77 protein-coding genes (2 of these 77 cut by a window edge) are annotated in these 115,343 nt (G+C 41.3%); 45 read left to right on the plus strand and 32 right to left on the minus strand.

The genetic code is table 11. The features are described 5' to 3' along the window. Positions 1–1,727 carry the 5' portion of a tRNA uridine-5-carboxymethylaminomethyl(34) synthesis enzyme MnmG gene (gene mnmG, locus DW173_RS04030; protein ID WP_049701526.1) on the minus strand. It extends 160 nt beyond the left edge of the window, so only the first 1,727 of its 1,887 coding nucleotides appear in the window; the start codon lies at positions 1,725–1,727; its stop codon lies off the left edge, out of view. 1,360 nt (positions 1,728–3,087) lie between these two features. Between mnmG and DW173_RS04045 the strand changes: the two genes are divergently transcribed. The 10 genes from DW173_RS04045 to DW173_RS04090 all read left to right on the plus strand — a co-directional run bounded on the left by DW173_RS04045 (position 3,088) and on the right by DW173_RS04090 (position 20,450). Beyond that, complete coding sequence (locus DW173_RS04045; RefSeq protein ID WP_004307824.1) at positions 3,088–3,657, plus strand: RNA polymerase sigma-70 factor; 570 nt, start codon at positions 3,088–3,090, stop codon at positions 3,655–3,657. A gap of 246 nt (positions 3,658–3,903) precedes the next feature. Further along, positions 3,904–5,103 carry a FecR domain-containing protein gene (locus DW173_RS04050; protein WP_008997638.1) on the plus strand — a complete coding sequence of 400 codons (1,200 nt, stop codon included), beginning with the start codon at positions 3,904–3,906 and terminating at the stop codon, positions 5,101–5,103. A gap of 39 nt (positions 5,104–5,142) precedes the next feature. Then, a complete protein-coding gene (locus DW173_RS04055; RefSeq protein ID WP_049701528.1) occupies positions 5,143–8,484 on the plus strand; it encodes a SusC/RagA family TonB-linked outer membrane protein in 3,342 nt (1,113 codons plus the stop codon). A 10-nt stretch (positions 8,485–8,494) separates the two neighbouring features. Then, the gene (locus DW173_RS04060; RefSeq protein ID WP_015531968.1) at positions 8,495–10,009 is read left to right on the plus strand and encodes a RagB/SusD family nutrient uptake outer membrane protein; all 1,515 of its coding nucleotides are present in this window, start codon (positions 8,495–8,497) and stop codon (positions 10,007–10,009) included. Between the two features lie 43 nt (positions 10,010–10,052). Further along, positions 10,053–10,811, plus strand: a complete 759-nt coding sequence (locus tag DW173_RS04065; RefSeq protein ID WP_049702247.1) for a DUF4843 domain-containing protein — start codon at positions 10,053–10,055, stop codon at positions 10,809–10,811. A 17-nt stretch (positions 10,812–10,828) separates the two neighbouring features. Beyond that, positions 10,829–12,541: a PKD-like family lipoprotein gene (locus DW173_RS04070; protein WP_049701529.1), complete on the plus strand. Its 1,713-nt coding sequence runs from the start codon at positions 10,829–10,831 to the stop codon at positions 12,539–12,541. A 45-nt stretch (positions 12,542–12,586) separates the two neighbouring features. Next, positions 12,587–14,947, plus strand: a complete 2,361-nt coding sequence (locus tag DW173_RS04075) for a S9 family peptidase (protein ID WP_049701530.1) — start codon at positions 12,587–12,589, stop codon at positions 14,945–14,947. An 18-nt stretch (positions 14,948–14,965) separates the two neighbouring features. Continuing rightward, the gene (locus DW173_RS04080; protein ID WP_049701531.1) at positions 14,966–17,320 is read left to right on the plus strand and encodes a S9 family peptidase; all 2,355 of its coding nucleotides are present in this window, start codon (positions 14,966–14,968) and stop codon (positions 17,318–17,320) included. Further along, a complete protein-coding gene (locus tag DW173_RS04085; RefSeq protein ID WP_049701532.1) occupies positions 17,304–20,027 on the plus strand; it encodes a prolyl oligopeptidase family serine peptidase in 2,724 nt (907 codons plus the stop codon). The genes DW173_RS04080 and DW173_RS04085 overlap by 17 nt, the downstream gene beginning before the upstream one ends. Before the next feature lie 6 nt (positions 20,028–20,033). After that, entirely contained in the window at positions 20,034–20,450 is a 417-nt protein-coding gene (locus DW173_RS04090) for a lipocalin family protein (RefSeq protein ID WP_049701533.1), read from the plus strand. A gap of 178 nt (positions 20,451–20,628) precedes the next feature. Here the strand turns inward: DW173_RS04090 and ybeY are convergent, their stop codons facing one another. Both ybeY and DW173_RS04100 read right to left on the minus strand, forming a co-directional pair. Beyond that, positions 20,629–21,048 carry an rRNA maturation RNase YbeY gene (gene ybeY / locus DW173_RS04095; protein WP_008641633.1) on the minus strand — a complete coding sequence of 140 codons (420 nt, stop codon included), beginning with the start codon at positions 21,046–21,048 and terminating at the stop codon, positions 20,629–20,631. Between the two features lie 16 nt (positions 21,049–21,064). Next, a complete protein-coding gene (locus tag DW173_RS04100; protein ID WP_055278528.1) occupies positions 21,065–22,297 on the minus strand; it encodes a nucleoside recognition domain-containing protein in 1,233 nt (410 codons plus the stop codon). Between the two features lie 127 nt (positions 22,298–22,424). Between DW173_RS04100 and ruvB the strand changes: the two genes are divergently transcribed. The 5 genes from ruvB (at position 22,425) to DW173_RS04125 (ending at position 29,341) form a co-directional block, all read left to right on the plus strand. Next, positions 22,425–23,456, plus strand: a complete 1,032-nt coding sequence (ruvB, locus tag DW173_RS04105) for a Holliday junction branch migration DNA helicase RuvB (protein WP_004313748.1) — start codon at positions 22,425–22,427, stop codon at positions 23,454–23,456. A 62-nt stretch (positions 23,457–23,518) separates the two neighbouring features. Then, positions 23,519–24,295, plus strand: a complete 777-nt coding sequence (locus tag DW173_RS04110; protein WP_081354145.1) for a dienelactone hydrolase family protein — start codon at positions 23,519–23,521, stop codon at positions 24,293–24,295. 30 nt (positions 24,296–24,325) lie between these two features. Then, positions 24,326–25,822 (plus strand): polysaccharide biosynthesis C-terminal domain-containing protein, encoded by a 1,497-nt coding sequence (locus tag DW173_RS04115; protein WP_120143806.1) that lies wholly within the window; start codon positions 24,326–24,328, stop codon positions 25,820–25,822. A gap of 2 nt (positions 25,823–25,824) precedes the next feature. Beyond that, entirely contained in the window at positions 25,825–27,180 is a 1,356-nt protein-coding gene (locus tag DW173_RS04120) for a TIGR00341 family protein (RefSeq protein WP_004313751.1), read from the plus strand. Positions 27,181–27,199: 19 nt separating this feature from the next. After that, positions 27,200–29,341 carry a S46 family peptidase gene (locus DW173_RS04125; RefSeq protein WP_118218544.1) on the plus strand — a complete coding sequence of 714 codons (2,142 nt, stop codon included), beginning with the start codon at positions 27,200–27,202 and terminating at the stop codon, positions 29,339–29,341. A 98-nt stretch (positions 29,342–29,439) separates the two neighbouring features. On the opposite strand, the gene DW173_RS04130 is transcribed toward DW173_RS04125, so the two are convergent. The 10 genes from DW173_RS04130 to DW173_RS04175 all read right to left on the minus strand — a co-directional run bounded on the left by DW173_RS04130 (position 29,440) and on the right by DW173_RS04175 (position 46,701). Beyond that, positions 29,440–31,365: a DEAD/DEAH box helicase gene (locus DW173_RS04130; RefSeq protein WP_049701537.1), complete on the minus strand. Its 1,926-nt coding sequence runs from the start codon at positions 31,363–31,365 to the stop codon at positions 29,440–29,442. Between the two features lie 114 nt (positions 31,366–31,479). Continuing rightward, a complete protein-coding gene (locus DW173_RS04135; protein WP_120143924.1) occupies positions 31,480–32,547 on the minus strand; it encodes a tyrosine-protein phosphatase in 1,068 nt (355 codons plus the stop codon). A gap of 162 nt (positions 32,548–32,709) precedes the next feature. After that, a complete protein-coding gene (locus tag DW173_RS04140) occupies positions 32,710–34,179 on the minus strand; it encodes a glycoside hydrolase family 125 protein (protein ID WP_055235639.1) in 1,470 nt (489 codons plus the stop codon). A 38-nt stretch (positions 34,180–34,217) separates the two neighbouring features. Beyond that, the gene (locus DW173_RS04145) at positions 34,218–35,378 is read right to left on the minus strand and encodes a glycoside hydrolase family 76 protein (protein WP_120143808.1); all 1,161 of its coding nucleotides are present in this window, start codon (positions 35,376–35,378) and stop codon (positions 34,218–34,220) included. A 22-nt stretch (positions 35,379–35,400) separates the two neighbouring features. Next, the gene (locus DW173_RS04150; protein ID WP_120143810.1) at positions 35,401–36,906 is read right to left on the minus strand and encodes a sulfatase family protein; all 1,506 of its coding nucleotides are present in this window, start codon (positions 36,904–36,906) and stop codon (positions 35,401–35,403) included. Between the two features lie 8 nt (positions 36,907–36,914). Further along, positions 36,915–38,303: a sulfatase-like hydrolase/transferase gene (locus DW173_RS04155; protein ID WP_120143811.1), complete on the minus strand. Its 1,389-nt coding sequence runs from the start codon at positions 38,301–38,303 to the stop codon at positions 36,915–36,917. Positions 38,304–38,347: 44 nt separating this feature from the next. Next, on the minus strand, positions 38,348–39,856 hold the full coding sequence (locus DW173_RS04160) for a sulfatase-like hydrolase/transferase (RefSeq protein ID WP_120143813.1): 1,509 nt from the start codon (positions 39,854–39,856) through the stop codon (positions 38,348–38,350). A gap of 114 nt (positions 39,857–39,970) precedes the next feature. Continuing rightward, positions 39,971–41,638, minus strand: a complete 1,668-nt coding sequence (locus DW173_RS04165) for a hypothetical protein (RefSeq protein ID WP_225473416.1) — start codon at positions 41,636–41,638, stop codon at positions 39,971–39,973. 32 nt (positions 41,639–41,670) lie between these two features. After that, the gene (locus tag DW173_RS04170) at positions 41,671–43,524 is read right to left on the minus strand and encodes a RagB/SusD family nutrient uptake outer membrane protein (RefSeq protein WP_008023835.1); all 1,854 of its coding nucleotides are present in this window, start codon (positions 43,522–43,524) and stop codon (positions 41,671–41,673) included. Between the two features lie 21 nt (positions 43,525–43,545). Beyond that, positions 43,546–46,701 carry a SusC/RagA family TonB-linked outer membrane protein gene (locus tag DW173_RS04175; RefSeq protein ID WP_008023837.1) on the minus strand — a complete coding sequence of 1,052 codons (3,156 nt, stop codon included), beginning with the start codon at positions 46,699–46,701 and terminating at the stop codon, positions 43,546–43,548. Between the two features lie 409 nt (positions 46,702–47,110). Between DW173_RS04175 and DW173_RS04180 the strand changes: the two genes are divergently transcribed. Genes DW173_RS04180 through DW173_RS04190 form a run of 3 tightly spaced genes read left to right on the plus strand, consistent with a single transcriptional unit; the run spans position 47,111 to position 51,431 of the window. After that, on the plus strand, positions 47,111–48,490 hold the full coding sequence (locus tag DW173_RS04180) for a sulfatase-like hydrolase/transferase (protein WP_120143815.1): 1,380 nt from the start codon (positions 47,111–47,113) through the stop codon (positions 48,488–48,490). Positions 48,491–48,512: 22 nt separating this feature from the next. Further along, the gene (locus DW173_RS04185; RefSeq protein ID WP_120143816.1) at positions 48,513–49,874 is read left to right on the plus strand and encodes a sulfatase; all 1,362 of its coding nucleotides are present in this window, start codon (positions 48,513–48,515) and stop codon (positions 49,872–49,874) included. Positions 49,875–49,901: 27 nt separating this feature from the next. Next, on the plus strand, positions 49,902–51,431 hold the full coding sequence (locus DW173_RS04190; protein ID WP_120143818.1) for a sulfatase-like hydrolase/transferase: 1,530 nt from the start codon (positions 49,902–49,904) through the stop codon (positions 51,429–51,431). A gap of 102 nt (positions 51,432–51,533) precedes the next feature. Here the strand turns inward: DW173_RS04190 and DW173_RS04195 are convergent, their stop codons facing one another. From DW173_RS04195 to DW173_RS04210, 4 genes are all read right to left on the minus strand, one after another. Further along, on the minus strand, positions 51,534–53,135 hold the full coding sequence (locus tag DW173_RS04195) for a DUF6377 domain-containing protein (protein ID WP_008023843.1): 1,602 nt from the start codon (positions 53,133–53,135) through the stop codon (positions 51,534–51,536). Between the two features lie 199 nt (positions 53,136–53,334). Continuing rightward, positions 53,335–54,255, minus strand: a complete 921-nt coding sequence (locus DW173_RS04200) for a carbohydrate kinase family protein (RefSeq protein ID WP_120143820.1) — start codon at positions 54,253–54,255, stop codon at positions 53,335–53,337. After that, on the minus strand, positions 54,243–54,848 hold the full coding sequence (locus DW173_RS04205) for an SIS domain-containing protein (RefSeq protein WP_004298060.1): 606 nt from the start codon (positions 54,846–54,848) through the stop codon (positions 54,243–54,245). The genes DW173_RS04200 and DW173_RS04205 overlap by 13 nt, the downstream gene beginning before the upstream one ends. Positions 54,849–54,852: 4 nt before the next feature. After that, positions 54,853–55,386: a TIGR00730 family Rossman fold protein gene (locus DW173_RS04210; RefSeq protein ID WP_087320965.1), complete on the minus strand. Its 534-nt coding sequence runs from the start codon at positions 55,384–55,386 to the stop codon at positions 54,853–54,855. Between the two features lie 105 nt (positions 55,387–55,491). Between DW173_RS04210 and DW173_RS04215 the strand changes: the two genes are divergently transcribed. Both DW173_RS04215 and DW173_RS04220 read left to right on the plus strand, forming a co-directional pair. Then, positions 55,492–56,712 (plus strand): M16 family metallopeptidase, encoded by a 1,221-nt coding sequence (locus DW173_RS04215; protein ID WP_120143822.1) that lies wholly within the window; start codon positions 55,492–55,494, stop codon positions 56,710–56,712. A gap of 58 nt (positions 56,713–56,770) precedes the next feature. Further along, positions 56,771–57,868, plus strand: a complete 1,098-nt coding sequence (locus DW173_RS04220; protein ID WP_120143823.1) for an SGNH/GDSL hydrolase family protein — start codon at positions 56,771–56,773, stop codon at positions 57,866–57,868. A 129-nt stretch (positions 57,869–57,997) separates the two neighbouring features. Here the strand turns inward: DW173_RS04220 and DW173_RS04225 are convergent, their stop codons facing one another. The 7 genes from DW173_RS04225 to DW173_RS04255 form a co-directional block, all read right to left on the minus strand. Beyond that, a complete protein-coding gene (locus DW173_RS04225) occupies positions 57,998–58,912 on the minus strand; it encodes a glycerophosphodiester phosphodiesterase family protein (RefSeq protein WP_120143825.1) in 915 nt (304 codons plus the stop codon). A 45-nt stretch (positions 58,913–58,957) separates the two neighbouring features. Beyond that, on the minus strand, positions 58,958–59,923 hold the full coding sequence (locus tag DW173_RS04230; protein ID WP_120143827.1) for a glycerophosphodiester phosphodiesterase family protein: 966 nt from the start codon (positions 59,921–59,923) through the stop codon (positions 58,958–58,960). A gap of 65 nt (positions 59,924–59,988) precedes the next feature. After that, positions 59,989–61,647, minus strand: a complete 1,659-nt coding sequence (locus DW173_RS04235) for a PQQ-binding-like beta-propeller repeat protein (RefSeq protein ID WP_270292840.1) — start codon at positions 61,645–61,647, stop codon at positions 59,989–59,991. A gap of 26 nt (positions 61,648–61,673) precedes the next feature. Further along, on the minus strand, positions 61,674–63,065 hold the full coding sequence (locus tag DW173_RS04240; protein ID WP_118195155.1) for a RagB/SusD family nutrient uptake outer membrane protein: 1,392 nt from the start codon (positions 63,063–63,065) through the stop codon (positions 61,674–61,676). Positions 63,066–63,078: 13 nt separating this feature from the next. Further along, a complete protein-coding gene (locus DW173_RS04245) occupies positions 63,079–66,486 on the minus strand; it encodes a TonB-dependent receptor (RefSeq protein ID WP_120143828.1) in 3,408 nt (1,135 codons plus the stop codon). A gap of 128 nt (positions 66,487–66,614) precedes the next feature. Then, positions 66,615–67,562, minus strand: coding sequence for a FecR family protein (locus DW173_RS04250; RefSeq protein WP_118195092.1), 948 nt, complete (start codon positions 67,560–67,562; stop codon positions 66,615–66,617). Positions 67,563–67,676: 114 nt separating this feature from the next. After that, positions 67,677–68,243, minus strand: a complete 567-nt coding sequence (locus tag DW173_RS04255; RefSeq protein ID WP_118195094.1) for an RNA polymerase sigma factor — start codon at positions 68,241–68,243, stop codon at positions 67,677–67,679. A 394-nt stretch (positions 68,244–68,637) separates the two neighbouring features. On the opposite strand from DW173_RS04255, the gene DW173_RS04260 reads away from it, so the two are divergent. Beyond that, positions 68,638–69,261 carry an HU family DNA-binding protein gene (locus DW173_RS04260; RefSeq protein WP_120143830.1) on the plus strand — a complete coding sequence of 208 codons (624 nt, stop codon included), beginning with the start codon at positions 68,638–68,640 and terminating at the stop codon, positions 69,259–69,261. 170 nt (positions 69,262–69,431) lie between these two features. Further along, on the plus strand, positions 69,432–70,316 hold the full coding sequence (locus DW173_RS04265) for an NAD(P)-dependent oxidoreductase (RefSeq protein ID WP_120143831.1): 885 nt from the start codon (positions 69,432–69,434) through the stop codon (positions 70,314–70,316). Here the strand turns inward: DW173_RS04265 and DW173_RS04270 are convergent. Next, positions 70,299–71,087 carry an aspartate dehydrogenase domain-containing protein gene (locus DW173_RS04270; RefSeq protein ID WP_120143833.1) on the minus strand — a complete coding sequence of 263 codons (789 nt, stop codon included), beginning with the start codon at positions 71,085–71,087 and terminating at the stop codon, positions 70,299–70,301. The two genes, DW173_RS04265 and DW173_RS04270, sit on opposite strands and share 18 nt — an antisense overlap. A 278-nt stretch (positions 71,088–71,365) precedes the next feature. Between DW173_RS04270 and DW173_RS04275 the strand changes: the two genes are divergently transcribed. The 15 genes from DW173_RS04275 to DW173_RS04345 all read left to right on the plus strand — a co-directional run bounded on the left by DW173_RS04275 (position 71,366) and on the right by DW173_RS04345 (position 99,796). Beyond that, positions 71,366–73,015: a DUF6377 domain-containing protein gene (locus DW173_RS04275; RefSeq protein WP_120143835.1), complete on the plus strand. Its 1,650-nt coding sequence runs from the start codon at positions 71,366–71,368 to the stop codon at positions 73,013–73,015. 220 nt (positions 73,016–73,235) lie between these two features. Next, entirely contained in the window at positions 73,236–74,408 is a 1,173-nt protein-coding gene (locus tag DW173_RS04280) for a glycerophosphodiester phosphodiesterase family protein (protein WP_118195100.1), read from the plus strand. 31 nt (positions 74,409–74,439) lie between these two features. Next, on the plus strand, positions 74,440–77,436 hold the full coding sequence (locus DW173_RS04285) for a SusC/RagA family TonB-linked outer membrane protein (protein ID WP_118195102.1): 2,997 nt from the start codon (positions 74,440–74,442) through the stop codon (positions 77,434–77,436). 13 nt (positions 77,437–77,449) lie between these two features. Beyond that, entirely contained in the window at positions 77,450–79,225 is a 1,776-nt protein-coding gene (locus DW173_RS04290) for a RagB/SusD family nutrient uptake outer membrane protein (protein ID WP_118195104.1), read from the plus strand. 55 nt (positions 79,226–79,280) lie between these two features. Beyond that, positions 79,281–80,732 (plus strand): right-handed parallel beta-helix repeat-containing protein, encoded by a 1,452-nt coding sequence (locus DW173_RS04295; RefSeq protein ID WP_118195106.1) that lies wholly within the window; start codon positions 79,281–79,283, stop codon positions 80,730–80,732. A gap of 19 nt (positions 80,733–80,751) precedes the next feature. Further along, the gene (locus DW173_RS04300; RefSeq protein WP_118195108.1) at positions 80,752–81,645 is read left to right on the plus strand and encodes a fimbrillin family protein; all 894 of its coding nucleotides are present in this window, start codon (positions 80,752–80,754) and stop codon (positions 81,643–81,645) included. Positions 81,646–81,663: 18 nt separating this feature from the next. Next, entirely contained in the window at positions 81,664–83,814 is a 2,151-nt protein-coding gene (locus DW173_RS04305; protein ID WP_120143837.1) for a fimbrillin family protein, read from the plus strand. 57 nt (positions 83,815–83,871) lie between these two features. Then, positions 83,872–84,774, plus strand: coding sequence for a glycerophosphodiester phosphodiesterase family protein (locus DW173_RS04310; RefSeq protein ID WP_199722814.1), 903 nt, complete (start codon positions 83,872–83,874; stop codon positions 84,772–84,774). A 17-nt stretch (positions 84,775–84,791) separates the two neighbouring features. After that, on the plus strand, positions 84,792–87,299 hold the full coding sequence (locus DW173_RS04315; RefSeq protein ID WP_120143840.1) for a family 20 glycosylhydrolase: 2,508 nt from the start codon (positions 84,792–84,794) through the stop codon (positions 87,297–87,299). Between the two features lie 123 nt (positions 87,300–87,422). Continuing rightward, entirely contained in the window at positions 87,423–89,066 is a 1,644-nt protein-coding gene (locus DW173_RS04320; RefSeq protein ID WP_004313825.1) for a DUF6377 domain-containing protein, read from the plus strand. Positions 89,067–89,276: 210 nt separating this feature from the next. Further along, complete coding sequence (locus DW173_RS04325; protein WP_120143842.1) at positions 89,277–92,282, plus strand: SusC/RagA family TonB-linked outer membrane protein; 3,006 nt, start codon at positions 89,277–89,279, stop codon at positions 92,280–92,282. Further along, positions 92,282–93,817 carry a RagB/SusD family nutrient uptake outer membrane protein gene (locus DW173_RS04330; RefSeq protein ID WP_199722815.1) on the plus strand — a complete coding sequence of 512 codons (1,536 nt, stop codon included), beginning with the start codon at positions 92,282–92,284 and terminating at the stop codon, positions 93,815–93,817. Before DW173_RS04325 ends, DW173_RS04330 begins: the two co-directional genes overlap by 1 nt. A gap of 30 nt (positions 93,818–93,847) precedes the next feature. After that, positions 93,848–95,338 carry a glycoside hydrolase family 30 protein gene (locus tag DW173_RS04335; RefSeq protein WP_120143843.1) on the plus strand — a complete coding sequence of 497 codons (1,491 nt, stop codon included), beginning with the start codon at positions 93,848–93,850 and terminating at the stop codon, positions 95,336–95,338. Positions 95,339–95,360: 22 nt separating this feature from the next. Beyond that, complete coding sequence (locus DW173_RS04340; protein WP_120143845.1) at positions 95,361–97,358, plus strand: DUF5125 domain-containing protein; 1,998 nt, start codon at positions 95,361–95,363, stop codon at positions 97,356–97,358. A gap of 191 nt (positions 97,359–97,549) precedes the next feature. Further along, the gene (locus DW173_RS04345) at positions 97,550–99,796 is read left to right on the plus strand and encodes a glycoside hydrolase family 3 C-terminal domain-containing protein (protein WP_199722816.1); all 2,247 of its coding nucleotides are present in this window, start codon (positions 97,550–97,552) and stop codon (positions 99,794–99,796) included. A 237-nt stretch (positions 99,797–100,033) separates the two neighbouring features. On the opposite strand, the gene DW173_RS04350 is transcribed toward DW173_RS04345, so the two are convergent. Continuing rightward, positions 100,034–100,237, minus strand: coding sequence for a hypothetical protein (locus tag DW173_RS04350; RefSeq protein ID WP_008023879.1), 204 nt, complete (start codon positions 100,235–100,237; stop codon positions 100,034–100,036). 558 nt (positions 100,238–100,795) lie between these two features. Here DW173_RS04350 and DW173_RS04355 point away from each other — a divergent pair. Both DW173_RS04355 and DW173_RS04365 read left to right on the plus strand, forming a co-directional pair. Next, entirely contained in the window at positions 100,796–101,605 is an 810-nt protein-coding gene (locus DW173_RS04355) for a Fic family protein (protein ID WP_032812016.1), read from the plus strand. Positions 101,606–102,396: 791 nt separating this feature from the next. Further along, on the plus strand, positions 102,397–102,885 hold the full coding sequence (locus tag DW173_RS04365; RefSeq protein WP_008023881.1) for a hypothetical protein: 489 nt from the start codon (positions 102,397–102,399) through the stop codon (positions 102,883–102,885). A 165-nt stretch (positions 102,886–103,050) separates the two neighbouring features. Here DW173_RS04365 and DW173_RS04370 read toward each other — a convergent pair whose 3' ends face one another. From DW173_RS04370 to dapB, 6 genes are all read right to left on the minus strand, one after another. Then, on the minus strand, positions 103,051–103,452 hold the full coding sequence (locus tag DW173_RS04370) for a putative toxin-antitoxin system toxin component, PIN family (protein WP_008023883.1): 402 nt from the start codon (positions 103,450–103,452) through the stop codon (positions 103,051–103,053). Beyond that, positions 103,449–103,655, minus strand: a complete 207-nt coding sequence (locus DW173_RS04375; RefSeq protein WP_120143849.1) for a hypothetical protein — start codon at positions 103,653–103,655, stop codon at positions 103,449–103,451. Before DW173_RS04375 ends, DW173_RS04370 begins: the two co-directional genes overlap by 4 nt. 138 nt (positions 103,656–103,793) lie before the next feature. Next, positions 103,794–104,432: a WbqC family protein gene (locus DW173_RS04380; RefSeq protein ID WP_120143850.1), complete on the minus strand. Its 639-nt coding sequence runs from the start codon at positions 104,430–104,432 to the stop codon at positions 103,794–103,796. An 80-nt stretch (positions 104,433–104,512) separates the two neighbouring features. Continuing rightward, positions 104,513–105,454 (minus strand): signal peptidase I, encoded by a 942-nt coding sequence (lepB, locus tag DW173_RS04385; protein WP_008023886.1) that lies wholly within the window; start codon positions 105,452–105,454, stop codon positions 104,513–104,515. 42 nt (positions 105,455–105,496) lie between these two features. Then, complete coding sequence (gene lepB / locus DW173_RS04390) at positions 105,497–106,981, minus strand: signal peptidase I (RefSeq protein ID WP_008023887.1); 1,485 nt, start codon at positions 106,979–106,981, stop codon at positions 105,497–105,499. A 35-nt stretch (positions 106,982–107,016) separates the two neighbouring features. Then, positions 107,017–107,781: a 4-hydroxy-tetrahydrodipicolinate reductase gene (gene dapB / locus DW173_RS04395; RefSeq protein ID WP_008023888.1), complete on the minus strand. Its 765-nt coding sequence runs from the start codon at positions 107,779–107,781 to the stop codon at positions 107,017–107,019. An 83-nt stretch (positions 107,782–107,864) separates the two neighbouring features. Here dapB and DW173_RS04400 point away from each other — a divergent pair, with 83 nt between their 5' ends. The 6 genes from DW173_RS04400 to DW173_RS04425 form a co-directional block, all read left to right on the plus strand. Continuing rightward, positions 107,865–109,148 carry a DUF2851 family protein gene (locus tag DW173_RS04400; RefSeq protein WP_008023889.1) on the plus strand — a complete coding sequence of 428 codons (1,284 nt, stop codon included), beginning with the start codon at positions 107,865–107,867 and terminating at the stop codon, positions 109,146–109,148. A gap of 465 nt (positions 109,149–109,613) precedes the next feature. Then, positions 109,614–111,419 carry a transglutaminase domain-containing protein gene (locus DW173_RS04405; protein ID WP_008023890.1) on the plus strand — a complete coding sequence of 602 codons (1,806 nt, stop codon included), beginning with the start codon at positions 109,614–109,616 and terminating at the stop codon, positions 111,417–111,419. Between the two features lie 34 nt (positions 111,420–111,453). After that, positions 111,454–112,506: a hypothetical protein gene (locus tag DW173_RS04410; protein ID WP_008023892.1), complete on the plus strand. Its 1,053-nt coding sequence runs from the start codon at positions 111,454–111,456 to the stop codon at positions 112,504–112,506. Positions 112,507–112,523: 17 nt separating this feature from the next. Then, complete coding sequence (locus DW173_RS04415) at positions 112,524–113,588, plus strand: hypothetical protein (RefSeq protein WP_008023894.1); 1,065 nt, start codon at positions 112,524–112,526, stop codon at positions 113,586–113,588. A 102-nt stretch (positions 113,589–113,690) separates the two neighbouring features. Beyond that, the gene (locus DW173_RS04420) at positions 113,691–115,034 is read left to right on the plus strand and encodes an energy transducer TonB (RefSeq protein WP_120143852.1); all 1,344 of its coding nucleotides are present in this window, start codon (positions 113,691–113,693) and stop codon (positions 115,032–115,034) included. 12 nt (positions 115,035–115,046) lie between these two features. Next, positions 115,047–115,343: the beginning of an O-antigen ligase family protein gene (locus tag DW173_RS04425; RefSeq protein WP_008023896.1), read on the plus strand. Its footprint extends 1,284 nt past the window's final position; only the first 297 of its 1,581 coding nucleotides appear in the window; it begins with the start codon at positions 115,047–115,049; its stop codon lies off the right edge, out of view.

The following is a 115,343-nucleotide window of genomic DNA, read 5'->3' on the forward strand; positions in this document are numbered from 1 at the left end:
TTTATGCTCTCCAAGCGTGCCAGCTTTTCAGCAATCATTCGTTCTCTGTCAATGTATCCTTGATACTTGATTAAAATTTCAGCCGCTTCGAGAATCTCTTCTTTTCGATCTTGATCCGAACTTGTCGCTTTCTCCAGTTCCCGTTGAAACGCCGGAACATGTTCTATTATATTCTCAATTGTCACCTGCGGACGGTTTAGAATTTCTATCAACTTGCATCCCTGACGTAGGGGAGTAGTTCCTATCTTTTCGAGAGCATCATTAATTAATGCCGGTTTCATCGAATAGTTGCGTGCGAAAGAGACGATTTGTTCCACAGCTTCTTTCTTGCTTCTTACCAATTGATAGCGATCTTCCTTTGCCAATCCAAGTTTAAATGCTTTTTCTGTCAGGCGCATATCTGCATCGTCCATGCGAAGCAAAATGCGATATTCTGCACGGGAGGTAAACATACGGTAGGGCTCATCCACACCTTTGGTAACCAAATCGTCGATTAATACGCCAATATATGCTTCGTCGCGAGCTAGAGTAAATGCTTCTCCGCCGTGGCAGTTGATATGCGCATTGATGCCGGCTATCAATCCTTGTCCTCCTGCTTCCTCATATCCGGTAGTGCCGTTTACTTGTCCGGCAAAGAATAGGTTTTTGATAATCTTCGATTCCAACGTATGTTTTAATTGGGTCGGATCGAAGTAATCATATTCGATAGCATATCCCGGACGATAGATAACCAGATCTTTGAAAGCCGGGATTTGTTTCAGTGCCGCAATTTGTATTTCCATCGGAAGTGAAGAAGAGAATCCGTTAAGATATAACTCTTGTGTTGTTTCTCCTTCCGGTTCCAGGAATAACTGGTGCTGGTTTTTATCGGGGAAAGTAACAATCTTGGTTTCGATGCTCGGGCAATAGCGGGGTCCGATACTTTGTATCTGTCCGTTGAATAGGGGAGAATCGGGCAAACCTTCGCGCAAAATCCGATGTACTTCTTCATTAGTGTAGCATGTCCAGCATTGAAGTTGCTTTAAGTGGTGCGTGCTGGTATTCATGAAAGAGAACTTGTGGAAGTCACATTCGCCGGCTTGTGTTTCCATTTGGTCAAAATGAACGCTGCGTGCATCGATTCGTACTGGAGTACCGGTTTTCATTCTTCCATAGGTGATGCCGTGACGGGCGATGGATTCGGTCAATTGATAAGAAGCCGGTTCGGCCATTCTTCCTCCCGGTAATTGATGGCGACCTACGTGCATCAGTCCGTTGAGGAAAGTTCCTGCGGTGAGCACAACGCATTTCGCTTTGAAAGTGACACCCCACGCAGTGACCAATCCGGTAACCTCACCGTTTTCAACGAGCAGTTCGCATACCGTATCTTGCCAGATATGAAGGTTGGGTGTATTTTCCAGTTTCTCCCGCCAGGACCAGATGAACTTAGCCCGGTCGCATTGGGCGCGGGGACTCCACATGGCAGGGCCTTTCGAACGGTTTAGAATTCGGAACTGAATGGCTGTTTCATCTGTCACCAATCCCATTTGTCCACCCAGTGCATCTATTTCACGTACAATTTGTCCTTTGGCGATTCCTCCTACAGCCGGGTTGCAACTCATCTGCCCAATCTTGTTCATGTCCATAGTGATGAGACAAGTCTTGGAACCTAAATTAGCAGCGGCTGCCGCTGCTTCACAACCAGCATGTCCGGCACCAATTACAATTACGTCGTACTTAAAATCCATTCCTATCTTATTTATTATCAAACGCTGCAAAGTTACGGAAAAGTTGCGAGACTTGTATCTTCAAGCTGTTTTTGCTTCTGAAAATCCGGGGAGGAATCCGGCTTGACTGAAAAAATCGCCGTAATTTTGGGTTAGAAATAGGCAGATTGTTCGAAAATAGGTGGCTTTTTGGCTTTTGTGATTGTATGTTTTTGAATAGAATGGTAATAGATTGTGTTTTAAATTCCCTGTTTTGCTTTCTTTTTGTTAGTTGTGTGCTCGCTCAATTATGAATGCAACTAGAGAGTAAAAAGGAGAAATTTGTTGAAAAGACGGATTGTTGTGGGAATAAACGTGAGGTTTACACTCAAAATCTACCCTACGTCTTGACATAAGTCAAAAAAATAAGTCTGAATGTAATTTTTTGCATGATGGCTTTTGCTGTTTTCGTAAACAGCTATACCTTTGCAGTGTAGTTGTGAAACTACTTATATTTTAGGTATTAGAAAAAGGTAATAATTAAAAGGTATTAGTTTATAAAATTAAGGTATTAGATTTTAAGATTAGTTTTTAGGAAAAAGATTGTTTTGATTAGGTATTAGGAGAAAGATGTTTTCAGGTAAAGAGTAAATGAAAGATGAAGAAAAAGAAGAATCCCATTTATGGGGATTCTTTAAAGGTGGAGCGGAATGATTCGCTCTTTTTTTGTACCCTTTTATTTCCAACTATTATTTTCTTTTGCTTTTCATTTGAACTGTATGGTAAGCTCGTTCGAGTTTCTTTTGGGGCAATTTGTTATTTGCCTGGATCCAATTAGTTTCAACCCTATTTGAAACAGTTTGTTTCAAGGTTTGAAACGATTCGTTTCTCGGTGTGAAACAAAGTGTTTCCCGTAATGAAACAGAGTGTTTCAAAGCATGAAACAGATTGTCGTCTTGTGGGATACGAATCGCCGTTCTATAGCTTACGATTGTTTTGTCAGCATTTCTCTTGTCTGACTCATATTTGAAATCAAAAAAATAAAGTCTGGTAGCTATCATAGGACAAGATTCCCGGTAAAATTGAAGGGAAAAACCAAGAAATCAGAGCGATAAATGGTGGTGATAGATGATAGATAAGGTGATAGGTTACCGGCAATCTATCACCATGCTTGAAAGTACTATGAATAAACTGTTTCAAGAAGTCTGGTGATAGATGAAAGATGAAAGTGAAAAAATCTCTATGTATGAGAAAGAACTTTTTTATTTTCTATTTTGTAAGCCGGCAAAGTCTGCGTTTTTGAAAAAAAACAATATATTTGCAATCGTAAATGTCGCAAAAGTAAGTAGTTACGGCGATTTTTATGAATTCTGTTTCCTTTTTTCGCAGGTAATGTGACAGTATGAACGATAAAATTGACACTATAGTAGCGGGAGTAAACCGGAAGGATGAAAAGATGTGGGGCGATTTCTACGATCGTTTTTATACTGCCTTATGTGTTTATGTATCAAAGATATTGCCGGTCCCCGATGCGGTAGAAGATTTGGTACAAGACGTTTTTATTTCTGTATGGGAAGGGAAGCGTACCTTTTCTGATATTAAAGAGCTTACCAATTATCTTTATCGTGCCTGCTATAATAATACCTTATTATATATACGCAATAATCAAATTCATGATACCATATTGAATTCTTTAGCCGAAGAAGAAAGCGTGGAGGACGAAGATATGATTTATGCATTGACGGTGAAAGAAGAAATTATCCGGCAACTCTATTGCTATATCGAAGAACTTCCGTCCGAGCAACGCCGGATTATCTTAATGAGAATCGAAGGACATACATGGGAAGAGATAGCGGAACGTTTAGAAATAAGTATCAATACTGTTAAAACTCAAAAGACACGCAGCTATAAATTCCTTCGTGAGAGGCTGGGCGACTCTGTTCATTCTATTATTCTTTGTTTATTTCTCTAAAAAGATAAAAAGTCAATTTGATACATCTTTATCTTTTTATTGATTACTTAAGATTTGTTTTCTTTGTTAAAAACGAACTGATTCCTTCTGTATTGTGACATAATGTTATATTTTTGCCTCTAAATTCCTCTCCTTTATATTCTTATCTCAAAAAAATATCATCTTTTTGTCACCCTTTTCTGTGAGTTATGTATATCTATAATAAAGCAAATTAAACAGTTGTTTGATTTAAAAAGGAAAAATAAGATGAAGAAGTTCGAAAATGTATATCAAGATGCCGCTTTAATGAAGAAAGCTCTTTTAGGAGAAGCTAATGAATCGGAACAGCAAGAGCTTGAAAAGCGATTGGCGGAATGCCCGGACTTACAAAAAGTGTATGAACAATTGCAGAATGGTGAGACATTAAGAGTTGCATTTGAAGAATATAAAAATTATTCATCAAAGAAAGCCTATGAATCTTTCCTTCAGAAAATCGGACAAACGGAACCGGAGGTAATAAAGAAGTCTCGTGCTTTCCGGATTTGGTGGTCTGTTGCAGCAGCTGTTGTTTTAGTAATCGGTTTATCTTTCTATATGTCGAATTATGGTTCGATTGAAGAGGAAAGCAGACCATTGATTCAGCCGGGAGTTCAACAGGCACAATTGACTTTACCCGATGGCAGCATTATTGATGTACATAAGAAAGAAGTTAACGTAATAGTAGACGGCGTTCAGGTAAAATATAAGGAAGGAGTGCTGTCATATAAACCGACCGCCACAACACAATACACAGAGAAAAGCGTCGTAGAGAAGCCGGTAATATCAAATGAACTAGTCATACCACGTGGAGGGGAAAATACTGTGGTCCTCGCTGACGGGACAACAGTTCATTTGAATGCTGGTTCTAAGTTGACTTATCCGGTACGCTTTGTGGGTAAACGCAGGATTGTAGCTCTGGAAGGTGAGGCTTATTTTGAGGTTGTGCAGGATGAATCTCATCCGTTTGTGGTACAAACTCATCTTGGCGAAGTGATGGTGCTTGGTACGGCGTTTAATGTGAATGCTTATACCGATGCTTCCGTTTGTTACACTACATTGGTACATGGAAAAGTTCAATTTTCTGCACCGAATGTCGGAACGGTAACTCTTCAGCCGGGTGAACAAGCAGTAGTTTCTGCCAATGGCACAGAGAAACGTACAGTCGATCTGGATGAGTATATCGGTTGGGTAAATGGTGTGTACAACTTTAAAAACCGTTCTTTAGGGGAGATTATGGAGACATTCGAACGCTGGTATGATATACAGATTTATTATGAAACACCGGATCTACGCGACATAACTTACAGTGGCAGTTTGAAACGTTACGGAACGATCAATTCTTTCTTGGATGCTTTGGAACTGACAGGCGATCTGACTTATAAAATCAGTGGCCGGAAAGTGCTGATATACGATGGAATGAAAGAGTAAGAATAAATAGAATATTAGGTAAAGTTTAATCATTAATTTATGAGAGAAAAACGATGGCTACTATGTTTTTTAGTGGCAGTGTGTTGCACATTTAGCACATGGGCTCTACCGTCACAGGATAAGACGGTAACTTTAAACCTGCACAATGTCTCTATTGAGACTGTTTTGGATGCAGTGAAGAAACAAACAGGAGTGAATATGTTGTATAATTCACAAATGTTTAAAGGAGTTCCTCCCGTATCAATTAATGCAAAAAATGAGAAATGGGAAGTCGCTCTAAAGTTGATTTTAAATCCCCAGGGATTTGATTATGTGGTGAAAGACGGTATTGTTGTTGTTCGTAAATTGCAGGCCGAGAAGCGTGATAATCGTATCCGTGGTACGGTTATTGATTCGAATAAGGAACCGATTCCAGGAGCCAGCATCATCGTAAAAGGTACTCGTACGGGTACTTCTACTAATATTGAAGGTGAGTTTACTTTGGATGTTAAGGATGATAAGGTGACTTTGGAAATCTCTTTTATTGGTATGAAGAAACAGACTCTTCAGGTAGATGCTACACGTAAGAAGATGCTTGAGATTACTATGTTGGATGATGTGAAGACATTAGAGGATGTAGTTGTAACCGGATATAGCAATGTTCGTAAATCAAGCTTTACTGGTAGTTCTACCCAAATAACAGGTGATGAGTTGCGTAAGGTATCGCAAACCAATGTTCTGGATGCCATGCAGTCATTCGACCCTTCTTTTCGTTTGATGAGCAATACGCAGTTTGGTTCCGATCCGAACGCATTGCCTGAAATGTATATTCGTGGACGTTCAGGGGTAGGTACCAGAGATTTGGATAAGAATCAATTGTCTAAATCGAATCTGGAAAATAATCCCAATCTGCCTACATTCATTATGGATGGATTTGAAGTTAGCATCGAAAAGGTATACGACTTAGATCCCAGCCGCATAGAGAGCATGACCATCCTAAAAGATGCTGCAGCTACCGCTATTTACGGTTCGCGTGCCGCTAACGGTGTGGTAGTTATCACTACCGTCACTCCGAAACCAGGTGAAGTGCGTGTCTCTTACAACTTTACAGGTACGGTGGAAATGCCCGACTTGAGCGACTATAATCTGGCAAATGCTTCAGAAAAACTGGAGATGGAACGCCTTGCCGGACTTTTCGATAATAGTAACATGGAAAATCAAATTCTTGATTATAATAAGAGATTTGCACAAATTCAACGTGGTGTGGATACTGATTGGATGGTACTGCCTCTACGAAATGCATTCGACCATAAACACAGCCTCTTTATAGAGGGAGGTACGCAAAACTTGCGTTGGGGTGTAGATGCTTCTTACAATGCAGCGAATGGTGTGATGAAGGGGTCAGGACGTGATCGCTATAGTGTTGGTTTCTCTCTGGATTATCGTATGAAGTCTTTGCAAGTGAAGAACACTGTATCGTTCACTCATTCTAAATCGAAAGAGTCGCCTTATGGTTCGTTTAGTGACTATACCATTTTGCAACCCTATGATACACCTTATAATGATGACGGGACATTGCGAAAAAGGTTGAGCTTCTCGAAGAATAGCAATTTACGCGAGGCTAACAACCCACTATACGAAGCGACTCTTGGCAATTATACTTGGAGTGCTTATGATGAAGTATCCAATAATTTGAGTTTGAATTGGTATCTGACCGATTACTGGACTGTTAGAGGTCAATTTAGTGTGAACCGTAAATATTCTAGTGGAGAACGGTTTATCGACCCGCTGTCTTCAAAAACCACGGCTGCTCCTAATGAAGGTGGACATAACTTGGGTGACCTCTATGTGGATGATGGAAATAGTTTGAATTGGAATGCAAATGCAGCTTTATATTATACACGTTCTTTCAATAAACATAATTTAAATCTGTCTGTGGCATGGGAGGCATCTTCTGGTTCATCAGATGCGACAAACGTTCATTACCGCGGATTCCCGAGTGGACAATTCCATTCATCGAATTATGCAGCCGAAATATATGAAAAGCCGTCACGTACCGAAGGTACTTCACGCATGGTCAGTGCATGGGCTACCGGAAACTATACATGGAATGATATTTATTTGGCTGATTTCTCTGTTCGTTTTGATGGGTCATCTGATTTTGGCTCCAAGCAACGCTGGGCACCGTTCTTCTCCGGAGGTTTGGGGGTGAACATTCATAATTATGAGTTTCTAAAAGGAAATGAGATAGTTAACAAATTGAAGGTACGTGCATCGTATGGCCGGACTGGTAAAGCTAGTTTTCCAGCTTATGCTGCTACGACTATGTACGAAGCGCTTTTTGATGAATGGTATGCAACAGGTTTTGGCGCAGTGTTGAAAGCTTTGGGAAATAACAACTTGACTTGGGAAAAGACTGATAAGTTTAATGTAGGTATTGAAATGCAATTTTTGAATCGGCGTTTGACAGTGGATGCAGATTATTATCATGATAAAACAATTGATTTGGTGAACGATGTCAGCCTGTCTCAAACTTCCGGCTTCTCTAGTTATAAAGACAATATGGGTGAAGTACTGAATCAGGGATTTGAGTTGCAGGTACGTGGCGAAGTATTCCGTAATCGTGACTGGTTGGTGGCGTTATGGGGAAATATGGCACACAACAAGAATAAGATTCTAAAAATTTCTGATTCTCAACGTGCCTACAATCAGCGAGTAAAAGAATTCTATGAGAATATAGTGAATGAAGAGTATGGCCGCTATAATTCTAAATATGGAGTACCAATTTCTCAATATGAGGAAGGACAGTCACTTACTTCCATTTGGGCTGTGAAATCTTTGGGTATTGATCCTACTACAGGTAAGGAAATATTCTTAAACCGTGATGGTAGTGTGTCCGACACATGGAATGCCACTCAAGAAGTGGCTGTTGGTAATACTGAACCTAAATTCAATGGCTCTATCGGATTTAATGCTGCTTATAAACAATGGAGCTTATTTGCTGCTTTCCAATACGAATGGGGCGGGCAGGAGTATAATCAGACTTTGGTAGATCGGGTGGAGAATGCCAGAATACAATATCAAAACGTAGACTTGCGTGTGTTGACCGACAGATGGAAACAGCCGGGAGATATTGCGCAGTTTAAAGATATTAAAAATGCCGATAGTGCCACTATGCCGACTTCACGCTTCGTTCAGGATAAGGCTTATCTGCGTTTGAGTGCATTAACTTTAAGCTATGATTTCAATCGGGAATGGATAAAGAAGTATTTGGGAATGAATATGCTCCGATTGGAAGCAAGTACACGCGATTTTATTAACTGGAATTCTATCCGTCAGGAGCGAGGTTTAAGTTACCCGAAGTCATGGACGGTTGATTTCTCTATTAAAGCACAATTCTAAGTATACCATTATGATACGAAAAATATATACTACGTTTGTTTCTTTTGCGTTTGTAGTCTTGACACTCTCTTCGTGTTCAGATTGGCTTGACCTTTATCCTTCTGATGAGATAAAGGAGGAATATTTGTTCTCTTCTGGTGATGGTTTCCGTACGGCAACGAACGGTATTTACCGGAAGATGGCTACTTTCAATTTGTATGGAAGTAACCTTACTTGGGGCATTATGGATGCCTGGGCGCAGTCTTATTATATAGATCAAGCTCCAAGTATAGGTGGTGGAACAGCTATGAGAAATATGGCAGCGCTTCAGTTTAAAAATACAGAATTAGTCCCTGTCACAGATGCCATGTGGAATGCTGCTTGGAATGTGGTTGCCAATTGTAATGAATTGGCTCAACAGGCCGCCAAAGCTGACCCTAATCTCTTTAGTGGACTTGATGGTGAGCGGCAGATGATTTTGGGTGAGGCTATCGGATTGCGCGCATTTATACAATTTGATTTGCTTCGTATTTATGCTCCATCTCCTTCATCTGTTGGTTTCGGGAAAGATGATCGTACTTTCATTCCTTATGTTAATGTTTATCCTAGCTATGTCAACAACCATCAAACTGTTAGTTATTGTTTGGAACAGATTATTGCTGATTTGAAGGAAGCACAGCGCATTCTGAAGGAAGTGGATGCAACATCTAGTATGGGGGCGAACGCTAGATTCAATATCGAAACGGTTTCAGAGAGCCTGTTTGCAAAAAGCAGAGGCTATCGCCTGAATTATTATGCGGTAACGGCGGAGTTGGCTCGTGTTTTCTTGTATGCGGGAAAGAATGCAGAGGCTTATGCAGAAGCCAAGAAAATCATTGATGAAGAAAATAAAACCGGCTATTTCGAGGCTTCAACTAATTCGTCTGGCTTTAGGAATGGAAATATGAAGATGTATAATGATATTATTTTCGGGCTCTATTCTTCAAAGGAGTTGGTGGAATGGGATCAGGAAATAAATCATGGTTCCGATGGTGCCAGTGAGGAGAATTATTTGTGTCTTGATGGTGATGTTGCGAAAGAACTGTATGGGGATGAAATAAATAGCGACTGGCGGTTTAAGTATCAATTGGAAGAGAAGTATTATGGGTTTTATTATCGCACATTGAAGTATAACAAACAGACAGAGAGTACAAATGAAGGGAAAACAAATAACCGTATGCTCCCTATGATACGTATGTCTGAGGTGTATTACATTGCTGCTGAAGCGATTTTTGATACCAAACCCAAAGAAGCACGAGGCTATTTGGAATTGGTGAAAAAAGGAAGAGGGATATCAAAGAAGTTTGATAATGTGACAAATAAATCGGAGTTTATAGATTTGTTGGTAAATGATGCCCGTCGTGAATTTCTAGGTGAAGGGCAGATATTCTATATGTATAAACGGTTGAATAGATTGATCCCCGCCAGCTCTTATTATAGTAGTGATATTTTGCCGACTGATGAGAATGTGGTATTGCCGAAACCTGATTCGGAATCAAATATTTAAATATAAGGAATATTTTCATAATAACTATTTAAGAGAAATGAAAATGAAGATAAAATATGCTATATGGGGAGCGTTGATTTGTATTGCAGATCTGATGCTCGTTTCGTGTGAAGAGAAGGGATTGCTGGTCAACAGTAACGATACAGCCTATTTGAGATTTGCTAATGATATGACAAAAGACACGACTACAGTATCTTTTAAAATGTATAATGAGGGTGAGGATGCCGAAATACCGATAGAAGTCTCTGTCTACGGGCAAATACAGGAAGATGATTTACATTTTAATGTAAGTGTAGATGCAGAATATACAACCTTGCCTGCCGACTTATATGTGCTGCCTACAGACTGTAGGATTAGAAAGGGATTGCTCACGGATACCATTTATGTGATACTGAAGAATGCCCCAATGCTGGAGAAAGAAACGAAAATATTGGCATTGCAGGTAGTGGAGGCAAATGGGGTGAAGCAAGGTGACCATTCATATTCTCGTGCTTTTATTACTGTTACCGATCGTTTGTTTAAACCTCACTGGTGGTCGGTGATTGATGCAGGGTCAGAATCTAATCCGGGGAACTCGGTCGATTGGTTTTATCTAGGTGAATATTCGGAAAGGAAGTATCAGATGTTTTTGGACGAGTTGAAAAAAGATGATATGGTGTTCGATGGAAAGAACAAGCAAGTATTACGTAAATATTCATTAAGACTGAAGAATACCTTGAAGCAGATGAACGAAGGAAAGAAAAAGGAAGATTGGGAGAAAGATGAGCATGGAAATGTGATTACTGTGGAAGTGGCAGGATAACTATAAAATTGCAAAGTATGAAAAAATTAGGAATATATGCAGTGATGGCTGTTTTTGTCGGAGTTATGTCCGGTTGTTTGGATGATGACAATAATTATAACTACAAGCAGATTAATGACTTACAAGGTGGTAATTTCAATATTGAGAATATCAATTCTGGATATAACTTGATAGAGGGAGACGAATTGGTATTGGCGCCTACATTTAAGTTTACGATAGACAGCATTACGCCCGACGTCAGCTACGAATGGTACATAGACAAACAGTTGCAGACAGGTGAAAGTGGTGCCACTTATACATTTAAAGCCGACAAAAGCGGTACGTATCAAGTGACATTTGCAGTGACCGACAATAAGTCGGGGGTCCAGTTCGGAAAATCTACGATTATTAAGGTGATGTCTATGTTTCAACGTGGATGGACTATTCTGTCGGATGAAGGCGGACGTTCTGTGCTTCATTTCATTGTACCTACAACACAACATTATCAGGTAACGTATAATGGGGAAACCTTTACTCGTGATTCATTGGTTTATCATATAGTGAAGCGTGATGTCGTTTCCAATTTGGGATCAAATCCGAAAGGATTGATGAATAACATTGGTTATATAGATTATAATCTTCAGTACGGTATTAGCGTATACGATGAATTGGTAGTGAAACAAGATCGCTGGGTGGAGCTTAATGGCAATACGCTGGAACGTGAAGTGTACACAGATGAAGAGTTCCGTGGGGATATTCCTGCTCATTTTTCTCCGATAGAAGCTGCCATGACTTATACGGCTAAGGCATTGTTGGATAAGAATGGACTAATTTATTGGGAAAAAAAGGCAGATGCGGCTGATTTTCATGCAGGTACCTATATGTCTATAGGATTAAATAATGAAACCCGATTCAGTCGCTTGTTCCAAGCCTATAAGTTTAATTACTATTATACGAATGTGATGCTTGCGTTGACAAAAGAAGATAATTCATTAGTGGGCATTTTGGATGTGGGTGATGTAGCTGGAAGTGAGAGTTCAGCTATCGGCGAAATGACTAGTTCTGAAAGTGGGAATATGTATAATATTGCCGATCCGAGTGGTGAAGATCACTTCTCAAATATAAAAAAGACAGTGGTAGATGCATTGCCAGCTCCATATGATGGAGGGAATGATTTTACAATGGCTTATCCTTTTTGGACGGTTTTGCTGAAAGATGAAGCTACATCAGTATATGAATTGCGTTATTTCGGGTTAGAGGCAGATAGCAGATCCGTTAGTTGTATGGATGGTTGGTATTATGAGGCTCCTTTAGGAGTTATCAATGATTATCGTGGTATGGCTAATTTTGGAAATAAACGTTATGTGGTTATTGCCAGCGGAAACCAGCTTTATTATTATCAATACGGATGGGATTCTTATGGAGATGTGGAATATAGAGGGAGTTTGATGCCATTAGGTGAGCCGTTGCCTGCTGCTGTCAAGACCTTGTCAGGTATGGATGTGACCACCAATTTACGTAAATACAAGTATCCTTACAGTGGGCAATTAGGGGTTGCTTTGGAAGACGGAAGTTTTTATATATATAGTGTTGTAGAAACAAGACTAAAAGACGGTACGTGTACGGCGGTTTCTCTTAAACAGCAATTCCCGAATGAAACCACTTCAGAAGAAAATAAGAACTTTGGAGAAATTGTAGATGTCCTTTATAAATGGGGAAGTGGTGATGATTATATGTCATTTTCTTTCTAGAAGAATAGCTTTAAAAGTGATTCATATAGTAATAAAATAGCCATTATGGTATTAAAACGAGTTTTTATTGTCGGCAGCTTGTCTTTTATTTTTGCATTGCAAGGATGGGGACAAGCCTCTGGCAAGCATGATACAATACTAGCCAATTACGAGTTGGTACAGGAGTTTCAGGAATTTACCTTAGGAGGTAAATTATCTAATAATAGTCTATCGATTTATCCGCGGGAAATCAATGATACAGATAATTTCTGGTTTGATTTTCAAACGACAGCTGGTAAAGATTACTATTATGTGATGCCTGCTGCAGGAAAACGTGAACCTCTTTTTGACAAAAGTAAGATGGCTATGCAGTTAAGTGAATTCACCAAAGGCGTGGTGGATAAAAATAAACTGGACATTTCATCTATTACTTTTTCAAAAGATCAACGTTCATTTGAGTTCGATTATAAGGGTAAGCAGTATAGTTATAATCGTTTGACGGGTAAACTGACAATAGTTGAGAAGAAAGAAGAGAAGAAAGAATCATCAGACCCAAGCTATACTTGGATGAACTTTTCTCCTGACAAGAAATATATTTTGTATGCAAAGAATCATAATTTGTATGTGAAAGGAAATAAGTCACTGGGAGTAGATACAACTGAAGTGCAACTGACTACGGATGGTATGAAAGACTTTTCATATGCTCGTGAAGATGATTACGAACCTGCAGAAGACGGAGAAGTACCGACGCTAGCACGCTGGTGTCCGGATAATCGCCATGTATATGCAGTGCGTGATGATAACCGTTTATTACGAGATTTTTGGGTAATTAATTCAATAGAAGATTCACCGTCATTGGTCAAATATAAATATGAGTTCCCTGGTGATAAATATGTTACTCAAAATGATTTGACGATTATTGATATTGTAGAAAAAACGGCAAAGAAAGCGAAGGTAGAAAAATGGAAAGACCAGTATGTAATGCCTCTTCATGTTACCTCAGATAGCAAATATTTGTTTTTTGAACGCACTAAACGTACTTGGGATGAAGTAGATGTATGCTCGGTTAATCTCTCAACTTTGGAAGTAAAGGAGATCATTCATGAAGAAGATAAACCGTATCGTGATCCTCATGCTCGTAATGTGGCAATCTTGAACGATGGTAAGGATATTTTGTTCCGTTCAGAGCGTACTGGCTGGGGACATTATTATCATTATGATGGCGATGGAAACCTCAAGAATGTGATGACTTCTGGTGAATGGGTAACAGGCTACATTAATTCTATTGATACACTGAAACGCAAAGTTTATCTGTATGGATATGGAAAAGATAAGAAAGTAAATCCTTTCTATTATATGCTTTTCGAAGTTGATATTGACAAAGAAGGAGTTACTCCATTAAGTACAGAAGATGGGCAGCATAATGTGAATTTCTTGAAATCTCATAATTACTATATCGATACATATTCAAGAGTTGACATGGAGCCTAAAATCATGCTGAAAGATAGAAAAGGCAAAGTGATAATGGAGTTGGCAAAACCTGACTTGGACTTAGTCTATGCATCGGGTTGGAAAAAGCCGGAACGTTTTGTTGTAAAGGCAGCAGATAATATTACCGACTTATATGGAGTGATGTGGAAGCCGTCTGATTTTAATCCTGAAAAGAAATATCCAATTATTTCAGTCGTTTATCCTGGTCCTTATTTCGGCTTTGTACCTACTAACTTTACATTGGATGACAGCTATTGTACCCGTATGGCACAGCTAGGTTTTATTGTCATTACTGTAGGACATAGAGGGGATACTCCGATGCGTGGTAAAGCTTATCATCGCTACGGTTATGGCAATATGCGCGATTATCCCCTTGCAGATGATAAATATGCAATCGAACAGTTGGCTCAACGCCACTCGTTTATCAATGGCAAGAAAGTAGGTATATACGGGCACTCAGGTGGCGGATTTATGGCTGCAGCTGCTATATTCACTTATCCGGACTTTTATACGGCTGCCGTTTCCTGTTCCGGGAATCATGATAATAGTATCTATAATCGTGGTTGGGGCGAATGCTATAATGGCGTGAAAGAAGTTGAAAAGGTTGTGAAAGACAGCTTGGGCAACGAAACGAAAGAATATGAGTACAAATTCAGTGTGAAGTCTAATGCAGAGATTGCCAAGAATCTGAAAGGGCATCTGATGCTTGTGACGGGGGATATGGATAAGAATGTTAATCCTGCACACACTTATCGTGTAGCTCAAGCATTGATTGAAGCTGGCAAAGATTTCGATATGTTGGTAATACCCGGTGCAGGGCATGGATATGGCTCTGCAGATAAATATTTTGAGAAAAAGATGTATCGCTTCTTTGCTAAACACTTGCTAGGTGATAACCGGGCAGATTATTGGGGGGATATAAACTGTACCAAATAAGACAATAGACAAAATTTTATGAAAAACTCTCTTTTTAGATATCTGTGCTTGGCGGCTGTTGCATTAATATGCAGCATGGCCAGCGCACAGCAAAAAGCAAATTATCAGTTGGCGGAGAAGTTTCGTTTACTGACACAGAATCCTATCATGAAGTATTCTACGGAAGTCAACCCTACGTTCATCAATGATACGGACTGCTTCTACTATTCTTTCACTACCCGTGAGGGAGAGAAATACTATTATGTGAATCCGAAGAAAAAGGAAAAACGTCTGTTGTTTGATACCCCCGAACTCTTGAGTAAGATTGCAGTATATACCAAAAAAGCTTACTCTGCTGCAGATCCTCATCTGTCTTTCACTTTCATGAAAGATAATGAGACAATTCGTCTCGACTTCGACCGTGGGCTATATACCTATAACATTCGTACGAAAGTGTTGAAGAAACTCGATGAAAAGCCTATTTATAAAGACGGTGATCCATACTGGAAGAAATATTCTCCGGATAGCTTGTATATGTTGTATGCCAGTAAAGACAACCTGTATTTTGTCGGAAATCCGAAAAAGGGACAGGATACAATACCTGTACAGTTGACAACAGACGGGGGACCGGACTATACATTCAATCGTGAGGATGAAGGAAAGATGGAGGGACGTTTCGGGGCTGAATCAGCTCATTGGCTTCCGGGTACTCATCGTTTTTATGCTGTTCGTGAGGACAATCGGAAAGTGCGCGATCTGTGGTTAATCAATTCATTGTCAAAGTTTCCTGAATTAACGACTTATAAAGCCGAGTTGGCAGGAGATAAAGACGTGACACAATATGAACTTTTACTTGGCGACGTAGATAAAAGGGAAGTGAAGAAAGTAGATATCAATCGTTGGCCTGATCAGTATATCGATGTACTGTATACAACAAATGATGGTAAACGTCTCTATTTTCAACGTTATAACCGCTCTTGGAATCAATCAGATATTTGTGAGGTGGATGTCGAAACTGGACAGGTACGCGTCGTAATTCATGAAGAGAATAAGCCGTACCTTGATTATCAGATGCGTAGCGTGTCTTTCCTGAAAGATGGAAAAGAAATATTATTTCGTTCGGAACGGAACGGGTGGGGACACTACTATCTGTATGATACTGCTACCGGAAACCTGAAAAATCAGGTGACAGACGGAACTTGGGTGGCTGGTCCGATTGCAAAGATTGATACTGTCGGTCGAAAATTTTATTTTTATGGTTATGGTCGTGAGAAAAGCATCGACCCTTATTATTATATCCTTTATGAAGCTAAACTGGATCAACTGAATGCTATTCGTTTGTTGACACCCGAAAACGCATCACATGAAGCTAGAATTTCTCCCTCTAACCATTATATTGTAGATTCCTACTCCACGGTTTCACAAGAACCTGTCAATGTCGTTCGCAACTCACGTGGAAAGGTGGTTATGAAACTGGAAAAACCGGACTTGCAACCTGTTTATGAGATGGGATGGAAAGCTCCGGAGCGTTTTAAGGTGAAAGCGGGTGATGGTGTGACTGATCTTTATGGCGTGATGTGGAAACCTGCAGATTTTGACTCGACGAAGGTTTATCCCATTATTTCGAACGTCTATCCAGGACCTTTTTTTGAGTATGTGCCGACACGCTTTACTGTGAATGATGTATATAATACCCGTCTGGCGCAACTGGGATTCATTGTTATTACTGTAGGTCATAGAGGTGGTACTCCGATGCGTGGAAAAGCATATCATACATATGGATATAACAATATGCGTGACTATCCATTGGCAGATGATAAGTATGCTATTGAGCAACTGGCTGCCCGTTATCCTTTCATTGATGGTACAAAAGTCGGTATTTATGGTCATTCCGGAGGAGGATTCATGTCGGCTGCAGCTATATGTACTTATCCCGACTTCTATTCAGCTGCTGTCTCTTCGGCGGGTAACCATGATAACAGAATCTATAATAAGGGCTTTGTGGAAATTCACTTTGGCGTAGATGAAAAGGTGAAAACAGGGAAAGATAGCTTGGGAGTGGAGCATACGACTTATGATTATAGTGTTCGTGTACGCCCTAATCAGGAACTAGCCAAGAATTACAAGCATGGCTTGTTGTTATTTACTGGTGCGGTCGATAATACCGTAAATCCGGCGAATACATTACGTCTGGTACATGCATTGATTAAAGCAGACAAAGACTTTGATATGTTTGTACTACCGAAATGCACTCATGGATTCTTTGGTGAATCAGAAGTATTCTTTGAACATAAAATGTGGCGTCATTTCGCACGTTTACTATTGAACGATCATTCGGCGGATGCAGATATTGATCTGAATAAATATATGATAGAAGATGAAAGGAGAAGATAAGATGAACAGGACAATAATAAGAATCGGAATAGCAGTAGGACTTTTGATCGGATTTGGTCAGAATATTAAGGCACAAACACCGAAGAAGCCGATTGATATTGACGCGTGTATGTCATGGATGCGTGTAGAGTCGCCTGATATTTCTCCGACAGGGCGATGGGTGACTTATCGTATAGTTCCTATGGAATATAATCCCGAGTACAAAGACGGAAAGATCTTGCACCTGTTTGACTCACGCACCCGTAAGGAGATTCTGTTGGAGGATGTAGAAAATATTGAGTTTTATAATTCAGATCAAGCTGCATATTATCAAGTGTCCGATTCTACTGGGAATGCGAAAACAATCCTGTTAGAACTGCCTTCAGGCACAAAGACCGAGTGGACTTATAAGGAAGCTTTCCGACCAGCAAAAGGAATTCCTTACTCAATTTCTGTAACAAATGTGCCGAAGGATACCATCAATCATGTTCCATCTTTCGACCGCTTGATAGTTCGTCATCTAAAAAACGGCACTTCCTTTCAAATTGACAGTATTGGTTATTATACCTTGTACAACGAAGGACGATCTATCATCTTTGTACGTAAACAAGCGAAAGGTAACGCATTGTGTTATGGTCCATTAACCGGACCCTATCAGACTATTTATCAGAGTTCCGTAAAGAAAGAACCAGTTTCTTTCAACTTGAATGCAAAACAGATGATAGGAGGGTTCAGTATTAAAGATTCACTATGGTACAACTTTTCCTTAAAGAAGAACACCTGTGATTTGGTCTTTGACCGAAAAGAGATAGTTCTTCCTGCAAGGATGGAACTTGCTCGGGCTAGTCTGTCAAGTAGTCAGAAGTTTCTGACAATGGAACTTAGACCTTATCAGGAGAAAGTAAATAAAGATAAGAAAGAAGAGGAAATAAAGCCGGATAAGAGTTTTGAGCTGGAGTTGTGGACTTGGGATGAACATGAAGTTCCTACTTTGCAGACACGTAGTCGTTATTTCCGTCCTCAATATTCGAAATATATCTATGACATTGCTTCCCAAAAATTGACGGAAGTAGCTCCTGGGCATGCTGATTTGTTGGAGCCGGATCGTGCGGAAGAAATTCATTATGTGCTTTATACGGACGAAACTCCTTATCGTGCGCAGAAAGAATGGCTTAATGAAATGCCGTTTGACATCTATTCTGTAAATGTACATACGGGAGAAAAGCAATTGGTAGGACGTAGCTACCGGACAAGACCGAGGTGGTCGATGAATGGCAAATGGGCTGTGATGTATGATCCTATTGCACAGGTATGGAATAAGTTTGACGGAAAAACGGGTGAGGTTACCGATATTTCAACAGCTATTGGTTATCCGATATTTGAGGAAGCTTATGACAAACCAAATCCTGCACCTGCTTATGGTATTGCTGGTTGGACTGCTGATGGTAATAATGTGTTGATTTATGACGCTTATGACTGGTGGAAGATCGATTTGACCGGAGAACGTCAGCCAGAATGTATCACTAAGGGGTATGGTCGCAAAAATCAGAGATCTATCCGTAAAATGACCAGCAATATTGACAAAGAAGTATTCAATCCGGATGAGACGGTTATAGTCAGCGTATGGGATGAAAATACAATGGATGAAGGTATTTATTCACTTGACATGAAAGGCCGCTTGAAGAAGCTCGCAGAAGGCCCTTATATCTATTCAATTCATCGTTTTTCTGACAATCAGAAGTATTGTATTTGGAATCGTCAGAATATATCAGAATTCCGTGATCTGTGGTGGAGTAAATCGGATTTCTCTGATCCGATTCGTATAACGAATGCTAATCCTCAACAAAGCGAATATAAATGGGGTACTGCAAAGTTAGTGGAATGGACTAATTATGAGAATAAGCCTAACAAGGGAATACTTTACTTGCCGGAAGATTATGACGCTAAGAAAGAATATCCTGTTCTGGTACAGTTCTATGAAACACATTCCGGAGGGCTGAACACTTATCATGCTCCAATGTTGAGTAGTGCAATGGCGGATGTGATGTACTTTGTTAGTAATGGGTATATTGTATTTATGCCGGATGTGCATTTTACCATAGGAACACCGGGACAGAGTAGTTATGATGCAGTAGTAAGCGGTACGAAATACTTGATAGAGCAGGGGATAGCGCATCCGGGAAAGATAGGTCTTCAGGGACATAGTTGGTCAGGTTTCCAAACTAGTTATCTGGTGACGAAGACGGATATATTCGCTTGTGCTAATATCGGGGCTCCTATTACTGATATGGTAACCGGTTATTTGGGTATTCGTGGTGGAAGCGGTTTGCCGCGTTATTTCATGTATGAAGAATGGCAAAGCCGTATGGGGAAGAGTTTGTGGGAAGCCAAAGATAAGTATTTGGCAAGTTCTGCTATCGTGGAAGCGGATAAAATACATACTCCATTATTAATTTGGCATAATGATAAGGATGAGGCTGTTGCCTACGAACAAGGTCGTGCACTTTATTTAGCTATGCGTCGTTTACAACGTCCGGCATGGCATCTTAATTACAAAGGTGAAGGGCATTTTCTTGGTAATCAGGCTGCACAGAAAGACTGGACTATCCGGATGAAACAGTTCTTTGATTATTATCTGAAAGGAACAAAAGAACCGCGTTGGATGAAAGAGGGTATTCATTTGCGAGAACGTGGAATTGATCAGAAATATGATTTACTAGAAAAATAAATTAAAATGAAGAAACTATTAATGACAGTTATGGTTCTGTCTTGCTTTGCATTCAGTAGCTATGGACAGAAAGTGGAGAAACAAATTATTGGTAAATGGTGTAATCCTTACACCTATGAATCTACAGGGGAACTCAAAGGGTTTGAGTTTAAAAAAGGTGGTAAATGTTCTGCTATCAATGTACCGTCTTTAGATTTAAAGACTTGGAAAATTGATAATGGTTATTTAATCGTTGAAGGATTTAGCAAAGGAGAAGATGGGAAGACGGAAGTGTATAAAACACGTGAACGTATTGGCTATATAACATCAGATTCGCTAGAATTAGTTGCACAGGAAGCAAGCCCACGATTGGCCTTTCTGTATCTGAATATGAAATCAATCAAGAAATTGGTTACTCCAGAAGTGACCCCTGATAAGAAGTAATAAATCTCTCTCTTAAATAATTTAGTGTTTAAATTAGCATTACGTTGCTAATGAAAACGCCTCGTCGTAGTGATTACGATGAGGCGTCTTTGTTTTACAGTATTTATACAGTATGTTACAGTATAGTATGTTTGAATAAATCGCTTGTTTATTGAAATCGTTTGCTGTTGAGGCTTGTTTACACTTTTCGTATAGATAATGCTTTGTTTTCAGCACCTTCCATAATCTCCCGCTCCCCGGGACCTTTATCGTTGATGCCGCACAAGTGAAGAATTCCATGGATAATCACACGATGTAGTTCGTTTTCGTATGAAGTTCCAAACTGTTCAGCATTGGTGCGTATCGTATCTAGGCTGATGAATAAGTCACCTGATAGACGATCGCCTTCACAATAATCGAAAGTAATAATATCCGTGTAGTAATCATGTTGCAGATACTGACGGTTTACTTCCAGAATTTTTTCGTCCGAGCAGAAGATATAAGCGATTTCACCGAGTCTTTTCCCGTAAGAAGCAGCTACGGCCTTTATCCATTCCGTAGTCTCACGTTTCTTGATGTCAGGCATTTTTACGCCTTCTGTTTGATAAGTTACAGCCATAATTGAATGTTATGATTTAAAAGAAAAATAAATAACTGATTAAGATAGCGGCTATGATACCCGAGAAGTCTGCTATCAGACCGCAAGTCACCGCATTACGAGTCTTGGTGATCCCCACACTGCCGAAATAAACGGCCAGAATGTAGAATGTGGTGTCCGAAGCTCCGCGAACTACACAACTCATACGTCCTACAAACGAATCAGGTCCCAGTTCTTTCATCGTATCGATCATCAATCCGTTTGCACCGCTACCGCTAAGCGATTTCATCAATGCGGTAGGCAGCGCTCCTACAAAGCTCGTGTCCACTCCGCATAAGCCTACTATATAGCCGATGCCTCCCACCAGAAAATCCATTGCTCCCGAAGTGCGGAACACTGCAATTCCTACAAGGAAAGCAACCAGATAAGGAATGATGCGTACAGCCGTCGTAAACCCTTCTTTAGCTCCCTCCACAAACGAATCGTATACATTGATTTTCTTTCTGACTCCCGTCAAAATAAACAGAATGATGACACTGAACAGCAGAATATTCGCTATCAATGTAGAATAAGTACCCATATCTTCCCGCGAGACACTTAGAAACAGATAAATCAAGCCGGAAAAGAAAAGGCAGATAACGCCCATTAAAATGAGAATAGGCTTATTGATTAAGTTTATCTTTTGAGCGATGCTGACTGCTATGACTCCTACTAAAGTGGAAATGAAAGTACTTAGCAGAATAGGGATAAATACATCTGTAGGCTGTGCAGCCCCCATTTGTGCACGATATACCATGATACTGATCGGAATGATGATAAGGCCGGATGTATTAATCACCAAAAACATAATCATCGGATTGGAAGCAGTGTCCTTTTTCGGATTCAGTTCCTGCAGCTCTTTCATTGCTTTCAGTCCCAATGGGGTGGCCGCATTGTCGAGGCCAAGCATATTGGCAGACATATTCATGAAGATGGACCCTAACACCGGATGTCCTTTAGGAATATCCGGAAACAGTCGGCAAAGCACCGGACTAAGAAAGCGGGCCAGTGCGTTAATCAATCCACTGTTTTCTCCGATTTTCATGATACCCAGCCAAAGAGCCAGTACGCCTGTAAGTCCCAGGGATATCTCGAAAGCTGTCTTTGAAGAATCGAATGTAGCGTTCATGATAGCCGTAAATATCTCCGTATCTCCCAGAAAAATCACTTTTACAAGGGCGATGATAAAGGCGACGACAAAGAATCCTATCCAAATGTAATTTAGAACCATAGTTGATAGCGTGTATATAGATAGTGCAAAAGTAGTTATTACGTTTCAAATAAACTAAATCTTCGTCTTTCTTATACTGAAAATGAATGTAAATCTCTATCTTTGTCTCCTACTTTTCAAGAAATAAATGGAACAGGAAGATTTTAACATACGCGAACATCAGCTTACTTCAAAAGAACGGGATTTCGAGAATGCACTCCGTCCGTTAAGCTTTGAAGACTTTAGCGGACAGGACAAGGTGGTGGAAAACCTTCGCATTTTTGTGAAGGCGGCACGTCTGCGTGGCGAAGCACTCGACCATGTGCTGTTGCATGGTCCTCCCGGATTAGGAAAAACAACTCTTTCAAATATTATCGCCAACGAATTGGGAGTCGGCTTTAAAGTAACTTCCGGTCCGGTGCTAGATAAACCGGGTGACCTGGCTGGTGTATTGACCAGCCTCGAACCGAACGACGTGCTTTTTATTGATGAAATTCATCGTCTGTCGCCCGTAGTGGAAGAATATCTTTATTCGGCCATGGAAGATTACCGCATCGATATTATGATTGATAAGGGACCTTCGGCACGCAGTATCCAGATCGATTTGAATCCTTTCACGTTGGTTGGTGCAACCACGCGTAGCGGTCTGCTGACGGCTCCGCTTCGTGCACGTTTCGGTATTAACCTTCATTTGGAGTATTATGACGATGATATTTTGAGCAATATCATTCGTCGTTCTGCGTCCATACTGGATGTACCTTGCTCGGTACGTGCAGCATCGGAGATTGCTTCCCGCAGCCGTGGGACGCCCCGTATTGCTAATGCTTTGCTTCGCCGGGTACGTGACTTTGCACAGGTGAAAGGCACCGGCTCTATCGATACAGAGATTGCCCAGTTTGCGCTGGAGGCATTGAATATTGACAAGTACGGACTGGATGAGATAGACAATAAGATACTTTGTACCATTATAGACAAGTTTAAAGGCGGGCCTGTCGGTATAACGACCATTGCTACGGCTTTGGGAGAAGATGCGGGAACCATCGAGGAAGTTTACGAACCTTTCCTGATAAAAGAAGGATTCATGAAACGTACTCCCCGCGGACGTGAGGTGACCGAACTTGCCTATAAGCATTTGGGAAGAAGTCTTTATAACAGTCAGAAAACACTGTTTAATGACTAACATAAAGCGTCATGTGATAAGTGGTATTAACGGTATAAAAGAACTTTATAAAGCATAGTTGGATGATGAAGCAATGGACTACTTTATTTGTTTTTCTCTTTTTGAGCCTTTCTCTATCGGCTCAACAGGGATATGGAAGAGATATTTTTGTTTCTTCTAAAGGAGATTCCTTACCTTACCGGATGATTCACCCCGAATCGGTGAAACCGGGTGAGAAGTACCCCATCGTGCTGTTTTTGCATGGAGCCGGCGAACGGGGAAATGATAATGAGAAGCAATTGACTCATGGCGGACAGATGTTTCTTAATCCGGTCAATCAAGAAAAGTATCCTGCTTTTGTGCTGATTCCGCAGTGTCCGACAGACGGTTACTGGGCTTATACGGAACGTCCGAAGTCTTTTATACCTGCTGAAATGCCGGTAGGACAGGAGATCAGTCCTATATTGCAGACACTCAAACAGTTGCTTGATTCCTATCTGGTGATGCCCGAAGTGGACACGCAACGGGTTTATATTATCGGCCTTTCAATGGGAGCGATGGGAACGTATGATTTAGTAATACGCTACCCGGAGATATTTGCTGCTGCAATTCCTATCTGCGGTATAGTCAATCCAAACCGGTTGTCGGCTGCCAAAGATGTGAAGTTTCGTATCTTTCATGGAGATGCGGATGATGTAGTTCCGGTGAAAGGTTCTCGCGAAGCATATAAAGCACTGAAAGCTGCCGGTGCAGATGTGGAATATATTGAATTTCCCGGTTGTAATCATGGAAGCTGGAATCCGGCTTTCAATTATCCCGGATTTATGGATTGGTTGTTCAAACAAAAGAAGAAACGTTGAACCAATCTGAATGATAATCACTAATAAAACATGGCTGGACTAAAATCATTAGCTAAAGATACTGCAATTTATGGATTAAGTAGTATTGTCGGACGATTCCTTAACTACATGCTGGTACCCTTGTATACAGCTGTATTACCGGCTTCCACCGGAGGTTACGGAGTCGTATCGAACGTGTATGCGTTTACAGCTCTGATGCTCGTACTTCTTACGTTCGGTATGGAAACGGGATTCTTCCGTTTCGCCAATAAATCGGGGGAAGACCCGATGAAAGTATATGCCAACTCTCTGTTGTCAGTAGGAGGCGTATCTTTGATTTTCGTTCTCCTTTGCCTGTTGTTCCTGCAACCGATTTCCAATTTGCTGGATTATGGCGATCATCCGGAATTTATAGCGATGATGGCTGTTGTGGTAGCTTTAGATTCTTTTCAATGCATTCCTTTTGCCTATTTGCGATACAAGAAACGCCCTGTCAAATTTGCAGCTATCAAACTGCTCTCTATCATTGGCGGCATCGGTTTGAATCTGTTTTTCCTGTTGGTGTGTCCGTGGCTGAATGTACATTGTCCGGCAACCATTTCTTGGTTTTATGATCCGGATTATCTGGTGGGATATATTTTCATCAGCAACCTGATAATTTCGGTTGTCCAGATGTTCTTCTTTATCCCGGAACTGACAGGATTTGCTTATAAGTTGGACCGGGTGTTACTGAAGCGAATGGTAGTATACTCTTTTCCGGTATTGATCTTAGGTTTGGTAGGTATTCTGAATCAGACTGTTGACAAGATGATCTATCCGTTTCTCTTTGAAGATCGACAGGAAGGGTTGGTACAACTGGGTATTTATGCGGCAACCAGCAAAATAGCGATGGTGATGGCCATGTTTACACAGGCTTTCCGTTACGCTTACGAACCGTTTGTATTTGGTAAAGACCGCGAAGGAGATAACCGAAAAATGTATGCGGCTGCGATGAAATATTTTCTTATCTTCTCGTTGTTGGCTTTCCTTGCTGTAATGTTCTACCTCGATTTGCTGCGTTATCTTGTGGCAAAAGGTTACTGGGAAGGCCTTGGAGTGGTGGCTATTGTGATGCTTGCAGAAATCTGTAAAGGGATTTATTTCAATCTTTCCTTTTGGTATAAATTGACGGATAAGACCTATTGGGGAGCTTACTTCTCGGTGATCGGCTGTGTTATTATTGTTGTATTGAACATATTATTTGTGCCGGTTTACGGCTATCTTGCTTCGGCATGGGCTTCTGTTGCAGGCTATGCGGTAATTTTGCTGTTATCCTACTGGATAGGACAGAAAGAATACCCGATTCGTTATGATTTGAAAAGCCTCGGGCTTTATGTTCTGCTGGCAGCGGCACTCTACGTTATTGGAGAACAGGTGCCTATCCCTAATCTGGTGCTCCGTCTCGCTTTCCGTACCGTACTTTTATTGCTATTTATAGCTTATATTATCAAGAAGGATTTACCATTGAGTCAGATTCCTGTTATTAATCGCTTTATAAAGAAGAAATAACTATGAAGACAGATGAACGTAATAAGTTTGCTATCAAGTCCTTTCTAGGAGAATATCTGGACTTGAAAAAAGACAAGGATAACGAACTGGCCACCGTGGATTCTATCCGTAAGGGTGTAGAGTTCAAAGGTGCCAATTTGTGGATCCTGATTTTTGCCATCTTTATGGCATCACTCGGATTGAATGTAAATTCTACTGCTGTAATTATCGGTGCCATGTTGATTTCTCCGTTGATGGGACCTATTATGGGAGTGGGACTCTCTGTCGGACTGAACGACTTCGAATTAATGAAACGCTCTTTAAAGAGCTTTCTCATAACGACCGCTTTCAGTGTGACGACGGCCACTATCTTCTTCCTTCTTGCCCCTATTGCCGGTTCACAGTCGGAGTTGCTGGCACGTACATCGCCCACTATTTATGATGTATTCATCGCGCTTTTTGGTGGTTTGGCAGGTGTGGTAGCCCTCTCTACCAAGGAAAAGGGAAATGTGATTCCGGGCGTTGCCATTGCTACTGCATTGATGCCACCGCTTTGTACGGCAGGTTACGGACTGGCCTCCGGTAATCTTATTTATTTCCTGGGTGCTTTTTATCTTTACTTCATCAACTCTGTTTTTATCAGTCTGGCCACTTTCCTCGGAGTTCGTGTGATGCATTTCCAGCGGAAGGAATTTGTAGATAAAACCCGTGAGAAGACCGTACGTAAATACATCGTTCTGATTGTGGTGCTTACCATGTGCCCTGCGGTTTATCTGACATTTGGAATTATAAAAAGCACTTTCTATGAGGCGGCAGCCAATCGTTTTATTAGCGATCAGTTAAGCTTTGAAAATACACAGGTACTCGATAAAAAGATCAGTTATGAACATAAAGAAGTGCGGGTTGTTTTGATTGGTCCTGAAGTGCCTGATGCTTCGATTTCTATTGCCCGTAGCAAGATGAAAGAATATAAGTTGGAAGATACGAAGCTGGTTGTATTGCAGGGGATGAATAATGAAGCGGTAGATGTGACTTCTATCCGTGCCATGGTCATGGAAGACTTCTACAAAAACAGCGAGCAGCGACTTCAGCAACAGGCAGTGAAGATTTCCCAACTGGAGACAACGTTGGAACAATACAGAACATATGACGCAATGAGTCGTACATTAGTGCCCGAACTGAAAGTGCTTTACCCTTCCATCACTACGCTCTCCATCGCTCATTCGCTCGAAGTGCGGGTTGACTCGATGAAGACCGATACGGTAACATTGGCTGTTTTGAAATTCGACAGACATCCGTCTGCTGCCGAGAAACAGAAAATCAGCGAATGGCTGAAAGCCCGTGTAGGAGCGAAGAAGTTGAGGCTGATTACCGAATAATGAATCTAAAAATAGTAATATGAAATTCAGACTAACCGTCTTGATAGTCTTTTCCCTCTGTCTGTCAAATGTATTTGCCGATGAGGGAATGTGGCTGCTGGGAAACCTACGCAAAAACAAACAGACAGACCGGGTAATGAAAGAACTTGGTTTGCAAATGCCTGTGAATAAAATATATAATCCGAAGAAACCCTCTCTTTCAGATGCTGTTGTCAGCTTTGGAGGTTTCTGTTCGGGAGTGGTGGTTTCCGAAGACGGTCTGGTGTTTACTAATCATCATTGTGGTTTCAGCAGTATCCAGCAACACTCTTCTGTGGAACATGATTATCTGAAAGATGGCTTTTTTGCACGTAGCCTTGACGAAGAGCTGCCGAATCCGGAGTTGTATGTCCGTTTTCTGCTTCGTACGGAAGACGTAACCAAACGGGTATTATCTGCCGCCCGTCATGCTAAAACGGAAACAGAACGCCGTGTAGCTGTTGATTCGATCATGAATGTAATCGGTCTGGAAGTTTCCGAAAAAGATTCTACGCTGACCGGTATTGTCGATGCTTATTATGCAGGTAATGAATTCTGGCTTTCCGTTTATCGTGATTATAACGATGTTCGTTTAGTCTTTGCGCCTCCTTCCTCTGTCGGGAAGTTCGGATGGGATACGGACAATTGGATGTGGCCGCGGCATACGGGCGATTTCAGTGTATTTCGTATCTATGCCAATACGAAGAATGGCCCGGCTGATTATTCTCCTGACAACGTCCCTTATCACCCTGAATATGTAGTGCCCATCTCTTTGGATGGATACAAAGAAGGTTCTTTCTGCATGACGCTTGGCTATCCGGGAAGTACGGAACGTTATCTTTCTTCGTATGGTATCGAAGAGATGATGAATGGAATCAACCAGGCAATGATTGATGTGCGGGGAGTAAAACAAACGGTTTGGAAACGGGAGATGGATCGTCGTCCGGATATTCGTATCAAGTATGCTTCAAAATACGATGAAAGTTCCAATTATTGGAAGAATAGCATCGGAACAAACAAGGCCATCAAGCATCTGAAGGTGTTGGAAAAGAAGCGGGCGGCTGAAGTAGCCCTTCGCGACTGGATTCAGTCTCATCCGGAAGAAAGAGAGAAACTGATTCGTTTATTCTCTTCTCTGGAGTTGAGTTATAGTAATCGTCGGGAAACAAATCGTGCGTTGGCTTATTTCGGTGAATCGTTTATCAATGGTCCCGAATTGGTGCAGCTTGCTCTTGAAATTCTCAATTTCGACTTTGAGGCTGAGGAGAAGCTGGTGATTACCCGCATGAAGAAGTTATTGGAGAAGTATGATAATCTTGATCTTTCCATTGATAAGGAGGTTTTTGCTGCCATGCTCAAAGAGTATCAGTTGAAAGTGGATAAGAAGTATCTGCCTGCTATGTATGAAAAGATAGATACACTCTATAACGGGAATATTCAGGCTTATGTAGACTCTTTGTATGCAACGTCCAATATAACGTCTCCTAAGGGCCTAAAACGTTTCCTGGAGCGGGATACTACGTATAATCTGATAGAGGACCCGGCTGTTTCCTTGAGTCTGGACCTGATCGTGAAGTATTATGAGATGAATCAGAGTATTTCCGAAGCTTCCGAGCAGATAGAGCAAGGGGAACGTTTGTTCAACGCTGCCATGCGCCGTATGTATGCTGATCGGAATTTCTATCCGGATGCCAATTCCACCATGCGGCTTAGTTTCGGAACGGTTGGGGGGTATACTCCTTTTGATGGGGCCACTTACGATTATTATACCACCGTGAAAGGCATCTTTGAGAAGGTGAAGGAACATGCAGGTGATATTGACTTTGCCGTCCAGCCCGAGTTGTTGAGTTTGCTTTCTTCCGGTGATTTCGGAAGATATGCCAATGCACAGGGAGACATGAATGTTTGCTTTATTTCTAATAATGATATTACAGGCGGTAATTCCGGCAGTGCCATGTTCAATGCCAAAGGAGAATTGCTTGGGCTGGCTTTCGATGGCAACTGGGAAGCAATGAGCAGTGACATCGTATTTGAACCTGACTTGCAGCGTTGCATCGGAGTAGATGTGCGGTATATGCTCTTTATTATGGAGAAATACGGTAAGGCGGGCAATCTTGTTCAGGAGTTGAAGATAGCCCGATGAAGTAAATGTTTCGATAAAAGATATATATTTACTAAATAGAAAGGCAACTAATCTGTGGTAGTTAGTTGCCTTTCTATTTTATTTAAATGAATTCCTTTTTACTTTTTGGGTTTTCTACGTGCCCATCCTTCCTCGCTGAAATCAGGCTCTTTGTCTTTGAAAAATTCTTGCCAGTCATCTTTCTTTTTGGGACCACGGGCATCAGAATATCCTCGTTCTGCGCGACTGGGTTTATCTTTTTTAGCCGATTTAGCACCTTTTGCCGAGGCATCTTTTGGTTTTCTGTCTTTATTTTCATAACGTGGTGTACGCTCGTCACTTTTGCCGCCGAATCGTTTACCTCCCTTGCGCTCATTAGAACTGCTTTCGCGTCCTTTTCCGCTTTCTTCACCGGCTATTTCAATAACGACCTTACGTCCGTTCCATTTAGCTTTGTTCAGCGCTTTAATTACATTGGTCGCTTCCTTTTCAGGTACTTCAAAGAAAGAATAGTTCTGCATCAGGTCAATGCGTCCCAATTCAATGCGCCCTCTTGTATTGCTGTTCAACAGTCCGATAAGATCACTTGGAAAGAAGCTGTCCGTTTTACCCAGATTGATAAATAAGCGGTTGAAGCCTGGAGCAGCTTTTCGGCTTCTTTTCTCGAAACCTCCTTCTTTACGATCACCACGTCCGGCGCGTTCTGCACGCATATCGGTTGGTTGTTCTATTTCAGGACGGTTGCGGTAATATTCTGCAAAACGGTTGAATTCGTGAGAAACCATTCGTTTAATCAAGTCCTCTTTGCTTAGCCATTCCAGTTTGCGATAGATTTCCGGCATAAAGTCGGCAATCTCTTCTTCGTTCACTTTTACTTTTTCGAGATCATCAATTACCTTAATCAACTGTTTCTGACAGATACCTGCTGCTGTCGGCATTTCTCCGACAATGAATTTCTTACTGATAATCCGTTCGATTTCTCTCATCTTTCCTTTTTCGCGGAGGTTGATGATGGCAATGGAAGTTCCGGTTTTTCCGGCACGCCCTGTACGTCCGCTACGATGTGTATAGCTTTCTGTGTCGTCAGGTAATCCGTAATTGATGACATGTGTCAGATCGTCTACGTCAAGTCCACGGGCAGCCACGTCAGTTGCAACGAGCAGTTGCAGATTACGGATGCGGAATTTCTGCATAACGGCATCCCGTTGTGCTTGGGAAAGTTCGCCATGCAAAGAATCGGCATTGTAACCTTCCTGCATCAATTTGTCTGCAATTTCTTGAGTCTCTTTACGGGTACGGCAGAAAATGATACCGTATATTTGTGGGTAGTAATCGACGATACGTTTTAAAGCTTCATATTTATCTTTAGCCTGTACAGTATAAACAACGTGTTTAACGTTGTTGGTACTCTCGTTCTTACGGCCAATAGTTATTTCTTTCGCGTTACGTAAGTAGTTCTTGGAGATACGTGCGATTTCCGGGCTCATTGTTGCAGAAAACAGTAGAGTGTTACGTTCCTGCGGCACATCAGCCAGGATGGCATTGATACTCTCTGTGAATCCCATATTAAGCATTTCGTCCGCTTCATCCATTACAACGTTGTGGATGGTAGATAAAGATACGGTTTTGCGTTCCATCAAGTCCAGCAGACGTCCCGGTGTGGCAACGATGATATGTACACCTCGCTTCAGGCTGCGTATTTGGCTATCAATGGAAGAACCACCATATACAGGCAGCACTTTCAGTCCGTCAATGTATTTGGAATAGTCGTTCAGATCTCCTGCTATCTGGAGACAAAGCTCACGGGTAGGGCAGAGGATAAGCGATTGTGGAATTCTGTTTTTTACGTCAATCTGTTGGAGCAAGGGCAAACCGAATGCGGCTGTTTTACCTGTTCCTGTCTGTGCAAGAGCTACTACATCATTATTTTCTCCTAAAAGGTACGGAATCACTTCCTCTTGTACCGGCATGGGATTCTCGTATCCCATTTCTTCAATTGCTCTACGTATCTCCGGAGAAACGCCAAGCTCTTCAAATGTCTTCATTAAATCTCTGTATATCTTTTATTTCGGCTGCAAAGATAGTTAATTTAGTTGATAATAAATGGTTGATAACGGATAATTATTGTAGACGTCATCGTATTTATCATTTATCAACAATCAATTATCTGTTAATAAAATGCTGCGCAACTGTTTTAAATCTTCCGTAGAAAGTCCGATTCCTTTTTGCAGATAGGCTTGTACGCTTCCATATTCTGATTCAATTTGCCCCTTTGCGGCATTCAGAAAATCTTCTTTGGCGGAATAGATGGCAGTGATTGCTTCTTGAGAGTTGATCGGCAATTTGTAGGCGTATTTAGAGGCTTTGGGGATATTGAAATAATCGTTACTCAAACGATAATCTTCCATTATCACATCTTCATTGACGCCTAGAGCGGCGAGTAAGAGTGCGGAAACAATTCCTGTACGTCCTTTTCCGGATGTACAATGAATGACAACCGGATAATTGCTACGGTCGAGAAGAATGGTGAACAGCTCTTTGAATTCCTTTTGGTAGTTTGTAACTAATTCCCGGTTCATTCGTTCTACGAGGCGGTAGATGGTATCAGTTTTTATTTTTTCTTCCCGAATACCTTGCAGAATTTTTTCCATGTTCCCTGTGAGGATGGGGATATGTACGATTTTAAACTTGTCATCATGTAGTTGCGGATAGTTGTGGCGTTCACTTTCAGAACGTAAGTCTATGATTGTTCGTATTCCCATATTCTTAAGCTCTTGGCGGGAACAAGGAGGGATACTGTCTATTTGTGCGGAACGGTATATCATTCCCCAACGAAGAGCCTTTCCGGTGTTGGCAGATTCGTATCCTCCTAAGTCGCGGAAGTTCTGTATACCGGGGATATTGATGTTGCGGGTAGCTACTTTGATTCGGTATTTGTTGTTAAACACCATCAAGTAGTAATAACGTTGGGACGGATCGTTGGTTACGATTGTCATTTTACCACTGGAGATGCTAGCCATTGCAATGGGAGAATCTTCCGGAATTATTTCCGGAGAAGTAGAGGTGTATACTTTTACCTGTCCTTTTAATATCGGTGTTGTTTCCCATTTGATAATACAGTTTCCTATATTATTTTCCTCACACACCACAGATATAGCAGGTGATGTGCCGGAGCACGACGGGAGCACTAATAAAACAGTAAGCCAGCTTAACAGGTTTTTATACATAGTTTCTTTGTCTTGAATCGTATACTGCAAAGATAAGAATTACCCGAAGATGTGATAATTCCTTTGCGATAATTAGCCAAAGTTAATAGTAATTTACGTGTTAAAAAAGGGCACATCTTCCGGTGGAAGAGCGCCCTGAATGAGAAGTTGCTTGAATCAGCTTTATTGAATACTGTTTAATAAATCCGTTTTTCCTTCATTGATTAACTTTAGAATAAGTTCGCCAAATAAGGTATTTTGCCATGCAAACCAAGCACGGGTGAAGTTATTGGGGTCATCTTTGTGGAAAGATTCATGCATAAAGCCTGTCCCTGCATCCGTATTGAGCAGCATTTTTACACAATCTTTGATCTCCTGATCGTCCTGGCTGGTAAATGCTTTCATCATGATGCTCATCGGCCATACCATATCATAACCGATGTGAGGCCCGCCAATACCTTCTCCTGCCTTTCCTTTGAAGAAATAAGGGTTATCCTTGCTCCATACAAAACGGCGTGTATTTTGATAGATAGGATCGTTGATTTCTACATCACCAAGATAAGGCATTGCCAGCAGACTTGGTACATTAGCATCATCCATTAAGAAATGATTTCCGAAGCCATCTACTTCAAAGGCATAAATTGTACCATATTTAGGGTGATTATAAGTCGCATATTTTTTTAGTGCAGCTTCTACTTCTTTTGCCAGATCTGTGCATTGTTTTGCCAGTTCTGCATTTTGATTTACAGCATTCAGAATTTCAGCAGCTTTCTTTAGCGAAGAAACAGCGAAGAAGTTAGACGGCACGAGAAATTGCAGGGTTGTAGCATCGTCAGATGGGCGGAAGGCTGAAACAATAAGTCCGACAGGATTTACCGGAGCACCTAGGCCATTATTGTTCAATGTATCGAGTGCACGTTCTGTTTTGCGTTGAAATTTATAAGGTCCCACACCTTCTTTGCGTTGTTGCTCCTTAAAAGTAGTCAGGATATTGGTGATGGCTTGTATCCATTCACTATCAAAAATACTGGCGTCACCGGTTTCCTTCCAATATTGGTAGGCCAGACGTAGTGGATAACATAGAGAATCTATTTCCCATTTTCTTTCATGTAATTCAGGTTTCATGTCGGTCAGGTCGGACATCCATTCCCCTCCGACAGCTCCGTCATTAAAAGCATTAGCGTATGGATCAATATTGATACATTTAAATTGTCTGCGGATCACTCCTTCAAGCATTTTCTTTAATTCCGGGTCTTTATTGGCCAGCTGTACATAAGGCCAAACCTGTGCTCCCGAGTCACGTAGCCACATGGCATGAATATCGCCTGTATAAACAAAAGTATCAGGCTTGCCGTCTGTTGTGCGATAATGAACCGTTGTTTCAAGTGTATTGGGAAAACAATTCTCGAACATCCATGCTAGCTTTTGGTTAGTAAGCAACTTTTTTACCCTGATAATTTCTGCTTCCACGGCTTTTGATGTAAAGAGACGCTTGTTTACAGGTGGACGGTTACTTTTATAAGCGGCCACTTCAGCTGCCTGATTGACTACATTGGTATGATCTTTAGCAAGAATAAGTTCAGTAGCATTCGCATGACTTCCCATTAATAGGGTGGTTGTAATAATGCATATTCCGATGTTTCTTTTCTTCATCTTTACAGTGTTTTTGAGAGGATTATTAAAAGTGGTTATTATAAATTGATTCCGGCTAATCTGCCGTACATTTCTACAAAAGCTGCTTGTGTCAAAAGCCATTTCTTCTCATTTTTATCTGCTCCGCTCCAATCTGTTTGGAAGAGTCCCCGTTCATCCCTGGCATATTGCCATGCATAATCAAGACTTTTTTGGAAGTCGGCTAGATAGGTCTTATTGTGATCTGTGTGATAAAGCTCTATAAATCCTCTTAGCATGACTGCTGTGAACCAGATGTTTCCTTTTTTCAGTAATTGAAATGTTTGTCCGTTTGGCGAGGTGAAATGAGTGAAAAAGTGCTTGTGACATGCTTCGGCTATATTTTGAGCATCTTCCAGATAGTTTTTCTGTTTTGTTATTTGGTAGAGTAGGGCGGCTGCTTGCATCATTTGGCCGCTATTATAGGCAAATTTGGCACGCCCGATTTTCTTATTGAGTGCAATGTTGTCAAAGTATAACTGATCTGTTGGATCTTCTAAATTCTTTTTAGTCCATTCGTATAACTCTTTCCCTTGTTTCAAATAGGTGCTGTCTTGAGTTGCCTGAAATAGCTTGAGAGCAAAAACGGCTCCTGGTGCATTTGAACAAGTGTTTTTGGACTCTTTTTTCTGCTCACACCAGTAGATTCCTCCTCCGAGCACTTCGTCTTTACCGCTAAGAATAAACTTCCATATCAGTTCGGCTTTTTCCAGATAGGCTTGTTTTTTAGTCATACGATAAGAATCGGTAAAATCAATGCCTAACCAAACGTTGTCATCATAAAAACGATCAGAGAGAGGTTGATTACTGATATAGGATGAGTAAGCGAATGGTTCTCTTCGTGTATCGAAATACTCTTCCAATCCGGGTAGTACTTTATTTTCCAGAAGTTTCTTGTATTTTTTGTTTCCAGTGCTCTCCAACAGTGCGTTTACTGCAGAGAATGTACCCGAGTACGGCCAAAGATAAGAATATTCATTATGTCTTTTTGCTTGTTCTTCTGACGCTAGATAAGTTGCTTTGTTGTTCTGGTCAGAAGGATAATTTTCGCGCAGCAAACAAGTATTAGGTGCTGCATAGTTTTTGTAAAGGGCGTCCAAAGTTTGTTGGGCTCTTTCTGCGTTAGGACTGGTTGTTGATAGGGTCAATGCACAGATAATGTTCACTAGTAAGTAATGCATGTTTTTGTTGTTTTATAAATGATTATTGCATAAAAATATTTATTTGTTTCCAAGCGTTCTCAGTGTCGTTTGCTACTGCTGCTCCTGGCGTAGAACGTCCTTCTCTCACGTACTTTCTAATGAGCCGTGTCATCTCTTTTACTTCTTGCTCGTAGCATTTATCGTGAATAATATTTTCTTTTTCCGATGGATCTTTTTTAAGATTAAATAGTTGCATTGGAGGTAATTGTGCTAGATCTGCGGGTTTATTAGGGTATCCCCATCCACCTGAGCCTCCATTGAATACTAGTTTAAGTTGTGGTGTACGTAGAGACAGATATCCTTTTCCTGATTCATAAACAAGGTCTTTGCGGTTAGAAGTTCCTTGCTTACTTAATATAGGCCATATACTGTAACTATCTACAGCTTCTTCATCTTTTAGTTTGTGATTGACCATTTGTGCAAAAGTTGCATAGAAGTCGGTAAGAGAGACAAGAGAATTATTTGTTTCGTTGGAGAATTTTCCTTTCCAAGATACTATTAGGGGAATTCTATGTCCTCCTTCATAAATATCTGTTTTATAACCTCTGTAAATATAACTTGGAAAATGTCCTTGTTTTTCCATCTCTTTTACACCAACATAAGGTGCACAACCATTATCAGATGTAAAGATCACAATGGTATTATCTAGTTGGCCATTTTTTTGTAGTGCTTTTATAATTTGTTGTATCATATCGTCTATCATCACGACAAAATCGCCATAATCTCCTATTGTGGTTTTTCCCTTATATTTATTGGCAGGTAATACCGGTGTATGAGGAGCTGTGATGGGCAAATACAAGAAAAAGGGTTTCTTGCTGTTTTTTTGTTTGCTGATATAGCTTATGCTGTGACGAATGATATTAGGAAGGCAATCTTGTGGATCAAAGTCAGCTCCTGCTACTCCCCCATGCATCAGTTTAAGTCCTTTTTGAGGTTCGATTATATGATTAGGAAGGGCAGTCACTTTGTTATTTTCTACATAGACATAAGGTGCTATGTCAAGAGAAGAAGGTATGCCGTAAAAATAGTCGAACCCTCTTTCTGTAGGACCATTTTTGATAGGAAGTGAAAAATCTACATCTTTTTTATTCTGGGCATTTTGAGGATATCCCCAGTCCCAGCCTAGATGCCATTTGCCAATACAAGCAGTGTTATAGCCATTTTCAGATAACATTTGGGCTATTGTTCGACGATCAGGAGTAATCATGGCAGGAGAGTATCCATCAAGTACTCCTTCTTTTAATTTAGTACGCCATGGATATCTTCCAGTGAGAATGGAATATCGTGAAGGTGTTGACAAAGCGGAGGACGAATGGGCATCCGTAAAAGTAATCCCATCTTGAGTCAGATTATCAATGTTGGGAGTGGAAATCTTAGATTCTGGGTTGAATGCTGAGATATCTCCATAACCTAAATCATCCGCTAATATAAATATTATATTGGGAGATTGGGCGTTTATGGCTGTTGTTGTAAATAGTGCCGATGAGAGTGTTATTAGTTTATTCATATAATTTTTTAGTATGAGTGTAATATCTGGTCTAATCCCATGTCTTTAGGAGTTTCTAATAAAGGAAATTCTGGTAATATGCACATAGGCACTGCAGGATCTCCCACTTTCCAAGCAGGTATAGTTAAGAAGAGCTTTTCTAGCTTTTTTCTTGACTTTTCCGCTTCTGCACTTCCTCTACCCTTTTTGATCGGATTTGTTTCCTCGGGATCGTTTATCGTGTCATAAAAATTGCCATCAGAATAGAGTTTATATCGTACATCTCTGAAAAATTGTTTTGCATTTTTACTTCCTGATGTGCCGAATCTCGAATCGTAATGGCAGAACACCCATTCGCGAGCCTTACCTTTCTTCCCCTTTATTTGAGGTAAAAAGCTTTGTCCGTCTATATCCCATTCTTTAGGCACTTTAGTATTCATGGCTTCGGCAAAAGTAGGCATAAAATCGGTAAAATCTATCATATCTGTACATTCATGTTCTCTATAGACACTCTTTCCCCAGTAAACTATCATGGGTACACGTACTCCGGTGTCGCTTGTCAGTCCCTTTCCACCCCTCACTACCGATCCATCTTTCATGGTTGTTCTAATTTTACGATTTGTTCCGTTATCTCCTATAAAAATGATAATGGTATTGCTCAATAAGTTCAAATTTTCCAACTTGTTGAATATCATGCCCACGTTTTTGTCTACATGTTCTACCATCTTTGGAAAATTGGCGTTATTGCGTACCTCGCGCATGGAGGGGTCTTCCCATACGTCACTTTGTGGAGTGGGGTAAAATGGGTCGTGCACCAGTACCATAGGATAATACACGAAGAAAGGTTTAGCTTTGTTTTCTTCAATAAAGTCGGTCACATATTGAGCGAATATATCCGGTCCATATTCATCGTTTGAATAAAGTTTTATACCTCCATCTTGTTCTATTAATGGAGCAGCATATCTTTCTTTTATCATCCTGTCATAGCTTAACTGCCAAAGGCAATAGCGATCAAAACCAAAATGATGAGGTAAGTTTTTGTTTCTGCCTAATTGCCATTTGCCGGCTATCATAGTAGTATATCCGGCATCTTTTGCCAAATGGGCAAAGGTTTTTTCCGTTTGATTCAAGTGTCCAAAGCGTGAGTAATTCTTATTGTTGTATTTACCTGTCATTAGTTGTACACGTGATGGTGTGCTTAGGGGTTGGGAGAAACAATTGTCGAATCTCACTCCTATTTCCGAAAGTCTGTCAAGGTTTGGGGTATGATAGGTACTACCGTAACATCCTAAACATTCGCGCCCCATATCATCGGCTAAGATTAACACGATATTAGGCTGACTGTTGGTTGTTTGAGCCATCAGTGCCGAAGGAACTATTGTGAGACACTCCCATAAGAGACAATTAATTGCTTTCATTTGTCGATATTTTGAGATATTAATATTTTAACTTTAGAATTCTGCTATTGCATGAAAATTTCGATTTGCTCCCAGCTATTGCCTGTATCATTCGCGCTCTTCTTTCCGGGTGTGGAACGTCCTTCTTCTACATACTTCCTGATTAGTTGTGTCATTTCTTCTACATTTTTCTTATAACGTTTGTCACCGATGAGATTCATTGTTTCCGACGGATCTTTCTCCAGATCGAAAAGTTGCATACTAGGCAACTGGGCAAGTTCGGCAGGCTTGTTCGGATAACCCCATCCGCCTGAACCACCGTGGAATACTAGCTTCAATTTGGGAGTGCGCAGAGAAAGGTATCCTTTGCCCGATGCATAAATAAGGTTCTTACGCGCAGACGTCCCTTTTTTGTTTAGTATTGGCCATATACTATAACTATCCTCTGCTTCTTTATCCTTTAGCCGATAGTTCATCATTTGGGCAAAGGTAGCATAAAAGTCGGCAAGTGAGACCAGTGATCCATTGCTTTCGTTTGCGTATTTTCCCTTCCAGGATACGATGAGCGGTATACGGTGCCCACCTTCGTAAATATCATTTTTATAACCTCTGTAGATGTAACTTGGGTGATGTCCTTTCTCTTCCATTTCTTTTACACCTATATAAGGAGCGCATCCGTTATCCGATGTAAAGATGATGATGGTATTTTCCAGTTGGTTATTTTTCTTTAATGTTTCCACAATTTGTTGCACCATGTCATCTATCATGACTACGAAATCGCCATAATCTCCTATAATTGTTTGACCTTTATATTTCTCTGCCGGTAATACGGGCGTATGTGGTGCGGTGATGGGGAGATAGAGGAAGAACGGTTTCTGACTGTTGCGTTGTTTGTCGATATAATCCACGCTGTGGCGTATGATATTAGGCAGGCAGTCTTGCGGCTCAAAATCGGCGCCTGCCACTCCGTTGCGTATCAGTTTGATTCCTTTCTGTGGACCGATGGTACGGTTGGGAAGAGCGGTCACTTTGTTGTTTTCTATATAAACGTGTGGAGCTGTGCCCAGCGATGCTGGTATGCCGTAGAAATAGTCAAATCCTCTCTCTGTAGGTCCGTTTTTGATGGGTTGTGAGAAGTCTACATCTTTCTGCTTTCTCTGACTATTTTGTATGTATGCCCAGTTCCAACCAAGATGCCATTTCCCGATGCAGGCAGTGCTGTAGCCGTTTTCAGAAAACATTTGGGCAATTGTCCGGCGGTCGGGAGTAATCATGGCTGGAGAGAACCCATTCAGCACTCCACTTTTCATGGTTGTCCGCCAAGGATACCTTCCGGTGATAATGGAGTAGCGCGAGGGAGTGGAGAGTGCGGAAGATGAATGGGCATCCGTAAAGGAAATTCCGGAGTGTGTCAAGTTATCGATGTTCGGAGTATGGATTTTGGATTCCGGATTGAATGCCGAAATGTCCCCATAGCCTAAATCATCTGCTAATATAAATATCACATTGGGCGATTGCGCCTTTATGGCAGTTGCCGCAAGGAGTGCGGATGAGATTGTTATTAGTTTGTTCATCACTTTTGATTAAATCTTTTTGTGAATTCTATATCTTTATCAATTAGTCTATGTGAGTCCAATGAATCTTCAGAGTAATATAACGTGAAAAATCATTGAACTCACATTTGTTGTTTATTCTTGTACTATAACATTTATAGGACAGGTGAATCCATTCTCAAATTTGGGGGTTGCCGTGCCTGAGTTAGGCAGTGAATCGAATATGAAAGTGAATGTTCCCGCTTTATTTAATAAGGTACTTGCATCCGCATTAAAATCGACATACGATATGAAGTACTTTTCATTTAATTTTGGATCTTCAAAGAAATGAACGGTCTCATTACTTTTCTTGTTGGCTGTTCCAGCTCCAATTTTGGATTTGTTACCGGCTACTTTTACAACATCTGGTGTGTAGAATCCTCTAAACCAATCGTTCTTACCGTCATCATGCGCTTTGAAGTTATAGCCTATTGGTGCTGTAGCTCCTTCTGACTTGTATGTTGCAAACCAAATGCGCAAAGCAATATTACTTCCAAGTGCCTCTCCTTTGGTTAGGATTTTTGTTTGCTGGTTACTTTTGTATACCAATTCTCCTCGTACTGCTTTTACGGGATTACTTTCTGTAGGTTCCCAATCTTCATTGAAGGCCGGTATGTTAGTATCAGTAGTAAGGTTTGGATTGACAACAAATCCGGATACCGGATTTTCAGTAATTGTAAATTCAAAAGGCACCCATCCTGTTTCTCCTGTGACAGGATGTTTGGGAAAATACTGCACGATGTCATTACCGGCATCTGTATTTGTATATTTGATATATATCTTATAGTTACCAGGCTTTTCGATATAAGACTTGGGCGTTGAAGCACTGATAGTCCAAGATGCAGATGACATGGGGCGTGTGCGGTTTCCCCCATAGAGTATATCAGATGTGTTTTCGTCCCACATGCCTACAGAAATTGGTTTTGAGTTTGTCCCATGAAAGAATATGTCATTTTCTCCCCAAACGTGGCTTAGAGCGCCGTCTTTTAATGTAAAAGCTTCGGGGTATTGTTCGATGTTTTCTTGGGTGGGAATAAACAAAGTAAGTGCTTTTACGCCATTTTCTTCGGTAAAACTGGGGCGAATGGCATTATTGGCAATCATAATGGAATTGTAACGTAGGTTAGCAACACAGTTGTATGTAAGTCCTGCAGTTTTGATTTCTGTGGAGGGGCTGGACATTCGCGCATACCAAAATATTTGTTCGTTTTGTGCTCCGGTCACTGGAGCAGATTGATTTACCCAGTTAATTTCTCCACCGAGAAGAACAAAAGGTTTCTCACTGGTAGGAATGAGTTCACGTGCAGGACGTTGAGTGCCCTCAGCCCAAATTGGAATTGTTTTAGTGACAGTAGTGCCAATTTTTTCTCCATCTTCAAAAATATCAAATGAGATAGGTACCGACCCGTCTTGCGTTGGGGTTCCGCTTATTGGGAAATAAGCATATTGTTTATCTCCCTGAAAGGAGAGTTGTACCTCTCCGTCTTCTATTTTCAATCCTGTTTCGGATGACCGATCAACAAACTTGACGAGTAGTTTCCGACCAAACCCGTTGACGAACGGAATACCCAAGCGGTCACCCGGTTCGTTTTCATCACCAGCAAAAGCGGGGGTACCTTTGGCTAGGAATCCGTCTACATAAATGGTTGATTCTTGTACGTTTAACCCCTTTTCTTGTACAATATATTCTATTCCGGGGTGTTCGCAAGAACAGAACAGACTTGAAATAAACAATATGGATAGTAATGCGGTAATCTTATTCATAATCATGTTTCCTTTCGTTTATATAACATTTGTTATCTTGCACCATAATTTTGTGTCAGCTTAGGATTGGAACGTATCTCTTGTGACGGAATAGGAAATAAGGTACAGTATTGGTCAATCTCAAATTTTTCGCTCTTCATATAGTAGTTGTTCACATTAGGAGAGCTGTTGGAAGTATAAGCATTATAGAAATTGGTGAAGTGTTGGTTCATTACTTCTACTGCTTTCCCTGAGCGTACGAGATCGAACCAGCGATGTCCTTCGAACGCCAATTCCAATGTTCGTTCGTCATAGATTGCTTGGTAAACCTTTTCTGGAGTATCTAGAACCCATTCTTTATTAGAGTCTCCAGATGCAAGGTACGGAACAATACCGGCCCTTTCCCGTACAAGGTTGATTGTATTATTCAAAACGCTTTGTGACAGAACTCCGTCACTTATATGTGCTTCCGCTTCTGCCAATAACAGCAGTACGTCCGCAAAACGGAGGATATACCAATTGTCATCAGAATCATTTACTTTATATTCTGATGAACCCATGTATTTGCCGCACATCCACTGGTCGTCTGCGCTAAAGCCTTTGACAGAAGTCCGGAAAGAGGTACCAGTATAAGGGTCGTAAGGATATGCGACGTTTTGTGTATAATCTTTATTTTCATTAACCGGAAGATAAGAAATACCATCTGTGTCTAATTTGATATTACCGTCGCTGATGCGTGTATCGGTGTAGATAACATCATCGAATTTGCGTACTTCATATTGATAATCGGGATACATGGAATCCCATTTCTTTGCCATGTCCATAAAATATCCGGTCGGTGCGCATGCGCCATTTCCTTGATTTGAAATGGGAGATGGGATATATCCGTTTGAGTTGGCTTTATTGCGGGGTGCATAGGATGCGGGTGAGAAAAGAGTGTAGAACGGGCTGCCCAATCCTTCTGCCTGACCTGTTTTATATTCCACTTCCCATATAGACTCACTTGAATGTTTGTTTGTGGGCTTGAATAATTCACTGAAATTCGGGTACAATTCGTATCCTCCATTGTTTATCACATCTTCTAGATAATACTTGGCGGCTTCGTATTGCGTAGTGGTCGTTTCCGGATAAAATACGGTAATGTTTGGATTGGCAGATATATCTTTCCATGCTTCTACGTTGGGATAAGCAGCTTCTGTGATGTCGTTCGGCATGGATAGAAGTACTTTTCCCAGTAAAGCCTCTGCCGCATATTTGTTGACTCTTCCTGTTGGAGTTTTCTCTCCGTTATTTGTTGAGCGATAAAGATTGTTAGATTCGATGGCGGTGGTCAAATCGGTGAGAATTCGTATATACACCTCTTCTGTGGATGCACGCAGATGACCTCTGGAATCTGTGTATTCTTGCGGGATATCCATAATGATGGGTACTCCGCCGTAAGCGCGAACTAAGTTGAAATAGAAAAGGGCACGTAGTACTTCGGCCTCTGCAATGTATTTCTGAACGGCTTCATCATTTCCGAAAAGTTCTTTTCCTTTCTCAATGACCGTGTTGGCTCTTATGATTCCTTTGTAGTGATGAGCCCAGTAGTTTTGGTTTCCGCTGTTGTTGGCAGATATGGTAAATTTTTCAATTTCATGTCGGAAAGTATTGGCATAATAATTGGTCTGATTCGGGAATGCGACATCCGAACGCACATCACCGAAGAGATAGATGCTGGCCGAATACAGTCCGTTGTCTCTCAATGAAGAGTAAGTTGAATACAATGCCGAACGTATATCATCGGGTGACTTGTAGAAATTTTTACCCGTTAAAGTGGTTTCCGGCTCAATGTCTAGAAAACCAGTACAAGCGGACATACAGGTAGTAACCAATGCCATTGTAAATATATTCTTCAAATTTTTCATATTCTTTTTCATGCTTTAGATTTATAATGTAACTTTCAGTCCCATGGTGAAATTTCTGGATAAAGGATATCCGGTACGGTCGATGCCCGGTGCGGTGGCCGAACGGAATGTGTTGGCTTCGGGGTTCATACCGGTATATTTGGTGAAAGTATGCAAGTTGTCGATATTGAAACTTAGTACTAATCCGTTTAAAAAGGTTTTCCGAAGCATCTTTTTGTCGAATGTGTACGAAAGTTGGATATTACGGATGGACAGATAAGAACCATCTTCGAGATATCGGTTGGTAAATTTACTCATTTCCGTAGTTGGACGTACATCATTGGAGGTGTAAGTACGGTCCGCTAAACCATTACCCGGCGATTCGGGCGAACGCCATCTGTCTACTACTTTGATGGAAAGGTTGTTATTGTTGTTTCCGCGGAGTGTTTCACGTAATGTATAGTTGTAAATCTGATTTCCGTATTGTCCGTTCAACTGAAAACTAAATGAGAAGTTTTTGTATGAGAATGTGTTGACCATACCGGCATTGAAACGTGGATAAGGATTTCCTATAATAGTACGGTCATTATCATCATAAAGTCCGTCACCGTTGAGATCATACCATTTACAGTCTCCTGGACGAACGTTCGGGTCGAAAGCTAGTCCTGAATAGGGGTCGTTCCGCAGTGCTTGAATCTCCTCCATTGACTGATAGATACCGCCGAATACATTTCCGTAGAACATACCTATCGGATAGCCTACTTTCGTGATGTTTGATTCTGCTACTCCATCAGTGATGGCTTCAGAATCGAGTCCTAGTGCCAATACCTTGTTTCGGTTGGCGGAGATGTTGAACGTAGTTGTCCATTTGAATTTGCCGGTCAAGTTACGTGATACGATATTGAACTCGATACCCTTGTTTTCAACGGAACCGACGTTTTGTAGCATGCGTGAAACTCCTAAAGTGCTTGGAACGATTGTATTGAGAAGCATATCGGAGGTGATAGACTTGTACAAATCAAGTTGCATGAATATTCGGTTGTGGAAAAGACCTATATCTATACCTAAGTTTGTCTGTTTGGACACTTCCCATTTCAAATCTGGATTAGCAATGTTCGATGGAGCCCAGCCATTTACAACAGAACCATCTACTATATACGATTGCTGTGACATTTTGGTCTCATAGTTGTAGTCTCCGATAGCATTGTTGCCGGACAAGCCGAAGCTACCTCGCAATTTGAGTTCACTAAGTACTTTCCTGAGTGGTTTCATGAACTTTTCTTCTGTCATAGCCCATCCTGCAGAAATGGAGGGGAAATAACCATATTTGTTGTTCTTTCCGAAGCGGCTTGAGCCATCTGCACGGAATACTCCTTGAACCATATATTTTCTTTTGTAGTCGTAGGTCAGTCGGGCTATGTAGGATAGCATACGGTCTTCGGTTTTATTATAATATCCTCCGTTGACTACACCTCCGTTGATGGAAGGTAGAGATTCTGTCGCAAAATGATAGGCGGATGTGTAGAGCTTGTTGAGTTGGTTGCTTTGTATAGTCATACCTCCTACGGCACTGATGTTATGGTCTCCGAACTCTTTCTGATAGGTCAGTATGTTTTCGTTAATCCACATGAGCTTGCGGGTCATTGTGGTGGAAGCCTCAGAGTCAGTACGGTTTTTGCCAATGGAAGCCGGATACCATATTGAGTTTTCGGATGACATGATATCGATAGCCAATGATGGTTTGAACGTTAATCCCTTGGCCAACTTTAATTCGAAGTTAAGACCGCCAACAATGCGATTCTGACTCGTTTCGTTTTTGTACTCATGAGCGATTCTGACTGGGTTGTCTTGGTTGTCAGCTAATGGCGAATCGGTAAGAGTGGGGAATGCACCGGTTTCGGGATCTCTTGAATCGGTTGCCTTAGTCGGTGCCAGGTTGTACTCTAATGTGGAAAAATATTCTCCATTCGGGAGTTTGACCGGGAAAAAGGGATACATGGAAATTGCGGTTCGGATTACACTGTTCGAGCCTTCTCCGCCTTCTCTGGTCCTTCTCTGATTGATAAACGTAGGAGCAAAGTTCACAGTTACTTTGGCCCATTTATTTAATTCGATGTCGAAGTTGGAACGGAAAGCGAATCTTTTCATTCCAGTACATATCAGAATACCTTCCTGGTCGAAGTATTCGCCGGAAATTCGGTAACGCATATTTTTACTTCCTCCTGCAATAGACAAGTTGTATTTCTGTTGAATGGCATTTTGGAAGATGGCATCTTGCCAGTCTGTATTGAGATTCTCGTCGAAAGGAAAATAGTCCTGATTTTGATTTGTTGTGTAACGGAATCTTTCATTCAGATTCTTATCTTTATAATATTCCAGCAATTGGGCTGTGTTCATCAATTCAAACTTATGTTGTATTTGTGCTATGGTGGTTGCGGCATTAATGGTTATTGTTGGTTTTGCACTTTCACCGCGCTTTGTGGTAATAAGTATTACACCATTGGCACCGCGCGAGCCATATACAGCGGTTGAAGCGGCATCTTTCAGAATCTGAATGTTGGATACATCATCAGGATTGACTGCTGACAGGCCGCCTTCCATCGGTATTCCGTCGACAATGTATAAAGGTTCCGAGCCAGCAGTAACGGTACCGATACCACGAACTTCTACATTAATATCACCACCGGGAGTTGCATCGGAAGTTTGTATACGAACTCCTGGCACTAAACCCGAGATGGTCTGTTCGATGGAAGAACCTACATATCCAGATAATTCTTCGGATTTGATGGAGGTCATGGCAGACGTTATTGTTCTTTTGGTCTGCGTTCCATAGCCAATGACTACAGTTTCATCCAACATATAGCCGTCTTCAATCATGACTACCTTAATAAGTTTCTTTGGATCTTTGATTGTGATCTCTTGTTTTTGAAATCCGATGAACGAAAATTCAAGAATTGGATTTTTACCTTTCGTTTGAATTTTGAAAGTGCCATCAATAGTAGTGGTGGTCCCATAATTGGAATTTTGGCAAAGGACATTCACGCCGGGTATAGGCTGTCCTTGCTCGTCAACAACAGTTCCTGTTGCAAATGTTCGGGCATTCTGGGCGTATGTATTTCCATCTGTATATGAAGAAACTGCAAATATGGAGAATACAATAATTAGGAAAAGAATGCGGATAGAAATAATATTTCTCATATAGTAATAAATTTAGTTATGCCACAAAAATACAATCAATATACTAATTTTTTATAGGATGTAAAGCCGCCAAAGAGAATTTGTAAAACAGTATAACATGTAATATGTTGAATAGTAGCTGTTTATGTGCCGTGAGTGATGGGGAAAATGTAATAGGTGTGTGAACTGTTTATAGTTGAGGAAGGTGTTGAATATGGAGATATCGGATTTTATATTCATTTTTACCATAACTACATAAATTGTCTTTATTTCAAATGTATTTATTTGATTTGTAGAGTTTTATCTGTTGGTAGACTTACTTTTATCTTAAAATGGAACCAGATGTGACTCAATGGTATTAGCATTTCGTATATTTGCATAAATATAAAAGTATTTGTTTTCCCTTTCAACAACTAAAATCGCATAAAATATGAAGAATCACTCAAGACATTTTGTAGCCGCTACTTGTGCTTTAGCAGCATTTTCTCCTGTTGAAATGATGGCTCAGAAACAACCTAACTTTGTTATTATCGTTGCAGATGATATGGGATATGGTGATGTGGGTATATATGGTAATGAGTATATAAGGACCCCTAATATTGATCAAATGGCGCGAAAGGGGATGATGTTCACAGACTTCCACTCGAACGGTTCAGTTAGTAGTCCGACGCGTTGCGGGTTATTAACCGGACGTTATCAACAGAGAGCTGGTTTGGAGAGAGTTCTTTTAGTACCCCGGAATGATAAAGATAAGGAGGTGGGACTTCCGTCGGAAGAAATAACCTTTGCAAAAGTCTTGGGAGACAATGGATACCGGACAGCTTTGATTGGCAAATGGCATTTAGGATATTTACAGAAACATCATCCGATGAATTTCGGCTTTCAGAAGTTTGTAGGTTTTAAGTCCGGAAATGTCGACTATCAGAGCCACCGCAACCGTTATGGTGATATGGATTGGTGGGATGGACTGGAAGTGAAAGATATGCCGGGATACACAACAACCCTGTTAACAACGCTCTCCGAAGATTATATAAAGGAAAATAAAGATAAGCCGTTTTGTCTGTATATAGCACATGCGGCTCCTCATTCTCCCATGCAGGGCCCTCATGAGAAAGCGATTCGTACAGAGGCCACTCCGGAAGGGGATAAAAACTCTGATAGATCGAATAAAGAAATCTATAAAGATATGGTAGAGGAACTAGATTGGAGTGTAGGGCGTATTCTGGAGACGCTGAAGAAATATAAATTGGATGAGAATACTTTCGTTGTCTTTTTCTCCGACAATGGTCCGGTAATAAATAATGGAGGTTCTGCCGGAGGATATAAAGGTGCTAAAGGAAGTCCATGGGAAGGTGGTCATCGTGTTCCTGGCATTTGTTATATGCCCGGTACTATTAAAGAGGGCACAACATGCGAACAAACAGTGATGAGTTTCGACCTTTTTCCAACTATGTTGGATATGGCTGACATTCATTATAACGATTCAAAGAAGAAACTGGATGGAACATCTCTGGTGCCTTTGTTCAAAGGAGAAAATCTTGCTCCAAGGCTTTTATTTTGGGGTAATGGTAATAAGACTATATCAGTGAGAGATGGTAAATGGAAACTGGTTCGTTACAATCAAAAGGGGGACATTACGCTGCATTTGTTTGATTTGAACAATGACCCATATGAGAAAAACAATTTGAGCAAGCAGGAACCTGAATTGGTTGAAAGACTGGACAAAGAGATTACCCGCTGGGCTGAGTCCGTCTATTCAGAAGTTCCTGATCAGTTTGCTCGAAAAGTACAGCGCACGAATAAAAAATAACACATTAACATACATAGTAACTATGAAGATAGAAAAAACAGCCTTGTTGGCATTGGGAGCTGCTATGACTTCCGGTGCGGCTTTGGCCTCGAATACGGTTGATAAAGCGACTCCTAATGTCTTGCTGATTCTTGTAGATGATCTTGGATTGGGCGATTTGTCCTGCCAATATGCCAAAGATTTGAGTACTCCCAATATTGATCGCATCTTTGAAACAGGAGTACGTCTGGATAATTTTTATGCCAATTCATCGGTTTCTTCTCCTTCGCGTGCCGCACTGTTGACCGGGCGTTTCCCGGCTATGGTAGGAGTGCCCGGAGTCATACGTCCCTCCGTTGACCAAAATTGGGGCTATTTTGATCCGTCTGCCGTCACTATGCCCGAGGTGCTCAAGAATGGTGGTTATAGAACCGCGCTGATTGGTAAATGGCATTTGGGTTGGGAAAGTCCGAATCTTCCTAATGAAAGAGGATTTGATCATTTTCATGGCTTTCTTGCGGATATGATGGATGACTATTACACGCATCGGCGACAGGGAGGAAATTATATGTACCTGAATGACAAGGAAATCGATCCTAAAGGCCATGCTACCGAATTGTTTACTTCATGGAGTGTGGATTATATCAAGAAAGAAGCAAAAGAGAAGAATCCCTTTTTTCTTTATCTTGCCTACAATGCTCCCCATTCTCCTTTGCAACCTCCGGTAGAATGGGTGAACAAGGTGCAAGAGAGAGACAAGTCTCTGCCGGTTAAGCGTGCAAGGCTGATAGCCCTGATTGAACATTTGGATTATAATATAGGTAAGGTGATACAATCTCTTGAGGAAAGTGGTCAATTGAATAATACCTTGGTGATATTTGCTTCTGATAATGGAGGAGACCGGGGAAGTATGGCGAATAATGGTCCTACCCGGGGTGCCAAAGGCGATATGTTTGAGGGTGGTATTCATGTCGCTTGCGCATTGAATATGCCGGGAGTTTTCGAAGGTGGCCGACGTGACAATCACTTCGTGGTGATGATGGACCTTATGCCCACTATATGTGACTTTGTAAATGTACCGGTCAAGCATGAGATAGACGGTATTTCCGTACTGGATGCCATTAAGGGAAAGACCCAGAACACAGAAGACCGCTTTGTCTTCTGGCTCCGAAATGAAGGTGGCGCGCAGTTTTGTGGCAAGTCACAGAGTGCTGTGAGGTATAATGAGTATAAACTTTTACAGAATCTTCCCTTTGAAAAGGCGCAGATGTTCAATTTGGAAGAGGACTCTTTGGAAACTACTCCGCTACCTTTGCAAGGGGATATGTTTCGGAAATTGAACAATGCAATGACTAAACATTACCGTGCTTGGGGGGCAGTCCCTTGCCAGGCACCGTCTAAATAGAAACTTAAATCATAAAATAAAACTAGTATGATGAATTTAAAAATGAAAAATAAGACTCTGTTCCTATGCCTTCCAGCCATATTAAATGTCCCTTTTGGAGGCTCTTCTGTATTCGGGGCAAATCCAGAAAAAGTCAATAAAGAAAATAGCCCGAAACGTCCTAATGTGCTTGTATTACTAACGGATGACCAGACATTCAGCACTATCCATGCCTGGGGTAATAACGAGATTCAGACTCCGAATATGGATAGGCTTGTCAATCAGGGTATGTCATTCACCCAAACTCACGTAATGGGTGGGCTCAATGGCGCCATCTCGCAGCCCAGTCGTGCGATGCTCCTTACCGGGCGCGGTCTGATGGACGTACATCGCAATGGACAAATCATTCCCAAGAATGAGAAAACATTTCCCGAACTGTTCCGCGAGAACGGCTATACAACCTTCGGAACCGGCAAATGGCATAGTGACAAAGCTGCATTCAACCGTTCGTTCTCTACGGGTGCAAATATTTTTTTCGGGGGAATGCATCCCTATGGAAATGAAAAGGAAGAAAAGGGACACCGATGCCCTTATCTGCATGAGTATGACCCGACAGGGAAATACAAAAATGGTCAATGGGTAAATGCATCACTCAATACTTTCTCATCTGAGTTGTATGCCGATGCCGCCATCAAGTTCATTGAAACAAATGCATCGAATGATAACCCGTTTCTGATGTATGTCGCATTTACTTCGCCACATGATCCGCGTAACGTATTACCCGATTACGGACGCAAATACGGCAGCAAGGAAATTACGATGCCAAAGAATTTTGTCACACAGCATCCGTTTGATAATGGCGACCTTAATGAACGTGATGAAAAACTGTTGCCTACTCCGCGTGTACCGGAACAGGTGCTTGCTGAAAGGGCCCGCTATTATAGTATGGTGAACGAGGTAGATGTTCAGATAGGACGTATCCTTGATATGCTTGAAAAAAGTGGCAAAGCCGATAACACCATCATCGTATTTGCTGCGGACAACGGCCTTTGTGTCGGAGAACACGGACTGTTGGGGAAACAGAACTTATATGAAGCAGCGGTGAGAGTGCCTTTAGTGATATGCGGACCTAATATCCCGCAAAATGTCATGAGCGATGCCTACTGTTATCTTTATGACCTTTACCCCACTCTCTGCGATCTTTCGAATATAAAGGCGCCGGCTACTGTTAAGGGTATTTCATTAGCGCAAACCATACAGAACCCGAAAGTGAAAAAGCGCAAGGACATATTGCTGACATATATTAACCTCCAACGAGCCATCAAGAAAGATGGTTTCAAACTTATACTTTACAATGTAGACGGTCAGCGTCATCCGCAGCTTTTTGACCTTAAGGCGGATCCAATGGAAATGAATAATCTTTATGACAATCCGAAGTATAGTAAAAAACGTGAAGAGCTTACTAAATTACTTTATGCTCGAATGGCGTCTGTTGGCGATTTCTGTGATCCTACTAAACCGGATTGGGGCTATCCGACGAAATTGAAATGGGAACAAGTTGTTAAAGTCAATCCTTGATGTAGAAGAATGTGTGTTCGGGGGCTTGTATAGCTCGATATGAGAAAAATAATCATTCCCACTGCAATAAGAAAAAAACAGCTTATTGCAGTGGGTGTTTTTTTATTGTCCGATACGTCCCACTCTTTCCTCGAAATCGTTACGATCACCAATGGCTTTGCTTCTCATTTTTGAGCGGTAGTTGTAAATGGTCGATAGTGAGTATTGCAGGAAATGGGCTATTTTCACACTATCTGTGATTCCTAACCGAATCAGTGCAAAGATTCTCAGTTCGGGAGTCAGTAGTTTACCAGTACCAGGTATTATGGCATTTTCGGGTGATAAGAGCGCGTTAAAGTCCGCTACGAAGTTGGGAAATAAGTTGAGAATAGCTTTGTCGAAATTATTGTAGAACTCGGCCAAGTCTTCTTCCGTGTTCAACGAAGATTTGAGGAAAGAAACCACTTTATTGATATCTTCACTCTTTGCTATTTTAAGGGCTCTTTTTTTGAAACTGTCTATCTGGGTGATATAGTTGGTGTATTGCTCCATATATAATCCCACATATTCTTCCTTAATTTTACTGCTATCAGCCAGTGCAGAGTTTATGTTTTGTATTTCATCCAAATGATATGACAGGCTTTTATTGGCTTGTTCCACTTTTTTCTTTTGCTTTTTTAGTTGGGTGAAAAGTATAAATAATAGGATACAGACAAGGCACAGCGAACTGAGTAGGCTACTAATAATAACAAATTTGCGTTTTTCTTTCTCTTGAAAAGCCTTGTCGATGAAGAGGTACATATCCGAGGCTTCAATTGTATTGATTCTGGCATTACATAAGATGGCATCTTCCATTGCATTTTTCATGTATGTGTATGCCCGATCTATGTCTCCACTCTCAAAAATAAGTTTTGCCAATATTCGCAAAGAACGGTTCTCTCTAGTTCCGCTTATTGCATCGGATATGGCAGATATGGCAAAGTACTTGATTGCATTCTTAGAGTCACCTTTGCCTTGATAGGCAGAGGCTAATGAATAAGCTAATATGCCGGCATTCCGTGAATATTGGGGATAGCTTAAATAAGCGCTATCCAGCATATAGATGGCATCATTATATTTCTTTTTGTGTAGCAGGATAGGAGCAATTGTGAAAGCCCGTATATTGGAAGGGACTTCTGCGCATTGAAGTAAAGAGTCACGATAAGTTTGTTCTATCAAATCATTCTTGCGTGATTCTATTTCACTGGAAGCAAAATTCTTTTGGTGATTGTAGATAGTGGCTTGCCCGAGGAAGTATTCCACTTTAAGTTTGGGAGACAATAATTCATGTTGTATGGGATTGACAATGGACAATGCTTCTTTGAAAAATCCCATGGAAGATAAAATACGTGCATAGTCTAACTTGGCTTCAATAATAAGCTCTCCATCTCCACTTTCTTGAGCTAATTCATTCATATGAATAGCATAGGTTAAAGCGGAATCTTTTTGAAAGGAAGAATAGGCGAAACATAATAATTCGGCTATTTGTACTTTTTTGTGTATTTTATGGTGTAACTTCAGTTCTATTTTGAGACTATCTATTTGCTCTTGCTTTTGTTCTGCATAATCTAATTTATACTTTAGGGCTTTATCTAATGTTTTTAGTAATGACTTGATTTCATCGTTAGCTGTAGCCGGATTGATAAAAATAAAGCAGAGTAACACAGGTAAAATAAACTTTCTCATGATTATATTAGATTTTATCGCTAAAGCAGAATTTGGGATAAAGGTAAATATAATATTTGATAAATGCCAGCTTGTGATTTAATTCTCATGTCTGAGATTTATAATTCCATACCAAACCGTAAAAGAATACCAGTTTGATATGGAATTTATGATATGGAATCTTTTTCAGAAATGTCTATATAAAATTAGAGAATAATTGTTATTTGTATTTTTTAGCAAACTCCACGGATACCGAATTACTAAAACTTCTGCAAACCTCGGCTGCGAAGTCTTTTCCGCATTGGATTATTTTATCCCATATTTCTTCATTCAAGTTATTTAGATCGCGGTATCGAACATCATATTTAAGTAATCCATAAATGAGTCCTGCATTAAAATTGTCGCCGGCTCCAATGGTGCTGACTGCCTGTAACGGTGCTACCGGATAATCTTTGTTGACCAGATTGGTGCGCAACGCTACCTTTTCTCCACCTGCAGTACAGATGAAGCGTGGGCAATAGAACTTGATTTTATCCTTGTATATCTTGTCTATATCCTGCATATTATACATATAGAGGAAATCCTCTAATGAACCGCGTACGATATCTGCATATTCAAGATTCTCAATAATGGTTGGAGCCAGTTTCATGGCTTCGTTTTTATGAGAAGAGCGGAAATTCGGGTCGTAATAGATGATGGCTTTCTTTTCCCGTGCCTGATCGAGTAATTCGAGAACCTTTTCCCGTAATACCGGATTCAGTGCATAATACGAACCCACCATCACAATGTCATCTTCCTCTAATTTAGGGAATAGGACGTCCAAGCGTTGTTTGGGATAATCCTTGTAAAATATATATTCTGCATCGCTTTGCTCGTTGAGAAAAGCCAGAGATACCGGTGATTTTCCGTCCGGGAATACGTTGACATGATCCGTTGGGATATTATTCTCACGCATAAACTGCAGGATAATATTGCCTACACGGTCATTCCCGGTTTCACTGATGAAGCCGACGTTTATTCCCATTCGTCCCAATGAGACGATGCCGTTGAATACAGAGCCTCCCGGTACGGCTGCGGAAGGCTGGTCACCTCGAAAGATGATATCGAGGATTGTCTCTCCGATACCGATTACTTTTCGCATAGTGATCTTGATTTTTCTCCCAGATAACCACCATGATGGCGTTTTGAATATTCGGCGATCGTAAATCCGGTTTCTTTCATGGTTTGTACCACCAATATATCTCCGATCACTGTCATGGCAGTGGTAGAGGTAGTAGGAGTCATGCCTAACACACAGACTTCAGCCGGCTTACCGGTACTAAGACAAACATCCGACTCTTTTGCCAACGGACTGTCCGGATTACCAGTAATAACAATAAACTTCAAATCCGGATCCAGATTATGAGCCAGACGGGTTAATTCCACAATCTCCCGTGTCTTGCCCGAGTTGGAGATCAACAGGAGTAAATCATTCTTTTGTAAAATACCCAAATCCCCGTGTTGCGCTTCGCTGGGGTGCAGAAAGACAGATGGAATACCGGTGGAACAAAAAGTTGTAGCAATGTTCATGGCAATCTGTCCGGCTTTTCCCATACCGGAAGTTACCAGTTTTCCCTTTTTCTGATGTATTTGTTCTACAATCAGTTTCACTGCTTTTTCATAAGCGTCTGTTACAGGGATGTTGAGCACAGCTTGTGCTTCCTGTTGCAAAAGTTGTTTGATGGAGTCTATCATATAATCAGTTTATTTTTTCTTTTAATTCGTTCAATGTGTTTGCTACTTCGTAGTAGGTTGAGAATGGTTGCCGTGCAAAACCTTTGTCCTCCAGTGTGTGGAGTGCTTTCAATAGTTCGTCATAGAAACCATATTCGTTGTAGAAGATGACCTTTTTCCGGTGATAACCGATAGAAGCAGCGGCTATTACATGGAAAATCTCATCGAGTGTACCAACGCCTCCGGGTAGTGCGACTAACACCTCCGATTTCTCCGTTATGATATCTTTGCGGTCACTCAAATTGCGGGTATGAATTTCTTCGTCTAACAGAGTGCTTACTTTGCCGTTCTCCTCCAGTTTGGCGGGAACAACTCCGATGACCTTGCCGCCGTTTTCTTTTACGGCGCGGGCTACACATTCCATCAGTCCGAGGCTGGCCCCTCCATATATCAAGGTTTTGCCTTTCTGTCCCATCCATTCTCCTATTTGGCGGGCACTTTCGAAGTACATTTTGTCAATGTTTTCGGAGGCGGAACAGAATATTCCTATCTTTTCCATATACGTTGTTGCTGTTATAGTCCACAAATATCTGCAATTTTCTATAAACAGCAATAAGTTTTATTGTATTTTTGTGGCATTAATTCAATAAGGAAGTATAAAACAATGCAAGGTAACGAATATACATTGCCAAATGGCTTACGTATTATCCATGAACCGACCCTCTCAAAAGTAGCTTATTGTGGTTTTGCGATCGATGCTGGAACGCGCGATGAGGCAGAGAATGAGCAGGGAATGGCCCATTTTGTAGAACACCTGATTTTTAAGGGAACGGAGAAGCGTAAAGCCTGGCATATCCTCAACCGGATGGAGAATGTGGGGGGCGACCTGAATGCTTACACTAATAAAGAAGAAACGGTGGTCTATGCCGCTTTCCTGAAAGAACATCTGGAACGGGCGCTTGAACTGTTGGGGGATATTGTATTTCATTCAACTTTTCCGCAGCATGAAATAGAAAAAGAAACGGAGGTCATTATCGATGAAATCCAGTCGTATGAAGATACTCCGTCGGAACTGATCTTCGATGATTTTGAAGATATGATCTTCCGCAATCATCCATTGGGAAGAAACATTCTTGGTAAACCGGAACTGCTGCGGAGTTTTCGCACAGAGGATGTTCTATCGTTTACCCGCCGGTTTTACCAACCGGGGAATATGGTGTTTTTTGTTCAGGGACAATATGATTTCAAGAAAATCATCCGCTTGGTAGAAAAATACCTTTCGGATATTCCTGATGTAAGAGTAGAGAATCGTCGCACACCTCCGCCTCTTTATATGCCGGAACATTTAACGGTTCCCAGAGACACACACCAGGCACATGTAATGATTGGTAGCCGTGGCTATAATGCGTATGACGACAAACGCACAGCTCTCTATTTATTGAACAATGTCCTCGGAGGTCCCGGGATGAATAGCAAACTCAATGTGTCCCTTCGTGAGCGTAGAGGACTGGTTTATAATGTCGAATCCAATCTGACCTCCTACACGGATACAGGGGCTTTTTGTATTTATTTCGGGACGGATGTGGATGATATGGACACCTGTTTGAAACTGACCTATAAGGAACTGAAGCGGATGCGTGATGTGAAAATGACTTCCTCCCAGTTGGCAGCAGCGAAAAAGCAGTTGATCGGACAAATTGGAGTGGCATCTGATAACTTTGAGAATAATGCACTGGGAATGGCGAAAACATACCTTCATTATCATAAATATGAATCATCCGAGCTTGTTTTTAAGCGTATTGAAGAGTTAACAGCAGAGCAACTACTGGAGGTTGCCAATGAAATGTTTGCAGAAGAGTATTTATCAACGCTGATTTATAAGTAGCTTTTTGATACTGCTACGATACACTGACAATTAATAAACTGTTAATATTAAACTGACCATGAAAAACTTAACACGAAATGTCTGGATTTGCCTGGGTCTGATAATGTTTCCCCTTACAACATTCGGACAGCAGAAGAACAATTTTACCTATGTGCCGGCTCAAGAGCTTTTATTGGTAGGAAAAGCGACTATCGAAGGTGAATATTTCCATCGGGTAGACACAGCAAAGTATTGTACGATGCCTCCTGCAGTAAAGAAGCTATTCACCAACTCTGCGGGTTTGGCTATTTCCTTCACAACGAACAGTCCGGTGATAAAAGCTAAATGGACTGTTCCTGACAATTACCAATTGCCAAACTTGACCAGACTAGCCCAGAAAGGCTTGGATTTGTATATCAAACGGGATGGGAAATGGCAATTTGCCGGAGTAGGGATGCCGGGTGGCGTGACTACGGAAAGAGTGATTGTCGATAATATGGGAACCGAAGAGAAAGAATGTTTGTTATATCTGCCCTTATACGATGAGTTGAAGAGTCTGGAGATAGGCGTTTCTTCTGATGCTCACATACATAAAGGAGAAAATCCGTTCAAAGAGAAAATAGTAGTCTACGGATCCAGTATTTTGCAGGGAGCGTCTGCCAGCCGTCCGGGCATGGCCTATCCGGCCCGCTTATCCCGTAGCAGTGGATATAATTTCATTAATTTGGGATTGAGTGGTAATGGAAAAATGGAGAAAGAAGTTGCCGGGATGTTAGCGGATATTGATGCAGACGCTTTTATCTTGGATTGTATTCCTAATCCTTCTCCCAAAGAGATTACCGAACGGGCTGTTGACTTTGTAATGACCTTGCGGGAAAAACATCCGGATACACCTATTATTATCATACAGACATTGATACGCGAAACGGGAAACTTTAATCAGAAAGCCCGTGAGAATGTAAAGCAACAGAATGAGGCTATCGCCGAGCAAGTAGAAGTACTGCGTAAAAAAGGCGTAAAGAACCTGTATTTCATTAAAGAAGACCGTTTCTTGGGAGCAGATCACGAGGGAACCATCGACGGAACTCACCCGAACGATTTGGGGTTCGACCGGATGCTGAAGAAGTATAAACCTGCTATCAGCAAGATCCTGAAAATTAAGTTTAGAGACGAATAACGGAAAGAAATAAGAAGAAATAAAGGTCAATTCATGGGGGTGAATTGACCTTTTTTCTTTTGCAAATGTGTTAAGTTGTTCCTGAAAACAAGAAGCCCGCTACTTCTTTAATAAGATGTTTCGAATGACTTATAAAGAAGATTGTTCCAGATCTCTCAATCCTTTTTCCTCCAAATAATGAATAAGTTCTTGTGGGCGGTTTGTTTGTATCATTGTTGCTTTATGTTCCAGTATCCATCCCCAGTGTGTGTCTTTACCTTCAATTAAAGCATTCTCGTCGTCATGTCCTCCACACAAAGAATCCCACAAAGTGTTTATCCACACGCGGCTGCCAGATTCTATGATGGAATTGATTATGTTTAGGTCGAGAGATTTTTCGTCTTTAAAACAAAGCTCGTAAGCCACTGGAACAAAGTCTTTGATAAATTCCTGTACCGATGCAACTGATTTGTCATTCCATAAATCAATAATAGGCATATATAACATTCCTTGGCTTGAACCATAGCTTTCCTTGACTTTCTCAACGGGGTATTTCCCTTTGATAATGACTTGCTTTTCCATGTCGCATTTTTTGATAATGGGGAGGATTTCTTTGATGTATTTTTCACCCTTGTCAATATTGACAAGAATTCGGTTTTTACAAACTTTGAGAACCTCTTCCAAAGTTGGGATCTGACGTCTGGTCTTAATACCGTTACCACTTCGCAAAACTAGCTTTTTGAGTTCTTCCGTAGTATAGTCTTTTATCGCCCCTACGCCGGTCGAAGTGCGTTCTAACGTTTCATCATGCATACAGATGAAGTTTCTGTCTTTAGTTGGCTGAATATCTATTTCAACCATATCTACTCCCATTTCGATAGCGTTTTCTATACACTGTATGGAATTCTCCGGAGCATTTCTCCAGTCACCACGATGGGCAATCACAAAAATATACTTAGAGTTCTTATCGTGTAGATTATTGAGCAATTTGTCAGATCTTGTTTGAGAAGCTACGTTCAAAGAAACAAGTAATATAACTAATATTAATCGTATTTTTCTGATCATTCTTTTTCAATTTTATATAATCCTTGGCTATTGAAAGTTGAATAATTAACGTACTCCTTTTTCTTTTAAATATGGGATAATAATATCTGAATAATCAGTCTGTATCACTTCTATTTTATTTTGGATGAATACATCCACTTTAGAGTAATCATTATTATTTAATAATTGACTGTCATCATTTTCCAGGTGATTGGCATATCCTATTAGTTTAGCTGTTTTAATGGCTCCCACTAGTGTTGTTAGGTTATTTACGTTAATATTGAACTGTACCATTGGTATGGATTTTGCATAATATTTCTGATAGTTATTCACATCTGTCGTATTACTAACCCATGGGAAAGGGATTGCATCTTTATTGTATTCTAGAATATTATCTATATAAGTACTTCCCACAAAGTAGCACACCTCGTTTGTCATGCCTTTATCTGCTACCATTTTGACAAGCCTTCTTAAGAGTGCAGGCTCTTTTACATCCACACAGATGTAAATTTTTCCTTTTGCAGCTTTTAGAATTTGTTCAAATGTAGGGACTTTAAATTGGGTGGCACGTCCTTGATTATCTTTTAGGTAATAGCCGAATAATGTACTTGATAACATGGTAGACAGATTACCCGAACCAGTGGTTGTATTTCCAATGCCAGCATCATGCATATTGACAATAACTCCATCTGAAGTGGCTCGTGCATCAACTTCTATCATGTCTACTCCTGCTTCAATGGCATATTTAACAGCTTCGACAGAATTGCCCGGAATCCCATTCTGGATACCTTTCAAAGTATTGCTACGATGTGCGCAAGTCCACATCTTCAAACTGGTGTTTTCAGACAATTGTTTTAAGTCTGCTTTTAGGTCTCTGCCACTGGGCTCACTCGAACCATCTTCCGGTTCGTCAGAGTCGTCCGGATTAATAGGCTGTTCTTTCTTTATTTCATCGTCGGATGAGCTACAACCGGAACAAATCATTAGCCCGGCTAATAAAATAGCGAGGGATAGGAATAATATTTTTCTCATAATGAATCGTTTGTTTAGGGAGCTTTTTCAGATAAGCTCCCTATTATTAATAAAATGATATGTAGTTATTTGATAGTAGATGTATGCTGTGGGTCTTTCCCTTTCATAGGCCATGCACTTGTAGCAGGACCGCTAACTAATCCGGAAGTTAAAGCAACCATTAGGCTTTGTTTTTCATTCTCTACATTAGTGATGGCAATGTAAATAGTACCATCGTTTCCAATAATCGGAGAACTCCAGAATTTGCCTTGTGTAGGTAACCATTCGGAAGCATAAGGGCTGTGACTGTTTGTGATAGCTCCAGCCACATCAAGTGCGGCAACAATGTCACGGCCATTTGAATCAAGAATATAGAAATTACCCTTTTCTGTGCCGAATAGAATATGTCCGTCTGCATCAATGGCAGGAGTTCCGCTTACACTTTCTGGGGATTCATACTGCCATTTAATTTCACCATTGTTTGGAGATAAAGCTATGATTCCTCCAGGAAGGTCGCCTGTTGCTTTCAATGATGCATAAACAGTTCCGTCAGTACCAATGACTAAACCACCTTGATCTTGTTTGCCTGCATTATCAATCAGTTTTTCCCATACAATAGCTCCAGTGCTACCTTCTATACAGAATATTTTCTGGGATGTTCCTCCGGTAAGTCGCATTCCATACACTCTTCCATTATAATCTACTGCTATGGATGCAAAACAGGCTTGCGACTCTGCAAATGATTTCCATTTCCATGGAACAGCTGTGTTGTCATCTCTTTCCATTTTACTTTTTTCAACTCCATGTACTCCCCAGCCACTAAGAATAACCATCATTCCTTGATTGGTAACAACGGGACCTACATAAGTCCCTCCTGCAGGGCCTGATGCGCCATTGGCCATATATGCCACACGTTTACCTGTCGATTTATCAAAAGTAACTAGAGAACCAATGGTTCCATGGTTGCCGCAATAGACGTATTTACTATCAGAGACAGCTGTCCCATACGCTAGACTGGGTTTTGAATCGGCTCCATTGTTCCAAAAGCCATCTGTTGCATTGTTGAATGCGAACCATTTCATGTTGCCATTAACGTCAATTGCAAAAAGTTTTCCGTTTCCACTAAACCCGGTGCCGATGTAAATCGTTCCATCCTCGTCAACAGAAGCAGTCATGGATGAATTTCCTGCTGCCACAGTTCCAAAACTGGGGTTTGCCATATTGAATTCCCATTGTTGTGAACCATTGGATGAGTCATAACATCGTAAGACATGGTCATTGCTATTGATATAAACCGACTTACCATCTCTTGACAATGCTGCTGTACTTCCTGCCAGCTTGGCAAGATGTGTGGAAGATGTCCATTTCAGTGACAAATCTCCAATTTGCACGATCTTATTCAATATTTCTATTGTTTTCCGGTAAATATTTGTGTTGCCGTTTCCATCTGTTATTTTCAGCGTTACGATATAGACTCCTTTGTCTTCATATATGTGCTTGGGGTTTTCTTCGGTTGATTTTTCCCCGTCTCCGAAATTCCATTTATAAGAGTAATTACCGTCGCCACCGTAAGAAGTACTGGTGAACTGTACGGCATCCTCAACAAATGCTCTTGATGCCATACTGAATGCTGCGGAAGGAATATCCTTTCCCACTTTATCTTCACTATTGCATGCTACAAATGATAATAGGCTGATTATAAGCATAAACGGAAGTGCCTGTTTCATATTTCTGGTAGTTATCATAAATATCATAATCGTTTAAGGTTGTGTTATTCGTTTTCTTTAGCTCCGGCATATCCGGGATTTTGAGGATACGCATCCGTACCTGCCATATCAATTTCCGCTTGCGGTATTGGATAGTACATCAGGTGAGTGCGTCCGTTGAGAGTTTCGAGCAGTTCGAGGCGGTTGGTGCGTTTGATGTCTTGCCATCGCATTCCTTCGGCGAAGAACTCACGGCGACGTTCGTCAAGAATTAAAGTTTGATAATCTTTGTCTGAAAGGGATTGGATAATCATCTCGGTTGGCACGGTTGTATATCTCTTTTTCATGAACTCAACCAATGTGGCTGCTCCGTTTGTTTTACCCAAGGCTTCAGCCTTTATCAGATACATTTCCGAGAGACGTGTTATAATAACCGGAGTAGATTTATAATCGGAAGTAGGGGCCAACTGGTAAGTACCATTTGGATATTTAATGACTCTATTTTTATCTTGTGCGGAGAATGTAGCATTCTTACGTATGTCTCCTTTGCGGGACAAACTGCTATCGTCGGAAAATAGATGATTGTAACACCAGTCACTTGGTGCGTAATTCCATGAAGCATCAGTATCATTTACATAGGTTGTAAAGGTGAGAGGGCTGGAAGCTCTTGAATTGTTGACAAAAGCAAAAACAATTTCAGAACTCGTACTTTCTGCACTCCAGTTTTTAGAGAAATCCAAAGAACTGCCTGTTAATGAAAAAACAGAGTTCTTCAGTACTTCGTTGGCATAATTAGCTGCATCCGGCATTTTATTCTGGAAAAGAGCAACTCGTGCTGCAAGTGCGTTGGCAGCTTCATAAGATGCATACCAGTGAGAATCATTTTTTGGCAGTAACTGGATAGAACTCTTCAGATTTTCTTCTATGAAACTCCATACGTCTGCTTCCGGAGAAATAGGTACAATATCATTCGAACGTTTGCGTAAGATGGGAACATTACCGTAGTGCGAAGCGAGACGGTAGTAAATGAATGCCCGGAAATAGTAGGCGGTACCACCCATCTTTTTCATAAATGCAGATTCTTTATTACTTGCTGCTTCGTAAGATTCAACTAAGAAGTTAACTTGATTTAATGTAGTAAACGAACTTCTCCAGAAAGAGAAAATGTTGATGGTCTGGTTGGTAAAGGAGGGAGCCATATCGCAAGGATCTGTAATAGCACCGCCACCGGGGCCTCCCTTGAAATTCTCACCTTGTAGGTCGTCTGCCCACCAATAAGTGAATACATAACTTTCCATGGTAGCATACAATCCATTTAGAAGTTTCTCTAAATCGCTGTCTGTCAAGGCTGATTGTGGAATGGCATTGCGAGGAGCTATATCATCCAGCCAACTGGAACAGCCTGTGCTAAAGACGGTTATCAGTATCGTTATAATTGCTAATTTTATATTTTTCATATCGTTATCAGTTTTAGAAGTTAATGCTTGCACCTATGATAAAACTCTTTAATGTTGCTTGTTCGCCGAAGTCTGCTCCATAGCTGTCACCAGTAGGACTACTGTCGTAAGAGAACTCCGGGTCATATCCGGAATACTTGGTGAATGTAAAGAAGTTGTCGAGTGACACAAAAACACGGGCTCCTGTTACATGAATTTTGGACAACAAGTTTTTGGGAATGTTGTAGCCTAAAGTGATAGTCTTGATTTTGAAATAAGATGCATCTTCCAAATAACGGGTGGAGACGAGATTATTACCAAAACCGCCAGAGAATGTGCCTGCCAGTGTAGGACGCGGAACTGTATTACTCGTTCCTTCACCTCTCCAATAATGATTGGCTGCATATTTGGAAATGTTATAGAATTGCTGGGAATCTACCCATGCCCCGTTTTTATATCCTTTGATATTGGCAGAAGCTATTCCAAGGTGTTCAGTACCTTCTGTTCCTCCACACCCTTTCCATGCAGATAATATTTTACCTCCGATAGCATATTGACAAAAGATAGACAAATCGAAATTTTTCCAGCTCATGTTAGAGGTAATACCACCATATACATCCGGAGTTACTTTACCTACATACATTCGGTCGGCATCGGATATGTCTCCGTCTCCGTCATAATCGAAATATTTGCAATCACCTGCACGTACTCCCTTGTCGTAAAGTTTGATGGGAATTTCAGAATCAGTTTGATAGATACCATCCTGTCGAAGCATGTAGAAGGCACTAACTGGTTGGCCAACAATTAAAGCGTGCATCACTTTTCCAGTATTGGCCCCCCCATTATTGATTTTCATATCAAGAACACCGTCCAGTGATAACAATTTATTTTTTGTATAGGTGAGATTGGTATTCATATCCCATTTAAATGATCCTTTCAGGATTTGACCGCTGAGCATCACTTCTAAACCTTTGTTCTCTAATGAACCGACGTTGGATGTGCGGCTGGTATATCCTGTTGTGGAAAGAGTACTGGTATTATACAGAAGTCCTGTTGTTTTTTGATAATATCCATCCAATGCAAAAGTAATGCGTCCATCGAAAAGTTCGGCATTGATTCCGACATTTATTTGATTAGCTTTTTCCCAAATAAGGTTAGCGGCATCTGCACCGATTTTAAATCCGGCTGCACCGTTGTATGAGCTTCCTCCCGATGTAACCAGTGACATGGCCGCCCAGTTGCTAATGCCATCCATACTACCCGTATTACCCCAACTGACACGCAGTTTCAAGTCATTCAGCGGAGTCCCTTTTGGAAAGAAAGGTTCATTGATAATGCGCCATGCAAAAGAGGCGGAAGGGAATGTGCCATAACGTTGGTCTTTAGAGAAACGTGAGGAGCCGTCACGGCGAACCGTGGCATTTAGTACGTAACGATTGTCCCAGTTCAAGGCGATGCGGCCAAAGTAAGATTCGATTCCGTATGCATTATACCCGATACTTCCTGCATAAATATTGCTGCCGGAATTTATCAGCCCGAAGTTGGATGAAGGAAATGCCCCATTACTATAATTGTCACTGTAGGCCCCGAATGTTTCATATTTGTACTCTTCATATGAATGACCGATCATAGCCGAATACATCAGTTTGTCCCAACTGTTTTCGTAAGAGAGTACATTGTCTATGATATACCGGTAGCTGACATTCTTTTGTTCTCTGATTGCTCCCCAGCCTGCTCTTTCAGCATAATCATTCTGTTCTGTGATTGTTTTTTTCTCTTCATCGAGAATACCATATACACTAAATGAAGGAGTATATTTCAAACCTTTGACAGGGGTGATGTCAAAACTTAAAGCTGCTACTCCTTGTTTTTTATGTACTGTCCATTTTTCTTCATTAAGTATCATTGCCGGATTGTGGCGGCATAGTTCTGTCGACATTGTAGTATAAGTTCCATCCTCACGGTAGGCCCCTACCCAAGGCTGTTCCTCGCGAGCGGTACGAATAACCTTTAGGCTGAGGTCTGAATCTTCTACCAAGTCGAACTTGCTATAAGAACCTGTCAGGTTTAAGTTTATCTTGAACCAACTGTTCAATTTGTGAGTGAATTTAGCGCGCAGATTGGTTTGTTGAAAACCACTAGTGCGAATGATACCTTCCTGGTCGTTAAATCCTAAAGAAGTAAAGAATGAGGTTTTGTCATTACCTCCCGATAAATTAACTGATGCGGTGGTTGTCTGTGCCATACTGCGTTGAATCTCTTTCATCCAGTCAGTTTCTGTGATCTGATCTGGGATAAAGAATTGTTTAGTATCTTTCTGCTGTACATTCCAGTTATCCACAGCTGTTTGCATGGTGCGTGTGTACTCGCTGACATTTGCCATCGGAATATCATGGGCAATCCATCCCAAGCTGTGACGTACACTTGCATTAACTTGAGTTTTACTGTTGGTGTTTCCTGACTTAGTGGTGATGATGACTACTCCATTGTTGGCACGTGAACCGTAGATCGCTGCCGCAGAAGCATCTTTCAACACATCCATTCGCTCAACATCATTTGGGTTCAGCATTGGCATTGATTCACTGGGAACACCATCGACAACGTAAAGAGGGGTACTGTTGCCTGAGATAGAGGCAATACCTCGTACTCGTACGCTAGGCTGTTCACCCGGAGTACCGCTGGCTGATGCAACGTTTACACCCGGAGTACGTCCTTGCATCATTTTAGCAACGTTGTAATCGTTACCTTGATCTACATTATCAATCTTGAGACTACTGATAGAGGTGGTAACCAATTTCTCTGACTGCGCACCATAGCCTACTACTACAACTTCGTTCAAGGCGACACTGCTTTCCTGTAAGTAAATTCTCAAATCATTTTTGGCATTTGCTTTTATTTCCTGTGGCTTGTAGCCAATGTATGATATCGTGAGAGCTTGAGAAGGGTTTGCAATAATGGTAAAGGTTCCGTTAATGTCAGTAATTACACCCGTTGTTCCTTGGGTAATGTTCGCGCCAATAACGGGAGCCCCTGTTTCGTCATAGACGATACCTTTTATTGTTTTTTTCTCTTCATTCGTTGGCTGTGCCTTTTGTTTTACTAATACGATTGTGTTATTGTTCACTGAATAAGTAATGTTCAGCGGAGTAAAAACTTGCGAAAGAATTTCCTTGATAGGTTTATTCGTACAATTTACCGTAACTTTACTTTGAACGTTGAGTACATTATTTCGATATACGAATGTATATTTGGTCTGTTTCTCTATTTGTTTCATAAAAGTTTTTACTGTGCCGTTTTGAATATTAACTGATATATTCCCCTCTTGTGCAAGGAGTACTATCGGAAATAATAGCAGTACGACAAGTAAAATGGTAAAGTTCCTAAAAAAAGAAGACTCTGCTTCCTTTGTTCTAAAAGAAAAAGTTAACTTTGTGTAATTCATAGTTGATACTATTTTTCATGTTTAATGGATTAATTTTATCGACTTACATGCAACCAAAGGATTGGGCGATTCTTTGGTTGTTTTTTCATAATTATCGGGTATCTTCCATAGGCTCCTTTCTTTTTATGTTAATAAATGGTTATTTTATCTTTATGTATTTCATACCTGAATTTGTATTGCAGGCTCAATGAATGAATAACGTTCTGTATGCTTTCGTGGCGGAAAGAACCGGATAGTAAATCTTGTCCAATTTGCGGGCATCGTAATTCGATTTTCACTCCATACCATCTTTCTATTTCTTCAATGACATCTATCAAAGGTTCGGAGTCGAATATCAGATAGTCGTCGCACCATCCGGTTATCACATGTGCGTCGGCTTTCGTTATTTTGAGTGTTTTATCTATGCTGGAGTAGGTTGCCTTTTTCCCCGGAGTAAGCACATACTCTTGTGGAAGTGAACCGCCGGAGATTTTAATTCGTCCGGTGAGTAGAGATGTTTCGATGACATTCTTCTTATAGGTGTTTACGTTGAAAGAAGTTCCCACTACTTCGATTTGCAGGTCGTTGGCTATCACTCTGAAAGGGCAGTCCGGATTCTTTACCACGTCGAAAAAGGCTTCTCCCGAAAGTTGTACTAATCGTTCCTTGGCGTTATTGACATTATATGTAATAGTGGTGGCACCATTCAATTGTACTTTAGTCCCGTCCGGCAAGATGATTTCCGATTTGCTGCCGGGTTTCACATTAGCGGTTATCATCTGCTTTGTGTCGGAAGTTTCAAATAAGGAATAAATGCCGAAAACAGAAGTGATTAACAGAGCGAAGACGGCAGCATATTTGGTAAACTGTTGCCAACGTCGTTTCCATATAATCAGACGCAGCTCTTTCTGTATCTGATTTTTCACCATTGGAGGCATTTTTATTTCTGTTGTGGTATCTTTATCCATATCTATCATGGTGTTCCAAAGTTCTTCGTCCGGCATATTGGATAGTTCTTTTTTGAACTCTCCAAAGTCAGGCGAAGGAATTCCTTGCTCTATATACTGCCGATATAAATTTTTAAAGTGTGTAGTCATATTATGGGTGTTTCTATTGGTTATACGTGAATGAAATAGGAGAGTACTATGATTTTTCTATGTTTTATAACATAAAGATTAAAAAGGTGCGAGAATGTCTTGTAAGGAGGCTTTCTATAAGAAGAAAATAAAGAGAATATTATATTTCATTATTTCGCTGCGAAGGATTTTCAGAGCGGAAGTCAGATAGTTCTTTACTGTTTGCTCGGAAAGCTCCAGTTGCTTGGCAATCTGTTTGACTGGAATATGTTTTTCTCTGCTTAGTTCATAAATCTCTCGTTCCCGTTGTGACAGAATATCTTTTGATTTCTTCAGTTGTTGCAGGAATTCATCATACAATAATAGGTCTTCCGGAGATACATCGCTCTCTTGGTTCTCGCAATACTCCATAAAGTCTTCGAATTGTAGTTCGTTGACTTGTTTGCGGAAATAATCGATTACCTGATGTTTGGCAATAGTGAAAATAAAGGCTTGCAGGTTGCCAAAGCTATTCAGTTGGCTACGGTTGTCCCATAGGCGTAAAAAGGTATCCTGAACAATATCTTGTGCCAGGGAACGATTTTTTAGTTGTTTAAGAACAAAGCTGTAAAGTCGGTCGGCGTAGGCTTCATAAATCTGGGTAAAAGCCTGGTAAGAGCCGTTGCGTAGTTCTTTTATGCACTGTATTTCGTCTATTTTCATCCTTTCTGTAATAGAAGTAGGTCAGGCAAATGTACTGAAATAATTTAGAAATAAACAAATCTATGTGAATAAATAAAGAGAAACCGATGTCCGGTAGTTGGCAGATGAATTTTATTTTGCAATCATATTACAATCATATATTGAGCTTTATTGTAGCGTCTCTTGCTTTCCGCTAATTAATTTTGTATCTTTACTGTTTTTTACCCTTGCAAAGACAAGTGGTCATCTTATGCAGTGATAAATATCACTTTATAAGGTGATATTTGTTTTTCTATAAGGTGACTATTGTCCCGTTACAACTGGACAACTACCCGAGTGCATAAACTATGATAAATCTCTGCACTGAAAATCTTTATTCTCTGCACTGAAAAGTCTTAAATATAACAATAAGATTATGGCCTTTTACAATTTAAAGAAGAAGCCTGCCTTGACTACTAAGGAAGGAGAAACGGAAACAATGTATGCCGACATTGTCTACAGTGGAACGATTCCGGCAGAACGATTGATCCGTGGCGTTGCTAAGAGAACCGGATTTAAGGAAGGAGTGATAGAAGGTATCCTTATGGAACTGAAAGAGGATGTATTGCAATATCTGGGTGAAGGATACCGTGTCGAATTAGGAGAGTTCGGTTTCTTTTCAGCCAAAGTGAAAGCTTCCCGATTGGTGGCAAATAAGAATGATATTCGTTCTGAATCCGTAGCTTTCAACGGGGTGAATTTCCGTGCCTCTAAGAGTATGCGTGTAGGTATTCGCGGAGATTTGGAGCGCAGAAAGTGTGTCGATTTCAACACTTCGCGTAAGTGGGACAGGGAGAACCTGAAGAAACTCGTCCTGCAATATATCGGAGAGCATGGCTTCATCACAAGAACCACTTATACAGAACTTACCGGGCGTTTGAAGAATACTGCATTGGACGATCTAAAATCTTTTGCAGCCGAAGGCATTATCAAGCGGGAGGGACGGGGTAATCAGATGCATTTTATAGCACCGCTACGAAAGGAACCGGATGGCGAGTAGTGAACTCTGATTGGATATGTTTAATTTGCGCTCGTGTGTCTAAAACATACTGTTATCGTCCATCATTAAATGATATTATGGCTAGAAATTTGTATCTTAGCGCCCATGTTGGGTTGCTAATCCGGTAACCGTGTATGTTTGTTTTTATAATACTTCTAAAATAAAAAACGATGTTTCAGAAACTTGTAGCTATAGAACCGGTCAGCCTGGTTCCGTCGGCCGAAAAAGCGTTGTATTCATTTGCCGGTCAGGTGGTGATGTATCCTGATATACCCGCGAGTGATGATGAAATCATTGCCCGTATCGGAGATGCCGATGCGGTGCTTTTGAGTTACACCTCCCGTATCAACCGGTATGTACTTGAATGTTGTCCGAATGTGAAATACATTGGAATGTGTTGCTCGCTCTATTCCCCCGAAAGTGCCAATGTCGATATTCGTTATGCCAATGAACGGGGGATCACGGTAACGGGTATCCGGGATTATGGTGATGAGGGAGTGGTAGAATATGTCGTCAGTGAGTTGGTGCGCTGTTTGCATGGCTTCGGGCAGGAATCATGGGAGGAGTTGCCTCGTGAGATTACCGGATTGAAAGTCGGAATAGTCGGACTGGGTAAGTCAGGCGGCATGATAGCGGATGCTTTGAAGTTCTTTGGTGCTGATATTTCATATTATGCCCGCAGTGAGAAAGAAGCGGCAACTGCCAAAGGATATTGCTTTTTGCCATTGGAGAAACTTCTTGCAGAGAGTGAAGTCATTTGTTGTTGCCTTAATAAAAATACGGTTCTGCTGCATGCAGAGGAATTCAGGCAGATGGGTAACCGGAAGATATTATTCAATACCGGTTTGTCACCGGCATGGGATGAGGCTGCTTTCACTGAATGGCTGGAAGGTGATAACCTTTGCTTTTGTGATACGATAGGCGCATTGGGGAGTGAGCAACTGCTCAATCACCCGCATGTACGTTGTATGCAGGTATCTACTGGCCGCACGCGTCAGGCGTTTGATCGCCTGAGCGCAAAAGTATTGGCCAATCTGTCAGAATACAATGGGTGAAGCGATATTAATCAGGGTGCTCACTACTGACCACCCTGCAATATCCGATGTAGCACTATAAATGTCTACTACGGCATGCACCTGGTCATTTTTGATTTCTACCCTTTGCGTATCTCCCACAAATCCGGGGGTAGATTGTATGGATACCTGCATGTTCTCCGGACCGACAGAAGCTCGTGAGGCGGCAACTGTAACATTCACTTTGGTTGGAAAGAGGCGAATAGCTTCCGCAGCACTTCCGGAGAAAACGGTACGTTGCTCCGTTTGCAAAGAATCATCATAAGCGGGAGTCCCTTTGAGTCCGTTAGGACCTTTTTCATTGAAGAAGCGGGCCGTCGTATTTCCCATCAGAGAGGCAGTTCTTAAAACATCGAATCCACCGGTAGCTCCGGATGCGATATAGATTCGTGTACCATTTGCCTTGGCTGTTTCTGCCACTTCCTGATAGAATGTCTCGTCTGCCAAGGCACCGATAGACAAGGTAATGACAGAGGTTCCGTTTCTCAATGCTGGCAAAGCCAATTCCCGCATAGCGGCAGGAGAGGCCGATTCCACCAAATAATCTGGTTTTAATGCTAATAACTCTTCCAATGTGGCGCAAGCAATGCAAGGCTTGCCATGTTGCTGCATTTTATGAACGATGTGCGCTGCTTTTGAAGCCGTACGCGAATAGACACCTACCAAGTCATAATCTGGTAATAAGCCTTTGACAACTGCATCCGCAACGATTCCTGCAAGTCGTCCACATCCTACAATGACTAACTTTTTCATGCAACAAAGATAATACTTTTATTGGTAAGAGCTTGGATTGGTAATATGGTATTTATTTTCATCAGGTCTGTATCTGGGAATGGATTTGTCTGATAGAGTAAGACTCATTTTTATTAATAATAATGTAACATATACTCTGTCTGGCTTCTGTTTTTTCTTTATAATAGTCTGTTTGTTCCTTTAATTTATGAGCCATTTATAGTTAGGTTACGAAGATTTTCTCTACATTTGTCCGGTTAATCTCTATCATCTCATACTCACTAAAGTCTATCCGCCCAATGAAAAAGAACTGTCTACTCTGCTTTTTGCTCTTCTTTTCCTGTTATTCGGCTTTTGCTGGTGAAAGCCTGGATTCATTGTTGAATGTGCTTGATAAAACGATTAAGGAAGCCGATACTTATGTACAGATCAAAGAGAATAAACTCCATGAACTGAAAAAAGAAGCACGAAAGACACCTCCCGTTTCTGTCGAACGCTATCATCTGAATAACGATATTTATCTTGAATATAAAGCATACAGTTCCGATTCCGCACTCCACTATCTGAATGAAAATATGCTGCTGGCCCGCCAGTTGAATGACAAAGAGCGGGAACTTAAAATTCAATTGGAGCTATCCTATCTGTTATCCTCCATCGGAATGTATATGGAAGCAGCGGATATACTTAACTCAATTGATCGTCAGACATTGCCATCGTCTCTTTTGGGATATTACTATACTTGTTACGAGCATGTATATTTCGAAGCAGGAGCGGCACAACCCCGATATAAGATGTTTGCTTCCCGTTATGCGAAATTGAGCCATGCATACCGTGATTCGATGCAGGTCACTTTAGATCCGTCCTCGGCTACATACCTGTGGTTGCGTGAGACGCAATTAAGAGAAGCCGGAAAATACGATGAGGCTCTTGAATTCAGTGACCGCCGGCTCGCGGAATCTTCTTTCGGCACACCTCAATATGCACTGGTAGCCTATCAGCGTTTCCGTCTTTTTGAGAGCATGGGCAAGAAAGACGAGCATTTGTATTATCTGGTGCTTTCAGCCATTTCAGATGTGCGTTCCGCCATTAAGGAGCAATCTTCTTTGATGGTACTGGCACAAGAACTGAATAGAAAAGGAGATTTGAAACGTGCCTATGACTATATCAATTTCTCATGGGAAATATCACAATTCTATAAAACGCGGTTGCGAAGCTGGATGAATATCACCCCGCTTTCTATGATAAACGGGAATTATCAGGATATTATCAAGCAGCAGAACCGGGAATTACTGATCTATATTACGTGCGTAGCCTTGTTGGCATTACTGTTGGTGATTGCATTAATCTATATCTATCGGCAGATGAAAGCCCTTTCCATCGCCAAAAAAGGATTGCAGGAAGTAAACGAACGGCTCTTCTCGTTAAATGAAGAACTTGAAGAAGTGAACCGTCATCTTCGCTCCACCAATCTCGAGCTTTCCGAGTCCAATCTCATTAAAGAAGCCTATATTGCCCGTTTCTTCAAACTGTGCTCTGTATATGTAGACCGTTTGCAAGCGTACAGAAAGCTGGTAAACAAGAAACTGCAATGCGGACAAGTGGCAGAATTGCTCAAGATGACACATTTTAGCAATGACATTGTAACCGTTGAAGTGCAAGAATTATATGCGAACTTTGATTCCGCTTTTCTGCATCTCTTTCCTAATTTCGTGGAATCTCTCAATGCCTTATTATTGCCGGAAGAACAAATCGTTTTGAAACCGGATGAACTACTGAATACCGAACTGCGTATTTTTGCTTTGATACGTTTGGGAATAAAAGACAGTTCGCAGATTGCGGAACTTCTGCATTACTCGGTGAATACAATCTATAATTACCGTTCGAGAGTAAAAACAAAAGCACGTGTTTCACGAGATGATTTTGAAGATTTGGTGGCAAAAATCCGTTAATAAAATCTGTGCCCAATCTACCTTTTAATGTGAGCTTATTTAGAAATAAGATATTAATAATCAAGTGGTTATTTCTTTGAGAGAATTGTAGATTTCCACTTATATTCCCTTTGCTATTTTTTATCGGGGCATTTCCCTCTATTTTTGTCATAACCGAACGGAACGAACAGGTTCCGCCTTCGGGAGTTCCTTATTTTTATTAACCTTTATAGAAATACAAATGAAAAATGAATTACTGCATTTTTTTGTTCCGGAAAAAGGAAGAAGAACAAAACGCCAGCCGATAAGCTGGTTATGCTGTTGGGCTATTCTATTGGGAATAGTTTGCAACGCTTGCTCTGACGATGATCCTGTGAAAAAGAATCCTTACCTGCAAGTAAGTACCCGTGCCCTGCTGAAAGAAGTGGTGGAGGTCAAATTCAACAACATTGATGGAAATACCGATATTACTGTCGATTTTGGTGACGGGACGGTCAAGGAAGGAAAAGCTGCTACCCCTATCACTTATGCCTATACCCAAAGTGGCGACTACACACTGCATGTTACAGCAGGTCAGTATGAGGTGCAGAAGAGAATCCGTATTTATAATCTGTTGGCACTGACGGAGGCGATGAAGCAATTCAGAGAGCCGGACAACAAAAAAGTATGGGTCATGACACACCGGGCGCACACGTCGGACAGGACTGTTCCCGAAAATTCAGTCTCTTCCGTAGAAGATGCCATTGATTCGGGCGCGGAAGTGATCGAGTGTGATACTCATGTGACAAGCGACGGAGTGGTAGTGGTATGCCATGACCAAACCATTAATGCCACTACGGATGGTACAGGCGACATCACAAAAATGACCTATGCGGAATTACAGAAGTACAACCTGAAAGACCGGAATGGCCGGGTGACTGATGAGAAAATGCCTACTCTGGAAGAGTTTCTGAAAGCAGGACGCGGTAGAATCTATTACAACCTCGACTACTCTCCGCGCACGGCTACTTCCCAGCAGGTGGTGGATATCGTGATGAAGCTGGATATGATGGAATCTGTATTCTTCTATTGTAACAGTGCACAGAAAGCGGAAGAAGTATTGGGCATTACTCCTAAAGCACATGTGTATACATGGACAGGAAGTCATAAACCGATGATAGGGCTGCCGGGCAATTACTTTGTGCAATACAGTTACCTGACAAACGGGAAAAGCACTCCTTTGGGAAGTTCAATCAATGACGGAATGCTTGCTACGGTAAATATGCTTCCGACAAGTGGCAGTAGCGTATCCGAATGGACACTGAACGAGGATTATCTGAATGAACTCTTGCAAATCTATCCGATGGTATGTATGATACAGACGGATTTACCGGACTTGTTGATTCCGGCATTACAGGCAAGAGGGCTTCGTTAACTTTATCATCTAATATAAAAATCATCTATTTATGAGAAATATTCATTTCAAAACGTGTACCTGTCTGTTAGGTATATTGCTGATGCTGTTTTCCGGTATTCAGGCAAGAGGAGCTTCTTTAGAAGTGCAGCAGGAACGTAAAATATCCGGTACGGTGATCGACGAAAAGGGGGAACCTGTCATCGGAGCTTCGGTGGTAGTTGTAGAGACGAAACAAGGCACCATCACCAATATTGACGGTAAATTCCAGGTGAATGCTCCGCAGAACGGACGTTTAAAAATCTCTTATATCGGTTATGAGACACAAGAGGTGGCTATCAAAGACCGGCAGTCATTGAAAATCGTGTTGAAAGAAGAATCCACAGCGTTGAATGAAGTGGTAGTGGTGGGTTATGGTACGATGAAACGGAAAGAAATGACCTCGGCTATTTCGCATGTCGGTGCGAAAGACCTGAATCAAATCTCCAGTCTCGATGCTTCTATGCTGTTGCAGGGAAAAGTATCCAGTGTATCTGTTTCCAATACGGCTTTGGCCGATCCGAACAGTACGGGAAGTATCCAGATTCGTGGTATATCTTCGCGTAATGCCGGGCTGGGCCCGTTGATTGTTGTAGACGGAGTGCCGGGAGGCGATATGACGAATATCAATCCCGCCGATATTGAATCGATCGATGTGTTGAAAGACGGTGCCGCTTCCGCTATCTACGGTACGCGGGGTAGCAACGGTGTGATCCTTGTGAATCTGAAAAAAGGAACCCGTGACGGGGAAGTGCATACGACTTACAGCGCTGCCGTCACCTTCAATAAAGCAAAGAAAGAGCTCGACATTATGAATGCGGAAGAATATCGTGCTTACCGCACGGTTTCTAATCCACTTTCCGATATGGGAGCCAGTACGGACTGGTTTGATGCCGTTACCCGTTTGGGAGTGACACACATGCACACGTTGACCTTCTCCGGAGGTAATGCGAGAACCAATTATCGCGTAACAGCCGATTATCGAAAAGCGCAGGGAATCGACTTGCGTTCCGACCGTCGGGAATATGGTGCGCGTGCTACTATCAGCCACACAACGAAAGACGGCTTGTTTACCTTTGCAGCTAACATGACTCCCCGTGTCATCGACCGGAACAAGTCAGCCAGTGTCTATGGCAGTGTCATCAAGAATAATCCGACAATGCCGGTTTATGATCCTGAATCAGCTAACGGATACTATCGTTTTCCGTCCGGAGGCGACAGCTCGAATATTGTCGAACAATTGAATGAGGAAGAGAATGGCACAGAGATTAAATTGCTGGAATGGAATGCTACTGCTGCCGTTAATTTGTTGCCGTTGTTCAATCCTAAGAATCCGAACATGGTCTTGAAATCACAGGTTACTGTTTCACAGTATCAGGTGGATAAGTTCAACGGATGGTTCATCCCGTCTACTTATGGTCCCAATGTCAATTCGGGCGTTGCCGGAAAAGCGAGCCGTGACTTTGATAAAAACACTAACAACAATCTCGAATGGGTGACCAACTTCTCTACACGTATCAAGGATCATCAAATCCGTGCAATGGTAGGTTATAGCTACAATTATGGGGTAAGTTCGGGTATGGGAGCCGAGAACTGGGACTTCTCTTCCGACGGATTGACGTACAATAATCTGGGCTCCGGTCTGGAAGCAGCCAAAGAAGGAAAAACCATGATGAGTTCTTATAAGAATGACCATAAATTAATCAGCTTCTTCGGACGTGTCAATTACGATTGGAAAGAGCGCTATTTGTTCACTTTCTCTTTACGCCACGAAGGTTCCTCCCGCTTTGGTGAGAATCATAAATGGGGTAATTTCCCGGCGGTATCTGTCGGCTGGCGTATCTCGGATGAGAAGTTTATGAAAGGATTTTCATGGATTGACGACTTGAAAGTGCGTTATGACTATGGGGTGACAGGTAATCAGGAAATAGGTAACTACCAGTCTTTGGCAACCTATAGAGCCTATGGCTGGTATCAGTATGGCGGCAACAACTTCCATGTATGGGGACCGAGTAAGAATGTCAACTCGGAACTCCGTTGGGAGAAAGGGCACAACCAGAATATCGGTTTGGACTTCTCGCTTTTCAAACACAAAGTGACCGGTTCATTTAACTATTTCCACCGTAAACAAAGCGATTTGCTCGGTAGCTATTCCGTATCGGTTCCACCCAATTTGTTCTCTACCATCTATGCCAATGTGGGTACATTGCGCAATACCGGTTTTGAGCTTGATATAACTGTAAATGCTGTCCGGACAAAGGATTTTACTTATAGTTTCACTTTAGTGGGAGCCACTAATAACAATAAGTTTGTCAGCTTCTCCAATGATGTGTACAAGGGACAGAAATATTACTCCACCTGCAACATGGCGAATCCTAACAATCCAGGATATTTGCAGCGGATTGAAGAAGGAGAACGTATCGGCAACTACTTCACCTACCGTTATGCGGGAGTGGACAAAAAGGGTGACTGGCTGATTTATGACAAGAAAGGAAATGTGATTCCTGTTGCGCAGGGTACGGAAGAAGACAAGGCAGTGACCGGAAACGGTTTGCCGAAATTCACCGGTTCTATGACGCACAACTTCACTTACAAGAACTTCGATTTGACTGTTGCTCTGCGCGGTGCTGCCGGATTTGACATCTTTAACGTGCATGATTTCTATTTCGGCTTGCAGAGTATGAGTACCAATCAGTTGACCACCGCTTATTCGAAGAATGCACATATCACAACAGGTAAGAATGTGATTACCGACTATTTCATTGAGCCGGGTGATTACCTGAAGATAGACAACATTACTTTAGGATATACGATGAACCTGAATAAGAAGTATATTGAAAAGATACGTTTGTTCGGCACAGCCAACAATCTTTATACATTCACGAAGTTCACCGGTGTAGACCCTTCTACCTACGAAGTGAACGGACTGACACCGGGTACTTTCGGAGGAGGATACAACTATTATCCGTCTGCCTTCCAGTTTATTTTAGGTTTACAAGTTAGTTTTTAAAAAAAGAACCATTATGAAAATAACAAAATATATCATAGGATTAAGTATGATGGCGGGCACAGTGTTAGGCTTACCGTCTTGTACGGATCTGTCGGAAACGGTGTATGACCAGGTGATGTCCAAGAACTATTATAACACGAAACAGGATGTTATCAACGCCGTCTTCCGTCCCTTTGAGCACATGTATTGCTGTATCTGGATACGCCATGAGAACGAGGAACTTCCCGCAGACCAGTTGATTACTCCCACTCGTGGCACTTGGTGGTACGATGGAGGTTTGTGGGAAATGTATCACCGTCATCAATATGATGATATCAATCAGGGCGACTGGTTGAGCGAATGGGAAAACTTTTATGTAGGTATCGGCCAATGCAATATGGTATTGGACGACTTGAACCAATTGAATCCGTCCAATTATGGTTTGAGTGACAGTGAATTTGAAAGTTTTAAAGCGCAGTTGCGCTGTATGCGTGCCTGGGGTTATCTCCGTCTGTTGAATACCCATCGCAACTGTATTCTCACCACTACATCAGACCAGGCTGTGAACGAACTGCCGGAAAATCGGAAGCAAGTCTCTCCGCAAATCATGTTCGATTTCATCGAGAGTGAATTGAAAGATTACTGTCTGGCGGCCTTGCCCTCCAAGAGTGGACAATCCGGGAATGGTAGCCAACAGGGACAGTTCACGAAAGCTGCTGCGGCATCCTTATTGGTGCGTCTCTATTTGAATGCGGAGGTATGGATTGGTCAGGCGAAATGGCAGGAATGTATCGATATGTGTAAACGTATCACGGGAGGAGAGTTCGGATATTATGCGATTGCGGATAACTGGTATGAACCTTTCGACTGGAACAATGAAATGTGCAATGAGGTGATCTTCGGTTTTCCCGGTTCTTACGGGCTGACCAGCTGGCATCTGCAAAATGACAGAAGAACGGTTTACGGACGTGGTTTGCCTTATGGTAGTGCGTATTACCTGAAAATAGAGGGAAACGGCGAACGGAATCCGAAATACGCGCTTTCACCGAGCTATGACAATCAGCAGCCACGCGAACTGTTCGACTATGGATTAGGAATGGTTACCCGGAAGTTTGCCAAATATCAGGGAGACATACGTTATAAGCAATATGTAAACACCGGTAACAATACCCGCGAAGGTATGTTTTTTCTCGAAGGTAAGATTGCCAACTCCGCTGTCAGTGGAGGATATGCCAAGAACCCGGATAATCAATATGTGATTTATTTGCGTGACCAGGTCGGACGATTCGAAGGGAATGCAGAGTCAGGTTATATCTCCAATCCAGCTTATAAGGAATCTAAATTGGGGAATGGTGACTTTAACTCCGGACTTTACTGTGTGAAGTATCCTTTCTATCCGTTTACAGGAGGTTATTATATCGAGTCCGACTATACAGAGATTCGTTTGGCAGAGATTATTTATTCTCAAGCTGAAGCCCTTCTCCGTCTCGGACAGGCAGGTGAGGCTGGTAAATTGCTGAACAGCGTGCGTAAGCGCAACTACGAAAACTTTACAGCGAATATCGCTTACCAGCCGGAAGGCAACGTGGTACTCGATCAGAAAGAAATGCTGGATGAGTGGGGACGGGAATTTCTGGCGGAAAGCCGTCGTCGTACAGACTTGATTCGTTTTGGCAGGTATCAGGAAGCATGGTGGGACAAACCACGGGATGCGGACAAGCATTATGAACTGTTCCCTTTGTCGCAGACACAACTGGAACAGAATGAATACCTGAAACAGAATCCCGGTTATCCGGATATTGCCCGGTGAAATCGGTGAATTTGTGATTATTCTTATCTAATGTACAAGTTAAAAAAGAAAGAAAATGAAAAATAGTTTATTCATAATATCGAAGCTATGTATGCTGGCTTTCATTCTCCTGTTGGCACAGGGATGCCAGGAAGACTATGAGATGATAGACCCGCCGATGATGACCGACTACGACGATGATCTGGACGAAGAAGTGATTATGCAGAAAGGACTGGAGAGTTACTTCGTGACTCAATTCGGTGAAGGGGAAATGGATGGTAGTTCCTGGGAACAGGCGTTGGATGTGGCTGGCTTCCGTAAGTTGTTGAGCGGTTCTGTCGATCTGTCCAAGAGTACGATTTACATGAGTCAGGGGAAATATGTCATGTCCGAAGAAAGTGGACTTGGTGTAATTGTTCGCAAGAATGTAAAGGCGATTAAGGGCGGATATAGTCAGTTTAGCGAAGGGACCGATGTTTCGGCACGTGATATAGATGCGTATGTGACTGTTATCAGCGGCGATGTGAACGGAAATAAACAGGCGGATGCCGGTGACTGTGGTTTGTTATTGGTGAAGAAAGGGCATATTGCCATTGAGGGAGTTACTTTCCAATATGGATATGTGTCTGAAGCGGATGCCAGTACAACCGAATGTGGTAGTGGAATTTACGTGAGTGGCGGTGCCGGTGATACTTCCATCGAGTTGACCGATTGCGTGATTAGAGATTGTACGTCAGCAGTAACGACTTCTGCCAAGCAGGGTGGTCCGGCAGTCTTTGTCTTGTCGGGACAGGTGCGGCTGAATAAGGTAAACTTGCTGGATAATAAGGCCGTCGGTCGTGGAGGTGCTGTTCGTTGTAGTAGCAAGACAGCGGTGGTGTTTATGAATGGTTGTCTGTTGAAAGGCAACTCTCATAACGGCTCGTGGGGAAATGGTATTCAGATGTCGGAAGGACATATCTGTATTAACAATACCACGCTGATAGATAATATGGGGACGGGTGCCGCTTTGAACGGAGGAGGAAGCATCCTGCTGACCAATAATACAATCATTGGAAATGCGAGCGATAGTCATGGAGCGGTACGTTGTGAGACAGGTGCCGGTGGTGATACGAAGTTTATTAATAACCTGTTGATCTCTGAAAATCCTTCGGCTCCGAGCTTTAATCTGAATGGCAGCAACTTTGAAGCCTTTTCGAAAGGATATAATGTGTATCAGCGCGTGACGGGAATAACGATGAGCGCCTCCGATACGGCTTATCCCAATCCGGTGAATGGCACGCTGAATGAAAAGGGAGTATATGTGTGGGATCTCAATCAGATTGGTTCGGTAAAAGGATATGCTACCAAACAGGCGGTGATAGAAGTTGCGAAAAGTTTTAATCCGGTGGCTTCACCTATTGCTGATTTGGGAGAAGTGTTTGTGGAGTGGATCGGTGAAGATGCTTTCGGTATAGACCAACGCGGAGTGACTCGTAATGCGAACAAGATGCAAGCCGGTGCTTATGATGCGGTTCTGACAAATTAAACTCTAAAACGACTGTAACATGAAGAAGATATTTTATATAATAGCTTTGGGTATCGCACTAGCCGGATGCTCAAATAACGAGGATGAGTTATTATCAACGGGCAGTTTCCCCGAAGATCATGTCATCCGCGTCATTACCGAAGTGAATGAACCTCTGTCGCGTGCAGGGTATGACGCCATGAATCTGGAACGTTTCGGATTAATGATCCGGAACAGCGAAAATGCTGCTTATAACTATCATAAACAAATGGTTGGTTCTGGCAGTGCATGGAGTACGTCTGACGGTCAACAGATGCTTTGGGATGCAGAAAGAACACCTGTGACGATGATAGCGTATGCGCCATTTATGAGTGAAGCCACTCCGGACGCTTCGTTGACGGTCAATGCGTTAACCAACCAGTCTACCGAAGAAAATGTGAAATCTTCCGATTTCCTGTTGATGAAAGCGACAGTTGACCCGGAGCAGGATTTGACGGCAGATGGGAAACTGAAAATCTCTTTGAATCATGCCATGAGTAAGCTGATTATAAAAATCACGGTCAATGGTACGACGGATGCTTCTATGAGTAAGTTAGGAGATATGGCTATCAATGGGGCTGTTGTCAATGCCACTTGTGATTTGTCGGCAGCGGCTCCGGTAGTTGTTCCTGCGGCGGATGCGGTAGTGGCAACTGTGGCTCCCTATAAAGGGACGGAATCTTGCGAATGTATCCTGCCTCCGCAAAAAATAGCAGAGGGCTTCTCTGTTAATTTCAGTTATGACGGGAAACTGTATATCTGGACTGCAAAAGAGCCCATTGAACTGGAAAAAGGAGTGGAACATACCTTAACTCTCAATGTAAACACAACAGTCCGACTGGCTGCTAAAATAGCCAGAAATTGGGCAACCGGGCAACTTATCGACCGGAATTAAAGAAGGAGGAGATAAACGATGAAGATTACAAAACTGATATTGGCTGCGTATCTACTGACGAGTATGGCGGCTTGTGATACAGATAAGAATATAGCTATGTACGGTGAAGATTCCGGTGCTATCCGGATTGAAGCCGCTATTAATACTGCCTTTACCCGCAGTAATCCCGGTGCGGCGGGAGATCAGCAGAAACAATTTAATGAGGGTGATGAGATTCAGTTAAGTTGTGAGGATGGGTATTTGAGCTATGTATTCTCGGAAGGAAAATGGATACCGACGGATAACTATTATTTAAGGTGGGGTGCGGAGCCGGTGACTTACTCGGCTTTCTATCCGGTGGTGAGCGGAGCCAGTACGGCCAACTTTACACTTCCCACCAACCAGCAACGTCTGGAAAACCTGGCTAAAGCCGACTATATGACATGCACTGTGGAGAATGCAACGGATGATGGTTCACGTATTCTTCGTTTGGGCATGAACCGGAAAATGGCAAAAGTGATTATGACGCTTGCAGATGTAGGCGGACAAGGCAAGGTGCAGGGAGTAAAGATCGGTTCTTATCAGGGATACACGAATGGTGAAGTGGTATCGGGCACTTCTTTGATATCACCGTTCATTACAGTTCCCGAAGGTGGTAAGGCAGGACAGAACGGTTGCACTTATACTGCCATCGTAGCTCCCGGAAAAGCCGGAACAACCGCTACCTTTGTCTCTCTGAATTATTTGGGAGAAGATTTGGTATTACCCGGTATCCCGGAATTGAAGCCTGCAAAGTGTTATGAATTCACGCTGAAAGTGGAAGGTTCGATTATAAGTATTAGTGAACCCATTGTGTCTCCGTGGGATAGCGGTACTTTGCCAGGAGGAGATGCGGAAGAACTGCAGCTTGCAGCTTACTACGTAAAAGAACAGCCTGCCGGAAACGCAACCGGTATGGATTGGGATAATGCTATGGGAGTGGATGCGCTACGCAACTTGTTACAGACGAACGGTAACAGTGACATCTCCAACGCCAATGCAGTCAAACTGGATGGCAAGAAGATTTATGTAGCTGCAGGCTCTTATGAGATGGCGAAAGAAAATTCCGGCGTGAAGATAGAATATAGCGGTTATAGCAAGCAAGTGGAAATAACGATTGAAGGCGGATATGATCCTTCAAGCACGGGAACGGACTTGACGAAGCGTGACATTAGCAAACACACGACTGCTTTTGTCAGAAATGCCGGTAGTGGAGCGTCTGCGACATCCAACTCTTTATTAGTATTGGGCAATCAGACAAATATTATTTTCGACGGTTGTACTTTCAACGGACAATATGGATTGAACGATGCAGGAAGTGTCCGTGCCGTATTTGTTGCGGCAGGTGGAGGTGATGCAACCCTGCAACTGAATAATTGTGTCATCAAGAACTTCAATCGCGGAAGTGATGGTGGAACAGATGGTGGAGCAGCCGTTAAAGTATCAAAGGGAAGAGTCTTGCTAAATGATGTAGAGATGGTGAATAACAAGGCGACAGGGCGGGGAGGAGCCATCACTACCACCGCAGCAAACAGCTTCCTGTTTATGAACAACTGCTTGTTGCATGAAAATTATGCACCGACCGCTTGGGGAACTGCCATTCATGCCGGAAACGGATATGTCTGTATGAATAATGTAACCGTACTTGGTACCACCGCTACCGGAGGAAATAGTATCACAGTCAATGGAGATGCCTACTTTATGCTTGCCAATACTACCATTGTTGGAAATTCAGGTAATCCGAACGGTGTGTTCCGTGCAGGGGGCAGGGCTTCTACAGTGGTAAATTCATTGTTTGCTAAAGGAGCCGGAAGCAGGACGATTTATGCAGGTAATATTACTTCCGGTGGATATAATGTATATCAGGCTGCGGATGCAGGTTGGGGAGCTGTTTCTACGGACACGGACTATTCATCCCAAACTCTTCCTGCCGCAACTTTGACCGATGGTGTTTACCAATGGACGGTAACCGCTACTATTGATGAATTTGCGACGAAACAGGCTGTAATTGATGCGGTGAAATCTTTCGATGCAACTGTGGGGCAGCAATTTATCAATTGGGTGGGTGAAAACGGCTTTGGAGTAGACCAACGAGGAGTTGCCCGTAATGTCAACAAGATGCAGGCTGGTGCTTATGATGCCGGGTTGTAGCAGTGAGGCAATAGGTAGTTGAACAAAATTGAGTAGAAAGATTAAATAATGATAGATATGAAGAAAAGCAAGTTTATAGTGCTTTTGTTACTTTTCTGTTTGCAGCCAGGTTTCCTGGCTGCACAACGGGCGGAGGCCATCCGCAAGGATGTATTGAATCCGCACCTGGACAAAGTATTGGTGGTGGCGCACCGTGGAAATTGGAGTATTGCCCCCGAAAACTCCCTGGCGGCTATCGATAGTGCGATTCGGATGAAAGTGGACATTGTAGAGATTGACATCCGTAAGACGAAAGATGGTCAGCTGGTGCTGATGCATGATGATACGGTAGATCGCACCACCAATGGTACAGGAAAAGTGAAAGATAAGACATTGGCTGAAATAAAGCAACTTCGGTTGAAAGATAAAGACGGCCGGCTCACGGAACATACTGTCCCTACTTTGGAAGAAGCTTTGCTGGCTGCCAAAGGCCAGATAATGGTTAATCTGGATAAGGCTTACAGCATTTTTGATGATGTATATGTGATATTGAAGAAAACCGATACTGCCGATTTAGTGATAATGAAAGGTGCCCAACCGGTGGAGACGGTGAAGCGGGAGTTCGGTTCTTATCTGGATAAGGTAATCTATATGCCCGTCGTAACGATTGATGAGGAGAAATCGATGAAGGTGGTCGAGGACTATATGGAACAGTTGCATCCGGTTGCTTTTGAGTTGTGTTACCGGAATGTTGCAAGTCCGGTGCCTGCCCGGATGGAACGCAGGCTGGCAGGGAAAAGTCTGATTTGGTATAACACTTTGTGGGCTTCTCTGGCAGGAGGACATGATGATGAGGCTGCCAGGAAAGATCCGGACGCAAGTTATGGGTATCTGATAAACAAGTTGGGAGCAAGAATCCTCCAAACAGACAGTCCGGCTTTTATGCTCGATTATTTGAGAAGTAAAGGATGGCATGACTAATCACTAAGACTAAATTTATGAACGATATAAAGTATTCTTTATGGGCAGCAGGATGGTTGTTCATCCTGCTCCTTGCAGGCAGTTGTAAGTCGGCGAATGAATCGAGAGCTCCGGTTGCTTTAACCTGGGAAATGGGAAGCTACGATGGAAAGGGTAAATATTATGAGAATTCTTTTGTACTGAAAAATGTTTCGGATGCTCCTATAGGAAAGGATTGGGAGATTTATTATTCGCAGTTTCCCCGTTCGATCCGGCAGGATGCTTCGTCGCCGGTTAGGGTAGAGGAAGTAAATGCGACTCTTTTTAAAATATATCCGGGAGAAGGATTTAGTTCACTGGCTCCGGGAGATTCATTGAAAGTGATATTCCAGTGTGACGGGGAAGTACCGAAGAATTCACATGCGCCCGAAGGGAGTTATTGGGTAAGTCAGTCGGGGGCGTCGAAAGGTAAGCCGCTGCCTGTGACGTTGCATGCCATTCCATTGCCTGTTACGGAATGGCAAAGGACGGCTGCACGGAAGACGTACGAAACCAACCTTCGTTTGCTAAATGCGGAAACTCCGGAGTTCCGGACGACGGATATCATACCTTCCGTAAAAAAGGTGCTTACTACCGGAGGGGAAACGGTGTTGGAGAAACAACTTGCTTTGACTTTCCATGAAGATTTTACCAATGAAGGAAAGCTGTTGAAAGAGAAGCTCACCGCATGGCATGGATTGGAAGTTGTGCCGGAAGCCTCGGTAACCATTGTCTTGGATTATCTCTCTGACAGGAAAAAAGCAGTCAATGAGGAATATTATGAACTGTGCATTGACGGTCAGCAAATAAGGATTAGTGCCGCTACTCCACATGGAGTTTTTAATGGTACACAGACCCTGTTAGGATTGCTGAAAGGGCAGGAAAGCCCGTTCCGGTTGGAAGCAATGTCTATACAGGATTATCCGGACTTATTATATCGGGGACAGATGCTCGATATTGCCCGGAATTATACAACGGTGGATAACTTAAAGAAGCTGATTGATATGCTCTCTTCTTACAAACTGAATGTGCTCCAGTTCCATTTCTCGGATGATGAAGGCTGGCGGCTGGAAATTCCGGGATTGGAGGAGTTGACTGCAATCAGTTCGCGGCGGGGACATACAACCGATGAAAAGGACTGGTTGTATCCGGCTTATGATGGCGGATATGATCCGTATGCTGCAACATCGGGAAATGGTTATTATACCCGGGAGGAATTCATTGATTTATTACGATATGCGGCGGAAAGACATGTGCAGGTCATCCCGGAAATAGAATCCCCCGGCCATGCACGTGCGGCGATTGTGGCAATGAATGTACGTTATAAGAAATACATCGATACCGATCCGGAGAAAGCGGAAGAATATCTTTTGAGTGACTTGCAGGATACTTCCCGATATGTTTCGGCACAAGCCTATACGGATAATGTTATGAATGTAGCCTTGCCCTCCACTTATCGTTTTATGGAAAAGGTGATTCAGGAAATAGTGGCTATGTATAAGGAAGCCGGTACACCGCTGGCTACCATCCATTTGGGAGGTGATGAAGTGGCTAAGGGCGCATGGATGGGTTCCCCTTTATGTAGGGCGTTAATGGAAGAGCAAGGCATGGAAAAGGCGCATGATCTGGCCGAATATTTCATCACCCGGGTAGCTGATTGCCTGCAACAGCATCATTTGTCTTTTAATGGCTGGCAGGAAGTGGCTTTGGGGCATCAAAAAGACACTCATACTTATTTATCTCAACGGGCAGCCGGTATCAATTCGTGGAAGACTGTTCCGGAATGGAAAGAGGATGAAATACCTTATCAGATAGCCAATAACGGTTATCCGGTCATCCTCTGCAATGTGAATAATTTCTATCTGGATTTGGCTTATGATGCTCATCCTGATGAACCGGGACATTTCTGGGGAGGATATGTGGATGAATCCAAAGCATTCTCCATGCTTCCGTTCGATGTCTATCGTTCTTCACGTACGGATATGGCGGGCAATCCGGTGGAAATTGGTTCCGCAGGAAAAGGAAAAACGACATTGACTGCCTCCGGCAGGAAACAAATAAAAGGGGTACAGGCACAACTGTTTGCCGAAACAATTCGAGGATTTCAATGGGTAGAATATTATATGTTCCCTAAAGTGATGGGACTGGTAGAGCGTGGCTGGAATGCGCATCCGGATTGGGAAACCCTTTCCGGTGCAGCCGAGCAGCAAACCTTTGACCGGGATCTGGCACTGTTCTATGAAAAAATCAGTGTAAAGGAAATGCCTTATTGGAGCCGGATAGGGGTAAACTTCCGTTTGCCTCATCCCGGACTCACCATCCGGGACGGACTTCTGTATGCAAATACTTCTATCGAAGGAGCACAGATACGCTATACGACGGATGGGACTGAACCGACGGTTGAGTCGGAGCTATGGGAGACTCCCGTAGCCTGTCAGGCTGCTGTTGTAAAAGCAAAGTTGTTTTATAGGGATAAGCAAAGTGTGACCAGCTGTTATTGGCAGTAATTAGTGGAATAGTAGAATAGATGTACTTTTAATTTCTAGCCGTTTTATTCTTTAAAATACGAAGATTTTCTCTACATTTGTCTTTATTAGTCTTGTAATCTTCTATTAAAGTTTAATACTCCGATGAAAAAAAAGTACCTGATATTTCTTTTACTTCTCTCTTTTCCACTATATACCCGGGCCGATAAGACCTTGGACTCACTGTTGAATGTGCTTGATTTGACGATTCAGGAACATGAAATTTATGTGGTTCAACGTGAATCACGTATCAAGCACCTTAAAGAACTGACACACGGAATAGAACCTAATTCCGCGGAACAGTACAATCTGAACAGTCAGATATACAAAGAATATAAAGCCTTTATTTGCGACTCTGCCATCCACTATTTGAATGAAAATATCCGGATTGCAGAGCGCTTGCGTGATGCAGACCGGCAGATAGAAAGTCAGTTGCAGCTTTCGCTATTATTATCATCAACTGGAATGTATAAAGAGTCTCTTGATGTGCTGGAATCGGTAGACCGTCGGAAAATCATTCCTCGTTTAATAGCCGATTATTACACCTGCTTTGACCATGTGTATGGCGAGTTGGGCGTTTATACACAGGATAAAACCCTTTCGGGACGTTATTGGAGTATCTCGCAGGCATATAGAGATTCATTATATGCTATATTGCCTCCGGAATCGGAAGAATACCTGCTGATGCGTGAAGCATCATTTCGCGATCAACGCCAGTATGAGGAAGCCCTGAAAGTGAATGATCTTCGGTTGACGAAAATAGAACCATATACTCCCCAATATGCGATGGCTACTTATCATCGTTCTTTGATTTACAAGTACAGTAATGATAGTCTGGGAGAGAAACGGAATCTTTGTCTTTCTGCTATATCGGATATTCGTTCTGCCATTAAGGACCATGCTTCGTTGTGGATGCTTGCCCAGCTACTTTACGAAGATGGTGATATGGAACGTGCGTACCAATATATGCGCTTTTCGTGGAATGCGACCAAGTTCTACAATGCCCGTCTGCGTAGTTGGCAGAGTGCTGACGTGCTTTCATTGATTGATAAAACCTATCAGGCAATGATTGAAAAGCAGAACGACCGTCTTCAACAGAACCTGCTGCTTATCACTGCACTGTTGGTGTTGTTGATTGTAGCTTTGGGATATATCTACCGTCAGATGAAAAAGTTGGCAGATGCAAGAAATCATCTTCAGGTAGCTAATAAGCAGTTAAACGGATTGAATGAGGAGTTGAGGCAAATGAATAGTTGCCTGTCTTCTACCAATATCGAACTCTCGGAGTCCAATCAGATCAAGGAAGAGTATATTGCCCGTTTCATCAAGCTGTGTTCTACTTATATCAACCGTTTAGACGCTTATCGACGGATGGTGAATAAGAAAGTGTCTGCCGGACAGATTGCGGAATTATTAAAGATTACGCGTTCCCAAGATGCTCTTGATGAAGAACTGGAAGAATTGTATGCAAACTTTGATACAGCCTTTTTGCATCTCTTTCCTAACTTTGTGGGAAAATTCAATGACTTATTACAGGAAAATGAACAGATTTTACCGAAGAAAGGCGAGTTATTGAATACTGAACTGCGCATCTTTGCTTTGATACGTCTGGGTATTGAAGACAGTTCACAAATTGCGGAGTTTCTTCGTTATTCGGTGAATACAATTTATAATTATCGGGCGAAAGTAAGGAATAAAGCCCGTGGATCGAGAGAGGATTTTGACGATTTAGTGCGAAAAATTCGCTAATTCGGACTGTAAATCAACCACTTTTTTAGGTATACGTTCTGAATGTAAATAGATGAAAATAAGTGGATTATCGTTTTGTGTAATCCACTTATTGCCCCCTCCTTGTTAGCTCACTTTAATTTCTTTATACTTTTGACCTGTGCTTCGAAAGTAATGAGAGTAGCCCATTGCTGACGAGCGTCTTATTATTAACTTTAAAACTTAGTACGCATGAAAAAAAACAGGCGAAAAATCCTTTCGGGGAGTCGCAAGATTTTCTTTGCTATCTTGGCAATGTTTTTATCTTTGAGTGCATCCGCACAGCAAATTACTGCATCCGGTCAGGTCCTGGATGCTCAAAAAGAACCGCTAATCGGTGTTAGTGTACAAGAGAAAGGTACGTCTAACGGAGCAATTACCGATTTAGATGGCAACTTCACATTAAACGTTAAGCAAAACGCCATTTTGATGTTCTCTTATGTGGGTTATAAGTCGCAGGAGGTAAAGGCAGCCCAACAGATGAAGATCACACTTCAGGAAGATAATGAAGTGCTTGATGAAGTGGTGGTCATCGGTTATGGTTCGGTGAAACGGAAAGATGTGACTACCGCTATCTCTTCCGTATCTACCAAGGATTTGGATATGCGGCCTATTGTTTCGGCAGGACAGGCCATTCAAGGTAAGGCAGCCGGTGTCTCGGTGATTCAGCCTAACGGTACGCCGGGCGGTGAAATGTCTATCCGTGTTCGTGGTACTACTTCAATGAATGGTAGTAATGATCCGTTGTATGTAGTAGATGGAGTGCCTGTAGACAATATCAAGTTCCTTTCTCCGAATGATATTGAGAGTATGCAGATATTGAAAGATGCCTCATCAGCATCTATCTACGGTTCGCGTGCTGCTAACGGAGTCATTCTAATTACTACGAAGGCCGGTGCAGCCGGTAATGCCAAAGTTTCTTTGACAGCCCAGTTCGGTTTGAACAAAGTGGCCGATAAAGTAGAATCCCTGAATGCAGCACAATATAAAGAATTGCAGGATGAAATCGGACTAGTGTCTTTGCCGGACGGATTACCCGATCGCACCGACTGGTTTGATGAAACGTATACGACCGGAAAGACTCAAAATTATCAGGTAGCTGTATCCAATGGTAATGAGAAAATGAAATATTACCTTTCTGCGGGTTACCTCAAAGAACAGGGAGTGTTGGACATCTCTTATTACAAGCGTTACAATTTCCGGGTAAATTTGGAAAATCAGGTTCGTAAATGGCTGACAGTAAGTGCCAATATCTCTTATTCAGATTATACAAGCAATGGAGGCGGAGCAATGGGAACAGGCTCGAATCGGGGTGGTGTTATTCTGGCTGTTATCAATACACCGACTTATGCGCCGGTGTGGGATGCTTTGAACCCTAATCAGTATTACAATAACTTCTATGGAGTGGGTAATATCACCAATCCATTAGAAAATATGGCCCGCGCGAAAAATAACAAAGACAAAGAAAACCGCTTGTTGGCATCGGGTAATATATTGCTGACTCCATTTCCGGAACTGAAATTTAAGTCTACTCTTACTCTTGACCGTCGCAACGCCGTTAATACCACTTTTCTTGATCCAATTTCTACTGCTTGGGGTCGCAATCAGTACGGTGAGGCTTCGGACAATCGGAATATGAACACAGTGCTGACATTTGATAATGTATTGACTTATAATAAAAACTTCAAGAAACATGGCTTGGAAGTAATGGCCGGTTCGTCATGGACGGATTCAGACTATTCAAATAGCTGGATCAACGGTTCACACTATCGTAGCGATCAGATTCAAACGCTGAATGCTGCCAATAAAATATCTTGGGATAATACAGGTACGGGGGCATCTCAATGGGGAATTATGTCATTCTTCGGACGTGTAGCTTATAACTTCGACAGTAAATACCTGGTAACAGCTAATCTTCGTGCCGATGGTTCTTCTAAATTGCATCCCGATCATCGTTGGGGCGTATTTCCTTCATTCTCTGCAGCCTGGCGTATTTCTTCGGAAAAGTTCATGGAGAACCTTACATGGATTGACGATTTAAAATTGCGCGGTGGCTGGGGACAAACCGGTAACCAGTCGGGCATTGGTGACTATGCATATTTGCAGCGTTACAATATCGGTCGTATCGAATGGTTTAAGAAAGGCGGCGAAGGTGATTCTACTGATTATGCAAATGCTGTTCCTACCATTAGCCAGGCCAACTTGCGTACATCTGATTTAACATGGGAAACCACAACACAGACTAATATAGGTCTGGATCTGACCCTATTGAACGGACGGTTGACGTTTAATGCCGACTATTATTATAAGAAGACCAAAAACATGTTGATGAATGTGTCATTACCTGCCGGTGCCGCAGCCGCTACGTCTATTGCCCGTAACGAGGGTGAAATGGTAAATAAGGGTTTTGAGCTTTCTATTAGTTCGAAAAATCTTCGTGGAGGAGCATTTACATGGGATACAGACTTCAATATCTCTTTTAACCGGAATAAATTGACAAAGCTGGAATTACAGAAAGTTTATTACGATGCTAAAACTGCGGATGTGGTGAATGACTATGTGGTACGTAATGAGCCGGGCCGTGCTTTGGGAGGTTTCTACGGTTATATAAGTGATGGGGTAGATCCTGAAACCGGTGAATTGATGTATCGTGATTTGAACAATGACGGTAAAATATCATCTTCCGACCGTACCTATATCGGTGATCCGAATCCGGATTTCACCTATGGTATGACTAATACCTTTTCATGGAAAGGCTTTAATTTGAGTATCTTTATCCAAGGTTCTTATGGAAACGATATTTATAATGCTTCACGTATTGAAACGGAAGGTATGTATGATGGTAAGAATCAGTCGGCCCGTGTACTGAATCGTTGGAAAATACCCGGACAGATAACAGACGTGCCTAAGGCTAATTTCAAATTACTCAATTCTACCTATTTTGTAGAAGATGGCAGTTATTTAAGATTGAAGGATGTTTCCTTGTCCTACAACGTTAAAGGTAAACTGTTGAAGAAATGGGGAATTACCCGTTTGCAACCTTACTTCACGGCTACTAACCTGCTGACATGGACCAGCTATTCGGGAATGGACCCGGAAGTAAACCAATGGGGTAACAGCGGTACGGTACAAGGTATTGATTGGGGTACTTACCCGCATTGCAGATCATACGTGTTTGGTATTAATGTTGAATTCTAATGAAAGGAAAGATTATGAAACTAAGAACTATATTTTACGGATTAACCTCCGGCTTGCTATTGGGACTTTCTTCCTGCTCGCTGAATTATGAGCCATTAGACACCTATTCGGATGTGACGGAAGGAGTGACAAGTGATGGTACAAAAATCGTATTCAAGGATAAAGCTGCAGTTGAAAGTCATCTGACAACGCTTTATAATCAAATGCGTGACCGTCAGGAACATTGGTATGTGGATTTACTTTTGATTTCAGACTCCCATTCGGATAATGCTTATGCCGGTACTACCGGAGCGGAAGTTGTCCCGTTTGAGAATAATTCGATTGAAGGTTCCAATTCTGTGTTGGAACGTGACTGGAACCGTTATTTGGAGGATGTGGCCCGTGCCAATAAACTCATTTGTAACATTGACCTGGTGACAGATAATTCGTTGACTACTGCCGAACGGGCGCAATACAAAGCAGAAGCGAAGATATTCCGTGCCATGGTAATGTTTGACATGGTACGTCTGTGGGGTGATTTTCCGGTGATTACAACGGTGGCTGATGATATTACTTCTGAAAACATTGATGAGGTATATCCGCAATATTTCCCCAAACAAAATACGGAACTTGAAGCTTATCAGCAGATTGAAAAGGATTTGTTGGATGCAGTATTGTATGCTCCGGACAATACGCCGGGGAATAAGACGTTGTTTTCTAAATCTGTAGCTCGTACCTTATTGGCTAAAATATATGCCGAGAAACCTTTGCGTGATTATACGAAAGTTATTCAATATTGTGATGAGGTGAAAGCAGACGGTTTTGATCTGGTAGATGATTTCAGTGATTTGTTTGGAATGAATGCTGCGGGAACAGATGCAAAGATGCGTAATACAAAAGAATCGATTCTTGAAGCACAATTTACATCCGGAGCAGGTAACTGGTGTACATGGATGTTCGGGCGTGATCTCGTGAACTGGAATAACAATTTCACGTGGGCGAAATGGGTGACTCCGTCACGTGACCTGATTAGTGCTTTCAAACAGGAAGGGGATGAAGTCCGTTTCAAAGAATCAATAGTCTATTACGATTGTAATTGGAGCAACTATTATCCGTCTGATAATTATCCGTTCATGTATAAATGCCGCTCTGCCAACAGCAGTATCATCAAGTTTCGTTATGCCGATGTCCTGTTGCTGAAAGCAGAAGCGCTGATTATGCAGGATACGCCGGATTTGGAAGGAGCCGCTGATATAATAGATAAAGTTCGCGACCGTGCCAAATTGGGAGCACTTCCCACCTCTGTCCGTTCAAACAAAAATGCCATGCTGAATGCTTTGCTTAAAGAACGTCGGTTAGAACTGGCTTTTGAGGGACAACGATGGTTTGATCTGGTCCGTCTGGACAAGGTAGAAGAGGTGATGAATGCAGTGTATGCTAAGGATTCAGGACGCAAAGCGCAGATTTACACTTTTGATAAGAACTCTTATCGTTTGCCAATTCCGCAGTCGGTAATTGACGCGAATGATAAGATTCACCAGAATCCGGGTTATTAATTCAACTAAAAACATAGAAAACTTAAGATTATGATAGACATGAGAAATATAGCATTGACCTTTTTAGGATGCTTCACTATATTAGCTGCATGCAGCAACAGTGACGATGCGGAGAAACCGGTTACACCTGTTCCGACCGGAGATGTGACTATTTATGCAACCACTAGCAGCCTGACTCGCGATTTGACCCGTGATGCCGTTAATTTCAGCTCGAAAGATAATCTGGCACCTACTTCAATCACATTGAATCCGACTGAACAATATCAGACGATGGACGGCTTCGGAGCTGCTATCACAGGTGCCACTTGTTTTAATCTTCTGCAAATGAAACCGGAAGATCGTCACGCCTTCCTTACGGAAACATTCTCTGACGACAAAGGCTTCGGATTTAGCTATATCCGTATCTCCATCGGCTGCTCGGACTTTTCATTGAGTGAATATACTTGTTGCGATACAAAAGGTATTGAGCATTTTGCTTTGCAGAGTGAAGAGAAAGATTATATCCTCCCGATTCTGAAAGAGATTCTGAGCATCAACCCTTCTATTAAAGTCATTGCCGCCCCCTGGACTTGTCCAAAATGGATGAAAGTAAAGAGTCTCACAGACCTTACTCCGCTGGATTCATGGACAAACGGTCAGCTGAATCCGGCCTATTATCAGGACTATGCCACTTATTTTGTGAAATGGGTACAAGCCTTCAACGCCGAAGGCATTGATATTTATGCTGTAACTCCCCAGAACGAACCGTTGAACCGTGGTAATTCCGCTTCGCTTTATATGAGTTGGGAAGAACAGAGGGACTTTGTGAAAACAGCACTCGGACCTAAATTTAAAACAGCCGGACTGGCTACGAAAATTTATGCATACGATCATAACTATGATTATAGTGATATTGAAACGGAAAAGAACTACCCCGGTAAGATGTATGAAGACGCAACTGCTTCCCAATACCTGGCCGGAGCTGCTTATCACAACTATGGCGGGAACCGCGAAGAGCTTTTAAATATACATAAAGCTTATCCTGAAAAGGAACTTCTTTTCACGGAGACTTCTATCGGAACATGGAATAGCGGACGTGATTTGTCGAAACGATTGTTGGAAGATATGAAAGAAGTAGCATTGGGTACGATCAACAACTGGTGTAGGGGAGTTATAGTGTGGAACCTGATGCTTGATAATGACCGTGCTCCTAACCGTGAAGGCGGTTGCCAGACTTGCTACGGAGCGGTGGATATCAGTAATAGCGACTATAAGACAATTATCCGCAACTCACATTATTATATCATCGCCCATCTTTCAAGTGTGGTGAAACCGGGAGCGGTACGTATCGGTGCATCCGGCTATGCTGATAGCAATATCATGTATTCTGCTTTCGAGAATCCGGATGGAACATACGCTTTTGTACTGATGAATAATAATGAAAAGACTAAAAAGATAACCTTAAGTGATGGTAAGCGTCATTTTGCTTATGATGTTCCGGGCAAATCTGTGACTTCCTATCGTTGGGCAAAGTCGGAATAAGAACCTTAAAACGATCAAGACAATGAAAAAAAACAGTTATATTATATTGGCTTTGGCAGGAATGTTATCCATGAATTCCTGTAATGATGACGAATTCTTGCCCGGTAATCCGAGTATGGAAATCAAAGCAGAGAATGCAGATGCTCTTTTTGGTGATAGTCTTCCGTTTACGATTAAAGCTTCGGATGTGGATGTGCCTCTTTCTACGTTGAAAGCACAGCTTTTTTATGGAGAAGAACAAGTATCTGAAACGGTTATCCGTACAAAGACAAGCGGAAATGACTATACTGGTAAAATCTTTGTTCCTTATTATGCTAATATTCCTAATGGAACGGCAACTTTGAAATATATTCTTCAGAACATTCATTTTACTACCACAGAAATGACGAAAGAACTCGCTCTGGCACGACCGGACTTCCCCTACCTGACATTAGTGGATGAGGAAGGAAAAGAGTACCGGATGGAACGTCAATCCATGTACAAGTATAGTGTGACAGGAGACTTCTCGCAAAAGATGAAAGCGTATATCAAGACTCCGAAAGTGGGAGAGAATGGGAACGAATTGACTTTCGGCTGGGAGAATGGAACGATTGAAGCCGGTTCTACTAATGCTATCTCATTTTCTAATACGGAACCGGGAAATTATGCTATCAAGTTTAATACGTTGACTTACGAGGCAGAACCATTTGCCAAGTTAAAGGTGAACGGTGAAGATATGGAATTGGTAGAGAATGATATCTATGCAATCAAGTTGACTTTGAAGAAGAATGACATTCTAGCGTTTGAAGGGGTGCCTGATTATGATAATTGGTGGATAGACCAGGATTATTTTGAAAAGCAGGAAGATGGAACATTGAAATTCCTGCCGATTGACGGAAGTTACCAAATAACAGCCAATGGTAAAATGAAGTATTTCTCTGTCATTGCTTTGAAGAATGGTGAGGCTGCCAAGTTGCAGGATGATGGAACAGGTGCTATCTGGGCTATTGGAACAGGAATCGGTAAACCGTCGGTGGCACTTTCTGAAGTAGGGTGGACTCCGGAAAACGGTCTGTGTATGCCACAGCTTACTGCGAAGAAGTATCAACTGACATTTATAGCTGGCGTTACCATGAAAGTGGATGATATTAACTTTAAGTTCTTCCATATCAATAAATGGGACAACGGCGAGTTTAAGGGTGATGCTATTTCTACAACGAGTGAATTGGTTAAAATCTCATCGGACGGAAACTTGGGACTGGAAGAAGGTCAGAAGTTCGAAAGAGGAGGTATTTACAGGTTTACAGTTGATGTGACGAAAGGCAATACCAAGGCTGTGTTGACAGTGGAGAAAGTAGGGAAGGTAGATTTACCTGCACCGGATATTTTCTTTGGTAATGATAAGATGGAGGTGACAGATACTGATATATATAAGTCGGAACAGGCGTTTACACAAGGACAAATGATAACTGTCACGGGCATTGATAATTTGAATGAATGGTGGATCGATCCTGATTTCTTTGAGAAACAAAGTGATGGTGCATTGAAGTTCCTGCCGATTAACGGAGATTATCGGGTGACAGCTAATGCTGTTTTGAAGTATTTTTCTGTAATGGCTTTGAAAGATGGTAAACCGGCCAAATTGCAAGATGACGGAACGGGTGCAATCTGGGCTATCGGAAAAGGAATCGGTAAACCTTCTGTTACGTCTTCCGAAGTTGGTTGGGAGCCAGGTAAAGCGCTCTGTCTGGCGCAAGTTGCTTCTAAAAAGTATCAGCTAACCTTGAAAGCCGGGGAAACGTTGAAGACTAGTGGTGACCCGGAAGTGATTAGTTTTAAGTTCTTCCATCAAAATGATTGGGGAGGAGAATTCGGCAATTATGCAAGCTCTATTTTAGTGGAACAGCTTAAACTTGCAGATTCCGGAAATTTGGAAATGCAGGATAATAAAGCATTTGAAGAAGGAGCTGTCTATCGATTTACCATTGATGTAACGAATGGCAATGCAAATGCTGATCTGAAGGTTGAGAAAATAAATTGACCTGAAGATTGATGCCGGATTTTTATTGAACCTATCCTGAAAGGGTATGATGAATTGTACCCTTTCAGGATTCATCTTTGGACGGAATAATGTAAAAAACATTAATAAACCCGTCCGCAACTAGGAAATATCCCCTGTTTGGGAGTCTATATAAATAAAGTATTAATTCATTTCTTATATCATCAATAAACATGAAACTCAAAACAATGTTACTTGGCTTGTCTGTGATGACTGCGTTGCCTGCCTTTGCGCAGAAGCCCGTGTATCTGGATACTGGTAAGCCTATCGAAGAGCGAGTGAAAGATGCATTGAACCGGATGACCCTTGAAGAAAAGGTGAAGATGATTCATGCACAGTCTAAATTTAGTTCGGCAGGCGTTCCCCGCCTCGGAATCCCCGAAGTATGGGCTACCGACGGTCCTCACGGTATCCGTCCGGAAGTGTTGTGGGATGAATGGGATCAGGCGGGATGGACAAACGACTCCTGTATTGCCTATCCGGCACTGACGTGTCTTTCTGCTACATGGAACCCTGAAATGTCGCATCTTTATGGGAAAAGTATCGGTGAAGAGGCGCGTTATCGCAAGAAAGACATCTTGTTGGGTCCCGGTGTGAATATCTACCGTACTCCCTTGAACGGACGTAACTTCGAGTATATGGGAGAAGACCCGTATCTGTCCGCCACTATGGTGGTTCCTTACATTAAAGGTGTACAAGAGAATGGGGTAGCTGCCTGTGTGAAGCATTATGCATTGAACAATCAGGAGTTCAACCGTCATACCACCAATGTGCAATTGAGTGATCGTGCTCTTTATGAAATATACCTGCCTGCTTTTAAAGCGGCTGTTCAGGAAGGTGGAACATGGTCGATTATGGGTGCTTATAATCTCTATCAGGGAGAGCACGCCTGCCATAACAAGCGCCTGCTCAAAGACATTCTTCGTGATGAATGGGGTTTTGATGGCGTTGTAGTGTCCGACTGGGGAGGTGTGCACAACACTGAACAGGCTATTCACAATGGTATGGACTTGGAATTTGGTTCCTGGACGAACGGACTGTCTGCCGGAACGAGAAATGCGTATGATAATTATTACCTTGCTTTCCCTTACCTGAAACTGATAAAAGAGGGTAAAGTAGGAACAAAGGAACTGGACGAAAAGGTTAGCAATGTCCTTCGTCTGATATTCCGTACTTCAATGGATCCGCACAAACCGTTCGGCTCTTTAGGCTCTCCCGAACACGGACAAGCCGGACGTCAGATTGGAGAAGAAGGCATTGTATTGTTGCAGAACAACGGTAACGTATTGCCTATCGATTTGAATAAAACGAAGAAAATAGCAGTGATCGGTGAAAATGCGATAAAGATGATGACTGTGGGTGGTGGTAGTTCTTCTTTGAAAGTGAAATATGAGATTTCTCCGTTGGATGGACTGAAAAGCCGTGTGGGCTCAAAAGCGGAAGTGGTATATGCCCGTGGGTATGTAGGCGATCCGACAGGAGAGTATAACGGTGTGAAAACCGGTCAGGATTTAAAGGACAACCGTTCGGAAGATGAACTGCTCGCTGAGGCTTTGCAAGTGGCTAAAGATGCCGACTATGTTATCTTCTTCGGTGGCTTGAACAAGAGCAATCATCAGGATTGTGAAGATTCGGACCGTGCTTCTTTAGGTTTGCCTTACGCGCAGGATAGAGTGATAAGCGAACTGGCAAAGGTGAATAAAAACCTGATTGTTGTCAATATCTCCGGCAATGCAGTGGCTATGCCTTGGGTGAATGAAGTGCCTGCTATTGTTCAAGGTTGGTTCCTGGGTTCGGAAGCCGGAACAGCTCTTGCTTCCGTATTGGTGGGAGACGCTAATCCTTCAGGAAAACTTCCTTTCACTTTCCCTGCAAAACTGGAAGATGTAGGTGCTCATAAACTGGGAGAATATCCGGGTAATAAAGAAGAACTGGCACAGTCTAAACATAGAGGAGACACCATTAATGAAATCTATCGGGAAGATATTTTCGTAGGTTATCGCTGGGCGGATAAAGAGAAAATCAAACCGTTGTTCCCGTTCGGACACGGATTGAGCTACACTACTTTTGCCTATGGAAAACCTTCGGCCGACAAGAAGACAATGACAGCAGATGATACCATTTCTTTCACAGTCAATGTGAAGAATACAGGCACTCGTGAAGGTCAGGAGGTTGTTCAGCTTTATATCAGCGATAAGAAATCTTCTCTCCCTCGTCCGGTAAAAGAGTTGAAAGGTTTCCAAAAAGTGAAATTGGCTCCGGGCGAAGAGAAAGCAGTAACGCTGACGATTGATAAGAAAGCATTGAGCTTCTTTGATGATGCCAAACACGAATGGGTGGCCGAACCGGGCAAGTTTGAGGCGATCATCGGTAGTTCATCCAGAGATATTAAAGGTATTGTACCATTTGAGTTGAAATAGGTAGATGTTTGGTTAGAGATCTTTTTTTAGGAGATGAAGGCGGTTCCGGGTACAGGAGCCGCCTTCTTTGTTTATAGTCAGGATAGAACTTACTACCATTCACCCTTAATTTGTATTATCTTCCCATATAGGAAAAAGTAGCTTTAAGTTCGATGAGAAAAGGATAAAATCGAATTTGTCCACAAACTGTGGACGATTTGCTTGTTCCGTATCGGGTGCTTACCTGATTTGAAGCGATTATATCCATTCTTCCTCCTCTTCTTCCTCTTCCTCAAATACTACTTCTTCTCCAGAATATTCTTTAAATAATTGTATGATAGCATCTTGTATGTGTTCATGGATATTTCCAACGATCATGATAAACTCTTGTTGTTCATCCTCTGTATGCAAACTCTTGAATTTTTTATCTCTCATCAAATCACTACATAAATCGCCTACCATATCGTCACGATCTTTATTGTTTGCAATAAATTTTTTCAGCCTAACAGTGATTGGAGTTATTACTAATAGTAAGGCAGGAAATAAGATCCTGCAATAATGATTTGTCTGACACCCGGGTCTCGTGCTACCTGACACCCGGGTGTCAGCATGTTCAACACCCGGGTGTTGGTATGTATGAGACCCGGGTGTCGTACAACTTAATTCTACTAAGTGGAATAGACGCAAAGCTATGCTGTTTTAGTTCTGTATAGTATATAAGTTTACTTCATGTTCGTACCAGTTTGAGACAATCATCGGTAGTTCATCCAGAGATGTGAAAGGTACTGTGCCGTTTGAATTGAAATAGGTTAATGTTTGGTTAGAGATTCTTTTAAGGAGATGGCGGCGAGTTTGGGTATTCGCAAAATGCTAAGTGGTTGTAACAAATCGACTTAGCGTTTTTTTATTACCTACATTTTCTCTGTGTTTGCAAAAAATAGTAAGAAAATAGTCGTTTCGCTTGGTAAAGTGTTGTATCATAAGTAATTTTGGGAAAAATAACAATCAAGGTAACCTATGATGGAAAAGGGTATTTGGCAGGAAATAGAGGAACTGTATATGGAGTTTCAGCAACTCGGTATCAGTCAGTCGGTAGACTATGAGAAGTACTACCTCTATTCTCTTATTACCCATTCTACAGCCATTGAAGGTTCTACACTAACCGAAATGGATGCACAGCTTCTTTTTGATGAAGGTGTAACAGCTAAAGGAAAGCCGTTGGTATATCATCTGATGAATGAGGACCTGAAGAAAGCATACGAGCTTGCCAAAGAGGAAGCGCAATGTAATACTGCTATAACTCCTGCTTTCTTGCAGAAGTTAAATGCTACTTTGATGCGGACAACAGGGGGGATACATAATACAATAGGCGGCTCTTTTGATTCTTCCAGAGGAGAGTTTCGTTTGTGTGGTGTTACGGCTGGTGTAGGTGGGCGTTCTTATATGGGTTATCAAAAAGTATCTGCTAAAGTAGAGGAACTTTGCTTCCTGTTGCAGGAGCGGCAAAAGAGTGTGGAAACATTTCGTGAACAATACGAACTAAGTTTTAATGCTCACCTCAATTTAGTGACTATTCATCCTTGGGTGGATGGCAACGGGAGAGCAGCTCGTTTATTGATGAACTATATTCAATTCTGCTATCATCTTTTTCCCGCTAAGATTTTTAAGGAGGATAGGGCAGATTATATCCTTTCTTTACAACAAGCACAAGATGATGAAACCAGCCAGCCTTTTTTGGATTTCATGGCGGTGCAATTGAAAAAATCACTGTCTTTGGAAATTCAAAAATATAAAGCTTCTCACAATAAAGGATTTAGTTTTATGTTTTAATCTTGTAGGGCTTCTTTTGATAAGACTTCCACTCATTTGTATATTGTGTTGTTTTAAGTGTTAATACTTGAGTTATAGGCTATTAATACTTTGTATCTAGGTTATTAATACTTGAGTTGTTGGATATATATACCCAAGATGCAGGATATATATATCCAACGTGCAGGATATATATGCCCAATACATTGGATATATATACCCAACAAATTGGATGTATACACCCATTAATCTATATGATGTAAGCATCTCTATAGTGCTATCTTGTCATTTATCCTTCTGTTTTTTATCTTGTAAGCGTCTCTGCGATGTCGTATTGTTTTATTTTGTGAAGGAGGTGAAGGATGGCTCTTTCTGTATTTTGCATCCTCTTTCACCATAAAGTTTTGATTTATAGTCATTCAGCTAAAGGTGAAACCGGTGAACCTTCAAAATGAATCTTATAGTTGCAAGTAGTCTTTAGACGGTTCTGTCTTAAGCTTATTGCTGTAAACTTCAATTAATACTGATTTTCTTTTCTCTTTTCTGATTTTATATTCTATCTTTGCAATGCTCTTTATCAAAATCCACAGCAGGGAAGCCTGCTGTATCTAATGTGGCAAGCTTTTTTTATGCTTGTCCCATTTTCCTATATGGCGGTTTCGCACCCCCATGTAGGATGTTAATGCACCTACTGCCTGTTGTGGATGGTGAAGAGCAATGGGACAGGCGGAACCGCTTCTTTTATTCCTTAAAACTACCTTTCTGTATCGCCCCATTAAACTTAATTTATTCACCATTTAATTAAAATTCTTATGGAAGAAGTTTTAAGTAACCAGGAGGCCCGTCCGGGGGACGCGACGCAACTCATGCACGCTATCTTTTCATCCGATGATGAAATGATGTCTTTTTATCTGACCCTCAATTGTTTTATGAATCCTGAAAGCTATCTAGTGGAACGAACAGATCGAAAGAGACTGGAGGATTTAGCTAATACGCTTTATAGTAATGTGGCGGCCTTTGAAGCCATCCGTACTTATAAGTCGATAAGTGTGAAAGAGGTGATTAGAGGATTCGGCGCGCACATGATGAATACGCAAATCTCCAATACCAATCGTTTCCAGAGTGCCGATGCAGTGGGAACGTTAATGAATTGTATACTGAATACCACTAAAAACAGTTGGCAGTTTAAGAAAATGGATCGGAATAACAATATACATCTTCAGAATGTACGATACTTATTGAATCGGTTGGATGTGGCAGAATCTAATGAAGAAAAGAATCGTGAAGAAGTAGCGGTATAAACAGCTTTATAGAGCTCATTTAGTGATTATGGTTTAGTTGAGAGTATGATATGAGATACATCACATGTGACGCTATCGCTAAACCCTAATCATTTTGTCAATGATAGGAATATTTATAGATAATGACAGTTTGAAGCGGTAAACATCTTCCTCCAGATGGGAGGGCTACAATAACTTCATGAACTCTGTTATAGTTACAATTTTTGTCCGGTTATGTTTTTCTAGGACTAATAAATCTTTGTCTCCAGTAACAATGTAGTTAGCTTTGATCGTATCGGCTAGAGAGAGTAAATAAAGATCTTTTTTGTCTCTAATCTCTGATTTGCTTTTTGTTTGGATGACGACATATTTTCCGTATAAATGGATAAGTTTAAGTGTATCGTCTAGATCTTCCGGACGAATATATTTTCGTATTTTCTCCCGCGAAGAAACATCATAGAATTCATCTAGCAGCTCACGGCATACATATATTTCTAACGAGGGATGGGTAAGTAATGTGCGCATAGTCGCAATCTTGCGTCCTAGCATGAATGAAATCCATAGATTTGTATCAATAATTATTCTCATTTCTCGTATCTTATAGCATTTAATTCTGTAAGAATCTCTTCTTCAGAAAGATTCACTCTTTTTGGACGTGATGCTATATAGTCTTTTAAAAAGTCTTCTCTGATATCAATGTCCCAACCCATTTTCTTTGCAAGCTCTTTGAAGAATTTTATATCAGACTTTGGTATACTCAAGAAAATACCTTGATTCATAGTTGTATCCATAACTATTTCCCTTTCATTATTAAGTATCTAACGAATACAAAGATAAGAAAGTTCTCTTGTTTCTCAAATCATTTATCATATCTTTATTTCACTTTAGCAAAAATGAAGGATAACATACTGGGCACAAACAATGTGAGGTTATCGCTTGCCCAGTACCAACAGACTTTCCGGTCCCATATTGAACAACAGGTCTATGATACTCAAATTAGGCAGGAAACCCAGTTTGGACTCGAAAACCTGATAGTAAGGTTGCGGAACAAACTCTGTATCCACTTCCCTGAAATCCTTTTTCGGATGAATTACTTCCCGAAAATCGGATTCTCCGGGAGCAAACTCCATCTTATATTCGGAAGTGCGCTCAATGGTGGGGTGAATATCAATCAGTTCACAGACCATCCAGCAGAGTTCTTCGTTGAAATCGATTAAAAACTCGTATTTCTTTTCATAGAAAGGGCGGAAGTCGTCCTTGTAGTACTCAAAGAAAGGAGTATTGTTGTAGGCCGATTCGATGGCGTTCCAATGTAGATGTCTCCAGTTACCGTGGTCGGAGATGCGGATATCCTTCATTGGGCACTTCAATGTATCGGGTTTTACGGTTGGGATGGAAAGAGCTAACTCACCCGATGGGCCGGCAATGGTGCACCGGTTGCGGTAGGTTTGTTTTATATAGTGGTCGTATTGTTCTACAAATACCTTGTCATAAGCCAGTAGTTTGGTATAATATTCAACGGGAGCGAGATAGGCTGAAGAAAAATAAGCGATGTTCATTTCTTTCATTTTAATTCGTTTAGGAGGCTCTGTTATTAAGGATATTATGAGATATTATGAAGGGGTTGTTTCTTTTATGATCCGGAAGATTATTTCACTGTTCTGAAGAAACGGTTCCATCGATATCCGTCAAACAAACCTGTTTCTTTTTCTTTAGAGAACCAAATGATGGAGGCTTTTCCGATGATATGGTCTTGCGGGACAAATCCGAAGAGCCGTGAGTCGGAGAAGTTGACGGTATTGTTAGACCCCATCCAATAGTAATCTTTGGTGAAATAACAGTGTTGTGTGGGTTTTCCGTCCACGTAGAGAGTGTCGTTCTTTATTTCTGCCTGTTTGCCTTCGTGCATCACGAGGGTATTCCGCAGCAAGGTCATGTTCCAGGGATAGACTCGGATAAATTTCCCTTTTCCGGGGACAATCAGCGGATTTGGTTCGGCATCTTCTTTGTTTGACAAAGGTTGGACGAAACTCTCTTTCCCATTCATGGCCTGTTCCAACAGATAATATTCGTAACGGCTGAAACTGCGTACATGGGTGCTGTCATTACTTCCCATCAATCCGTCGTTGGTGATGGAAAGGGTATGCATGAGTGACGTAATCAGATTTTCTTTTGAGGCGGGATACGAATAAAGTCTTTTCTTATCCGGGTTAAACTGTGCCTCCGGAGAAATAACGGAGAAAAGAGAATCGACCAATAACGTATCTCCCGGAACTCCGAGACAGCGGCTGATATAGATTTCCCGACGGTCGATGAGAGGTTGCCGGATTCCGGCAGGATTATTGAATACTACGATGTCTTGCCGACGCACAGGACTCTCGCACCAGCGGTGATAAGAGAAAAGCGACATGAAAGGAATCCGCAGCCCGTAACTCCATTTGTTGACCAGGATACGTTCACCCTGAAAAATGGAATTCTCCATGCCGGTGGAAGGGATAAGGCAGGACGTGAAAGCAAATCCCCGGAGCAGAAGCACTACGGCTACTGCTCCGGCAAATGCTAGTATCCATTTGAATTTACGAATGTTCATCAACTTTTATCACCTTATCACTCTATTCTATCCGTACACTTATCAGTCTACCCACTTGAAGAGGCGGTTCCAGCGAATCTTGCCGTCGAACCATCCACGGTCTTTGTCAAGCGATAGCCATACAACAATCGGTTTGCCCACTACGTGATCTTCGGGTACAAAACCCCAATAACGGGAGTCGGCGGAGTTGTGACGGTTGTCACCCATCATCCAGTAATAATCCATTTTGAAGGTATACTCGTTGGTCTTTTCACCGTTGATGTAGATACCGTCCGGTTTCACTTCCAGCTTATTGCCTTCGTAGGCTACGATGCAACGCTCATAGATAGGCAGGTTGTCTTCTGTGAGGGTAATGGTAGCTCCTTTGGCAGGAATCCAGATCGGACCGTAATTGTTGCGGTTCCATTTGGTATAAAGATTGAGCGGATACATCTGTCCGGCATAATCTTCGGGTTCCATTACTATTTTGCTGATTAGCTTTTTGTTGCCCAAAAGCGTTTCATACATCTTCTTGGTTAGCGGGAAATGATATACCGGATTCAGTTTGCCCTGTGCATTCCGGCTGTCCAGTCCCATTTCCAGCAGTCCGCTTTCCCAGCCGGAGTCTTCTATCAGCATGGTGTCGTCCTTGCTGATACCCAGTTCACGAAGCATATCTTCGGGAATGTACGGACCAGTGGTCTGTACGAAATAGTTGAATTGCAGGTTTTCGGGGTTCTCAATCGCTTTACCGTCAATCATCACCTGTCCGTCTACAATCTGAAGGGTATCACCGGGCAGGCCGACACAACGCTTCACATAATTCTCGCGACGGTCTACCGGACGCCAGAGGACTTCTCCGTAAGTACGCGGGTTGTTCATTATTTGTTTACGTCCGGCAGCATAGTACAAATCATAAATAGCACGTTGCTGGGCGCGTGTCAGACTGTCCATTTCAATCTGTTTGGAATAGATACGTTGTCCCTCGCCGTAAGCCAGCGTATAGAAGTCCGTTGTCTGTTGGTAGTTCACTGCTACCGTATCTCCTGCGGGGAAATTGAAGACAACAATGTCATTCAGTTTCACTTTGCCGAAGCCCGGTACCCGTTTGTACTTCCATTGTGGCCACTCGATATATGATTTAGTATTGAAGACAGGTAATGTATGCTGCGCCAACGGCATGGAAAGGGGAGTGTTCGGTACGCGGGGACCGTAACTCATCTTGCTCACATACAGGAAGTCGCCTACCAGCAATGATTTTTCCAGCGAAGAAGAAGGAATCTGATAATTCTGGAAGATGTAGATATTGACGAAGTAGACAGCAACCAACGCAAACACGATGGCGTCTACCCAGCTCATGACACTGCGGACAGCCGGATTCTTCGACTTCTTCCAAAAAGACCAGGGAATTTTCTTTGTGATATAAATATCGAAAATGAAAGGAACAACAATTAAGCCCCACCAACTCCGTACCCAGATTAGGAAGATGAGGTAAAGTAGAATAGCAGTGGCACATTTGATCCATTGTGCGCGTGTGGCTTGTCTCATAATGTTATATTTGTTTAGAACTAGCTTCTGATATTTTAGTCATTCAAGAACGGGAATAAATCACTCATACCCAAAAAACCTTCGTGTGTAGCAGTATATTCGGCTGCCAATACGGCTCCCAATACAAACCCGCCGCGGCTCTTGGCATCGTGGGTGATAGAAATGGTGTCTACATCGGACTCATAACGGATGGTATGAAGTCCGAAAACTTCGCCCTCACGGATCGAGCTGATAGGAAGTTCGTTAGGAGCATAATCGTTGGTTCCGCTAATGGCTCCGTCCGGCGCAAGGAAAGTCCCTTTCACCCATTTGTCCTTACGGTCTATCTTTTCCAGAATACCTTCCGCCAGTGTAATAGCTGTTCCGCTGGGGGCATCCAGCTTGTGGATATGATGTGTCTCGCTCATGGTGACATCGTATGCAGGAAACTGATTCATGATTTTAGCCAGATACTTGTTGAGAGCGGAGAAGATGCTGACTCCCAGGCTGAAATTGGACGACCAGAAGAGTGTTTGGCCTCCTTCCGTGCAGAGCTTCTTGATTTCTTCGCCGTGCTCGGCCATCCATCCGGTACTGCCCGATACCAGTTTCACACCGGCTTTGAACGCTTTCATATAATTGCTGTAAGCTACCATCGGATTGGTAAACTCAATGGCCACATCGGCCGATTTGAATGCTTCCGATTCGAAGTCATCCTGATTATTGATGTCAATGATGCAGACGATTTCATGTCCGCGACTACGGGCAACCTTTTCTATCTCTTTGCCCATCTTTCCGTAACCGATCAGTGCTATTTTCATTGTTTTCTGACTTATATTCAAAATAATAGTCGCAAAGATAAGATTTTTATTACATTTGCAGCGCACATTAACGTCTTGTTAACATGGAACATCTTCTCCACTACGTGTGGAAGCATAAATTATTTCCCCTGAAAGTACTGCAAACCACCAACGGCTTACCGGTAGAAGTGATTGACCCCGGTCTGCAAAACCCCAACGCCGGTCCCGACTTTTTCAACGCGAAACTAAAGATTGACGGCGCCTTATGGGTGGGAAACATCGAAATACATACACATTCTTCCGACTGGTTCCGCCACGGACATCATTCTGACAAAACATACGATTCTGTGATTCTTCATGTAGTAAGCGAAGCAGATACGGAAATAACCCGTTCCAACGGTGAACAGATACCGCAACTGTTACTTACCTGTCCGGAAAATGTGCAATTGCATTACCACGAACTTTGTGTCGCGGATCATTATCCGGCTTGTTATTCCATCCTTGCCTCTCTTCCCAAACTTACGATTCATTCCTGGCTGACCGCTTTGCAAACGGAACGTTTGGAGCAGAAAGCGCAATTAATCACACAGCGTCTCAAACATTGTAACAGTAATTGGGAAGATGCGTTCTTTATCACCCTTGCCCGTAATTTCGGTTTTGGCTTGAATGGAGATGCTTTTGAAACGTGGGCGGGATTACTGCCGTTTCGTGCGATGGATAAGCACCGGAATGATTTGTTTCAGATAGAGGCTTTTTTCTATGGTTTGGCTGGATTGTTGGAAGAAACGTTTCTGAAAAAAGAACAGGAAGACGAGTATAGTCTCCGTCTTTGCAAGGAGTTTCGTTATTTGCAGCGGAAGTTTGAAATCGGGCAGGGGATGGACGCTACGTTATGGCGTTTTCTACGGCTTCGTCCGGAAAACTTTCCGCATATTCGTCTGGCGCAGTTGGCTTATCTCTATCAGAAAGGGGATAAGTTGTTTTCACGTTTGCTGGAAGCGGAAACTCTGGCGGATGTGAGAACCTTGCTGGATGCCCGTACGTCTCCTTATTGGGAAAATCATTATTTATTCGGACGACTTTCTTCACAAAAGGAGAAGGCGATGGGAGAGCGTTCCAAGGATTTGATAATCATAAATACAGTGGTTCCTTTTCTTTATACATACGGCTTGCATAAGGCAGATGAACGAATGTGTGAACGTGTCGGACGTTTTCTGGAAGAATTGAAGGCGGAGAGTAATCATATTATTCGTTCGTGGAGTGATGCCGGGCTTCCGGTTGTCAGTGCGGCGGATAGTCAGGCGTTGATACAGTTGCAAAAAGAGTATTGTGATAAACGCAAGTGTCTGTACTGTCGCTTCGGTTATGAATATTTGAGGAAAAAGTAATCAATTATTTCTTTTGGGCTTTATAGACGTTTTTTAGATGCAGGTAGCTTGTCACTGGGCAGGGAATATCATGGTTTACACTATTTCTTTCTTTCTTTGAGAATCCTTAGTTGTAGTACTATCCATAATTTTAGTGTTGCAAATCATATTGTAATGAATGTGCAACTGTGAATCTTTTTTGTATATCGGATGAGGGCATAGTTATGTGTAGACATTGACTAAACAATCTTTATAAACTTTCAATAATTCCGCTGTGATACTTAATATTTCATATAAATTGTGTCGATTTTAGGGCTAATAGAACATATAAATTAAAGAGATATAATGTAGCCCTGAGAAAAGATGTAATTAGTAAAAATGGATGATTTTATCCTATTAATGTATTTTTTAGACGTATACTTTTTCATTTTATCACCATCTTTGTATTACGCAATAAACAAAACATTTTATAGAAAGAACAATATTATGAAAACATTTTTTGCAATAATTCTAGTTTTTCTCTTATTGAGTTGTACTTCTTCAAGTGAGAGGATTGCTTGGATAGTAGCCAATCAGTCTGCAAATAAATCAGAACTAACTCATTTCTTAGACTATTACAAAACAAAGAATAATAGGGATAAGTATAAAGCAGCTTGTTTTATAATAGAAAATATACCTAATAAATATTCTCTTAATAGAGAAGGAGAGAAAATATACGATATAGATATTGTAAAAGCAGACTCTCTCATACAGTCATTGGAATATTCTTTCTTGTTAAAAGAAAAAAGTCCTTATTTAAAGAAATATACATTTGAGCAGTTTTGTGAATACATTCTACCTTACCGAGTTGCAAATGAACCATTACAGTACTATTGGAAATGGGACTGTGTGAGGTGGCTGAAAGGTGGAAATAGCGATGATATTGTTAAGACTGCACAAAACATAAATGCGCAAATTAGAATAGAGTTATCGCCAGATTTTTATAAAGATACATTGAAGACTTATACTTCTATTATCCAGTCAGGGTGTGGTAAATGTGATGATAGAAGTACATTGGTTGTAATGGCTTTGCGCTCAGTAGGCATTCCTGCTGCGTTTGAATTAATCCCCTATTGGGGTAGTAGCAATAATGGACATTCTTTTGCTTCAATGATATTGCCCGATGATAAGATTGTATCCTTTCAAAATGATAATGGAAACGAAAATAATGCATTACCTATTCGTAAGATGCCTAAAATATATCGAAAAATTTATACTATAACTCCTGCGGAAACTTTTGACCGTTATCAAAAAATATATCCTGAATTGTTTGCGAATTGCGATGTGCTTGATGTAACGAAAATGCATAAAATAGGTTTCAGAACTATTCCTATTCCCTGTCCTAGAAGAAAAGAACCAATTTATTTATCTGTTTTTTCTCCTAATTCATGGATTCCAATCGCTATTAGTGCCGATGATAACTTTTACGATATAGGTACTGGAACTCAAAATGGTGAGAAAGAATCTGAAGAAGCATTAGATCTAGGAAACGGTATTTTGTATTTGCCTTCCAGTTACATTAATGGTGACATAATTCCTCTATCAGATCCTATAATAGTTTCGGATAACAATATTTATTCATTACATCCAGATACTCTTCATAAAGAAACAGTTATATTGAATCGCAAGTACCCATTAAATAAAAGAATTATAAGATTTGCCCGTGATATGGTTGGTGGTATATTTGAAGGAGCCAACCATGCAGATTTCTCAGATGCAGAAGAAATATACAAAATAACAGAGACTCCAAAGAGCCAAATGCAAAAAGTGTATATATCAACGGGCAAAAAATATCGGTATATTCGATATAGGAAACCAAAGGGGATATTCAGTATTGCAGAATTTTCTTTATATCAGTCAAATGGAAAGCCTTTACTGTTTCATCCAATATCATGTGAGGCTATCCGAAAAGATAATAATATGGGAAATGTCTTTGATGAAAAAATACTTACCTATTATCAAATCAATGGAGGGGTCGATATGTGGATTGGCGGAGATTTAAATGGAGGGGTAAACATTGATGCAATAGGGTTTGCTCCCCGTAACGATGATAACTCTATAGTTCCCACAGATATATACGAACTTTTTTATTGGGATGAACAATGGAATAGTTTAGGAGTAAAAAAGCCTGATGGAGATAGTGCTGTTTATAGGAATGTTCCTCAAAAAGCTTTATTATGGCTTCGTAACTTGACTAAAGGTAGAGAAGAACGACCATTTACATATGAAAACGGGCGACAGATATGGTGGTAGAATGAAAATATACAAACCTTTAAAATATAAGCTTATGAAAAAAATTATTTTATCTTTAACTCTACTTTTGGTAGGGAGTATAAGTTACTCACAGAGTTTTTCAAATGTAGATGTGGGCAAACACAAGGAATACATGATGAAAACATATAAATTAGATAGTAAAAAGGCTGATGTGTATGAACAAATACTTTCATCCTTAAAGCAAGAGAATGAACAATTAAAGAATCGAAGAATCAGTTCAGATAGGTTTAAAGATGAACAAAAGAAAATTTATAAAAAGTATGGAGAAATAATAAGCCAAGCTTTTAGCAAGGGGAAATACAGACCATGGAGTTCCTGTACACAAGAATTGGAGCGTTATCATGTGCTAAGTGAAACAAAGTTTATTCCTATTGAAAAAATGCGTTCTTTATATAAAGTAGAACATGAATGGAAAAAGACTCGTGATCAATTATGGAAAGGTATGAGTGACGAACTGGAAAAGTTAAAAAAGATAGAAGAATTGCTTGCAGAACTGAATAAACACATTCTAGAAATATTAGGAACAGATAACGGCAATTGGTACTTATCTTATAAAATGTTGATTTATGGGGCACTTGATAACATGGGCAAATATGGAGCTACATATAATGAAGGTTATCTGATAGCACAAATAGAGAGTAACTATTCTAGGCAACGTAAACAAATCTGGAATGATCGTCCTAAAAACCGACATGACAAATTACAAGAAATCGAAGCTAATGAACTAAAAGATATAAAACAGGCTGTACCTGCACAAATTGCAGAAAAATGGTTATCTGTTAATAATTCACTTTTAGAGTATACTCTTGCTAAACGTTATGGATTAAACAAAACTCAAATAAATCAATATAAGAATGCGTATAATTCATATGCCATTGAAGAGTATAAAGTTATTAATGATCAGAAGGGGCTTCCTACTTCAGAGAGAGCTGATAAACTGAGAGAAGCAAATGATATATTTTGTGAAAGGGTACGTCCTTTATTCAAAACTAGCTCATATAAAAAATGGAAAGGAAAACGGGTATATGACTTTGAACAGAGAGTGGAACAAAAAACTGGAAAATAAACTAAAAATTTTAGATCATGAGAAATGAAAACATCTTTATATGTATAATAATGTTTGTTTTTGTATTTACATCATGCATACATGATAATATATCTTCTTCTGTCGAAGAAGACAAAGGATTTGGTTTGACTGTAAAAGAAGCTAAAACTTTCTGGGAAAATCAAATATTGACACGGTCTACTCCTCAAACAACAATAACATTAGATCCTGGTGATTATATTCCGGTTTGGGATAAAAGCATTTTATCTCATAAAGATTCGATTGCCAATGTTGATATACCCATTTCTGCTGAAATTCACTATAAAGTATTACGTAGTAATTTCACTAATCGAAATATCCAAATACATAAAGTTGATGTGACACAAAAAATTGTAATTACAAAAAATATAAATAGTAAGAAAATTAGTCAATATTTAGTGACTCTCATTCCTGAATATAATAAGGGAGGAAATATCAATGAACATTTTACAAGCCTAGGGAATAAAAAAGATTATTCGGGATGGGCTATCTACTTTTTATCATTTATGAGATCTCCATTTAAGATAGAAAAATATCAAAGAGGAGAGAAAGTATTAAGCATTGTACTACCAAAAGAAAAAGGGAAAAAACCGCTTTCTCTTAGTAATCTTAAAATGATATTAGGGCATATGCAAATTTCTGCATACAAAACGGTTACGACTCGATCTTCTGAGGACTATGATGATTTTTGGGATTGGTTTGAAAATGAAGTTTGGGCTAACGGCGAAGATGGAGATCATCTTACAATGGAGCACGAAGATGGTGATTGGTGGCTAGAGGACCAAAATGGGAATCAATATGATATTCCTGACGGTTTAATGAATAATAACGATATAGATATCAGTGGTCCTGATACTAATTCTGACTTTGATTATTCCGATCCACCTGAACCTGATAATATTGAAAGTAGCGACGCCATACCTTACTTTAAGGCTAAAATTTACCATAAGATTTGTGGGACTTATTTGGGAGAAGTCGATTTGGGAGATCTTGATTCGAGTTCACATGGCTCTGGAGAATATTATTGCTCAAAATGCTTAGTATGGGTACATGTTGAATGGTGAAATATATAGATTATGTCAAAATAGTAAAAGTGTGCATAGAGGTTTTTATTCCTGTATTGATATAAGAGCTTCTATGCATATTCCTTCAAATCAGATAATGCAATGACTAAAATTTTTAACTTTTTTATAGCTGTGCTTTTTAGTGTATATAGCTCTGCACAGACAAATTCGGAAAGTCTTAAAAAATCTTTAATGACTCTTGATGAGATACCGTCATGGGTTTTAAGTAATATTCAATTTCCCCAAGAAGCATATGAATATGGAATAGCTGGTATTGAACAAGTTTGTATTAGTGCATCTTGGGATGGAAAAGTCTTTATAACAAGCATGCTGAATACATTAAATCCTGCTTTTGAGAAAGAAATTGTGGATGTCATAAGTAAAGCTCCTAGATGTCGATATAATGGAAGCCAGCCTAAAGATATATATAAATATATGCTAATTGATTTTTATCAATATATTCCTAAAAATCATCGGTTTGAAGTGAGACAAGTTACTATGCATACTCCACCGCGTTTATCAAATATTCCGTCAAGTCCTTTTAATAGTAGGGATAAATTTATTCAATGGATACACAATAATATCCGAATACCATCGACACTGAAATGTTATTCAGATACAATACTTTTTCAGTATACAATAACAAAAAAAGGAAGGGTTAATAATATATCTATATTACAATATAAAAGTGATATTATAAAATGTGCGTTAGAGGGGTTATTAAAAAAATCTCCTAAATGGGAACCGGCTATTGCAGATAGAACAGATCCAATTGATGTTACTATATGTGATAAAATTATTATAAAAACAGATAATAATGGAATTCTTTTGCCATTAATGGTGTATCGTGACGATGTTTTTTGTAATACAAGAAGCAAAATAACTGATCCTGATATGATCGTTTTTAATCCAGAAATAAAGGCAAAATACAATGAAGAGGGTAACTTCTTGAAAAATATTATGCGTGATGTTTCTGTTGATAAAAAAGTAGTTCTGAATGGTTCGTTTATTATAGAAAAAGATGGTACTACTAGTCATATCGAAATTTTAAATAGTTCGGATGTAAAAATTGATAGTATTGTAAAAAAAGCTATCGTCCGAACAAAATGGATTGCAGCGGTACAGGGTGAAACTCCAGTACGAACACTTTATTCATTTGGGATAAATAAACAACCACGAAAGCAAAAACAATCCAGAAAATATTCTTATTATGATATTTTTGGCAAATATTTTATAGCTCTCCATGCTGATCCAATGCGTATATCATATAGATTCATTCAGGGTGATGGAACTATACAGAATTATCCATTTAACAGTCAAGGATTATTTGACTATAAAGCTTATTATCAAGGAATGTTATATTACTACAAAAATTCCGCAAAAAAAAACAGTAATATATCAAAAAAATATTTTGATAAACTTTACAAAATGTACGTTGAATATTAAAAAAAATAACTTGTGCAAAAGGTAAATTGTAATATATTAGATTTTCTGCTATTGTGTTATTCTTTAATGGCAGGGTTTAATTTTTATTTTACCCATCAAAATCGGCTTTGTCTTTTTGAGGTTGCAAAATGGAGTACATTTTTATTATGCTATATTGTAGCTAGGAAAATATCTCATAAAGAAAGGATATTATGGGGAATTATTTTTTTAGGAATGGTAGAAGGTATTATTGCCATTTTCCAAAAAACACATTGGCTTAATAGCGTTCATCATGATTTTAATGTGACAGGCACATTCAGTAATCCTGGT

The organism is Bacteroides sp. AM16-13 (genome assembly GCF_003602705.1).
In the GTDB taxonomy this organism is placed as follows: Bacteria; Bacteroidota; Bacteroidia; order Bacteroidales; family Bacteroidaceae; genus Bacteroides; species Bacteroides xylanisolvens.

Coding starts and splice junctions, on each gene's coding strand:
- DW173_RS04160 (WP_120143813.1), bottom strand. CDS start 39,856: ATGAACAAACTAATAACAATCTCATCCGCACTCCTTGCGGCAACTGCC.
- DW173_RS04355 (WP_032812016.1), top strand. CDS start 100,796: ATGGAAAAGGGTATTTGGCAGGAAATAGAGGAACTGTATATGGAGTTT.
- DW173_RS04255 (WP_118195094.1), bottom strand. CDS start 68,243: ATGAAAATAGACGAAATACAGTGCATAAAAGAACTACGCAACGGCTCT.
- DW173_RS04420 (WP_120143852.1), top strand. CDS start 113,691: ATGACTAAAATTTTTAACTTTTTTATAGCTGTGCTTTTTAGTGTATAT.
- DW173_RS04065 (WP_049702247.1), top strand. CDS start 10,053: ATGAAGATAAAATATGCTATATGGGGAGCGTTGATTTGTATTGCAGAT.
- DW173_RS04135 (WP_120143924.1), bottom strand. CDS start 32,547: ATGTATAAAAACCTGTTAAGCTGGCTTACTGTTTTATTAGTGCTCCCG.
- DW173_RS04175 (WP_008023837.1), bottom strand. CDS start 46,701: ATGAGAAATATTATTTCTATCCGCATTCTTTTCCTAATTATTGTATTC.
- DW173_RS04185 (WP_120143816.1), top strand. CDS start 48,513: ATGAAGATAGAAAAAACAGCCTTGTTGGCATTGGGAGCTGCTATGACT.
- DW173_RS04305 (WP_120143837.1), top strand. CDS start 81,664: ATGAAGATTACAAAACTGATATTGGCTGCGTATCTACTGACGAGTATG.
- DW173_RS04290 (WP_118195104.1), top strand. CDS start 77,450: ATGAAAATAACAAAATATATCATAGGATTAAGTATGATGGCGGGCACA.
- DW173_RS04245 (WP_120143828.1), bottom strand. CDS start 66,486: ATGAATTACACAAAGTTAACTTTTTCTTTTAGAACAAAGGAAGCAGAG.
- lepB (WP_008023886.1), bottom strand. CDS start 105,454: ATGAACATTCGTAAATTCAAATGGATACTAGCATTTGCCGGAGCAGTA.
- DW173_RS04330 (WP_199722815.1), top strand. CDS start 92,282: ATGAAAGGAAAGATTATGAAACTAAGAACTATATTTTACGGATTAACC.
- DW173_RS04240 (WP_118195155.1), bottom strand. CDS start 63,065: ATGAAAAATATAAAATTAGCAATTATAACGATACTGATAACCGTCTTT.
- DW173_RS04230 (WP_120143827.1), bottom strand. CDS start 59,923: ATGAGAAAAATATTATTCCTATCCCTCGCTATTTTATTAGCCGGGCTA.
- DW173_RS04195 (WP_008023843.1), bottom strand. CDS start 53,135: ATGAGAAAGTTTATTTTACCTGTGTTACTCTGCTTTATTTTTATCAAT.
- DW173_RS04050 (WP_008997638.1), top strand. CDS start 3,904: ATGAAGAAGTTCGAAAATGTATATCAAGATGCCGCTTTAATGAAGAAA.
- DW173_RS04235 (WP_270292840.1), bottom strand. CDS start 61,647: ATGATAACTACCAGAAATATGAAACAGGCACTTCCGTTTATGCTTATA.
- DW173_RS04045 (WP_004307824.1), top strand. CDS start 3,088: ATGAACGATAAAATTGACACTATAGTAGCGGGAGTAAACCGGAAGGAT.
- DW173_RS04275 (WP_120143835.1), top strand. CDS start 71,366: ATGAAAAAGAACTGTCTACTCTGCTTTTTGCTCTTCTTTTCCTGTTAT.
- DW173_RS04115 (WP_120143806.1), top strand. CDS start 24,326: ATGGCTGGACTAAAATCATTAGCTAAAGATACTGCAATTTATGGATTA.
- DW173_RS04060 (WP_015531968.1), top strand. CDS start 8,495: ATGATACGAAAAATATATACTACGTTTGTTTCTTTTGCGTTTGTAGTC.
- DW173_RS04415 (WP_008023894.1), top strand. CDS start 112,524: ATGAGAAATGAAAACATCTTTATATGTATAATAATGTTTGTTTTTGTA.
- DW173_RS04165 (WP_225473416.1), bottom strand. CDS start 41,638: ATGAATAAGATTACCGCATTACTATCCATATTGTTTATTTCAAGTCTG.
- DW173_RS04155 (WP_120143811.1), bottom strand. CDS start 38,303: ATGAAAGCAATTAATTGTCTCTTATGGGAGTGTCTCACAATAGTTCCT.
- ruvB (WP_004313748.1), top strand. CDS start 22,425: ATGGAACAGGAAGATTTTAACATACGCGAACATCAGCTTACTTCAAAA.
- DW173_RS04180 (WP_120143815.1), top strand. CDS start 47,111: ATGAAGAATCACTCAAGACATTTTGTAGCCGCTACTTGTGCTTTAGCA.
- DW173_RS04205 (WP_004298060.1), bottom strand. CDS start 54,848: ATGATAGACTCCATCAAACAACTTTTGCAACAGGAAGCACAAGCTGTG.
- DW173_RS04090 (WP_049701533.1), top strand. CDS start 20,034: ATGAAGAAACTATTAATGACAGTTATGGTTCTGTCTTGCTTTGCATTC.
- DW173_RS04300 (WP_118195108.1), top strand. CDS start 80,752: ATGAAGAAGATATTTTATATAATAGCTTTGGGTATCGCACTAGCCGGA.
- DW173_RS04285 (WP_118195102.1), top strand. CDS start 74,440: ATGAGAAATATTCATTTCAAAACGTGTACCTGTCTGTTAGGTATATTG.
- DW173_RS04400 (WP_008023889.1), top strand. CDS start 107,865: ATGGAACATCTTCTCCACTACGTGTGGAAGCATAAATTATTTCCCCTG.
- DW173_RS04320 (WP_004313825.1), top strand. CDS start 87,423: ATGAAAAAAAAGTACCTGATATTTCTTTTACTTCTCTCTTTTCCACTA.
- lepB (WP_008023887.1), bottom strand. CDS start 106,981: ATGAGACAAGCCACACGCGCACAATGGATCAAATGTGCCACTGCTATT.
- DW173_RS04150 (WP_120143810.1), bottom strand. CDS start 36,906: ATGAATAAACTAATAACACTCTCATCGGCACTATTTACAACAACAGCC.
- DW173_RS04310 (WP_199722814.1), top strand. CDS start 83,872: ATGAAGAAAAGCAAGTTTATAGTGCTTTTGTTACTTTTCTGTTTGCAG.
- DW173_RS04410 (WP_008023892.1), top strand. CDS start 111,454: ATGAAAAAAATTATTTTATCTTTAACTCTACTTTTGGTAGGGAGTATA.
- DW173_RS04280 (WP_118195100.1), top strand. CDS start 73,236: ATGAAAAATGAATTACTGCATTTTTTTGTTCCGGAAAAAGGAAGAAGA.
- DW173_RS04325 (WP_120143842.1), top strand. CDS start 89,277: ATGAAAAAAAACAGGCGAAAAATCCTTTCGGGGAGTCGCAAGATTTTC.
- DW173_RS04120 (WP_004313751.1), top strand. CDS start 25,825: ATGAAGACAGATGAACGTAATAAGTTTGCTATCAAGTCCTTTCTAGGA.
- DW173_RS04250 (WP_118195092.1), bottom strand. CDS start 67,562: ATGACTACACACTTTAAAAATTTATATCGGCAGTATATAGAGCAAGGA.
- DW173_RS04100 (WP_055278528.1), bottom strand. CDS start 22,297: ATGGTTCTAAATTACATTTGGATAGGATTCTTTGTCGTCGCCTTTATC.
- ybeY (WP_008641633.1), bottom strand. CDS start 21,048: ATGGCTGTAACTTATCAAACAGAAGGCGTAAAAATGCCTGACATCAAG.
- DW173_RS04265 (WP_120143831.1), top strand. CDS start 69,432: ATGTTTCAGAAACTTGTAGCTATAGAACCGGTCAGCCTGGTTCCGTCG.
- DW173_RS04130 (WP_049701537.1), bottom strand. CDS start 31,365: ATGAAGACATTTGAAGAGCTTGGCGTTTCTCCGGAGATACGTAGAGCA.
- DW173_RS04200 (WP_120143820.1), bottom strand. CDS start 54,255: ATGCGAAAAGTAATCGGTATCGGAGAGACAATCCTCGATATCATCTTT.
- DW173_RS04220 (WP_120143823.1), top strand. CDS start 56,771: ATGAAAAACTTAACACGAAATGTCTGGATTTGCCTGGGTCTGATAATG.
- DW173_RS04170 (WP_008023835.1), bottom strand. CDS start 43,524: ATGAAAAATTTGAAGAATATATTTACAATGGCATTGGTTACTACCTGT.
- DW173_RS04295 (WP_118195106.1), top strand. CDS start 79,281: ATGAAAAATAGTTTATTCATAATATCGAAGCTATGTATGCTGGCTTTC.
- DW173_RS04140 (WP_055235639.1), bottom strand. CDS start 34,179: ATGAAGAAAAGAAACATCGGAATATGCATTATTACAACCACCCTATTA.
- DW173_RS04260 (WP_120143830.1), top strand. CDS start 68,638: ATGGCCTTTTACAATTTAAAGAAGAAGCCTGCCTTGACTACTAAGGAA.
- DW173_RS04075 (WP_049701530.1), top strand. CDS start 12,587: ATGGTATTAAAACGAGTTTTTATTGTCGGCAGCTTGTCTTTTATTTTT.
- DW173_RS04375 (WP_120143849.1), bottom strand. CDS start 103,655: ATGGATACAACTATGAATCAAGGTATTTTCTTGAGTATACCAAAGTCT.
- DW173_RS04145 (WP_120143808.1), bottom strand. CDS start 35,378: ATGCATTACTTACTAGTGAACATTATCTGTGCATTGACCCTATCAACA.
- dapB (WP_008023888.1), bottom strand. CDS start 107,781: ATGAAAATAGCACTGATCGGTTACGGAAAGATGGGCAAAGAGATAGAA.
- DW173_RS04340 (WP_120143845.1), top strand. CDS start 95,361: ATGAAAAAAAACAGTTATATTATATTGGCTTTGGCAGGAATGTTATCC.
- DW173_RS04370 (WP_008023883.1), bottom strand. CDS start 103,452: ATGAGAATAATTATTGATACAAATCTATGGATTTCATTCATGCTAGGA.
- DW173_RS04085 (WP_049701532.1), top strand. CDS start 17,304: ATGAAAGGAGAAGATAAGATGAACAGGACAATAATAAGAATCGGAATA.
- DW173_RS04350 (WP_008023879.1), bottom strand. CDS start 100,237: ATGGTAGGCGATTTATGTAGTGATTTGATGAGAGATAAAAAATTCAAG.
- DW173_RS04345 (WP_199722816.1), top strand. CDS start 97,550: ATGAAACTCAAAACAATGTTACTTGGCTTGTCTGTGATGACTGCGTTG.
- DW173_RS04055 (WP_049701528.1), top strand. CDS start 5,143: ATGAGAGAAAAACGATGGCTACTATGTTTTTTAGTGGCAGTGTGTTGC.
- DW173_RS04225 (WP_120143825.1), bottom strand. CDS start 58,912: ATGATCAGAAAAATACGATTAATATTAGTTATATTACTTGTTTCTTTG.
- DW173_RS04405 (WP_008023890.1), top strand. CDS start 109,614: ATGAAAACATTTTTTGCAATAATTCTAGTTTTTCTCTTATTGAGTTGT.
- DW173_RS04215 (WP_120143822.1), top strand. CDS start 55,492: ATGCAAGGTAACGAATATACATTGCCAAATGGCTTACGTATTATCCAT.
- DW173_RS04080 (WP_049701531.1), top strand. CDS start 14,966: ATGAAAAACTCTCTTTTTAGATATCTGTGCTTGGCGGCTGTTGCATTA.
- DW173_RS04190 (WP_120143818.1), top strand. CDS start 49,902: ATGATGAATTTAAAAATGAAAAATAAGACTCTGTTCCTATGCCTTCCA.
- DW173_RS04110 (WP_081354145.1), top strand. CDS start 23,519: ATGATGAAGCAATGGACTACTTTATTTGTTTTTCTCTTTTTGAGCCTT.
- DW173_RS04270 (WP_120143833.1), bottom strand. CDS start 71,087: ATGAAAAAGTTAGTCATTGTAGGATGTGGACGACTTGCAGGAATCGTT.
- DW173_RS04315 (WP_120143840.1), top strand. CDS start 84,792: ATGAACGATATAAAGTATTCTTTATGGGCAGCAGGATGGTTGTTCATC.
- DW173_RS04365 (WP_008023881.1), top strand. CDS start 102,397: ATGGAAGAAGTTTTAAGTAACCAGGAGGCCCGTCCGGGGGACGCGACG.
- DW173_RS04210 (WP_087320965.1), bottom strand. CDS start 55,386: ATGGAAAAGATAGGAATATTCTGTTCCGCCTCCGAAAACATTGACAAA.
- DW173_RS04070 (WP_049701529.1), top strand. CDS start 10,829: ATGAAAAAATTAGGAATATATGCAGTGATGGCTGTTTTTGTCGGAGTT.
- DW173_RS04335 (WP_120143843.1), top strand. CDS start 93,848: ATGATAGACATGAGAAATATAGCATTGACCTTTTTAGGATGCTTCACT.
- DW173_RS04125 (WP_118218544.1), top strand. CDS start 27,200: ATGAAATTCAGACTAACCGTCTTGATAGTCTTTTCCCTCTGTCTGTCA.
- DW173_RS04380 (WP_120143850.1), bottom strand. CDS start 104,432: ATGAAAGAAATGAACATCGCTTATTTTTCTTCAGCCTATCTCGCTCCC.